The sequence below is a fragment of the Streptomyces sp. D2-8 genome (genome assembly GCF_023184515.1).
In the GTDB taxonomy this organism is placed as follows: domain Bacteria; phylum Actinomycetota; class Actinomycetes; order Streptomycetales; family Streptomycetaceae; genus Streptomyces.
On the sequence record NZ_JAAHBP010000007.1, the window covers coordinates 169,274 to 283,742 of the forward strand.

At 70.6% G+C, this 114,469-nt stretch carries 101 protein-coding genes, 2 tRNA genes and 7 pseudogenes (2 of these 110 cut by a window edge); 39 read left to right on the plus strand and 71 right to left on the minus strand.

The window, feature by feature from the left end; all coding sequences use genetic code 11:
- The 3 genes in view from galK to galT are tightly spaced (each overlapping or abutting the next) and all read right to left on the minus strand, a layout consistent with a single transcriptional unit that may run on beyond the window.
- On the minus strand, window positions 1-814 hold the 5' portion of the coding sequence (gene galK / locus G3I77_RS14440) for a galactokinase (protein ID WP_248503735.1). Its footprint begins 341 nt before the window's first position; the window shows 814 of its 1,155 coding nt (coding positions 1-814); it begins with the start codon at window positions 812-814; its stop codon lies beyond the left edge, outside the window.
- Complete coding sequence (galE, locus tag G3I77_RS14445) at window positions 814-1,782, minus strand: UDP-glucose 4-epimerase GalE (RefSeq protein WP_248503738.1); 969 nt, start codon at window positions 1,780-1,782, stop codon at window positions 814-816. The genes galK and galE overlap by 1 nt, the downstream gene beginning before the upstream one ends.
- Window positions 1,779-2,864: a galactose-1-phosphate uridylyltransferase gene (gene galT / locus G3I77_RS14450; protein WP_248503740.1), complete on the minus strand. Its 1,086-nt coding sequence runs from the start codon at window positions 2,862-2,864 to the stop codon at window positions 1,779-1,781. Before galT ends, galE begins: the two co-directional genes overlap by 4 nt.
- 165 nt (window positions 2,865-3,029) lie before the next feature.
- Between galT and G3I77_RS14455 the strand changes: the two genes are divergently transcribed.
- Together G3I77_RS14455 and G3I77_RS14460 are read left to right on the plus strand one after the other, a co-directional pair.
- A complete protein-coding gene (locus G3I77_RS14455) occupies window positions 3,030-4,709 on the plus strand; it encodes a sodium:solute symporter family protein (RefSeq protein ID WP_248503743.1) in 1,680 nt (559 codons plus the stop codon).
- 18 nt (window positions 4,710-4,727) lie between these two features.
- A complete protein-coding gene (locus tag G3I77_RS14460; RefSeq protein ID WP_248503746.1) occupies window positions 4,728-5,054 on the plus strand; it encodes a hypothetical protein in 327 nt (108 codons plus the stop codon).
- A gap of 173 nt (window positions 5,055-5,227) precedes the next feature.
- Here the strand turns inward: G3I77_RS14460 and G3I77_RS14465 are convergent.
- Window positions 5,228-5,637: pseudogene (locus tag G3I77_RS14465) on the minus strand (VOC family protein); the annotation flags it as partial.
- Between G3I77_RS14465 and G3I77_RS14470 the strand changes: the two are divergent.
- Window positions 5,633-5,749, plus strand: a complete 117-nt coding sequence (locus tag G3I77_RS14470; protein ID WP_248503748.1) for a DUF397 domain-containing protein — start codon at window positions 5,633-5,635, stop codon at window positions 5,747-5,749. The pseudogene G3I77_RS14465 and the gene G3I77_RS14470 overlap by 5 nt on opposite strands.
- A gap of 450 nt (window positions 5,750-6,199) precedes the next feature.
- On the opposite strand, the gene G3I77_RS14475 is transcribed toward G3I77_RS14470, so the two are convergent.
- The 13 genes and pseudogenes from G3I77_RS14475 to rsmI form a co-directional block, all read right to left on the minus strand.
- Entirely contained in the window at window positions 6,200-6,595 is a 396-nt protein-coding gene (locus G3I77_RS14475; protein WP_248503750.1) for a hypothetical protein, read from the minus strand.
- A gap of 316 nt (window positions 6,596-6,911) precedes the next feature.
- Window positions 6,912-10,946: pseudogene (locus G3I77_RS14480) on the minus strand (RICIN domain-containing protein); the annotation flags it as partial.
- A gap of 402 nt (window positions 10,947-11,348) precedes the next feature.
- Entirely contained in the window at window positions 11,349-12,059 is a 711-nt protein-coding gene (locus tag G3I77_RS14485) for a response regulator transcription factor (protein ID WP_248503754.1), read from the minus strand.
- A gap of 237 nt (window positions 12,060-12,296) precedes the next feature.
- Window positions 12,297-14,171, minus strand: a complete 1,875-nt coding sequence (locus G3I77_RS14490; protein ID WP_248503757.1) for a PQQ-binding-like beta-propeller repeat protein — start codon at window positions 14,169-14,171, stop codon at window positions 12,297-12,299.
- Between the two features lie 58 nt (window positions 14,172-14,229).
- Entirely contained in the window at window positions 14,230-15,987 is a 1,758-nt protein-coding gene (locus G3I77_RS14495; RefSeq protein ID WP_248503761.1) for a PQQ-binding-like beta-propeller repeat protein, read from the minus strand.
- A 191-nt stretch (window positions 15,988-16,178) separates the two neighbouring features.
- Complete coding sequence (locus tag G3I77_RS14500) at window positions 16,179-17,987, minus strand: ABC-F family ATP-binding cassette domain-containing protein (RefSeq protein ID WP_248503764.1); 1,809 nt, start codon at window positions 17,985-17,987, stop codon at window positions 16,179-16,181.
- A 70-nt stretch (window positions 17,988-18,057) separates the two neighbouring features.
- A complete protein-coding gene (locus G3I77_RS14505; protein ID WP_248503766.1) occupies window positions 18,058-19,278 on the minus strand; it encodes a HEAT repeat domain-containing protein in 1,221 nt (406 codons plus the stop codon).
- A 149-nt stretch (window positions 19,279-19,427) separates the two neighbouring features.
- Window positions 19,428-20,327, minus strand: coding sequence for a 4-(cytidine 5'-diphospho)-2-C-methyl-D-erythritol kinase (locus G3I77_RS14510; protein WP_248503769.1), 900 nt, complete (start codon window positions 20,325-20,327; stop codon window positions 19,428-19,430).
- Complete coding sequence (rsmA, locus tag G3I77_RS14515) at window positions 20,324-21,214, minus strand: 16S rRNA (adenine(1518)-N(6)/adenine(1519)-N(6))-dimethyltransferase RsmA (protein WP_248503771.1); 891 nt, start codon at window positions 21,212-21,214, stop codon at window positions 20,324-20,326. The genes G3I77_RS14510 and rsmA overlap by 4 nt, the downstream gene beginning before the upstream one ends.
- 30 nt (window positions 21,215-21,244) lie before the next feature.
- Complete coding sequence (locus G3I77_RS14520) at window positions 21,245-22,684, minus strand: ubiquitin-like domain-containing protein (protein ID WP_308311388.1); 1,440 nt, start codon at window positions 22,682-22,684, stop codon at window positions 21,245-21,247.
- A 130-nt stretch (window positions 22,685-22,814) separates the two neighbouring features.
- Entirely contained in the window at window positions 22,815-23,705 is an 891-nt protein-coding gene (locus G3I77_RS14525; RefSeq protein WP_248503774.1) for a TatD family hydrolase, read from the minus strand.
- Between the two features lie 79 nt (window positions 23,706-23,784).
- A complete protein-coding gene (locus G3I77_RS14530; RefSeq protein WP_248503777.1) occupies window positions 23,785-24,213 on the minus strand; it encodes a hypothetical protein in 429 nt (142 codons plus the stop codon).
- Window positions 24,214-24,436: 223 nt separating this feature from the next.
- The gene (rsmI, locus tag G3I77_RS14535) at window positions 24,437-25,285 is read right to left on the minus strand and encodes a 16S rRNA (cytidine(1402)-2'-O)-methyltransferase (RefSeq protein WP_248503779.1); all 849 of its coding nucleotides are present in this window, start codon (window positions 25,283-25,285) and stop codon (window positions 24,437-24,439) included.
- Window positions 25,286-25,396: 111 nt separating this feature from the next.
- Here rsmI and G3I77_RS14540 point away from each other — a divergent pair, with 111 nt between their 5' ends.
- The 3 genes from G3I77_RS14540 to G3I77_RS14550 all read left to right on the plus strand — a co-directional run bounded on the left by G3I77_RS14540 (window position 25,397) and on the right by G3I77_RS14550 (window position 30,667).
- Complete coding sequence (locus G3I77_RS14540) at window positions 25,397-27,136, plus strand: phospholipid carrier-dependent glycosyltransferase (protein WP_248503783.1); 1,740 nt, start codon at window positions 25,397-25,399, stop codon at window positions 27,134-27,136.
- A gap of 132 nt (window positions 27,137-27,268) precedes the next feature.
- Entirely contained in the window at window positions 27,269-28,903 is a 1,635-nt protein-coding gene (locus G3I77_RS14545) for a penicillin-binding transpeptidase domain-containing protein (protein WP_248503785.1), read from the plus strand.
- A 96-nt stretch (window positions 28,904-28,999) separates the two neighbouring features.
- Window positions 29,000-30,667: a penicillin-binding transpeptidase domain-containing protein gene (locus tag G3I77_RS14550; protein WP_248503786.1), complete on the plus strand. Its 1,668-nt coding sequence runs from the start codon at window positions 29,000-29,002 to the stop codon at window positions 30,665-30,667.
- 9 nt (window positions 30,668-30,676) lie between these two features.
- On the opposite strand, the gene G3I77_RS14555 is transcribed toward G3I77_RS14550, so the two are convergent.
- Window positions 30,677-31,042: an SsgA family sporulation/cell division regulator gene (locus G3I77_RS14555; protein ID WP_248503787.1), complete on the minus strand. Its 366-nt coding sequence runs from the start codon at window positions 31,040-31,042 to the stop codon at window positions 30,677-30,679.
- Between the two features lie 168 nt (window positions 31,043-31,210).
- Between G3I77_RS14555 and G3I77_RS14560 the strand changes: the two genes are divergently transcribed.
- The 6 genes from G3I77_RS14560 to G3I77_RS14585 all read left to right on the plus strand — a co-directional run bounded on the left by G3I77_RS14560 (window position 31,211) and on the right by G3I77_RS14585 (window position 36,039).
- Complete coding sequence (locus G3I77_RS14560) at window positions 31,211-32,302, plus strand: energy-coupling factor ABC transporter permease (RefSeq protein WP_248503788.1); 1,092 nt, start codon at window positions 31,211-31,213, stop codon at window positions 32,300-32,302.
- 1 nt (window position 32,303) lies between these two features.
- The gene (cbiQ, locus tag G3I77_RS14565; RefSeq protein WP_248503792.1) at window positions 32,304-33,065 is read left to right on the plus strand and encodes a cobalt ECF transporter T component CbiQ; all 762 of its coding nucleotides are present in this window, start codon (window positions 32,304-32,306) and stop codon (window positions 33,063-33,065) included.
- Window positions 33,053-33,820, plus strand: a complete 768-nt coding sequence (locus G3I77_RS14570) for an energy-coupling factor ABC transporter ATP-binding protein (protein WP_248503795.1) — start codon at window positions 33,053-33,055, stop codon at window positions 33,818-33,820. Before cbiQ ends, G3I77_RS14570 begins: the two co-directional genes overlap by 13 nt.
- A gap of 10 nt (window positions 33,821-33,830) precedes the next feature.
- A complete protein-coding gene (locus G3I77_RS14575) occupies window positions 33,831-34,292 on the plus strand; it encodes a MarR family transcriptional regulator (protein ID WP_248503797.1) in 462 nt (153 codons plus the stop codon).
- Window positions 34,293-34,394: 102 nt separating this feature from the next.
- Window positions 34,395-34,841 carry an organic hydroperoxide resistance protein gene (locus G3I77_RS14580; protein WP_248503800.1) on the plus strand — a complete coding sequence of 149 codons (447 nt, stop codon included), beginning with the start codon at window positions 34,395-34,397 and terminating at the stop codon, window positions 34,839-34,841.
- A gap of 34 nt (window positions 34,842-34,875) precedes the next feature.
- Window positions 34,876-36,039, plus strand: coding sequence for a serine hydrolase domain-containing protein (locus G3I77_RS14585; protein WP_248503802.1), 1,164 nt, complete (start codon window positions 34,876-34,878; stop codon window positions 36,037-36,039).
- On the opposite strand, the gene G3I77_RS14590 is transcribed toward G3I77_RS14585, so the two are convergent.
- Entirely contained in the window at window positions 36,036-36,311 is a 276-nt protein-coding gene (locus tag G3I77_RS14590) for a DUF1876 domain-containing protein (protein ID WP_248503805.1), read from the minus strand. The genes G3I77_RS14585 and G3I77_RS14590 overlap by 4 nt on opposite strands.
- A 72-nt stretch (window positions 36,312-36,383) precedes the next feature.
- Window positions 36,384-36,506: pseudogene (locus G3I77_RS14595) on the minus strand (EamA family transporter); the annotation flags it as partial.
- A 26-nt stretch (window positions 36,507-36,532) separates the two neighbouring features.
- On the opposite strand from G3I77_RS14595, the gene G3I77_RS14600 reads away from it, so the two are divergent.
- Window positions 36,533-37,981, plus strand: a complete 1,449-nt coding sequence (locus G3I77_RS14600) for a recombinase family protein (RefSeq protein WP_248503808.1) — start codon at window positions 36,533-36,535, stop codon at window positions 37,979-37,981.
- 16 nt (window positions 37,982-37,997) lie between these two features.
- Here the strand turns inward: G3I77_RS14600 and G3I77_RS14605 are convergent, their stop codons facing one another.
- From G3I77_RS14605 to G3I77_RS14625, 5 genes and pseudogenes are all read right to left on the minus strand, one after another.
- The gene (locus G3I77_RS14605; RefSeq protein ID WP_248503809.1) at window positions 37,998-39,254 is read right to left on the minus strand and encodes a VanZ family protein; all 1,257 of its coding nucleotides are present in this window, start codon (window positions 39,252-39,254) and stop codon (window positions 37,998-38,000) included.
- Window positions 39,255-39,320: 66 nt separating this feature from the next.
- Window positions 39,321-39,494: a hypothetical protein gene (locus G3I77_RS14610; protein ID WP_248503810.1), complete on the minus strand. Its 174-nt coding sequence runs from the start codon at window positions 39,492-39,494 to the stop codon at window positions 39,321-39,323.
- A gap of 594 nt (window positions 39,495-40,088) precedes the next feature.
- Window positions 40,089-40,319, minus strand: a pseudogene (locus G3I77_RS14615) (EamA family transporter); the annotation flags it as partial.
- A complete protein-coding gene (locus G3I77_RS14620; RefSeq protein ID WP_248503811.1) occupies window positions 40,316-40,831 on the minus strand; it encodes a YbaK/EbsC family protein in 516 nt (171 codons plus the stop codon). The gene G3I77_RS14620 and the pseudogene G3I77_RS14615, both read right to left, overlap by 4 nt.
- A 67-nt stretch (window positions 40,832-40,898) precedes the next feature.
- A complete protein-coding gene (locus G3I77_RS14625) occupies window positions 40,899-41,084 on the minus strand; it encodes a hypothetical protein (protein ID WP_248503812.1) in 186 nt (61 codons plus the stop codon).
- Between the two features lie 90 nt (window positions 41,085-41,174).
- Here G3I77_RS14625 and G3I77_RS14630 point away from each other — a divergent pair, with 90 nt between their 5' ends.
- Window positions 41,175-42,317: a glutathione-independent formaldehyde dehydrogenase gene (locus G3I77_RS14630; RefSeq protein WP_248503813.1), complete on the plus strand. Its 1,143-nt coding sequence runs from the start codon at window positions 41,175-41,177 to the stop codon at window positions 42,315-42,317.
- A 17-nt stretch (window positions 42,318-42,334) separates the two neighbouring features.
- On the opposite strand, the gene G3I77_RS14635 is transcribed toward G3I77_RS14630, so the two are convergent.
- Together G3I77_RS14635 and G3I77_RS14640 are read right to left on the minus strand one after the other, a co-directional pair.
- A complete protein-coding gene (locus G3I77_RS14635) occupies window positions 42,335-42,520 on the minus strand; it encodes a DUF397 domain-containing protein (RefSeq protein ID WP_248503814.1) in 186 nt (61 codons plus the stop codon).
- Window positions 42,517-43,362: a helix-turn-helix transcriptional regulator gene (locus G3I77_RS14640; RefSeq protein ID WP_248503816.1), complete on the minus strand. Its 846-nt coding sequence runs from the start codon at window positions 43,360-43,362 to the stop codon at window positions 42,517-42,519. The genes G3I77_RS14635 and G3I77_RS14640 overlap by 4 nt, the downstream gene beginning before the upstream one ends.
- 137 nt (window positions 43,363-43,499) lie before the next feature.
- Between G3I77_RS14640 and G3I77_RS14645 the strand changes: the two genes are divergently transcribed.
- Complete coding sequence (locus tag G3I77_RS14645) at window positions 43,500-43,901, plus strand: ATP-binding protein (protein WP_248503819.1); 402 nt, start codon at window positions 43,500-43,502, stop codon at window positions 43,899-43,901.
- A 60-nt stretch (window positions 43,902-43,961) separates the two neighbouring features.
- Here G3I77_RS14645 and G3I77_RS14650 read toward each other — a convergent pair whose 3' ends face one another.
- A complete protein-coding gene (locus G3I77_RS14650; RefSeq protein ID WP_248503821.1) occupies window positions 43,962-46,178 on the minus strand; it encodes an MMPL family transporter in 2,217 nt (738 codons plus the stop codon).
- Between the two features lie 94 nt (window positions 46,179-46,272).
- Entirely contained in the window at window positions 46,273-46,875 is a 603-nt protein-coding gene (locus tag G3I77_RS14655; RefSeq protein ID WP_248503823.1) for a TetR/AcrR family transcriptional regulator, read from the minus strand.
- 154 nt (window positions 46,876-47,029) lie between these two features.
- Between G3I77_RS14655 and G3I77_RS14660 the strand changes: the two genes are divergently transcribed.
- A complete protein-coding gene (locus G3I77_RS14660; protein ID WP_248503826.1) occupies window positions 47,030-50,287 on the plus strand; it encodes a S41 family peptidase in 3,258 nt (1,085 codons plus the stop codon).
- 80 nt (window positions 50,288-50,367) lie between these two features.
- Here the strand turns inward: G3I77_RS14660 and G3I77_RS14665 are convergent, their stop codons facing one another.
- The 4 genes from G3I77_RS14665 to G3I77_RS14680 form a co-directional block, all read right to left on the minus strand.
- On the minus strand, window positions 50,368-50,586 hold the full coding sequence (locus G3I77_RS14665) for a hypothetical protein (RefSeq protein ID WP_161369811.1): 219 nt from the start codon (window positions 50,584-50,586) through the stop codon (window positions 50,368-50,370).
- Window positions 50,587-50,662: 76 nt separating this feature from the next.
- Entirely contained in the window at window positions 50,663-51,547 is an 885-nt protein-coding gene (locus G3I77_RS14670) for an SDR family oxidoreductase (RefSeq protein ID WP_248503828.1), read from the minus strand.
- Window positions 51,544-52,467, minus strand: a complete 924-nt coding sequence (locus G3I77_RS14675) for an alpha/beta fold hydrolase (protein WP_248503830.1) — start codon at window positions 52,465-52,467, stop codon at window positions 51,544-51,546. Before G3I77_RS14675 ends, G3I77_RS14670 begins: the two co-directional genes overlap by 4 nt.
- On the minus strand, window positions 52,464-53,987 hold the full coding sequence (locus G3I77_RS14680; RefSeq protein ID WP_248503831.1) for an NAD(P)/FAD-dependent oxidoreductase: 1,524 nt from the start codon (window positions 53,985-53,987) through the stop codon (window positions 52,464-52,466). Before G3I77_RS14680 ends, G3I77_RS14675 begins: the two co-directional genes overlap by 4 nt.
- Before the next feature lie 131 nt (window positions 53,988-54,118).
- Between G3I77_RS14680 and G3I77_RS14685 the strand changes: the two genes are divergently transcribed.
- Complete coding sequence (locus G3I77_RS14685) at window positions 54,119-54,760, plus strand: MerR family transcriptional regulator (RefSeq protein WP_248503833.1); 642 nt, start codon at window positions 54,119-54,121, stop codon at window positions 54,758-54,760.
- A 13-nt stretch (window positions 54,761-54,773) separates the two neighbouring features.
- Here the strand turns inward: G3I77_RS14685 and G3I77_RS14690 are convergent, their stop codons facing one another.
- Window positions 54,774-55,577, minus strand: a complete 804-nt coding sequence (locus G3I77_RS14690) for an exodeoxyribonuclease III (protein WP_248503836.1) — start codon at window positions 55,575-55,577, stop codon at window positions 54,774-54,776.
- A gap of 127 nt (window positions 55,578-55,704) precedes the next feature.
- On the opposite strand from G3I77_RS14690, the gene G3I77_RS14695 reads away from it, so the two are divergent.
- Window positions 55,705-56,181, plus strand: coding sequence for a GNAT family N-acetyltransferase (locus G3I77_RS14695; protein ID WP_248503838.1), 477 nt, complete (start codon window positions 55,705-55,707; stop codon window positions 56,179-56,181).
- 272 nt (window positions 56,182-56,453) lie between these two features.
- Entirely contained in the window at window positions 56,454-56,933 is a 480-nt protein-coding gene (locus G3I77_RS14700) for a hypothetical protein (RefSeq protein WP_248503840.1), read from the plus strand.
- Window positions 56,934-57,069: 136 nt separating this feature from the next.
- Here the strand turns inward: G3I77_RS14700 and G3I77_RS14705 are convergent, their stop codons facing one another.
- The 8 genes from G3I77_RS14705 to galU all read right to left on the minus strand — a co-directional run bounded on the left by G3I77_RS14705 (window position 57,070) and on the right by galU (window position 63,339).
- Window positions 57,070-57,702, minus strand: coding sequence for a hypothetical protein (locus G3I77_RS14705; RefSeq protein WP_248503843.1), 633 nt, complete (start codon window positions 57,700-57,702; stop codon window positions 57,070-57,072).
- 115 nt (window positions 57,703-57,817) lie between these two features.
- Window positions 57,818-57,891, minus strand: a tRNA-Ala gene (locus tag G3I77_RS14710).
- Window positions 57,892-57,974: 83 nt separating this feature from the next.
- A complete protein-coding gene (gene glpR / locus G3I77_RS14715; protein ID WP_248503845.1) occupies window positions 57,975-59,189 on the minus strand; it encodes a gephyrin-like molybdotransferase receptor GlpR in 1,215 nt (404 codons plus the stop codon).
- A gap of 172 nt (window positions 59,190-59,361) precedes the next feature.
- Window positions 59,362-59,982 carry a GNAT family N-acetyltransferase gene (locus G3I77_RS14720; protein WP_248504249.1) on the minus strand — a complete coding sequence of 207 codons (621 nt, stop codon included), beginning with the start codon at window positions 59,980-59,982 and terminating at the stop codon, window positions 59,362-59,364.
- A gap of 23 nt (window positions 59,983-60,005) precedes the next feature.
- Window positions 60,006-60,506, minus strand: coding sequence for a molybdenum cofactor biosynthesis protein B (locus tag G3I77_RS14725; RefSeq protein WP_248503848.1), 501 nt, complete (start codon window positions 60,504-60,506; stop codon window positions 60,006-60,008).
- Window positions 60,503-61,012, minus strand: coding sequence for a cyclic pyranopterin monophosphate synthase MoaC (gene moaC, locus G3I77_RS14730; RefSeq protein WP_248503851.1), 510 nt, complete (start codon window positions 61,010-61,012; stop codon window positions 60,503-60,505). The genes G3I77_RS14725 and moaC overlap by 4 nt, the downstream gene beginning before the upstream one ends.
- Window positions 61,013-61,094: 82 nt before the next feature.
- Complete coding sequence (gene glp / locus G3I77_RS14735) at window positions 61,095-62,435, minus strand: gephyrin-like molybdotransferase Glp (protein ID WP_248503854.1); 1,341 nt, start codon at window positions 62,433-62,435, stop codon at window positions 61,095-61,097.
- Window positions 62,436-62,439: 4 nt separating this feature from the next.
- On the minus strand, window positions 62,440-63,339 hold the full coding sequence (gene galU, locus G3I77_RS14740) for a UTP--glucose-1-phosphate uridylyltransferase GalU (RefSeq protein ID WP_248503856.1): 900 nt from the start codon (window positions 63,337-63,339) through the stop codon (window positions 62,440-62,442).
- Window positions 63,340-63,507: 168 nt separating this feature from the next.
- On the opposite strand from galU, the gene G3I77_RS14745 reads away from it, so the two are divergent.
- The gene (locus G3I77_RS14745) at window positions 63,508-64,056 is read left to right on the plus strand and encodes a 5-formyltetrahydrofolate cyclo-ligase (protein ID WP_374385391.1); all 549 of its coding nucleotides are present in this window, start codon (window positions 63,508-63,510) and stop codon (window positions 64,054-64,056) included.
- Between the two features lie 70 nt (window positions 64,057-64,126).
- Here G3I77_RS14745 and G3I77_RS14750 read toward each other — a convergent pair whose 3' ends face one another.
- Window positions 64,127-66,940 (minus strand): penicillin acylase family protein, encoded by a 2,814-nt coding sequence (locus G3I77_RS14750; RefSeq protein ID WP_248503860.1) that lies wholly within the window; start codon window positions 66,938-66,940, stop codon window positions 64,127-64,129.
- Window positions 66,941-67,178: 238 nt separating this feature from the next.
- On the opposite strand from G3I77_RS14750, the gene G3I77_RS14755 reads away from it, so the two are divergent.
- The 6 genes from G3I77_RS14755 (at window position 67,179) to mscL (ending at window position 72,911) form a co-directional block, all read left to right on the plus strand.
- Entirely contained in the window at window positions 67,179-68,708 is a 1,530-nt protein-coding gene (locus G3I77_RS14755) for a potassium/proton antiporter (protein WP_248503861.1), read from the plus strand.
- Window positions 68,709-68,974: 266 nt separating this feature from the next.
- On the plus strand, window positions 68,975-70,267 hold the full coding sequence (locus tag G3I77_RS14760; RefSeq protein WP_248503862.1) for an MFS transporter: 1,293 nt from the start codon (window positions 68,975-68,977) through the stop codon (window positions 70,265-70,267).
- Between the two features lie 67 nt (window positions 70,268-70,334).
- Window positions 70,335-70,655, plus strand: coding sequence for an FmdB family zinc ribbon protein (locus tag G3I77_RS14765; RefSeq protein WP_248503863.1), 321 nt, complete (start codon window positions 70,335-70,337; stop codon window positions 70,653-70,655).
- A gap of 77 nt (window positions 70,656-70,732) precedes the next feature.
- Entirely contained in the window at window positions 70,733-71,593 is an 861-nt protein-coding gene (locus G3I77_RS14770; protein ID WP_248503866.1) for an S-methyl-5'-thioadenosine phosphorylase, read from the plus strand.
- A gap of 223 nt (window positions 71,594-71,816) precedes the next feature.
- Window positions 71,817-72,332: an RcpC/CpaB family pilus assembly protein gene (locus G3I77_RS14775; protein ID WP_308311389.1), complete on the plus strand. Its 516-nt coding sequence runs from the start codon at window positions 71,817-71,819 to the stop codon at window positions 72,330-72,332.
- Between the two features lie 120 nt (window positions 72,333-72,452).
- On the plus strand, window positions 72,453-72,911 hold the full coding sequence (mscL, locus tag G3I77_RS14780; protein ID WP_248503868.1) for a large conductance mechanosensitive channel protein MscL: 459 nt from the start codon (window positions 72,453-72,455) through the stop codon (window positions 72,909-72,911).
- A 64-nt stretch (window positions 72,912-72,975) separates the two neighbouring features.
- Here mscL and G3I77_RS14785 read toward each other — a convergent pair whose 3' ends face one another.
- A complete protein-coding gene (locus G3I77_RS14785) occupies window positions 72,976-73,155 on the minus strand; it encodes a hypothetical protein (protein ID WP_030845027.1) in 180 nt (59 codons plus the stop codon).
- Between the two features lie 56 nt (window positions 73,156-73,211).
- Here G3I77_RS14785 and G3I77_RS14790 point away from each other — a divergent pair, with 56 nt between their 5' ends.
- From G3I77_RS14790 to G3I77_RS14805, 4 genes are all read left to right on the plus strand, one after another.
- Window positions 73,212-74,444, plus strand: coding sequence for a low temperature requirement protein A (locus G3I77_RS14790; protein WP_248503870.1), 1,233 nt, complete (start codon window positions 73,212-73,214; stop codon window positions 74,442-74,444).
- Between the two features lie 115 nt (window positions 74,445-74,559).
- Window positions 74,560-75,588, plus strand: coding sequence for a P1 family peptidase (locus G3I77_RS14795; protein ID WP_248503873.1), 1,029 nt, complete (start codon window positions 74,560-74,562; stop codon window positions 75,586-75,588).
- A 165-nt stretch (window positions 75,589-75,753) separates the two neighbouring features.
- Window positions 75,754-76,971 carry an Ig-like domain-containing protein gene (locus tag G3I77_RS14800; RefSeq protein WP_248503878.1) on the plus strand — a complete coding sequence of 406 codons (1,218 nt, stop codon included), beginning with the start codon at window positions 75,754-75,756 and terminating at the stop codon, window positions 76,969-76,971.
- Window positions 76,972-77,150: 179 nt separating this feature from the next.
- Window positions 77,151-77,897, plus strand: a complete 747-nt coding sequence (locus G3I77_RS14805) for a DUF6227 family protein (protein WP_248503880.1) — start codon at window positions 77,151-77,153, stop codon at window positions 77,895-77,897.
- A gap of 290 nt (window positions 77,898-78,187) precedes the next feature.
- On the opposite strand, the gene G3I77_RS14810 is transcribed toward G3I77_RS14805, so the two are convergent.
- The 4 genes from G3I77_RS14810 to G3I77_RS14825 all read right to left on the minus strand — a co-directional run bounded on the left by G3I77_RS14810 (window position 78,188) and on the right by G3I77_RS14825 (window position 83,810).
- The gene (locus G3I77_RS14810; protein ID WP_248503883.1) at window positions 78,188-80,272 is read right to left on the minus strand and encodes a fructose-specific PTS transporter subunit EIIC; all 2,085 of its coding nucleotides are present in this window, start codon (window positions 80,270-80,272) and stop codon (window positions 78,188-78,190) included.
- A 145-nt stretch (window positions 80,273-80,417) separates the two neighbouring features.
- The gene (pfkB, locus tag G3I77_RS14815; protein WP_248503885.1) at window positions 80,418-81,365 is read right to left on the minus strand and encodes a 1-phosphofructokinase; all 948 of its coding nucleotides are present in this window, start codon (window positions 81,363-81,365) and stop codon (window positions 80,418-80,420) included.
- Window positions 81,362-82,123 (minus strand): DeoR/GlpR family DNA-binding transcription regulator, encoded by a 762-nt coding sequence (locus G3I77_RS14820; protein ID WP_248503889.1) that lies wholly within the window; start codon window positions 82,121-82,123, stop codon window positions 81,362-81,364. The genes pfkB and G3I77_RS14820 overlap by 4 nt, the downstream gene beginning before the upstream one ends.
- 178 nt (window positions 82,124-82,301) lie before the next feature.
- The gene (locus G3I77_RS14825) at window positions 82,302-83,810 is read right to left on the minus strand and encodes an MFS transporter (protein WP_248503892.1); all 1,509 of its coding nucleotides are present in this window, start codon (window positions 83,808-83,810) and stop codon (window positions 82,302-82,304) included.
- A 62-nt stretch (window positions 83,811-83,872) separates the two neighbouring features.
- On the opposite strand from G3I77_RS14825, the pseudogene G3I77_RS14830 reads away from it, so the two are divergent.
- A pseudogene (locus tag G3I77_RS14830) lies at window positions 83,873-84,857 on the plus strand (helix-turn-helix transcriptional regulator).
- Between the two features lie 9 nt (window positions 84,858-84,866).
- On the opposite strand, the gene G3I77_RS41185 reads toward G3I77_RS14830, so the two are convergent.
- Both G3I77_RS41185 and G3I77_RS14845 read right to left on the minus strand, forming a co-directional pair.
- Entirely contained in the window at window positions 84,867-85,811 is a 945-nt protein-coding gene (locus tag G3I77_RS41185) for a TetR/AcrR family transcriptional regulator (RefSeq protein WP_374385395.1), read from the minus strand.
- Window positions 85,812-86,282: 471 nt separating this feature from the next.
- Entirely contained in the window at window positions 86,283-87,281 is a 999-nt protein-coding gene (locus tag G3I77_RS14845; RefSeq protein WP_248503897.1) for an RNA polymerase sigma factor RpoD/SigA, read from the minus strand.
- Window positions 87,282-87,475: 194 nt separating this feature from the next.
- On the opposite strand from G3I77_RS14845, the gene G3I77_RS14850 reads away from it, so the two are divergent.
- Entirely contained in the window at window positions 87,476-87,994 is a 519-nt protein-coding gene (locus G3I77_RS14850) for a GNAT family N-acetyltransferase (RefSeq protein WP_248503900.1), read from the plus strand.
- An 87-nt stretch (window positions 87,995-88,081) separates the two neighbouring features.
- Here the strand turns inward: G3I77_RS14850 and G3I77_RS14855 are convergent, their stop codons facing one another.
- On the minus strand, window positions 88,082-88,867 hold the full coding sequence (locus G3I77_RS14855; protein WP_248503902.1) for a dioxygenase: 786 nt from the start codon (window positions 88,865-88,867) through the stop codon (window positions 88,082-88,084).
- An 89-nt stretch (window positions 88,868-88,956) separates the two neighbouring features.
- On the opposite strand from G3I77_RS14855, the gene G3I77_RS14860 reads away from it, so the two are divergent.
- Window positions 88,957-89,490, plus strand: coding sequence for a MarR family winged helix-turn-helix transcriptional regulator (locus tag G3I77_RS14860; RefSeq protein WP_248503904.1), 534 nt, complete (start codon window positions 88,957-88,959; stop codon window positions 89,488-89,490).
- Window positions 89,491-89,605: 115 nt separating this feature from the next.
- On the opposite strand, the gene G3I77_RS14865 is transcribed toward G3I77_RS14860, so the two are convergent.
- Window positions 89,606-91,144, minus strand: coding sequence for an MFS transporter (locus tag G3I77_RS14865; RefSeq protein ID WP_248503908.1), 1,539 nt, complete (start codon window positions 91,142-91,144; stop codon window positions 89,606-89,608).
- Between the two features lie 152 nt (window positions 91,145-91,296).
- On the minus strand, window positions 91,297-91,941 hold the full coding sequence (locus tag G3I77_RS14870; protein ID WP_248503909.1) for a TetR/AcrR family transcriptional regulator: 645 nt from the start codon (window positions 91,939-91,941) through the stop codon (window positions 91,297-91,299).
- A gap of 285 nt (window positions 91,942-92,226) precedes the next feature.
- Between G3I77_RS14870 and G3I77_RS14875 the strand changes: the two genes are divergently transcribed.
- From G3I77_RS14875 to G3I77_RS14885, 3 genes are all read left to right on the plus strand, one after another.
- Window positions 92,227-93,561, plus strand: coding sequence for a M6 family metalloprotease domain-containing protein (locus G3I77_RS14875; protein WP_374385396.1), 1,335 nt, complete (start codon window positions 92,227-92,229; stop codon window positions 93,559-93,561).
- Window positions 93,562-93,658: 97 nt separating this feature from the next.
- Window positions 93,659-95,482 carry an IclR family transcriptional regulator C-terminal domain-containing protein gene (locus tag G3I77_RS14880; protein ID WP_248503910.1) on the plus strand — a complete coding sequence of 608 codons (1,824 nt, stop codon included), beginning with the start codon at window positions 93,659-93,661 and terminating at the stop codon, window positions 95,480-95,482.
- A 128-nt stretch (window positions 95,483-95,610) separates the two neighbouring features.
- Window positions 95,611-95,683 (plus strand) — tRNA-Arg (locus G3I77_RS14885).
- 19 nt (window positions 95,684-95,702) lie between these two features.
- On the opposite strand, the gene G3I77_RS14890 is transcribed toward G3I77_RS14885, so the two are convergent.
- The 14 genes and pseudogenes from G3I77_RS14890 to G3I77_RS14955 form a co-directional block, all read right to left on the minus strand.
- Entirely contained in the window at window positions 95,703-96,233 is a 531-nt protein-coding gene (locus G3I77_RS14890; protein ID WP_248503911.1) for a hypothetical protein, read from the minus strand.
- A 250-nt stretch (window positions 96,234-96,483) separates the two neighbouring features.
- A pseudogene (locus tag G3I77_RS14895) lies at window positions 96,484-96,606 on the minus strand (IS6 family transposase); the annotation flags it as partial.
- Between the two features lie 74 nt (window positions 96,607-96,680).
- Window positions 96,681-97,799, minus strand: a complete 1,119-nt coding sequence (locus G3I77_RS14900; protein WP_248503912.1) for a histidine kinase — start codon at window positions 97,797-97,799, stop codon at window positions 96,681-96,683.
- 23 nt (window positions 97,800-97,822) lie between these two features.
- The gene (locus G3I77_RS14905) at window positions 97,823-98,467 is read right to left on the minus strand and encodes a response regulator transcription factor (protein WP_282572976.1); all 645 of its coding nucleotides are present in this window, start codon (window positions 98,465-98,467) and stop codon (window positions 97,823-97,825) included.
- A gap of 56 nt (window positions 98,468-98,523) precedes the next feature.
- Entirely contained in the window at window positions 98,524-99,276 is a 753-nt protein-coding gene (locus G3I77_RS14910; RefSeq protein WP_248503915.1) for an ABC transporter permease, read from the minus strand.
- Between the two features lie 38 nt (window positions 99,277-99,314).
- Window positions 99,315-100,238, minus strand: coding sequence for an ABC transporter ATP-binding protein (locus tag G3I77_RS14915; RefSeq protein ID WP_248503917.1), 924 nt, complete (start codon window positions 100,236-100,238; stop codon window positions 99,315-99,317).
- Entirely contained in the window at window positions 100,235-100,999 is a 765-nt protein-coding gene (locus G3I77_RS14920) for an ABC transporter ATP-binding protein (protein WP_248503919.1), read from the minus strand. Before G3I77_RS14920 ends, G3I77_RS14915 begins: the two co-directional genes overlap by 4 nt.
- Window positions 100,996-102,657, minus strand: a complete 1,662-nt coding sequence (locus G3I77_RS14925; RefSeq protein ID WP_248503921.1) for a hypothetical protein — start codon at window positions 102,655-102,657, stop codon at window positions 100,996-100,998. The genes G3I77_RS14920 and G3I77_RS14925 overlap by 4 nt, the downstream gene beginning before the upstream one ends.
- Before the next feature lie 11 nt (window positions 102,658-102,668).
- On the minus strand, window positions 102,669-103,106 hold the full coding sequence (locus G3I77_RS14930; protein ID WP_248503923.1) for a hypothetical protein: 438 nt from the start codon (window positions 103,104-103,106) through the stop codon (window positions 102,669-102,671).
- A gap of 94 nt (window positions 103,107-103,200) precedes the next feature.
- Entirely contained in the window at window positions 103,201-103,752 is a 552-nt protein-coding gene (locus tag G3I77_RS14935; protein WP_248503925.1) for a hypothetical protein, read from the minus strand.
- Window positions 103,734-104,273 carry a stage II sporulation protein M gene (locus G3I77_RS14940; protein ID WP_248503928.1) on the minus strand — a complete coding sequence of 180 codons (540 nt, stop codon included), beginning with the start codon at window positions 104,271-104,273 and terminating at the stop codon, window positions 103,734-103,736. Before G3I77_RS14940 ends, G3I77_RS14935 begins: the two co-directional genes overlap by 19 nt.
- Window positions 104,274-104,341: 68 nt before the next feature.
- Window positions 104,342-104,629 carry an uberolysin/carnocyclin family circular bacteriocin gene (locus G3I77_RS14945; RefSeq protein ID WP_248503930.1) on the minus strand — a complete coding sequence of 96 codons (288 nt, stop codon included), beginning with the start codon at window positions 104,627-104,629 and terminating at the stop codon, window positions 104,342-104,344.
- Between the two features lie 478 nt (window positions 104,630-105,107).
- Window positions 105,108-105,353 (minus strand): annotated as a pseudogene (locus G3I77_RS14950) (transposase); the annotation flags it as partial.
- Between the two features lie 859 nt (window positions 105,354-106,212).
- Window positions 106,213-107,103, minus strand: coding sequence for a LysR family transcriptional regulator (locus G3I77_RS14955; protein WP_062929074.1), 891 nt, complete (start codon window positions 107,101-107,103; stop codon window positions 106,213-106,215).
- Window positions 107,104-107,256: 153 nt separating this feature from the next.
- Between G3I77_RS14955 and G3I77_RS40655 the strand changes: the two genes are divergently transcribed.
- The 3 genes from G3I77_RS40655 to G3I77_RS14965 all read left to right on the plus strand — a co-directional run bounded on the left by G3I77_RS40655 (window position 107,257) and on the right by G3I77_RS14965 (window position 109,553).
- Window positions 107,257-107,382 carry a hypothetical protein gene (locus tag G3I77_RS40655; protein WP_282572928.1) on the plus strand — a complete coding sequence of 42 codons (126 nt, stop codon included), beginning with the start codon at window positions 107,257-107,259 and terminating at the stop codon, window positions 107,380-107,382.
- A gap of 56 nt (window positions 107,383-107,438) precedes the next feature.
- Window positions 107,439-108,080 (plus strand): hemerythrin domain-containing protein, encoded by a 642-nt coding sequence (locus G3I77_RS14960; protein ID WP_248503932.1) that lies wholly within the window; start codon window positions 107,439-107,441, stop codon window positions 108,078-108,080.
- A gap of 243 nt (window positions 108,081-108,323) precedes the next feature.
- A complete protein-coding gene (locus G3I77_RS14965; RefSeq protein ID WP_248503934.1) occupies window positions 108,324-109,553 on the plus strand; it encodes a serine hydrolase in 1,230 nt (409 codons plus the stop codon).
- Between the two features lie 707 nt (window positions 109,554-110,260).
- Here G3I77_RS14965 and G3I77_RS14970 read toward each other — a convergent pair.
- The 4 genes from G3I77_RS14970 to G3I77_RS14985 form a co-directional block, all read right to left on the minus strand.
- Window positions 110,261-111,691, minus strand: a complete 1,431-nt coding sequence (locus tag G3I77_RS14970) for a glycoside hydrolase family 43 protein (protein ID WP_248503935.1) — start codon at window positions 111,689-111,691, stop codon at window positions 110,261-110,263.
- A gap of 100 nt (window positions 111,692-111,791) precedes the next feature.
- A complete protein-coding gene (gene yjfF, locus G3I77_RS14975) occupies window positions 111,792-112,823 on the minus strand; it encodes a galactofuranose ABC transporter, permease protein YjfF (RefSeq protein WP_248503936.1) in 1,032 nt (343 codons plus the stop codon).
- The gene (locus G3I77_RS14980; protein WP_248503937.1) at window positions 112,820-113,914 is read right to left on the minus strand and encodes an ABC transporter permease; all 1,095 of its coding nucleotides are present in this window, start codon (window positions 113,912-113,914) and stop codon (window positions 112,820-112,822) included. Before G3I77_RS14980 ends, yjfF begins: the two co-directional genes overlap by 4 nt.
- Window positions 113,911-114,469: the final stretch of a sugar ABC transporter ATP-binding protein gene (locus G3I77_RS14985; protein ID WP_248503938.1), read on the minus strand. Its footprint extends 980 nt past the window's final position; only the last 559 of its 1,539 coding nucleotides appear in the window; its start codon lies beyond the right edge, outside the window; the stop codon is at window positions 113,911-113,913. The genes G3I77_RS14980 and G3I77_RS14985 overlap by 4 nt, the downstream gene beginning before the upstream one ends.

Consider the following 114,469-nt stretch of genomic DNA (forward strand, 5'->3'; position numbering starts at 1 on the left):
CGATGTGGCGGACCAGGCGGCGGACCTCCTCCTCGTCGCCCAGGCGGGCCAGAGCCGCGTCCAGGTCGGCGTGGGGCACGTCCCGGAGCGCGTCGACGCCCAGCAGGGCCGCGCCCTTCTCGCAGCCGGCCCGGCGCTTGCCGTACTCGCCCTCGCTGTGCGAGTGCTTGACCTGGGTGTCCACGACCAGCAGGCGCATGCCCTCGGCCGCCAGGTCGAAGGGGATCTGCTTCTGGGAGAGGTCGCGCGTGTCGAGGAACAGGGCGTGGCCGGCCTCGCAGCAGGCCGATGCCGTCTGGTCCATGATGCCGACCGGGGCGCCGACGTAGACGTTCTCCGCGCGCTGGCACAGGCGGGCCAGCCGCCAGCCCTGCAGACCGAGCGAGAACAGGTCGTTCAGGGCGAGGGCGACGACGATCTCCAGGGCCGCCGACGACGACAGGCCCGCGCCCGACGGGACCGTGGAGGTCAGGTGGATGTCCGCGCCCGTGACCGCGTGACCGGCCTCGCGCAGGGCCCAGACCACGCCCGCCGGGTACGCCGTCCAGTTCTTGTCCGACTCGGGGGCGAGATCGTCGAGACGGAGTTCGGTCACCCCGCTCTCGACGTCCGCCGAGTGCAGGCGCAGCACGCCGTCCGTGCGCCGGGAGACGGCCGCCACGGCGGTGTGCGGCAGCGCGAAGGGCATCACGAAGCCGTCGTTGTAGTCGGTGTGCTCACCGATGAGGTTGACGCGGCCCGGGGCCGCCCAGACACCCTCGGGGGCGGCTCCGTAGAGCTCCTCGAAACCGTCCCGCGCCTGCTGTGCGCCCACTACTGCTCCCTTGAGATGTTCTGCGCGAAGTCCCACGCGTCCGCGACGATCCCCGCGAGGTCCGCGCGGGACGGGTTCCAGCCCAGCTTCTCGCGGGCCGTGGCGGCCGACGCCACCAGGACCGCCGGGTCGCCGCCCCGGCGCGGAGCGACCACTTCCGGGATCGGGTGGCCCGTCACCGTGCGGACCGTCTCGATGACCTCGCGGACCGAGAAGCCGTTGCCGTTGCCGAGGTTGCAGATCAGGTGCTCGCCGGAAGCGGCGGCCCGAAGCGCCAGCAGATGGGCCTCGGCCAGGTCCGCGACGTGGATGTAGTCGCGCACGCAGGTGCCGTCCGGCGTCGGGTAGTCGTCGCCGAAGACCGAGATCGCCTCGCGCCTGCCCTGCGCGACCTGCAGGACCAGCGGGATCAGGTGGGACTCGGGGTCGTGACGCTCGCCGTACGCGCCGTACGCGCCCGCCACGTTGAAGTAGCGCAGGGAGACCGCGCCCAGGCCGTGCGCCGCCGCCTCGCCCGTGATCATGTGGTCGACCGCGAGCTTCGAGGCGCCGTACGGGTTCGTCGGGGACGTGGGCGCCGTCTCGAGGATCGGGACCTGCTCCGGCTCGCCGTACGTCGCCGCCGTCGAGGAGAAGACCAGCGTGCGGACGCCAGCCTCGCGCATCGCGGCCAGCAGCGCCATGGTGCCGCCGACGTTGTTGTCCCAGTACTTCTCCGGCTTCACGACCGACTCGCCGACCTGCGAGAACGCGGCGAAGTGCAGCACCCCGTCGAACGACGCGTCGAGCCACTTGGCGGCGTCGCGGATGTCGCCCTCGACGAACGTCGCGCCCGCCGGGACGCCCTCGCGGAAGCCCGTGGAGAGGTTGTCGAGGACGACGACCTCGTGACCGGCCTCCAGCAGGTGCTGTGCGACCACGCTGCCGACGTATCCCGCGCCGCCCGTCACCAGGTACTTCCCGCTCATGAACTCGCTACCTCTCGCAGTCGCTCGGCCGCGCGCTCCGGCGGCACGTCGTTGATGAACACGTTCATGCCGGACTCGGAACCCGCGAGAAACTTCAGCTTGCCGGAAGTGCGGCGGATGGTGAAAAGCTCGAGGTGAAGCGCGAAGTCCTCGCGCACGACCCCGTCGAACTCCTCCAGCGCGCCGAACGGTGCCTGGTGCCAGGCCGCGATGTACGGCGTCGGAGGCTCGCCCGCGGAGCCTTCCCCTCCGTCCCGCCCGTCGAAGATCCGGTCGAAGCGCCTCAAGAGTTCCAGATAAACCTTGGGGAACTCTGTGCGCGCACCCTCGTCCAGGCCGAGCAGGTCGGGCACGCGGCGCTTGGGGTACAGGTGGACCTCGTACGGCCAGTGCGCCGCGTACGGCACGAAGGCCACCCAGTGTTCACCCTCCAGGACGACCCGCTCACCGGCGAGTTCACGCTCCAGGACGGCGTCGAAGAGGTTCTCCCCGCCGGTCATCTCCTTGTGGGCCGCGGCCGAGCGGAGCATCAGCGCGGTGCGGGGCGTGGTGAAGGGGTAGGCGTAGATCTGCCCGTGGGGGTGCTGAAGGGTCACGCCGATCTCGGCCCCCCGGTTCTCGAAGCAGAACACCTGCTCGACGGAGGGGAGATGGGACAGCTCCGACGTACGGTCCGTCCACGCCTCCAGCACCAGGCCCGCCTGCTCCTCGGTGAGTTCGCCGAAGGACGCGTTGTGGTCGGAGGTGAAGCAGACGACCTCGCAGCGGCCCGAGTCACCGGCCAGGGAGGGGAACCGGTTCTCGAAGACGACGACGTCGTACGACGAGTCCGGGATCTCGCTCAGGCGATCGCCCTCCGACGGGCACAGGGGGCACTCGTCGGCCGGGGGGTGGTAGGTGCGGCCCTGGCGGTGCGAGGCGATGGCGACGGAGTCGCCGAGGAGGGGGTCGCGGCGGATCTCGGACGTGGTGACGGTGCGGTCCAGCGGGCGGCGGTCGGTGGCGTCCCGCACGCTGTCGTCACGCAGGTCGTAGTAGATGAGCTCGCGACCGTCGGCCAGCCGGGTCGAGGTCTTCTTCACGCCGGACTCCTTGTCCTTCAAACAGAACCCAACATACCTAAACACGACTCCCCTCAATCGTCAACATCACAATCAAACAAAGAGCAGCACCAGGCGTGTTCAATCACTGAAGACGGAGAAGTGGATTCCGCCGGGTAATCGGTTCACGCAACGAAGCGAGGGCTCATGCAGACCCCCACATATCTGTCAGCCGAGCTGCGGCTCCCCACGAACTGGCTCGACTACACGATCCTCGGCATCTACTTCGTCGTCGTCCTCGGCATCGGCTTCGCCGCCCGCAGCTCGGTGAAGACCAGTCTCGACTTCTTCCTCTCCGGCCGTTCCCTGCCCGCCTGGGTCACCGGTCTCGCGTTCATCGCCGCCAACCTCGGCGCCACCGAGATCCTGGGCATGGCCGCCAACAGCGCCCAGTACGGCGTCTACACCACGCACTGGTACTGGATCGGCGCCATCCCGGCCATGGTCTTCCTCGGCCTGGTGATGATGCCCTTCTACTACGGCTCCAAGGTGCGCTCGGTCCCCGAGTTCCTGCTGATGCGCTTCGACAGGGCGGCGCACCTGCTCAGTTCGGTCCTCTTCGCCTTCGCCGCCATCCTCATCGCCGGCGTCAACCTCTACGCCCTGGCCATCGTCGTCGAGGCGCTGCTGGGCTGGCCGGAGTGGGTGGCGATCGTGGTCGCCGGGTTCTTCGTCCTGGCGTACATCACCCTCGGCGGCCTGTCCTCGGCGATCTACAACGAGGTCCTGCAGTTCTTCGTCATCCTCGCCGCGCTCATCCCGATCGCGGTGCTCGGCCTGAAGAAGGTCGGCGGCTGGGACGGCCTGTCCGACTCCCTCACCGAGAGCCGCGGCGCCGACTTCATGACGTCCTGGGGCGGCACGGGCATCGGCAGCGACAACCCGCTCGGCGCGAACTGGCTCACGATCGTCCTGGGCCTCGGCTTCGTCCTCTCCTTCGGCTACTGGACGACGAACTTCGCCGAGGTGCAGCGTGCCCTGTCCGCGAAGAACCTCTCGGCGGCCCAGCGCACCCCGCTGATCGCCGCGTTCCCGAAGATCTTCATCGTGTTCCTGGTGATGATCCCTGGCCTGGTCGCCGCGGTGCTGGTCCCGAAGATCGGCACCTCCGGATCCGACCTCCAGTACAACGACGCCATCCCGTACCTGATGGAGCAGCTGCTGCCCAACGGCGTGCTCGGCATCGCCGTCACCGGCCTGCTCGCGGCGTTCATGGCGGGCATGGCGGCGAACGTGTCGTCCTTCAACACCGTGTTCACGACGGACATCTGGGCGAAGTACGTCGTCAAGGGCCGCCCGGACGAGTACTACGTGCGCTTCGGCCGTCTCATCACCGCGGTCGGCGTCCTGGCCTCCATCGGCACGGCGTTCCTGGCGCGGTCCTTCTCGAACATCATGGCCTACCTCCAGACGCTGTTCTCCTTCTTCAACGTGCCGATGTTCGTCGTGTTCATCATCGGCATGTTCTGGAAGCGGGCCTCGATGAAGTCCGGCTTCTGGGGGCTGCTCGCGGGCACCACGGCGGCCATGGTCAACTACTTCGTCCTCTACAAGCAGGACGTCATCGACATCCCCTCCGACCAGGGCGCGAACTTCGTCTCGGCGATCGCGGGATTCGTCGCGGGCGCGGTCGTCATGGTCGCGGTGTCGCTCTTCACCGCGCCGAAGCCCGCCGAGGAACTCCAGGGACTGGTCTACGGCACGACCTCGCCCGGCATGGCGGAGCCGCCGGCGCCCGGGGACGAGGCCTGGTACCGCAAGCCGGCGCTGCTGGGCTGGGGCGCTGTCGTCCTGGCCGCTGCCTGCTACATCCCGTTCTCGTTCTGACCGAGGGAGGATTGACACATGTCCGAGTCCTATTCCGAGAAGGACCTGCAGCGGGACATCACCGAGCTGCAGGGCAAGTCGGCGACGGCTGCGCGGCTGTTCGACATCCGGCGGATCATCGGTGGGCTGTTCGTGGTCTACGGCGTCATCGTCACGATCGCGGGGTTCACGGCGTCCGACGCCGACATCGACAAGGCGGAGGGCGTCAACATCAACCTGTGGACCGGGTTGGGGATGCTCGCCCTGGGGCTGTTCTTCCTGGTGTGGCTGAAGCTGAGGCCCGCGGCTCCGCCGCCGCCGGATGTGGTGCCGGAGGATGTGCCGGGGGATGAACCGAGGGAGTGACGGCGGGCGCCCGGTTGCGCGACTGGGCGCCGCTCCCGATGCTGCGGCTGATCGCCTCAACTGCCGTATGCGGCGTTGGTCAGGCTGTCGTGCGTTGGCAGCCGGGGAGGGCCGGACCCGGCGCCGCGCACTGCCGCACCGCTACAGGGGCGCGGCGCGGTCGGACTTCCGCGTCAGCCCCGGCCGAGGACGCAGAACTCGTTGCCCGCCGGATCGGCCATCACGGCCCAGGAGACGTCACCCTGACCCACGTCGGCCCGTGTCGCGCCGAGGCCTTGGAGCCGGGCGACCTCCCTGGCCTGATCCTCGACGGGGTCGGACATCACGTCGAGATGGACGCGGGTCCATACGACCTCGTCGTCGGGCGTGCGGCGGAACTCCAGGTAAGGCCCGACGCCCTTGACGGAGCGCAGCAGGGCGCGGTCGTCGGTCAGCTCGTGGACGGTCCAGTCGATCGCCTCACCCCAGAACCGGACCATGGCCCGTGGGTCGGCGCAGTCGACGACCACGGCCGCTATCGGCCCGGTGCGCGGTAGAGCTCCCGGGGCTCCAGGACGCTGAACACGTTGCCTGCGGGGGTGGCTCTACGGGACTCGAAGCTTCCCGATGGAAGCACGCTCACGGTCTCGACCGGAGCCTTCGCGGCGTTCATCGCCGGTGTGGCGAAAGGCCAGCGCGGCACCTCGCTGCAGTAGAGGCCGACAGGCATGAACGCCTGCTTCATGCGCCGGGCTGCCCGCTAGCGGAGCATGGTGCCAGCCGTGGAATGGACATTTGCCTGCCTTCCTCTGACGTCGTGAGGTTCGCGTAAGTTCATTCGCTGAACAAGACACCGGTCGTCTCTACAGCGGGCGTCATGCACCAAACGCCCGACTGGAAGGCGCCCCTCCGGCACATGACCGGATAGGCACGGCGCCATGTGATTCGCTACGAACTTACGGTGCGGCGGCTGTCAATGTGGCGCCTGGTAAGTCGGCGTGCTGCTGGCCTCTTGATCCAGCTGCCAGTACGGCCCGCCTGAATGAGGTAGAGAACGAAGGTTTCGCTCAATGGGATCTTGCTTCGTTCGTGGCTCTTGAGGACGCTACCTGGATCCGAGGAAGGCCGGGACGTCTCCGCGAAGAGACGCCCCGACTCAGCATCGCTCAAGATGCCTGGATTGCCTTCGTGATCTCAGCACCCGCCGACGCGACGACGACGGACCATTCGTCCCTGAAGTTCTGGGGCAGGTGGTCGCGGTCTGCACCCCGGGGCACAATCACCGTTCCACCCGGAAGGATGAGAACCGCCTCAAGGCGGCGAACAAGGTCGGAGATGACGTTCATGATTTCATCTCCTCCGAAATGACTAATCGTGATTGTGCTCTCGTTCGTGAGATACACATCGGCTTCACCTCCGCCCGAGGGAGAGTTGAGCTGGAGGAAGCCGTTCTCAGAGTCCTGCGCCGTAACGTACGGGGCCAGGATCTCCTGCAGAATGTCCTGGTCCAGCAACTCCTGTTCACCGTTCAGGAACCGGCACACATAGATGTCGTAACTCACGCGCAACTCCGGGATGGGCAGCCGAGGGGAAGAAATCTGATACTACGATATGGCATGGACGGTGCCGGCGCCCACGAGCTGGGGCGCCGGCATCTCGGCTAAGCGGTAGGCGGGGTGTAGACGACCTTGATCCGCTTGAGTTTATCGTTGTCAGCGAACAGCTTCTGCGCCTTCTCGAATACATCGCGCTCGGCAATATGCCATTCGATGGGCGTGTTCGGCGCTGCCGCAACCTGCTTCTCGGCCTGGGTTACGAAGTCCTCCTGGACGAGATTGGGCCTGAACTTGAGGATGTCGGAGTATCCGGGACCTTTGGCTTCCAAGAGAGCGCCACTCTTGAACCCGTCCAGTTTAAGGCCGCATCCAGGGCCTTGACACTGTCGCTGATAGCGGCGAGAGGCTTGGCGACGGGGAGGAACATCGCCGCGGCCCACGCGCAGGACGACTTACTGCCGTGGAAGCAGTCGATGAAGTCCCCGATGACGATTTGGAACAGAACTGCGCCGAGGGTGTCCCCGAAGAGGCTCTGCCAGCCCAGCTTGAGAATGTCCCGTCCGGAGAAGAAGTGACTCCACTCAACGGGCTCGTCGGGCCTGATCGTCTTCGTGTCGAGGTAGTGCCACGCTGACTTCGGACAGCCCTCCGGAGTAGCCAGCGCATCGCTCTCGGTGCACAGGTAGAAGTCGGCGACGAGTTCGACGGTTACCTCATAGGTAGCGTCGCAGCCGACAAGAGGTGCGTTCGCAGGGCACTCGCCGATCTGTTTCGCCGAGAGGACCTTCGACTTCTCCTCGTCGACGACGTAGAAGACGCCCCCGATACCGGTCCCGGCACCCGTGGAGACCTGTTTGTTGGATTCCTTCTGTTCGGCTCGTGTCGCTGCTTCCTGGGCTTCCTTGGCGTACTTCTCCGCGTCCTTCGCCGCTTCCTCCGCCTCGGTCGCCGCGACGTCGGCACGGTCGGCTGCTGCGCGGGCGTCCTTGGCGGCCTCTTCGGCCTCTGAGGCGGCCGTGCGGGCGGCTTCGGCGTCGAGGGCTGCCTGGTCGGCCGAGTCGCGGGCGTCCTTGGCGTGGCCTTCAGCGCGGCCGGCTGCCTTGTCGGCGGCTTCGGCGTCTTCGGTGGCCTGGCGGTTGTACTCGACGGTGCGGGCCAGGGACGCGGCTGCCTTGGATGCGGCTTTGGCAGCGTCGGCCGCGTAGCCGAGGGCCTCCTTGGCGTAGGTGCGGGCGGTCGAGGCGTGTCCGGCGGCGTTGGCCGCGTGCTGGTAGGCGGCCTTGGCGTCACCCTTCGCCTGGTCGGCGAGGTTCTTGGCGGCTGAGGCTTCTGCCGCCGCGTTCTTGGCGTGGGCGTCGGCTACGGCCTTCTGCTGCTCGGCGATCGTCTTGGACGCCTGGCCGGTGAGCACCACCAGGCCGGCGGCCGAGTCGGTGTCGACGTACGGGGAGCCGAGCTGGATGGCGTCGTTGGCGGGCTTGGCTACATGGGCGGCAGCGTTGCCGGCGTCCACGGCGGCCTGGGCCGTGACGTGGGCGAAGCCCGCGGCCTTCGCCGAGGCGGCCAGGGCCTTGGCGGCCTCCTTGCTCGCCGCCTCCGCGTGGGACTTGGCGGTCTTGGCCTGCTCCTCCGCCTCGTCAGCCAGTTTGACGGCTGTCTTGGCCTCGGAGGAGGCATGCTCGGACGCGTCGATGGCCTCGGCCGCGGCGCTCGTCGCGGTCTTCACCGCGGCGTCGGACTTCAGCTTCGCGGCCTGGGCGTCGTCCGCGTGCGCGCGGGAGCGTTTGGCCGCCGCCTCGGCGCGCGTGGCTGCCGCATCGGCGTCTGCTGCTGCCTTCGTCGCGGCGTCCGCTTCGGAACGGGCCATTGTGGCTGCTGCCTCGGCGTCGTCGGCGTGCTTGTTCGCCGCATTGGCCGCGGTGCGGGCGGCATCGGCTGCTTCGCCGGCCTCCAGGGAGTCGGCGTAAGCAGCCTTGGCGTCGGCCTTGGCTCGGGCGGCGTCGGCCTTCTGCTCGGCGTCCCACGCGTCGTCCCGCTTGGCCTTGGCGTTGTCACGGGCCTTGACCGCGGCGTTCTTCTTCTCGACCGCCGTGCCCTCGGCTGCCTCGGCCTTTTCCTTGGCGTCCTTGGCCTTCGTCGCCTCCGCGTCGGCGTTCTTCTTGTGCCGGGCGGCCTCGGCCTGCTTGGCCGCTGCCGTCTTCTTCTCCGCCTCAGCCGTCTTCTCCTCGGCCTCGGCTGCCAGACGCTCGGCGTGAGCCTCGGCGGCGGCCGCCTTGGCCTCGCCCTCGGCCTTGAGCGCCTCGGTGAGCTTGGCCTGCGCGGTCTCCTTGTCCTTCTTGGCGTTGTCGCGGTGCAGTTTCGCCGCGTCGGCCGCGGCCTTCGCCTGCGCCTCGGCCATAGCGGCGGCGGCCTTGCGGAACTCCGCCTTCGACTGCGCGGCTTGGGCCAGGGCGCGCTGCGCGATGGTCGCGCTGTCCCCGGCGGAGGCGCGGGTGGCGGCCTCGGCGGTCGTACCGGCCTTCACCATCGCTTCGAGGGCCGCTGCCACGCCCTTGGTGACCTGGGCCTTCTGCTGGCCGACCAGCAGGCCACGCCCGCGCGGGGCGCCGGCCTCGTCGGCTATGGCGTACGCGGTGTTCTGTGCAGTGTCAGTGGCGGTAGCGAGCCTCTGTGCCCTGGCCGAGTGAGCCTTGAGAACGTCGAGCTGCTTCTGCGCCTGCGTCTGCGCCGCCCTGATGCCTCTCTGCGCCTGGTCGAACTGCGCCTTGTCCGGGTAGACCTGGGTGTCCGCGCCGCTGTGGCCCGTGGGGACGATCCGGAACTTCTGCGGGTTCGTGCCGTTGCACCCCCACAGCCAGGCATCGTGGCTGTTGTCGAACTTGTTCAGGTCCAGGCACTTGTCCGTGGCGACGTTGCGCAGCTCGCTGACAGCGCGGACATCGAACTTCCACTCCTGCGCCTTGCTGTCGTTGCACGTCCAGATCTGGATCTTCGTGCCGTTGGCAGGGTTGCTGTTCTCGACGTCCAGGCATTTGTCGGACTTGACGTTGACGAGGTTGTAGCTGTCAGCGGAAGCAGCACGGAGCCGCCACTGCTGCCCCAAGGCGTTGTTGCAGGTGTAGATCTGCACCGGGGTACCGGAGGTCGTCTTACCGCCCTGCGCGTCCAGGCACTTGCCCTTGGCCGCCTCGACCTGGATGACAGCCGGGGAGTCACCGATCCAGCCCGCACCGCCGGGAGCCCAGTAGTCCTGCCAACGGGTCAGGCGGTCGGCGACCCACGAGTGCCCCAGCATGCTCCCCAACGCCTTCGCACCGGCGGCGAGGTCGTTGGTGGCGTCTTTGTTGAACTTCAGGATCTGGTTGCGCTGGACGGCCTGCGAGGTGATTTCTTTCTGCCACTCCGAAGCGGCCGTGTCGGCTATGTCGCCGAAGACCTTGTTCGGGTCGATCGGATCTCGCCAGGCACATGACGCGTACCTGGTCTTCAGGTCCTCGACCGCGATCCGGTGTTCGGCGGTACCCGGCTCTGGCGCGGTGCGGGGAAACCCGCCGGACGCCAGGAACAGACGGGCGTCATCGGCGCCCTTGCCGTCGAAAGCGTCGAACAACCCCTGGAACGCACGCCGTTCCTCGTACTGCCTCCGCCACTCCTCACTAGGCAGGTCCCGGATCATCGGGCCTCTCACCGTAGAGCGGGGTACCCAGGTCGGTAACGACCTTGAGGGTCTTGTCGTCGGCCTTGGGGGTGGGGTCCTTGTAGAAGTCGCCTTCGTCCTTCCAGAACTTGCCGGCGATCCACTGGGTCAGACCGGTCTGGCTGTGGAAGTCCTTCTCCTCATCACCTGGTCCTCCAGGAGGCCAGTGGAAATCGGAGACTGTGAACCCGCCCGGAGTCTCCAGGCCATCGAGGGGCTTCGCCCATGCGTTCCGAAGGGCGTTGACGGCATCGAGCTCCTTATCGGCCGCGTCCCTGTCCTGTTGGTACGCAACGGCCAGCTGGGTCTGCCCCCAGTGCTCCCGGTCGGCCATGGCGTGCAGCTTGTCCGGCGGCTGGTTGAGCCCGTCCTGCGCGGTCGTGGCCATGGACGGCCCGCCCAGGCGCAGCACATCCGCCATCAGGCACTGGTCCTGGCGCAGTTGCTCGGCTGCCGTGTCCTCGGACCAGTCGTCCGAGTCGTTCGCCGGGGCGGCTGCCTCCGTGCCGGTGAGCCGATCCAGCACGTCGGGCTGGACGGCCAGGCCGACCAGTAGCGCCACGGCCGCCGCGGACGTGACGACGGAGGCCAGGAGCCGGGTCTGCCCGATCTGGGCAGGAAACGGGTTCTGGACAGGAAGGGCCCTGGTCTTGGGCGCAAGAAAGCATCCCCTCGTAGCAAAGGAAGGCGTCCGGGAGTGCCCGTCAGAGAGGCGGAGGAGATGCGTGAAGAGCCCGTTTCGCGGCATGGCGGTGCCTCCCCTGGCGACGGTGTCCCCCCGGCCGCCGGTTGACGCGCGCTGTGGCGGAGTGGTCAGCTCCGCCGGGCGCGACGATCACCTTAGGTACAAACGTTCGACTGAATCAGGGGGTTTCTTCGAGGCGGGAGCGGCGTGGCGCGAAACGAGCCACGGGACTTCGACGGCCCGGACGACACAAGTCCCGTGATGACCCTAGGGATTATGTGTGTGCATCTCGTGAACGTCGTGTTGGGTCGGGTGCCACGCAGGGATGAGATCGACCAAAAACCAACGCACGCCTCAACGTGAGGCCTGCAGCCCGGTCAGGCCTCCGGCCCCGTCTCCGGATCCGGTGTCACAGGCCGCGGTAGTGACCCCGCCCGGTCCAGCAACCCTGTCCGTGCCGCCAGAGCCGCCGCCTCCAGGCGGGAACCCACGCCCAGTTTCATCAGGACCCGCTGGACGTGCGTGCGGGCCGTGGAGGGCGCGATGCCCATGCCCGCCGCGATCAACCGGGTGTCCTCGCCGTCGGCGACGCGGACCAGGACCTCCACCTCGCGCGGCGTGAGCAGCTGGAGCAACCGCTGGCCCTCGTCGTCCGGTTGGGCCACCGGGTTGAGCAACTCGCTGAACGCTCCCTGCAGCAGCTGCGGCGCCACCGCCGCCTCCCCCGCCCGCGCCTTCATGATCGCCCGCTCGACACCCTCTATGCGCTCATCGTGCCGCACATAGCCGGAGGCCCCCGCCGCGAACGCCGCCGCGATTCCGCGAGGGCTCGGCACCGGCCCCAGCACCAGCACCGCGACCTGCGGCCGCTCCCGCTTGATCTTCACCACCGGGTCGAAGATCCCCGGCTCCGCCGGCGCCGCCGTGCCCAGCAGGCACACCTCCGGCGCCCGCGTGATCACCAGCTCCGCCGCCCCCGCGGCCGGCGCCGCCGCGGCGAGCACCCGGTGCCCCCGCAGCTTCAGCGCCGAAGCCAGCGCCTCGGCCAGCAATCGGTGGTCGTCGACCACCATGAGCCGCACTCCCATCGAGCAACCCCCCAGTCACCCCAGCCCCCTATGGAAGCCCCCCGGCTCCCCCGCCTTCATGCCCCCGGAAGCTACACGCTTGTTCGACGTTGCGCTCCCCCTACCGGCGAGAATCGCCCCGGATCGCCGAAATTCCTCTCATTCCAGGTTGACCGCGCCAAACAGCTGCGGCCCCGCCCCTGAACAGGGACGGGACCGCATCAGTCACCAGTCGATCAAGAACCGGTCAGTACCCGATCAGCCCGTACCGAAGCCGACCGCCAGGTACTCCTTCTCCCTCACCGTCGACCGCTTGCTCGCGTACACCTTGGACATGTAGAGGTGCCCCTCGGCGTAGAGGAACTCGGAGTACTCCGGCGACATGCTGGTCTCCACGTCGCGGACCGAGTCCGTCGCGGGGTTCTGCAGCAGCGTCGTCTCCTTGAAGCTGCCTCCGGCGATGCTCACGACCTGTCCGCCCTTGTCGTACGGGGGACGCTTGTACGCGATCAGGTTGCCGCCGTCCATGCGCAGCGGCGAGATCGTGTAGCCGTCGCCCGCGTCGGCCCGCTGCCCGGTCTGCTTGCCGGTGGCGAGGTCGAAGGCGACGATCTCGTTGGTCTCGCTGTACTTGCCGGTGCCGTCGTGCTCCTCGGTCGGCAGGTACAGCCGGTCGTTGCCGACGGCCAGCAGGTTGCAGGCCTCGACGCGGGTGATGCCCTCGCAGCGGGCCGCGAACTGCTCGCCCGGCGCGGAGATGCGCGTGCGCAGCTTGCCGGTCTTGCCGTCGATGGAGAAGAAGTCGGAGATGCCGCTGCCGTCGCCCGCGGAGTCGCCGACGTCGGCGGCCACGACCAGCGGGTTGGTCGACACGATGCTCGCGTACTCGATGCCCTCGGTCATCTTGTACTCCGAGATCACCTTCCCGGACTTCGGGTCGATGGTCTGGATGTGCAGCTGCCGCTGGTCGTACGAGCCGCACTTGCGCACCGCGACCAGCTTCTCGCCGCCGCCGTACCCGGCGTCGTAGCAGGAGTCGGTCGGCTTCGGGCTCCACAGGAGCTTGCCGGAGACGTCGAACGCGGCGCCGCCGCTGGTGCTGCCGACGGCGATGGTCTTCCCGCTGACCGTGATGTTGTCGAAGGTGATCAGCTGGTCACCGGTCTTGACGGTCTTGGTCCACAGCCTCTTGCCGGCATCGAGGTCGATCAGCGCGATCTCGCTGCACCCGTGCGAGGGGTCGGCCTTGGTGGGCATCGCCGGCTGGTAGAGGATCGCCGTCAGGTTGTCGTCGGTGACGTGGCGGCTGGCCTGGCAGACCGGGCCGTCCAGCGGGATCTTCCACAGCTCGCCGCCCTTGTCGCGGTCGTAGCCGACGATCTGGGCGATGCCGCTCTTGACGTACGCCTTGTCGGTGAGCCACGAGCCGGAGACGACGACCGTGCTGTCGTTCTTCACCTCGGGCGCCGGGACCTGGAAGAGGACCTTGGCGCTGGGGTCGGACGGTGCCTTCTCCTTGCCGGAGGTGGTGCCGCCGTTGTTGTCGTCCGTGCCGCCGGTGCCGCCGCTGGAGCCGGCGGTGTCGTTCTTCTTGCCCTCGTCCCCGCCGGACTTGGCGTACCAGACGCCGCCGCCGATGATCAGGGCGATCGCCACGACTGCGGCGATGATGATCGCCATCTGGGCGTTGAACTTCCCGCCGCCGCCCGGCTGTCCGGCCTGCGGCTGGTGCGGCATGGTCTGCTGCGGATAGCCGTAGCCGGGCTGCTGCCCGTATCCCGGCTGCCCGTACCCCGGCTGCCCGTAGGGCGCCTGCTGCGGCGGCCCGAACGGCCCCGGCTGCTGACCGGGGTAGCCGTAGCCGGGCGGGGCCTGCGGAGGCTGGGGCGCCGGAGCCCCCTGCGGATACCCGTAACCCTGCGGAGGCTGGGGCGGCGTCTGCGGGGCGGCCGGCGGAGGTGTCTGCGGCGCCTGCGGGTAGCCGTAGCCCGGCTCCGGGGTCTTGCCGAGGTCGGGCCCGGCCGCGGGCGGCGGGGTCTGCGGCGGCTGGTCCTGGGGCGGCTGGTCCTGGGGCGGCCCGAAGCCGCCCCCCTGCGGGGGCTGCTGGGGCGGCGGGGGCGGCGGCTGGGTCATGGCGTGGCTACCTCGGGGAAGGGGACGGACGACTGAGGGAGTTCGGAGGGAGGAGGAGTCACTTGCCGTAGGCGAGCATCAACTTCTCCTTCGTGTCGTCGTTCCCGCTCAGCCGGGTCGTCGAGATGTAGAAGCGCCCGTCGACCCAGTCGATCTCCTTCGAGAAGAAGCTGTCCTCGATGTCAGCGGCGTTCTGCGGGTTCTGCAGCAGCTTGGACGGCTTGTGGCTGCTGCCGCCGGTCGGGATGGACACGATCTGCCCGCCCGCGTCGTACGACGGCTCCACATAGGCGATGAGCTTGCCGCCCTCGGTCTTCACCGGCAGCATCGACTCGTCGGAGGGGGACTTGACGCGCCACTTCTCCTTGCCGTTCGCGAGGTCGACCGCGACGATCTCGTTGGCGCCGGAGGTGGCCTCGGTCGGCAGGTACAGCGTGGTGTCGTCGACGGCGACGCCCTGACAGCCCGTGAGGTCGCGCTCGAGGATGGCCCAGCCGCACTCGGGGGCGAAGTCCTCGTCGAAGCCGACCTGCGAGCGGAACTTGCCGCCGGAGGTGAAGGTGGAGATGTTCCAGGCCTTCTTGTCCTTGTTGGTGCTGTAGACGACCAGCGGGCTGACCGAGTAGGTGCGCGCGACCCGCCAGCCCTTGTCGAACGGCTGGGTCCACTTCACGTCGCCGGTCTTCGGGTCGAGCTCCTGGACCTCGTCGTGCTCCTTGTCGGTGCCGGCGCCGCAGGAGGAGACGGCGATCAGCTTCTCGCCGCCGGCGAACGCGGCGGGGAAGCAGGCGTTGCCGTAACGCTTCTTGTCGAAGAGCTTGTCGCCGTTGGTGACGTCGTAGGCGGTGCCGGACTGGGAGCGGCCCACCATCAGGGTCTTGCCGGTGATGGACAGTTCGACGGAGAGCGTGGAGTCGAACAGGGCGCCCTTGGCGACCTGTTCCTTCCAGCCCTTCTCGCCGGTGACGAGGTCGATCTCCTGCAGCTGGTTGCACTTGGCGCGGTCGCTGCTGCCGCTCATGTACGCGACGACGATCTTGTCGTCGGACGTCTTCTGCTCAGTGGTCGCGCAGATCTTCTGCGGGAAGGTGATCGGGTCCCAGGCCGGTTTGCCGTCAGCGACGTTGTACGCGGAGAGCTGCTTGTACGCCGCCTTCACCGCGGTCTTGCCCGTGATCCACATGCCATCGGCGTCGGCGCCGGAGCCGGGGGCGTCGGGCGCCTCCTTGTACCAGAGGACCTTGGCCTCGCCGGCCTGGCGGCCCTCGTTGAGGTCCTCCGGGTCCTCGCCGCCGTCGCCGCTGCCGTCACCGGGGTTGACCGGGGCGGAGGAGCCGGGCTTGGCGTCGTCGGTCTTCTGGGCGACCGGCTTCTTCTTGCCCTCGCCGTCGTCGCCGGTGACGGCCCACACGGTGCCGCCGACCACGAGCAGCGCTACGACAGCCGCGCCGATGATGAGGGCCGGCTTGCTCTTGAAGGGATTGCGCGAGCCCCCGGGCGGAGTGCCGGGCGCGCCCGGGTACTGCGGCTGCCCCGGGTAGCCGTAACCGGGCTGGCCGTACGGCCCGGGCTGCTGCGGCTGGCCGTAGGGGCCGGAGTTGTACGGTCCCGGCTGCCCGTACGGACCGGGCTGCTGCGGAGGCTGCTGCGGGTAGCCGTACCCGGGCTGCGGCGGGCCCTGCGGGGGCGGCGGCGTCTGGGGCGGGCCCTGCGGGGGCGGCGGCGTCTGCGGTGCCCCGTAACCACCGCCCTGCGGCGGCTGGTTCTGCGGTGCTCCGAAGCCACCGTGCGGTGGCTGACTGGGCGGCTGAGTCATCAGCGGCTCCCCCGTTCGATCACTGATTTTTAGCCACGCCCTGAGATACACAATGGGCTCAGAGTCGCTTCATAAAGTTCTAAGACGACTCTTTGTATCACCAGGTTCCGACAGCGGCCGGGCCGTCTCACCCCCTGTTCCCAAGGGCGGACCGGCCCGTGATGCCGTCGTTATGCGTCTTCACGCACCCTTCACGCGTCCTCGGCGAGTTCCAGCCAGCGCATCTCCAGCTCCTCGCGCTGACCGGCCAACTCCCGCAGCTCGGCGTCCAGTTCGGCCACCTTCGAGAAGTCCGTGGCGTTTTCGGCGATTTGGGCGTGGAGCTTGGTCTCCTTCTCGGAGACCTTGTCGAGCTGCCGCTCGATCTTCTGGAGCTCCTTCTTGGCGGCGCGCTGGTCGGCGGCGCTCACCGCCGGGGCGGCGGACTGCGAGACGGCGGCGGGGGCCGAGGCGGCAGCGGCCTCCTCCATGCGCCGGCGCCGCTCCAGGTACTCGTCGATGCCGCGCGGCAGCATCCGCAGGGCGCCGTCGCCGAGCAGGGCGAACACCCGGTCGGTGGTGCGCTCGATGAAGAACCGGTCGTGGGAGATGACGATCATCGAGCCGGGCCAGCCGTCGAGCACGTCCTCCAGCTGGTTCAGCGTCTCGATGTCGAGGTCGTTGGTGGGCTCGTCGAGGAAGAGGACGTTGGGCTCGTCCATGAGCAGGCGCAGCAGCTGGAGCCTGCGGCGCTCACCACCGGACAGGTCGCCGACGGGCGTCCACTGCTTCTCCTTGCCGAAGCCGAACGTCTCGCACAGCTGCCCGGCGGTCATCTCGCGTCCCTTGCCGAGGTCGACGCGCTCGCGCACCTGCTGCACGGCCTCCAGCACGCGCGTGGCGGGGTCGAGTTCGGCGACCTCCTGGGAGAGGTAGGCCAGCTTCACCGTCTTGCCGACGCGGACGCGCCCGCCGACGGGCTGGGTCTCTCCGTCCGACCTGGCGGCCTCGGCCATGGCCCGCAGCAGGGACGTCTTCCCGGCGCCGTTGACGCCGACGAGGCCGATCCGGTCGCCGGGCCCGAGCTGCCAGGTGACGTGCTTGAGGAGGACCTTGGGGCCCGCCTGGACGGTGATGTCCTCCAGGTCGAAGACGGTCTTGCCCAGCCGGGTGGAGGCGAACTTCATCAGCTCGCTGCTGTCCCGGGGCGGCGGTACGTCGGCGATGAGCTCGTTGGCGGCCTCGACGCGGAAGCGCGGCTTGGACGTACGGGCGGGCGCCCCGCGGCGCAGCCAGGCCAGCTCCTTGCGGACCAGGTTCTGCCGCTTGACCTCCTCGGTCGCGGCGATGCGCTCGCGCTCGGCCCGGGCGAAGACGTAGTCGGAGTAGCCGCCCTCGTACTCGAAGACCGATCCGCGCTGGACGTCCCACATGCGGGTGCACACCTGGTCCAGGAACCACCGGTCGTGGGTGACGCACACCAGCGCCGACCTGCGGTTCTGCAGATGCTTGGCCAGCCAGGCGATGCCCTCGACGTCGAGGTGGTTGGTGGGCTCGTCCAGGACGAGCAGGTCCTGGTCCTCGATGAGCAGCTTGGCCAGCGCGATCCGGCGCCGCTCACCACCCGAGAGCGGGCCGATGACGGTGTCCAGCCCCTTGGGGAACCCCGGCAGGTCGAGCCCGCCGAACAGGCCGGTCAGCACGTCCCTGACCTTGGCGACGCCCGCCCACTCGTGGTCGGCCATGTCGCCGATGACCTCGTGGCGGACGGTGGCCTCGGGGTCGAGGGAGTCGTGCTGGGTGAGCACGCCGAGGCGGAGCCCGCCGGAGTGCGTGACCCGCCCGGTGTCGGCGCTCTCCTGCCTGGCGAGCATGCGGATGAGCGTGGTCTTGCCGTCGCCGTTGCGGCCGACGACGCCGATGCGGTCCCCCTCGGAGACGCCGAGGGAGACGCCGTCGAGCAGGGCGCGGGTGCCGTACACCTTGCTGACGTTCTCGACATTGACCAGGTTGACGGCCATTACTCTCCTGCCAGGGGGGATGGATCGACCCCCAGGGTAGTCGCGCGCAGGGGTGCTCCGGCCGGGGCGGTCAGCCGCCGTCCGCGGCCTCCCGGCGGCGCTGGTAGCGCCACACGTCCAGCAGTCGCTCGTCGAACGGCAGCTCCGGGTCGAGGGGGCCGATCCGGTGCTCGGCCTCCACGCAGCGGGGATCGTCGCGCACGGCCAGGCCGGACACGGCGCAGATGCGGGTCGGCTGCCGCTCGTCATGGGTGAGGGCGACCAGCGCGTCCCCCACCTCGGGTTCGCTCCCCCGGTGGTGGGCGAGCCAGTGGCACACCGCCCCGCGTACGCCGGGGTCCTCGTCATGGGCCAGGGTGAGCACGGTGGTGAGGCTCTCGGGGCGGTGCACGGTTTCCGGCACCAGGGCGCGCACCCTCGGGTCCGGGTGGGAGAGGTACGACAGCCCGACGGCCTCGATCTCCGGGGCGCTGTCGTGGGTCATCGCGTGGAGCAGTACCGCCAGCACCTCCGGGTCCTGCTCCTGCTCGGCCCAGGGCACGAGCTGCCGCCCCCGGTCCCAGAACGGGTCGTGGCCCGTGACGACGTCTCCGAGGATCAGGGACAGCAGGAGGTCGGCGGCGAGCAGGCGGTGGTGCCGGTCGGGGTGATTGAGCAGGTCCCGGCTCCACTGCCAGGTCTCCTCGTCGGTCCGCCGGCCGAGCGTGAACACGACGTCGCACCACACGACGTGGTCCCGGTCGGGGTGGGCGACGGCACGCGCGACCAGTTCGTCGAAGGGGGTGCGGATGCCGTAGCGGGCCTCCGTGGAGGTGAGGACCGCCCGGTGCTCGTCGCGCACGGTCGTCCCGCCGAGTGTGAGCTGCTCACACCACCAGCCGACCTCGTCGTCCTCGACCCGGACCCGCTCGACCGGCCCGGTGAGGCCGGTGATGCGGCGCAGTTCGGCCTCGGCGCCCGCCTCCGACCACCGCCGGGCACGGGCCAGCAGCTCGGCACGCTCCGGCGCCTGGAGCGGCACCCGGTGCGAGGTGAGCGCGAGGGCCAGCAGGTGGGATCCGCCGTCCACCGCCCGCATCAGCGGGGTGCTCCCGTCGGGCAGCCGGCGCAGGGGGTCGGCGCCGGCCTGGAGCAGCGCCTCGGCGACGGGTCGGTCGTACGCCGCCACCGCGAGGCAGAGGACCGGGAGGCCGTCGGTTCCGTCGGGGGTGTCGGGGTCCGCACCGGCCTCGAGCAGGGCCGTGACCCCTTCCGCATCCCCGCGCCGTACGGCCGCGACCAGTTCCTCCACGCCTTGCCCCCTTTTTGAAACAACTGGGGGAGCCTAGGCGCCCGGCAGCGGCCGGGGCACGTGATTAGGGCCTGTCGTTTGGATCAGGCTGCAGGTAAGCGACGGTGCTATTCGACCCCGCGTCTGCGGCCTGATCCAAACGACAGGCCCTAACGTCCGGCGACCGTCGCCCCGGGCGCCGGGCCCGACGCCGTGCGCACCGTCCGGCACGTCCCGGACGCCAGCAGGGCCTGCGCCACCGCGGCGGCCGACTCCGGGTCGCGGACCAGGAACGCGGTCGTCGGGCCGGAGCCGGAGACGAGCGCGGTGAGGGCGCCGGCGGCCCGGCCCGCGGCCAGGGTGCCGGCGAGTTCCGGGAAGAGGGAGAGGGCCGCGGGCTGGAGGTCGTTGGAGACGGCGGCGGCGAGCGCGTCCGGGTCGCCCTTGGCGAGGGCGGCGAGGAGTTCGCCGGAGGCGACGGGCTCGGGGATGTCCGTGCCCTCGCCGAGACGGTCGAACTCGCGGAACACCGCCGGGGTGGACAGACCCCGCCCGGCCATCGCGAACACCCAGTGGAAGGTGCCGCCGACCTCCAGGGGCGTCAGCTGCTCGCCCCGCCCGATGCCGAGGGCCGCCCCGCCGACCAGGCTGAACGGCACGTCGCTGCCCAGCTCGGCGCAGATGTCGAGGAGTTCGTCACGGGAGGCGCCGGTCTGCCACAGCGCGTCGCAGGCCACCAGGGCGCCCGCGCCGTCCGCGCTGCCGCCCGCCATGCCGCCGGCGACGGGGATGTCCTTGGCGATGTGGAGGTGCACGTCGGGGTTGCGGCCGTACCGCTCGGCGAGCGCTTCGGCCGCCCGCGCCGCCAGGTTCGTACGGTCCAGGGGGACCTGGTCGGCGTCCGGGCCGTCGCAGGTGACGCGGAGCCCGTCGGCCGGGGTGACGGTGATCTCGTCGTAGAGGCCGACCGCGAGGAAGACGTTGGCCAGGTCGTGGAAGCCGTCGGGGCGGGCGGCGCCGACCGCCAGCTGGACGTTGACCTTGGCCGGGACGCGGACCGTGACGCTCACGCGGGCTCCTTCTCCTGGTGCCGGTTCGCCTTGTGCTCGGCGATCCGCGCGAACTCTTCCACGGTCAGCGACTCGCCCCGGGCCTGCGGCGAGACCCCGGCGGCGACGAGGGCCTCCTCGGCGGCGGCGGCGGATCCGGCCCAGCCGGCGAGCGCGGCCCGCAGCGTCTTGCGACGCTGGGCGAAGGCCGCGTCGACGACGGCGAACACCTCGCGCTTCGAGGCCGTCGTCTTCAGCGGCTCGGTCCGGCGGACCAGGGACACCAGGCCGCTGTCGACGTTGGGCGCCGGCCAGAACACGTTCCGCCCGATGGCACCGGCGCGCTTGACCTCGGCGTACCAGTTGGCCTTGACCGAGGGGACGCCGTAGACCTTCGAGCCGGGCGGGGCGGCGAGCCGGTCGGCGACCTCCGCCTGGACCATGACGAGGGTGCGTTCGATGGTCGGGAAGGTGTCGAGCATGTGCAGCAGGACCGGGACGGCCACGTTGTAGGGAAGGTTGGCGACCAGCGCGGTCGGGGCGGGGCCCGGCAGCTCGGTGACGTGCATGGCGTCCGAGTGGACCAGGGAGAACCGGTCGGCGCGCTCGGGCATGCGGGCCGTGATGGTGGCGGGCAGCGCGCCGGCGAGCACCTCGTCGATCTCCACCGCCGTGACCCGGTCGGCGGCCTCCAGCAGCGCGAGGGTGAGCGAGCCGAGCCCCGGGCCGACCTCGACGACCACGTCGTCGGGGCGGACCTGTGCGGTGCGGACGATACGGCGGACGGTGTTCGCGTCGATCACGAAGTTCTGTCCGCGTTGCTTGGTCGGGCGTACGCCGAGGGCTGCCGCGAGCTCGCGGATGTCGGCGGGGCCCAGAAGGGCGTCGGGGGTGGGGCTGCTGGTCACGGGACAAGGGTACGGGGGTTCGGTTCCCCCCTATCCGCGCAGCCGTCCCCCGCAGTGCGGCCACGGGCTGGCTCCCCGCCGCACATACAGCTTCTTCGCCCGGTACGTCTGTTCCGCCGCCGGGGCGTCCTGGGGTCGGCCGCTGCCGCCGAGGGCCTGCCAGGTCTGCGTGTCGAACTGGTAGAGGCCGCCGTAGGTGCCCGAGGCGTCGACCGCGTCGGGCCGGCCGCCGGACTCGCAGGCGGCGAGGCCCTGCCAGTCGAGGTGGTCGGCGCCCTGCACGGACGCCGGGCGCGGCTTGGTGCCGACCTTCACGACCTGCGGGCGCGGCTCGCGCACCACCTCGGATCTGATCCGGCGCGGCTTCTGCCTCACGCCGTTGACCGTGCGCACGGAGAAGGTGACCCGGCGCAGGCCCGGCTCGCCCGCGCGCTCCACGACCTCCGTGCCCCGGAACAGGGCCGGATCCTCCGTCCGCCGCACCTGGAACGGGATCGGCTCCTCGCGGACCTCCTTGCCGCCGGTGATCCGCAGCACCGTCACGGTCTGCCCGTCGCGCGGGAAGCTCCCCTGCGGGACCGACGTGGTGTCCTGGCCGTGCAGCGTGATCCCGGCCTCCTCGACGGCCTCCCGTACGGTCGCGGCGTTGGTGCGCACCGTGCGGGCGCGGCCGTCGGCCATGACCGTGACCGTGCGCTCGGTCCGCACGTCCAGCGCGAGCCCTTCGCGCCCGATGCGCCGGGAGCGCGACGTGGACACGTACGCGCCCTCCTGCCGCACACCGAGCTGCCGCAGCGCGCCCGCCACCGTGTGGGCGGTCGTCCACACCTCACGGCGGTGTCCGTCGAGGGTGAGCCGCACGGGGCGGGCGTAGTGCACGGCGACCTCGTCGCCGCTGCTGATCTCCGTGCCGGGACCGGGCGCCACCACGTCGTGGGCGCCGATCTCGACGCCTTCCTCCGCCAGCAGCTCGGTGACGTCGTCGGCGAAGGTGTGCAGCGTGCGTGACGTGCCGTCGACGTTCAGCTCGATCGCCTTGTCCTTGGCGACGAAGGCCGTGGTGCCTCCCGCCAGGAAGGCGACGACCAGGGCCTGCGGGAGCAGCCGCCGCATGGGGCTGTCCAGGCGCTCGGCGTAGCGCGCCTTGCGCCGGCGCGCGGACCTGCGATGCGAGCCGGTGCGCGCCGCGGCATGCGATCCGGCGCGCGCACCCATGCCCGGAACCGGGTAACCGGCGGACCCGAGCGGGGGCTCGCCGTCCGGGGCGCCCTGCCGGGGCAGCCCGGGCAAGGTCGGCGCCTCGTAGGCGGGCCGGTAGGTGTCCTCGTAGGCGCCGGGCACGCCGGGCGTCCCGTAGACGAGTGTCTCGGCGCTGTGCAGATCGACGGGCGGCGCGTCGAAACCGCCGTACACCGGGTCGGCGTAGGCCGGGCCATACGTCTCGTAGGTCTCGTACCGCGCGTTGCTCACGCCGACACGCTCCAGGGGCCGGAGGGGGTCCAGAGGGGTCCGGATAGGGCCCCCAGAACCTAGCGGAGCGGTCGTCACTCTCCAAAGCGACGCGGCTACGCACAGTCGTGCGGCGAGGCGGCGGGCGGGGTCAGTAACCGAACGCGCGTGCCGTGTTCGCGCCGAGGGCGGTGGCCAGCGTGTCCTCGTCGACGCCGCGCACCCCGGCCATGGCCCGCACGGTGACCGGCACCAGATACGGGGCGCCCGGCCGTCCGCGGTAGGGCGCCGGGGTGAGGAAGGGCGCGTCCGTCTCCACGAGGAGGAGCTCCAGCGGGGCCACCGCCACCGCGTCCCGCAGGTTCTGGGCGTTCTTGAAGGTGACGTTGCCGGCGAAGGACATGAAGTAGCCCGCGCTCGCGCAGATGCGGGCCATCTCGGCGTCGCCGGAGTAGCAGTGGAAGACGGTCCGCTCGGGGGCGCCCTCCTCCTTCAGCACACGCAGGACGTCGGCGTGGGCCTCGCGGTCGTGGATGACCAGGGCCTTGCCGTGCCGCTTGGCGATCTCGATGTGGGCGCGGAATGACCGCTCCTGGGCGTCCTTGCCCTCGGGACCGGTGCGGAAGTAGTCGAGGCCCGTCTCACCGACGCCCTTGACCTGCTCCAGCGCGGCCAACCGGTCGATCTCGGCGAGCGCGTCGTCCAGGGCCGCCTGGCCGCCGGGTTCGCGGGCGCCCTGGCGCGACCAGCCGTCGGGGTCGCCGTGCACGATCCGGGGCGCCTCGTTCGGGTGCAGGGCGACCGTCGCGTGGAGGGCGGCGTGGGCCGCCGCCGTCTCGGCCGCCCAGCGGGAGCCCTTGAGGTCGCAGCCGACCTGCACGACCGTCGTCACTCCGACCGACGCCGCCTTCGCCAGCGCCTCCTCGACCGTGCCGGACTGCATGTCCAGGTGGGTGTGGGAGTCGGCGACCGGCACCCGGAGGGGCTCCGGGAGGGGCGGGGCCGCGTTCTTGTCCTGGCGGCCGGAGTCGTTCGAAGGCATGCCCCGATCCTACGAAAGGGGGACGCCCTCCCCGATGGAGGAGGGCCGGGGAGGGCGTCTACAAGGGAAGCCGGACGGGTCAGCTCGCCTTGCGCTGGAAGGGGTGCAGCAGGTCGGACAGGTGCCAGTGGTGGTGTTCGCGCTGCTCCTGATCGGCCGTCGCCCCGGCCTCGGCGGCCGCGGTGGGCGCCGTCACGGGCCCCGCGGGCGGCGGCACGCGGTGGGGCCGGTGCCCCGCGTCGCGCGCCGACGCGACCCGCCCGGGCCGCATGATCCGCACGACGTGGCTGTCGCAGTGGTGACATTCGGGCTTGCTCAGCGGGGAGGGCACGACCTTGCCGTCCGCCACGTAGAGGACGAACTCGTGACCCGCGGCGTCCGTGTGGTGCTCTATCTCGAACGACTGCTCCCAGCCGTGCCCGCACCTCATGCAGGCGAAGGAGTAGGACTCGTTGACGACTGCGGTCGCACCGGCGCGGAGCCCGGTCTGCCCTGCGATCTCACTCATGCCAGCTCCTGTTGGTCCGCTGTGGCGTGAGGACGGTTCCGTCCCCGCGACCCAGTGGACTCCTCGGCCGGACCGATGGCGGCAGACCTGTCGAGTGTTGGCCCCGATTTGGGCGTCCCTTGCCCCTGCGCCCCTTCTGCTTTGCCCACCCATGGGGCGCACGCTCATCTGACATGCGCCCTGCTCAGAGGGTGCTCACGCCGCCTGGGGGCGCGGGGCCGTATCACCCCGCCGCGTTCTTCGCGGCGACCACCGCATCGAAGACGACCCGCTTCGGCACACCGGCCTCCACCGCCACCGCGGCGATCGCCTCCTTGCGCCGCTCCCCCGCTTCCTCCCGCACCCGCACCCGCCGCACCAGCTCCTCGGGCCCGACCTCCTCGGGCCCCTTCTCCGGCGCCCCCTCCACCACGACGGTGATCTCCCCGCGGACCCCCTCCGCAGCCCACGCGGCCAGCTCCCCCAGCCCGCCCCGCCGGACCTCCTCGTACGTCTTGGTCAGCTCCCGGCACACCGCGGCCCGCCGCTCCGCCCCGAACACCTCGGCCATGGCCGACAGGGTGTCGTCGAGCCGATGGGGAGCCTCGAAGTAGACGAGCGTGCGCCGCTCGTCGGCGACCTCCCGCAGCCGCCCCAGCCGCTCCCCCGCCTTGCGCGGCAGGAACCCCTCGAAGCAGAACCGGTCGACGGGCAGCCCGGACAGCGCGAGCGCGGTGAGCACGGCGGACGGCCCGGGCACGGCGGTGACCCGCACGTCCCGCTCGACCGCGGCGGCGACCAGCCGGTACCCCGGGTCGGACACCGACGGCATCCCCGCGTCGGTCACCAGCAGCACCCGGGCCCCGCCCACCAGCTCCTCGACCAGCTCCGGCGTCCGGGCGGACTCGTTGCCCTCGAAGTACGACACCACCCGGCCCTTGGGTGTGACGCCGAGCGCCTGGGTCAGCCGGCGCAGCCGCCGCGTGTCCTCGGCGGCGACGACATCGGCTCCGGCCAGTTCCTCGGCGAGCCGGGGAGGGGCGTCCGCGATGTCGCCGATGGGGGTGCCTGCGAGTACGAGGGTTCCGATCACGTTCCCATCCTCCCAGGGGCAGACGGTGCGGACTCCTCCCAGGGGCGGAGGATGCGGACGCATACCGGCCATGCACGGGACTCACACAGAACGGTTCCCTACGATGGCGCGGTGACCAGTACCGCGTCCTCCACGGACACCCGGCAGGGCCAGGCGCCGCTCGACCAGCGGCCGTCCTGGCAGCAGCGGCTGCGCCGCTTCGGCTACCAGGGGCAGCCCAGAAGCGACGTCCGTGACCGCCTGGTGCCGCCGTACACCGAGCCCGGCCCGCGCCTGTGGGCGGCGCTCGGCATCCCGTACACGCTCTCGGGGCGGCTGGTGCGCTGGTCGGGCTGGATCGGCCCGCTGCTCGTCACGCTGCTGGCGGGTGTGCTGCGGTTCTGGAACCTGGGCAGCCCCAGGGCGGTGATATTCGACGAGACGTACTACGCGAAGGACGCGTGGGCGCTGGTCCACCGCGGGTTCGAACTCAACTGGGACAAGAACGCCAACGACCTGGTCCTGTCGTCGGGCGGGAACGTCACGCTCCCGACGGACGCGGCGTACGTGGTGCATCCGCCGGTCGGCAAGTTCATGATCGGGCTCGGCGAGCTGATGTTCGGGTTCGACCCCTTCGGCTGGCGGTTCATGACGGCGCTGCTCGGCACGCTGTCCGTACTGCTGCTGTGCCGCATCGGCCGCCGCCTGTTCCGCTCCACCTTCCTGGGGTGTCTCGCGGGCGCGCTGATGGCGGTGGACGGTCTGCACTTCGTGATGAGCCGCACGGCGCTGCTCGACGGCGTGCTGATGTTCTTCGTGCTGGCCGCGTTCGGCTGTCTGCTCGTCGACCGGGACAAGGCCCGCGAGAAACTCGCCGCCGCGCTGCCGCTGGACGACGACGGCCGGGCCCGGCCCGACCGGCACACGGCCGAGACGGCCCGCCTGGGATGGCGCCCCTGGCGCTGGGCGGCGGGCCTGATGCTGGGCCTGGCCATCGGCACGAAGTGGAACGGCCTCTACATCCTGGCCGCGTTCTGCCTGATGGCGGTGTTGTGGGACGTCGGCTCGCGCAGGGTCGCAGGCGCCCGGCACCCGTACTCGGCGGTCCTCAAGCGCGACACGGGTCTGGCGTTCGCCGCCACGGTCCCGGTCGCCCTGGTCACCTACGTCCTGTCCTGGACCGGCTGGATCCTCTCCGCGACGAACGGCTCCGGCGGCTACTTCCGCAACTGGGCCGCGACCAGCGGCAAGGGCGGCAGTTGGACGTTCCTGCCCGACTGGCTGCGCAGCCTGTGGCACTACGAGCACCAGGTGTACGAGTTCCACGTCGGGCTGTCCTCGCCGCACACGTACCAGTCCAACCCGTGGAGCTGGCTCGTCCTCGGCCGCCCGGTGTCGTACTTCTACGAGTCCCCGGCACCCGGCAAGGACGGCTGCCCCGCCGACGCCGGCGAGAAGTGCGCCCGCGAGGTCCTCGCCCTCGGCACGCCGCTGCTGTGGTGGGTCGCCTGCTTCGCGGTCCTCTACGTGCTGTGGCGCTGGTTCTTCCGCCGTGACTGGCGGGCGGGCGCCATCGTCTGCGCCATCGCGGCCGGCTACCTGCCCTGGTTCATGTACCAGGAGCGCACGATCTTCTTCTTCTACGCCGTCGTGTTCCTGCCGTTCCTGTGCCTGGCGGTGGCGATGCTCCTCGGCGCGATCATCGGACCACCCCGCTCCACCGACACCCGCCGGGTCGCGGGCGCCACAGCCGCCGGCGTCCTGGTCCTCCTGATCACCTGGAACTTCATCTACTTCTGGCCCCTGTACACGGGGCAGGCGATCCCGATCGACGACTGGCGGTCGCGGATGTGGCTGGACACGTGGGTCTGATCTACATTCGGTCACAAATCGAAACTCCCTGCCCGGCAGTAACCGCTTCCACATAGAGTGCTGCCGGGATCGGGCTTTCTGAACGCGTTCAAAGGAGCGCGTGGGGGGGCTCAACGGGGAGGGGACCGCCCAATGGGCAAGGGGGTCAAAGCCGCCGTCATAGGCGGGGTGTTCACGGTGATGGTGGGTGGGGCCGGGTACGGGACCTACAACGTCGTGAGCGCGCTGAGCGGGGACGGGGGCGGCACGAGCGGGGTCGCCGGGGAGGAGCGGACGGGGCCGCCCGGCAAGGACGAGGTCAAGGAGACCACCGCCAAGTTCTTCGCGGCCTGGGAGAAGGGCGCGACCGCTTCCGCGGCCTCGCACACCAACAACGACGCGGCCGCGGAGCAGCTGCTCACCGCCTTCAGCGACGACGCGCACATCACCGACGTGAAGATCACGCCGGGCACGGCCCAGGGCACCACCGTGCCGTACACGGTGAAGGCCAAGGTGGCCTACGACGGGAAGTCCAAGCCGCTGAGCTACCGGAGCAAGCTGAAGGTCGTGCGCGGGCTGACCACCGGGCGGGCGCTGGTCGACTGGCAGCCGTCCGTCGTGCACCCCGAGCTGAAGAAGGACGACACCCTCGTCACCGAGCAGTCGGCCACCCCGCCCGTCGAGGCCGTGGGCCGCGACGGCTCCGAGCTGACGAAGGAGAAGTACCCCTCCCTCGGCCCGGTCCTGGACGCCCTGCGCGACAAGTACGGCGAGAAGGCCGGCGGCACCCCCGGCATCGAACTGGTCGTCCGGCACGACGGCAACGGCGCTCCCGACACCCCGCTGCTCACCCTCGCCGAGGGCAAGCCGGGCAAGCTCACCACCACGATCAGCCCGAGCGCGCAAGTGGCGGCCGAGAAGGCGGTCAAGCGGTTCGCCCAGTCTTCGGTGGTGGCGGTCAAGCCGAGCACCGGCGAGGTGCTGGCCGTGGCCAACCACCGCACGGACGGCTTCAACGCGGCCTTCGAGGGGCAGGCGGCACCCGGCTCCACGATGAAGATCATCACCGCCGCGATGCTCATCGACAACGGCGTGACCTCGATGAACGGCCCGGCACCGTGCCCCGACACCGCCGTGTGGCAGAGCCAGACGTTCAAGAATCTGACCGGCATGAAGCCCGACGAGAGCGCGACGCTCGCCAACAGCTTCATGCGGTCCTGCAACACCGCCTTCATCAAGCTCATCGACGAGAAGCCGCTCACCGACGCCTCGCTGACCCAGGAGGCCGAACAGCGCTTCGGGCTGGGGCAGGACAACTGGAAGACCGGCACCGTCTCCTTCGACGGCCGTGTCCCCGCGGTCGACGGGCCGGACCGGGCGGCGGGCGCCATCGGGCAGGGCCAGGTCCAGATGAGCCCGCTGAACATGGCCTCGGTCACCGCGACCGCCATCACCGGCGCCTTCCGCCAGCCCTACCTGGTCTCGCCGAAGCTCGACGGCCGGGAGCTGGCCCGGGCCGAGGGGCTGCGGGCGAGCACCGCCACCCAGCTCAAGCAGATGATGCGGCTCACCGCCACGCAGGGCACGGCCGAGGAGGCCATGCGCGGGCTCGGCGGCGACATCGGCGCCAAGACCGGCTCCGCCGAGGTCGACGGCAACGCCAAGTCCAACAGCTGGTTCACCGGGTTCCGGAACGACATCGCCGCGGCGGCCATGACCGAGGAGGGCGGACACGGCGGCGACGCGGCCGGGCCGATTGTCGCAGCCGTGCTACGAACGGGTGGCTGATCTCACCTCCGTGGGACGGGACTCTAGGGTGGTGGCCGTCGTTGGGACAGCTGAGGGCAACGGGGACCCTGGGGATTCGCGGAGGAACGAACAGCAGTGGGCAACAGAAGGCGCGTCGCCGAGCGACGGAAGACGAGACCCGCCGTGATCGGCGGGGTGATCGCCGTGGTCGTCGTGGGCGCCGGGGCCGGTGCCTACGCGCTGTACGGCGGTGGCGCCGCCGACGACGACGGGACGCGGGCGTCGGACCAGAAGGCCGAGGTGAAGACCGGCCCGCTGTCCCCGGCCGAGGTCACCACCACCGCCCGCGCCTTCCTCACCGCCTGGCAGTCCGGAAAGGTCCCGCAGGCCGCCGCGGCCACCGACGACGCCTCCGCGGCCCAGCGGCTGCTCACCGGCTACACCAAGGACGCCCACATCAAGGGCGTCACCCTCACCCCGGGCAAGCCCACCGGTGACAAGGTGCCGTTCTCCGTCAAGGGCACGGTGTCCTACAAGGGCACCGACAAGCCGCTGACGTACGCCGGCGCACTGACCGTCGTGCGGCGCGCCGCCGACGGAAAGCCGCTGGTCGACTGGGACGCGGCGGTCGTCCACCCGGACCTGAAGGACGGCGACACGCTGGTCACCGGCGCGGCCGGCACGCCCCCGGTCAAGGCCCTCGACCGGGACGGCGGCGAACTGACCAAGGACAAGTACGCCTCGATCGGCCCGATCCTGGACGGACTGCGCGAGAAGTACGGCAAGGTGGCCGGCGGCAAGGCCGGCATCGAGCTCCGGGTCGTGCGCGGCAAGGCGGCCAAGGCCAAGAACCTCTCCGACAAGACCCTGCTGGAGCTGAGCGAGGGCACACCAGGCACGGTGAAGACCACGCTGGACCCGGCCCTGCAGGCGGCGGCCGAGCAGCAGGTCGCGAAGAAGGCCAGGTCGTCGGTGGCCGTGGTGCGGGCGTCGACCGGCGAGATCCTGGCCGCCGCCAACGCCTCCCCCGGCTTCAACACCGCCTTCCAGGGCTCCCTGGCCCCCGGCTCCACGATGAAGGTCATCACCTCCTCGCTGCTGCTCGAGAAGGGCCTGGCCTCGGCGGACAAGAAGCACCCCTGCCCGAGGTACTTCACGTACGGCCACTGGAAGTTCCAGAACCTCGACAAGTTCGAGATCAAGAACGGCACCTTCAAGGCCAGCTTCGCCCGCTCCTGCAACACGGCCTTCATCAGCCAGGCCCCGAAGCTGAAGAACGACGACCTGACCAAGGAGGCCCAGCAGGTCTACGGCCTGGGGCTGAACAACTGGGCGATCGGTGTGCCGTCCTTCGACGGGGCGGTGCCGGTGCAGTCGGCGGCCCAGATGGGCGCCTCGCTGATCGGGCAGGGCGGGGTCCGCATGAACCCGCTGAACATGGCGTCGGTGTCGGCGACGATCAAGTCCGGTACCTTCCGCCAGCCGTACCTGGTCTCCCCGGACGTGGACGGACGCAAGCTGGCGAAGGCCTCGCGCACGATGCCGGCGAGCACCCAGTCCCAGCTGCGTGAGCTGATGTCGTACACGGCCGCGTACGGCACGGCCGCGGAGGCGATGGCCGGGGTCGGCGGCGATGTCGGTGCGAAGACCGGGTCCGCCGAGGTCGACGGGCAGAAGAAGCCGAACGGCTGGTTCACGGCCTACCGGGGCGACCTGGCCGCCGCGGGCGTGGTCCAGCAGGGCGGGCACGGCGGTTCGACGGCCGGTCCGATCGTGGCGGCGCTGCTGAAGGCAGGCGGCTGACCTACCGGTTCAGTGCGTCACGGGTTCCGCGGCGGCCATGTACGTCCGCCGCAGGAACCGCAGCAGCGCCTGCCGCTCGAACTGCACCACCGACACCCCGTGCGCGGAGTGGAACTCCACCACGACCTGCACCCGGCCGCACGGCCACACCCGCACCTCGTCGCTCCCCACGGGGGCCCGCAGCCCCTCCTCCAGGAGCTCGCGGCGGAAGGTCCATTCGCGTCCCCCGGCGCCGGGCAGCACCATGCGTACCGACCGGGGATCGCGGTCGGGGTCGTAGCGCAGGGTGACCGGAACCGCCTCCAGCTCGTCGACGAGCGGGACGGCCGCGTCCGAGACGATGTGGGCTCGCGCGTATTGCTCGACTACGGACATCGGACGGCCCCTTCACCGTGCGTGATCCGAGTGGAAACCGTGCGTCCACTCCCTCTCCAATGTCGCATATTTTCCGGATCGCGCCCGTGGAGCCGGATATATCGCGGGTGAGATAAAACGAACCTCACGCTCTTGCAAATCGTTCGCATCAAGCCACATCATCGAACGGTGCATGTACCTGACGGATTCATCAACGCGCCCACCTCCGCCGCCACCGGTGTGATCGCTGCGGGCGCCGTCGCCGTGAGCCTGCGCGGTGCACGCCGCGAACTCGACGAGCGCACGGCGCCGCTGGCCGGCCTCGTCGCGGCGTTCATCTTCGCGGTGCAGATGCTGAACTTCCCCGTCGCGGCGGGGACCAGCGGCCATCTGCTCGGCGGTGCGCTGGCGGCGATCCTCGTCGGCCCCTACACCGGGGTCCTGTGCGTCTCCGTCGTCCTGCTGATGCAGGGCATCCTCTTCGCGGACGGCGGTCTGACCGCGCTCGGCGTGAACATCACCAACATGGCGATCGTCACGACGGTCGTCGCCTACGCCCTCTTCCGCGGCCTGGTGAAGGTGCTGCCCCGCACCCGCCGGTCGGTCACCGCGGCCTCCTTCGTCGCGGCCCTGGTCTCCGTCCCGGCCGCCGCGCTGGCCTTCACGCTGATGTACGCGATCGGCGGTACCACCGACGTCTCGATCGGCAAGGTCGCCACCGCCATGATCGGCGTGCACGTCCTGATCGGCATCGGCGAGGCCACGATCACCGCACTGACCGTCGGCTCGGTCATCGCCGTGCGCCCGGACCTGGTGTACGGGGCGCGCGGTCTGACGCAGAAGCTCAAGCTGCGGGTGAACGGCGAGCTGGTCGACGCGCCCGGCGCCGAGCCCGCGCCGGTGGCCGCCCGGACCTCGCACCGCAAGGTATGGGCCGCGGGCCTGGTCGCGTCCCTCGTGCTGGCCGGGTTCGTCAGCTTCTACGCCTCCGCGAACCCCGACGGTCTGGAGAAGGTCGCCGCCGACCACGGCATCGACAAGCAGGCCGAGGAGCACGCGGTGGCCGACTCCCCGCTCGCCGACTACGGCGTCGAGGACGTCGACGACGCCCGCCTGTCCGGGGGGCTGGCGGGCGTCATCGGCGTGGGGGTCACGGTCGTCGCGGGCACCGGCGTGTTCTGGGCCGTGCGCCGCCGCCGTACCGACGCCTCCCCGTCGAACACGTCGGAGACGCCGGACGCGGCGGACGCGCCGGACTCGACGAGCCCCACGAGCGTCTGACATGGGAGCGGGGCACGCGCACAAGCTGTACCGGCACGGGCACTCGCCCGTGCACGGCCTGCCGCCGCACACCAAACTCGCCGCCGTGTTCGCCTTCGTGGTGGTCGTGGTGTCGACGCCGCGGGAGGCCATGTGGGCGTTCGGGCTGTACGCCGTGCTGCTCGGGGCCGTCGCGGCCGTCGCGCGCGTGCCCGCGGCCTTCCTGCTCAGGCGGCTGCTGATCGAGGTGCCGTTCGTCGCGTTCGCGGTGCTCATGCCGTTCGTGGCGGAGGGCGAGCGGGTCGACGTCCTCGGCCTGTCCCTGAGCGTGAACGGCCTGTGGGGCGCCTGGAACGTGCTCGCCAAGGGCACGCTCGGTGTCGCGGCCTCGGTGCTGCTGGCCGCCACGACCGAGCTGCGCGAACTGCTCCTCGGCCTGCAGCGCCTCAAACTCCCGCCGCTCCTCGTGCAGATCGCGTCCTTCATGATCCGCTACGGCGATGTCATCACGGACGAGATGCGGCGCATGCGGATCGCCCGGGAGTCACGCGGCTTCGAGGCCAGTGGCGTCAAGCACTGGGGCGTGCTCGCCAAGTCGGCCGGCGCGCTGTTCATCCGCTCCTACGAGCGCGGCGAGCGTGTGCACCTGGCCATGGTCAGCCGCGGCTACGCCGGATCCATGCCCGTCATCGACGAGGTGACCGCGTCCCGGGCGCAGTGGTCGTACGCCCTCGCCCTCCCCTGCGCCGCTCTGCTCGTCTGTCTGCTGGGATGGTCCCTGTGACACCTTCACTCGACGTGGCCGGACTGGCCTTCGCCTACCCCGACGGACACCAGGCCCTCTTCGGCGTCGACTTCTCGGTCGCCCGCGGCGAGCGGGTCGCGCTGCTCGGGCCGAACGGCGCCGGCAAGACGACCCTCGTGCTGCACCTGAACGGCATCCTGACCGGCGGCGCCGGCACGGTGAAGGTCGCCGGGCTGCCCGTGGACAAGCGGAACATGGCCGAGGTGCGGCGCCGGGTCGGCATCGTCTTCCAGGACCCGGACGACCAGTTGTTCATGCCGACGGTCCGGGAGGACGTGGCGTTCGGGCCCGCGGCGGCCGGGCTGAAGGGGCCGGAGCTGGAGGAGCGCGTGGACCGGGCGCTGGAGCGGGTCGGCATGGCGGAGTTCAAGGAGCGTCCGCCGCACCACCTCTCCTTCGGCCAGCGCCGCCGGGTGGCCGTCGCGACCGTGCTGGCGATGGAGCCGGAGATCCTCGTCCTGGACGAGCCCTCCTCCAACCTGGACCCCGCCTCCCGCCGCGAACTGGCGGACATCCTGCGCTCCCTGGACGTGACCGTGCTGATGGTCACGCACGACCTGCCCTACGCCCTGGAGCTGTGCCCGCGCTCCCTGATCCTCAGTGACGGGGTGATCGCAGCGGACGGGCCGACCGGCGAACTGCTCTCCGACGAGGAGCTGATGCGGGCCCACCGGCTGGAGCTGCCGTTCGGTTTCGATCCGCGTTCCGTCCCGGCAGCCGAGGCCCGTCCGTGACAATGGGCGCGTGACGAACGAGGAGAGCGACGGATCACTGCTGCTGGACGAGCAGTTGTGCTTCGCCCTGTACGCCGCCCAGCGCGCGGTGACGGCGGCGTACCGCCCGCTCCTCGACGAACTGGGCCTCACCTACCCCCAGTACCTGGTCCTGCTGGTCCTCTGGGAGCGCGGCGAGACCACCGTCAAGGAACTGGCCGCGGCCCTGCGCCTCGACTACGGCACGGTCTCGCCGCTGCTGAAGCGGCTGGAGGCGGCCGGTCTCGTACGGCGTGAGCGGTCGGCGCGGGACGAGCGGTCGGTGCTCGTGGCCGTGACGGGGCGCGGCGAGGAACTCCGGGAACGCGCGGGGCGGGTGCCCGGCGCGCTGCTCGGGGCGACCGGGCTCGACGCGGCGGAGGCCGTGCGGCTGCGTGCGGAGCTGTGGCGGCTGGCCGAGCGGGCGGAGTCGGCGGCGGACCGGGCCCGCTGAGGGTTACCCGCGGTTGCCACCCCCTGGTAACGACAAGGGGGTTACTGGCCAGTACCTTGTGCACGATGTGTTTGTGCGCACCTGGTTCCGGGGGAGGACAGCATGACTGACGGCCCCGCCGTCGACAGCCGCCCGACGAAGATCATGTACGTGGCGGAGGCCACCGCCCACGGCGGTCGCGAGGGCTACGTCACCAGCCAGGACGGTCAGCTCGACCTCAAGGTCGCGATGCCCCAGCCGCTCGGCGGCGACGGCGACGGCACCAACCCGGAACAGCTCTTCGCGGCCGGCTACAGCTCCTGCTTCCACAACGCCCTGATCCTCGTCGGCAACCGCGAGGGCTACGACCTGACCGGCTCCACGGTCTCCGCGAAGGTCGGCATCGGCCCCAACCGGCAGCGCGGCTACGGCCTCGCGGTCGCCCTCAGCGTCTCCCTGCCGGTCGTCGACGCGGATCTCGCGACCAGGCTGGTGGACGCGGCCCACGAGGTCTGCCCGTACTCGAACGCGACCCGCGGGAACATCGACGTGACCATCCTGCTTGGCTAGGGGGCAGCACAGCGGCGAGACGAGGAGTACGGGCGTGGACGTGCACGGCACAGTGGCCGAGGGCTTCGAGCCGGTGAGGGACGCGTTCGAGCGGAACTTCGACTCGCTCGGGGACCGGGGCGCGGCGGTCGCCGTCTACCGGGACGGGCAGAAGGTCGTCGACCTGTGGGGCGGCACCAAGGACGTCGACGGCACGGCTCCCTGGGAGCGCGGCACCGCCCAGGTCGTGCGCTCGGCGACGAAGGGGGTCGCCGCCGCCGTCCTCCTGCTCCTGCACCAGCGCGGGCAGCTGGACCTGGACGCGCCGGTGGGGCACTACTGGCCGGAGTTCAAGGCGCAGGGCAAGGAGGGGGTCCTGGTCCGGCACGTGCTGAACCACCGGGCCGGGCTGCCGGTCCTCGACCGGCCGCTCACCCCGGAAGAGGCCCTCGACCCGTCGAAGGGCCCCGCGGCCCTCGCCGCTCAGGCCCCGGCCTGGGAGCCCGGCACCGACCACGGCTACCACGCGCTCACCTACGGCTGGCTGCTCGACGAACTGGTGCGGCGCGTCACCGGGCAGGGCACCGGGGAGTGGCTCGCGTCGCAGGTCACCGGCCCGCTGGGGCTGGACCTCTGGCTCGGTCTGCCGGAATCGGAGGCCGGCCGGGTCGGGCGCGTGGGCCGCGTCGAGGGGGCCGAGCCGACCGGGGGTCTGCGGGCCCGCCCGAAGCGCTCGGTCACCGAGGCCTACGAGGACCCGGCCTCCCTCACGCGCCGGGCGTTCGCCGCGATCTCCCCGTTCCCGGACCAGAACGACCCCGCCTACCACGCGACCGCCCTGCCCGCGACGAACGCCATAGCGACGGCGGACGGGCTGGCCCGCTTCTACGCGACCCTGATCGGCGACACGGCCGGCGCCGCGCGGCTCTTCACCCCTGAGACGGTGGACATGGCCCGGGCCGAGGAGTCGGCGGGCCCCGACCGGGTTCTGGTGGTCGGCACCCGCTTCGGCCTCGGCTACATGCTGCACGGCAGCGCCTCGCCGCTCCTCACCCCCGGTTCCTTCGGCCACCCGGGCCGCGGCGGCGCCCTCGGCTTCGCCGACCCGGAGAGGGGCATCGCCTTCGGCTACGTCACCAACGGCTTCCGCAAGACGGTGACGGCGGACCCGCGGGCGCAGGCGCTGGTGCGGGCGGTGCGGGGCGTGCTGAACCTCTAGACGTGGATGGGGTGCGAAGTCCGGCCGGACGCCTGGTCGATCTCCTCGTGGGCTTTGGTCAGCAACGCCATGGCGAGTTCGTTGAGCGCCCGGGCCCCGGCGATCTCCTCCCCGACCCTCGGCTGATTGGCGTCGGTCCGGTGCCGGCTCGCGTGCCCGTGCGCCCGTACCTCGCTGCCATCGGGCAAGCGGACCAACGCGGCCGCGCGCGTGTGCTGGTCGTCCTCCGTGAACTCCATCTCGACGTGCCACCCCACTGTGGTGTGCATCATGACGATCACCTCCGGAACGCTTAGTTCCAGGGTGCTCCTCGCACGGGCCGGACGCACCCGCCTGGCGGGCCCCTATCCGGCGTGCAGCATCAGCCCGATCCCGACGACCAGCAGCCCGGCCGCCGCGATCCTCGGCGCCCCGAAGCGTTCCTTGAAGAACACGGCGCCGATCGCCGCGCCGACGATGATCGATGTCATACCCGGCTCATACAGTGATTGGCATGACCCGACCCAAGTTAGGAAGGGCCGCCGTCACACCGGGCGAGCCCGCAGCGATCTACTGCCGCATCTCCCACACCAGGGACGAGGACCAGACCGGCGTAGACCGGCAGGAACGCATCTGCCGGGACATCGCCGAACGCCTCCGACTCCGCGTCGACCCCACACACATCTACGTCGACAACAACCGCTCGGCCTGGCAGCGCGACCGCAAGCGCCCCGGTTGGGAAGCGATGTTGAGGGCGATGGGGGCCGGGGAAATCCGGCACGTCATCGTCTACCACCCCGACCGCCTCATGCGGCAGCCCAAGGACCTCGAAGAGCTGCTCTCCATCGCCGACGACAAGCGCATCCTTCTGCATGGCGAGGCGAACCGGCGCGACCTGTCGGACCCCGACGACCGGTTCATCCTCCGCATCGAGGTGGCCCACGCGTGCCGCTCGTCAGACGACACGTCGCGACGCCTGAAGGACGCCTTGAAGGACAAGGCCCGCGAGGGCCGGCCGCACGTGGGCAACCGTCCGTACGGATACACCAGCGACGGCCGCGCGATCGTCGAGGAGGAGGCGGAGATCGTCCGCGAGGTGTACCGCCGCTATCTGGACGGAGAGTCGCCGCACGCCATAGCCCAAGATCTCGTCGCCCGGGACATCCCCACGTCGAAGGGCAAAGCGTGGAACCCCGAGAACGTTCGGCATCTGCTGTCGTCCCACTTCGTGGCCGGGCTGCGGTTCCACCTGGGCGAGGAAGTGGCCGTCGGGACATGGCCCGCCATCATCGACCGCGGGCAGTGGGACGAGGTCCAGCGGCTCCGGGAGTACCGCACCCAGCAGCACCAGGATACGAAGAAGCGCCCCATTCGGAACTACCTCCTGCGCGGAGTCGCCACCTGCACGTGTGGCGCCCGCATGGGTGGCACGAACAGCGGCCGGTACGCCTACTACCGGTGCACCCGCTCCGACAACACCGACCAGCAGAAGTGCAACCGCTCCATCTCGGCCGGGCCGCTTGAGGAGTTCGTACGGGACGTGGCGATCAAGGTACTGACGAAGCTGGACACCTCCGGCTACGAGCCCGCCACGACCACACGCCCCGGGGCCGACGTCATCGCGGACGAGAAGGACCGCGCGAAGCTGCGAGAGCTGAAAGAGCTGTGGCTCAACGACGACGACTTCTCGACCGCCGACTTCCAGGCGATGCGTGCGCCGATCGTCAAGCGGATGAAGGAACGGCAGCGCAAGACCGTGAAGCGCCCCGTCGCCGTCCTGGAGGGCATCGCCGGCCCGGAGGCTGAGGCCAACTGGGAGAGCCTGGAGAAGGCGGAGGACTACGCGCGGATGAACGCGATCTACCGCTTCTTGTTCGCGGCCGTGTTCGTCCGTCCCTCGACGAGGAAGGGCAGGGGGTTCGACACGGACCGGGTGGACATCAAGCCGAACCCATTGGACTAGGCCACGTTGCGCACCATCACTCGGCTTTGACGATACGTTCCCCAGTTGCCGCATCGATGGCGATGTCCTTTTTGCCACTGCCTACCAGCCAGACCGGCCGCCACTCACCGTTGATCTTCTGGGCGAGGAGCAGCGCGGATTCAGTCGGCAGATCGGTGGCACCCTTTGCGACGGCCCTGGCCTTCGCTTCATCCACTGTGACCGGCGGTAGGTCGGGGTCTGCAATGGTTCTGGCGGTGAACCCGATGACTCGGCCTGTTGTGGTGACGGTGAGGTCGAGGCGCATCGGCAGCAACACGTCCTCGGAGTAGCGCCGGTACGACACCACATAAGCCTTTGTCGCACCGCCTCCTATCGGACGGATCTGCTGCTTGCTGCCGGCGACGTTCTTCGGAATCCACTTGCGGGCATACGTATCGGCGGCTGCTGCCACTTCATTCTGGGAAAGGCTGCCCTCGTCACCGCGTGTGTTGGAAGACCAAGCGCGCTCCAGGTCCTTCTCAGGCCACCAGCCTGAGAGGCTGCCCCTGTTCGTGTTGACAGTGGCCCTCAAACGCTTGCCCTGCTTCTCGCTACTGCTCTCCAGAATGCGTACATCGCTTCCGTAGATACCCTTGGCTGTCGCGGTGATCCAGTCATCGGCCGCGATGGCGGACTGCGTGAAGTCTTCCCGTTGATCGTCCATTGTGGCGACGTCCACCGAGTCGATCCGGAAGTGGATGAGGCCCGCCACGGCCGCAGCACTCAGTGCGGCGATTCCCATGCCCCAGAACAGATCACGGACGGGGTTCCGCGGCGCTTGCCGCCGCTGGTACAGCCACACGGCGCCAGCAAGTGCCCCCAGGACAGCACCGGTGGCATTGGCCGCAATGTCCGTCATCGTGCACGCGCGGCCGGTGCCGGCAACGGACTGGATAAGTTCGACGGAGCCACTGAGAAGCCCGAACGCTGCAGCGACGGTCACTGGCCGTCTGAAGAGGAGGGCGGCGAGAAATGCGCCAGGCGCGAAGAGGGCGATGTTCAGCAGCGAACTCGACGACGTGAAGGCGCGGCCGGATAGCGACGTGTCACATTGCCCCACCTCCAGACCGGCATTCCCCGGCAGCAAGGTGACCGCGACGATGCCCGCAAGGCTGACGGCAAGAGCCGTCCTCAAAGGCCACGGCTTTTCCCTGGCCTTGGCCACAAAGGCAGTGGGCACCGCGAGCAGGGCGGCAAGAATCAGGAAGGAGACGAGTAGGCGGGGTACGGCGGAGACGGACGCTTCGATCACGGGACGACCTTCGAGAGACGAAGCCGGGGGCGCGGGTCAGGCACCCCCAGCTGTCGGAGAGCGCGACTAGCAGACGTTGACCGGCGGCGTGTAGTAGTCGCCAGTCGAGGCCTTCATGTAGCCGACGATCGTGCAGTCAGGAACAGCCGACTTCTTCTGGCCTCCCCAACTGCGCGACACGGTCTGCCCCTTGGAGATCGTCCTCCACTTGTCCAGGGACAGCTCCTTGGACGTGTTCATGCCAAGTCTGATGTCAACCTTGGCGCCACTTGTCTTCTTGTACGACGTGGAGGAGTAGTACAGGCTGCAGTTTCCGGTCACTCGACAGCCGTCGTCCTCGCTAATGGTGAGCGTCCCGTTCGACAGCGACGTGCTCGCGGATTCTGCGAAGGCACTCGAGCCCGAGAACACCAGCACACCAGTCGCGGCAGCGACAGCCAACTTCTTCCCCAGCACAGCAATTCCCCTCTTGTTTTGGTCAGCGCGATCTTTGCTGAACTGACAAGATCAGCAACGAAAGCGCGCTTAGTATGTGATCTTTGACCGGGAACTGTCAAACGTAAAGCCAGGATTGTGCCTGGTGAGTGGCTTGAAACAGTTCGTTGACGTGGTCTCGATCTTGCGCGTGCAGCGTCGTGAGGAGCCCTAGCGGGCAGGGCCGAAGAGCCGTGCAAGTCGCGCAGCGCTCTTCGGGCCCACGCGGGTCGGAAACTTGGCCGCCTGGCGCTCGACGGCCCGAACCCATTTCTCGTCGCGGCGTCTCGTCACTGGGACGCCTCACGCTCTTCACGAGCGATCTCGCGGTTCATGGCGACGTCTTCAGCGACTCCAGCTCATCAGCAGGGCGTAGTAGGCGATGTGGACGGCGGCGGAGGAGAGCAGGTACGGCCAGGCCGCGGCCGCCGGGAACGCCACGAAGGGTGCGAGGGCCAGCCCGACCAGGACGCCGCCGCCCGAGATCAGCGCGAACCCGGCCAGCTTGTCGGTGATCTTGTGGGCGATGGCGTTCCAGCTGGCGTGGGTGACGGCGGCGAGCAGGACGGCAGCGGTGACCAGAGGGGTCACGGGGTGGGCTCGCGCACGTCCACCAGGGTGCCGTCGGCGTGGGTGACGAGGTCTTCGGGGGCCATGGGGAACACGGTGTACGGCGTCCCTGCCGCGGCCCAGACGACGTCGTGCTCCAGCAGGGACCGGTCGGCGAGCACCCGGGTTTTGGTCCGGTGCCCGAAGGGCGGCACGCCGCCGATGGCGTACCCGGTGGTCTCCCGCACGACGTCGACCTTGGCCCGGGTGACCTTGTCGGCGCCGAGCTCCTTGCGGACGAGCTCCAGGTCGACGCGGGAGGCCCCGTCCATGAGCACGAGCACCGGAACCCCGTCCGCCGCGAAGATCAGTGACTTGCAGATCTGGCTCAGCTCGCACCCGACGGCGGCAGCGGCCTCGGCGGCGGTGCGGGTGGCATCGGGAAAGCGGCGGACCTGGCTCACGAGGTCCCCGAGCCCGAGGTCGCGCAGGGCCTCGGCGAAACGGGGATGTGCTCCGGAGTTCTCGGCGTCAGTGGCGGCTGTCGTCGTCATGCCCTGCACGCTAGCGGTACGTGTACGAGGCACGCGAGGCCGTATCGGCGCGGTGCCCTGGTCCGGTTCAGCCGGTGGCGTCCTCCGGCCGGACGTCCGCGAACTCCCACCAGGCGAGCGGCAGCCAGTCGCCGTCGACGAAGCCGTCGACGGATCCGCCGTTGCCCTGGATGGCCACGCGGGTCCCGACGGGGTAGGTGGTGCCGGACAGTCCGGAGACCGCCACGAGAAGAGTGCCGATACGACGTGACAAAGTCCTATTTCCTTTCTTGTCTGCGTGCAAATCCTCTCATCATGGACCAGCCTGGTATATGAGCCACGGCACAGACGGAGGTGCTTGACGATGAGGGCTGTCGTATACAAGGGGCCCTTCGAGGTAGCGATCGAGCAAGTGGAGGATCCACGCATTCAGCACCCGAACGATGTGCTCGTCCGGGTCACATCAACGGCCATCTGCGGCTCCGACCTGCACATGTACGAGGGCCGCACGGCCGCGGAGCCGGGCATCGTGTTCGGCCACGAGAACCTCGGAGTGATCGAGGAGACAGGAGAGGGGGTCACCACCCTCAACAAGGGCGACCGGGTGGTCATGCCGTTCAATGTGGCCTGCGGGTTCTGCAAGAACTGTTCGGCGGGCTTCACGGGCTTCTGCCTGACGGTGAACCCGGGCTTCGCCGGCGGCGCCTACGGCTATGTCGCCATGGGCCCCTACACGGGCGGCCAGGCGGAGTACGTACGGGTCCCGTACGCCGACTTCAACTGCCTGAAACTCCCGGAGGGCACCGAGAAGGAGACCGACTTCGTCCTGCTCGCGGACATCTTCCCGACGGGCTACCACGGCAACGAACTGGCCGACGTGCGCCCCGGTGACTCGGTCGCCGTCTACGGCGCCGGTCCGGTCGGGCTGATGGCCGCCTACTCCGCGATGCTGCGCGGTGCGAGCAAGGTGTTCGTGGTCGACCGGGTGGCGGAACGTCTCCAGAAGGCCGAGGAGATCGGCACGGTCCCGATCGACTTCACCCAGGGCAACCCGGCGGAGCAGATCAAGGAGCAGACCGGCGGCCAGGGGACCGACAAGGGAATCGACGCCGTGGGCTACCAGGCCCAGGCGCGGGGCGAGGACCGCGAGGAACCGGCGATCGTTCTGAACTCCCTGGTCGAAACGGTCCGCCCGACGGGCGCGCTCGGCATCCCCGGCCTCTACGTCCCGAGCGACCCGGGCGGTCCGGACGAGCAGTCCAAGAAGGGCATGCTCATGGTCGCCGTCGGACGCCTCTTCGAGAAGGGGCTCCGCATGGGCACCGGGCAGTGCAACGTCAAGAGGTACAACCGCCACCTGCGGGACATGATCATCGAGGATCGCGCGAAGCCCAGCTTCGTCGTCTCGCACGAACTGCCGCTCGACCAGGCGTCGTCGGCGTACGAGAAGTTCGACAAGCGGGTCGAGGGCTACACGAAGGTGGTGCTCCACCCGCAGGCAGCGTAGGCGACCCGGGCCGACAGTCAGTCGGTGAGGTACGCGAGGAACGACTCCCACGTGGCGGGAACCACCGTCACGTGGGCAGTCCCCGGGGTCTTGGAGTCCCGGACGTGGATCATGGCGGGGGTGCGGGCGACCTCGACGCAGTCGCCGGGGTCAGGTCCGCTGCTGTAGCTGCTCTTGACCCAATGGAGTTCCGTGGCGCTCATAGTCTCCCCAGCGCTTGCTCAATGAAGGCCAGCGACTCCCTCGGAGAGAGAGCCTGCGCCCGGATCATCCCATAGCGCAGTTCAAGGAGCCTGAGGTCCCGAGGGCTTGAAACGGGGCGGCCGTTGAACGCACCGTCGGAACGCCCGACCCCTGTGCCGTCCGAGAACCTCAGCACTTCGATCAACCCGTGCATGCCGGCATGCTCCTCACGATCAGTCGGCATCACCTGGAGCGAGACGGTCCGCAACTCCCCCACCTCCAGCAGGTGTTCGAGTTGTCGACGCAACACCATTCTGCCCCCGAGGGGGCGTTCGAGCGTCACCTGTTCTTGGACGAAACTCAAAGCGGGAGCAGGGTCCCGATCAAAGACGGACTTTCGAGCGACCCGCGCTGCGACGGCGCGTTCCACCACGTCTCGCGAGAGCGCCGGGAGTCGGTTCTCGAACATCGCCTCCGCGTACTCGGGCGTCTGCAACAGGCCGTGGACGTGATGCGTGCTGTAGAGCAGCATCTCCACCGCCCGCTCCTCCAACTGCGCCAGCTCCCGCACCCTCTTCGGATACCGGGCCCTCTCCATGTCCTTCGTGAACGCCCTCAGGTGCCCCTGGGCGTTCAGCACGCGGTCCGCCCTGTCCAGGTACTCCGGCCGGGGAATTCGCGCTCCTCGCTCCATCTTGCGGATCATGTCCTCGCCGTAGCCGAGCACCTCGCCCAGCTCGGCGACCCGCATCCCCGCCGCCTCCCGGCAGACCTTCAGCAGCTTCCCCACCGCCTGGACCAGCGGCTCGATCTCGTCCCCCGGCTCGACATCCCAACCGGCCTCGTCCACAACCTCGTTCATGCCCCACCTCCATCGCGCAGCCGTACCCGTACAACGCCCGGGACAGCCGAGACAGCACGAGACAAGCTCCGGACAGCAGTGGTACGCACACCTGCTGCGGCCGATCACTGCGCGCAGACTCCGCGACGCTGAGTCACATGAACCAGGAGACCACAATCCGCAACCTCAGCCTTCCGCTCTCCCCCACACCCCGGGGAGCCCGGCTGGCCCGTCTCCTCGCCACGGAGCAACTCCGCTCGTGGGGGCTGCCGTTGGACCCTGCCGAGCAGATCATCGCCGAGCTCGCGACCAACGCCGCCACACACGGGCGCGTCCCCGGCCGGGACTTCCGGCTGACGCTCTACGTCGTCGGCGGCACCCTCCGTATCGAGGTCACGGACACGCGCGGCGACCGGCTTCCCCACCCCACCCGGCCGGCCCCGGACGCCACCAGCGGCCGGGGCCTCCTCGTCGTGGCCGCCCTCGCCGGCCGCTGGGGCGTGACCCCGGGTCCGCACCCGCGCAAGACGGTGTGGGCCGAGGTCGACGTGCCCAAGTGAAAGGCCGGTGAGGGCGCACCGTCCCCACAGTGCCCTCACCGGCCGGTCTCTCGCGAGCGGTCAGACGCGGACCAGTTCCCTGTCTCCGTCGTCGTCGCCGGAGGCGTCGCGCAGGCCCTCGCCCTCCACGTCGACATTGGGCAGGGCCCGGTCCAGCCACCTGGGGAGCCACCAGGCCTTGCGGCCGAGGAGGGCCAGGACGGCCGGGACGATGGCCATGCGGACGACGAACGCGTCGAAGAAGACCGCGATCGCGAGGCCGAAGCCGATCATCTTGACCATCGACTCGGACGAGCCGATGAAGCCGGCGAAGACGGCCATCATGATGACCGCGGCGGCGGTGACCACCCGCGCGCCGTGGCGGAACCCGGTGACCACGGCCTGGGCGGGCTTCTCACCGTGGACGTAGGCCTCCCGCATCCGGGTCACGAGGAACACCTCGTAGTCCATCGCCAGGCCGAAGACCACGCCGACCATGAAGATCGGCATCATCGACATGACCGGCCCGGTCTGCTCCACGCCCATCAGGCCGGACAGCCAGCCCCACTGGAAGACCGCGACGACCGCGCCGAGGGCCGCCATCACCGACAGCAGGAATCCGAGGGCCGCCTTCAGCGGGACCAGGATCGAGCGGAAGACCACGATCAGCAGGAGGAAGGCCAGGCCGACGACCAGCACCAGATACGGCACCAGCGCGTCGTTGAGCTTCTGGCTGACGTCGATGTTCATCGCCGTGCTGCCGGTGACCAGGACGTTCGCGTCCGTGTCGGCCTTGATGTCCGCGCCCGCGTCCCGGATGCCGTGCACCAGGTTCTCCGTCGTGACGGAGGACGGCTTGGAGCCGGGGATCACGGTGATGGTGGCGGTGTCACCGGCCTTGTTGGGCTGCGGCGGCGTGACGGTCACGACGTCCTTCAGGCCCTTGATCTCGTCGCCCGTCTCGGTGAAGACCGCCTTCGGGTCGTCACTGCCCTTCGCGTCGACGACGACCATCAGCGGGCCGTTGAAGCCCGGCCCGAAGCCTTCGGACAGCAGGTCGTAGGCGCGGCGCTGGGTGGTGGAGGTCGGCTGGGAGCCGTCGTCGGGCAGGCCCAGTTCCAGGCTCGTCGCCGGGACGGCCGCCGCGCCGAGGCCGATGACGCCGAGCAGCAGGACCGCGATCGGGCGGCGGACGACGAAGCTCGCCCAGCGCGTGCCCAGGTTCGGCTTGACCGGCTCGGCCTTCTCGCCCTGCGGCTTCGCCCGGCCGAGGAGCTTGCCCTTCTCCCCCATCGGCTTCACCTTCCGGCCCGCGTATCCGAGCAGTGCCGGGATCATCGTCAGGGCGATCAGCACGGCGATGGCCACCGTGCCCGCCGCCGCGACGCCCATCTTCGTCAGCATCGGGATGTTGACGACGGACAGGCCGACCAGGGCGATCACCACCGTCAGACCCGCGAAGACCACCGCGGATCCCGCCGTGCCGACGGCCCGGCCCGCCGCCTCCTCGCGCTCGCGGCCCTCGGCCAGTTCGGCGCGGTAGCGGGAGACGATGAACAGCGCGTAGTCGATGCCGACCGCCAGGCCGATCATCATCGCGAGGGTGGAGGTGGTCGTGCCCAGGTCCAGCGCACTGGCCAGGCCCGTGATCGCGGAGACGCCGATGCCCACGCCGATGAGCGCGGTCAGCAGCGGCAGTCCGGCCGCGACCAGCGAGCCGAAGGTGATGACCAGGACGACCGCGGCGACCGCGATGCCGATGATCTCGCTGGAGCCGGTGTGCGGAACGGCCTGGAGCGCGTCACCGCCGATCTCGACGGTCAGCCCGGCCTTGCGCGCGTCCTGCGCGGAGTCCTTCAGCGCGTCCTTCGCGGCGTCGTCCAGCTCCATGCCGGAGACCTTGTACGACACCTGCGCGTACGCGATCGTGCCGTCCTTGCTGACGGCCTTCGCCTGGTACGGGTCGGTCACGCGGACGACCTCGGAGCCGTTCGACAGCTCCTTCACCGTGTCCTGGACCGTCGCCTTGTTGCCGGGGTCGGTCATCTTCTCGCCGCTCGGCGCCTTGAAGACGACGCGCGCGGTGGCCCCGTCGGCACTCGTGCCGGGGAAGCGCTGCTCCAGCAGGTCGAAGGCCTTCTGGGCCTCGGTGCCGGGGATGGAGAACGAGCTGTTGCCGGCGGCGGGGGCACTGGCCGCGCCGACACCGGCGAGGGTCAGCAGGGCCACCCATATCAGGGCGACGAAGTGCCGCCGCCGGAACGAGAGCCGGCCGAGTTTGTAGAGGAATGTGGCCACGAGGGCGTACTCCCGGTCAGTCGTGGGGTCTTCAGGGCAGGGGTGATCAGCCCGACGACATGAGCGGAGACGTCAGGTAGGGGCCGGCTGGGGACTACTCGGTGGGCACACCGAGGGCGGGGAGGACCACGGCGTCGATGTACGAGGTGAGGAAGGCCGCCGTCGGCGGCTTGTCCTCGAGGACCGCGCAGGTGACGAAGGCGCCGAGCATCATGTGCACCACGAACTCCAGCGCGGGGCAGTCCGCGCGGACCTCGCCCCGGTCGACGGCGCGCTGGAGCACGCGGCGCGAGTCCGCGATCTCCGGCTCGATGATCTGGCTCTTGAACTCGCTGTGGAGGTCCGGATTGGCGTGCATCGCCGTGGCCAGGCCCCGCATCAGCGCGCCGTTCTGCTCCATCTCGGCGTCGTCCGCGCGCTCCATGAGGGCGTGGAAGTCGCCGCGCAGCGAGCCGGTGTCGATCTCGTCGAGGTTCTTCACCGGCTTGATGTGGCGGAGCGCCTTGACGACCAGCTGGGCCTTGCCGCCCCACTGGCGGTAGAGCGTGGCCTTGCTGGACCGGGTGCGGGCGGCCACGGCGTCCATGGTGAGGGCGTCGTAGCCGACTTCGCGGAGCAGGTCGAGCACGGCCGCGTAGAGCTCGGCCTCACGCTCGGGGGTGATCCGACTGCGACGCGCGGAAGCGACCTCAGCCATCTCTCTCACCTTCCTGCTCCGAACGACACGGTTTCGTACGTCACGAAGGTAGCGCACCCCTCATGAAAACGAAACCGTTTCGTACGTGTGCTGGCTCACGGCCGGTCATTTGCCTTGACTTGCCCCGGTACGCCCCCCGGCAAAGCATGAGCACGTGACCTATCTGCGTCTGCCGCACCTCCATGACGACCTGCTGTGCTTCGTGGCCGAGGACGACCTCTGGCTCGCCCCGCTCGACACCCCCGGCCGGGCCTGGCGGCTCACCGTCGACCGCACCAAGACCGGCCACCCGCGCTTCTCACCCGACGGCCGCCACCTCGCGTACACGAGCTGGCGCAGCCTGGTGCCCGAGGTCCATGTCGTCCCGGTGGACGGCGGCCCGGGCCGCCAGGTGAGCCACTGGGGCAGCGCCGACACCCGGGTCTGCGGCTGGACCCCGGACGGCGAGATCCTGGCCGTGGCCTCGCACGGCGAGCCCTTCTCCTACTTCACCTGGGCCTACAAGGTCACCCCGGAGGGCGACCCGGGCCGCAAACTGCCCTGGGGGCCGGTCTCCGACATCCAGGTCGCCGACATGGACGGGGAGCGCAAGTCCCTCCTCCTCACCGGCACCCCGCCGCACGAACCGGCCTCCTGGAAGCGCTACCGCGGCGGGGCCACGGGCCGGCTCTGGCTGCACGGCGAACGGCTGCTGGAGGGCCTCGGCGGCCATCTGCACTCCCCCATGTTCGTCGGCGGCCGCATCGCCTTCCTCTCCGACCACGAGGGCGTCGGCAACCTCTACTCCTGCGCCTACGACGGCTCCGGCCTGCGCCGCCACACCGACCACGACGCCTTCTACGCCCGGCACGCCGCGAGCGACGGCACCCGGGTGGTGTACCAGTGCGCCGGCGACCTGTGGCTGGTCGACGACCTGTCCCCGGACTCCGGGCCGCGCCGGCTGGACGTACGGCTGAGCGGGCCGCGGGCGGGGCGGCGCCCCTACCAGGTGGCGGCGGCCCGGCACGTCGACGGGCTCTCGGTCGACGAGACGGGGCGGGCCAGCGCCGTCGTCGTGCGCGGCAGCCTGTACTGGCTGACCCACCGGGACGGCCCGGCCCGCACCCTCACCGACACCCCCGGCGTCCGGGTGCGGATGCCGGAGATGCTCGGCGGGAGCGGGCGGGTGGCGTACGTGACGGACGCCGAGGGCGAGGACGCGATCGAGATCGCCTCCCTGCCCCGGGCGAGCGGCGACCGGGCGCCCCGGCGGCCGGCCTCCGGTGCGCTGGGCCGGGTGCGCGAGCTGGTCTCGGACCCGGAGGGCGAGCGGCTGGCGGTCGCCTCGCACGACGGCCGGCTCCTCCTGGTCGACGTCACGGAGGACTCCGGCGGTGAGGTCACCGAGCTGATCCGGTCCGTCAACGGGCCCGTGCGCGACCTCGCGTTCTCCCCGGACGGGGCGTGGCTCACCTGGTCGCACCCGGGCATCGGGCGGACCCTGCGGCAGATCAAGATGGCCCGGCTCGCCGGCACGCCGGACGGGGCCCGGCTGATCGTCGACGTCACCAACGGCCGCTTCGAGGACGAGAACCCGGTCTTCACCCGCGACGGCCGCTATCTCGCCTTCCTGTCCTGGCGCGGCTTCGACCCCGTCTACGACGTGCACACCGGCGACCTGTCCTTCCCGCTGGGCTGCCGCCCGTACCTCGTGCCGCTGTCCTCCGCGACGCCCTCCCCGTTCGCGGTGAACCCGGAGGGCCGCCCGGCCGCGGGGGGCCTGGACCCGGTCGAGGACGACGACAACGGGGACAACGGGGCCGTGACCGTCGAGGTCGAAGGGCTGGAGAGCCGCGTCACGCCGTTCCCGGTGGCCGCCTCCAAGTACTCGGCGCTGCACCCGGTCGCGGGCGGCGGGCTGGTGTGGCTGCGCTGGCCGATCTCGGGCGCGCTCGGCGAGACGTTCGCCAGCCCGGACGACACCAGCGGCCGGCCGACCCTGGAGCACTTCGGCCTCACCAAGGCCAAGAAGTCCGAACTCGCCCAGCACCTCGACTGGTTCGCGGTCAGCGGCGACGGCAGCCGGCTGGTGATCGTCGACGAGGGCGAGCTGCGCGCGGTCCCGGCAGGCGAGCAGGGCGACAGCGACTCCACCGTGTGGATCGACGCGCGCCGCATCCTGCACACCGTCGACCCGGCGGCGGAATGGCGGCAGTCGTACGACGAGGCCGGGCGGCTGATCCGGGCCCACTTCTGGGAGCCGGGCATGTGCGGCATCGACTGGGACGGGGTGCTCGACCAGTACCGCCCGCTGGTCGAACGGGTCGCCTCCCCCGACGAGTTCGCCGACCTGCTCCGCGAGGTCCTGGGCGAGCTGGGCACCTCCCACGCCTACGTCACCGCCGCCCGGCGCAACGAGGGCCCGCCGCACTACCAGCGCCGACAGGGCCTGCTGGGCGCCAACTTCGCACGCCGGGACGGCGGCTGGGTGGTCAAGCGGATCCTGCCGGGCGACTCCTCCGACTCCAAGGCCCGCTCCCCGCTGGCCGGCACGGGCATCCGGGAAGGCGCGGTCCTCACCCATGTCGACGGCCGCCCGGTGGATCCCGACGCGGGCCCGTATCCGCTGCTGGCCGGCGCGGGCGGTACGACGGTGGAGCTGACCTTCACCCCGGCCGAGGACTCGGCGCAGGGCCTGGCCCCGCCCCGGCGGGTCGCCGTCGTCCCGCTCGTCGACGAACGGCCGCTGCGCTACCAGGACTGGGTGGCCAAACGCCGGACGGTGGTCCGCGAGTTGAGCGGCGGGCGCTGCGGCTATCTGCACATCCCGGACATGGGCGGCTCGGGCTGGGCGCAGTTCAACCGCGACCTGCGCATGGAGGTCTCCCGCCCGGCACTGATCGTGGACGTGCGCGGCAACGCCGGCGGTCACATCAGCGAGTTGGTCATCGAGACACTGGGCCGGACGATCCTGGGCTGGGACCTGACCCGCGACGCCCAGCCGGTCTCGTACACCTCGAACGCGCCCCGGGGCCCGGTGGTGGCCCTGGCGGACGAGGCGACCTCCTCCGACGGCGACATGATCACCGCCGCGTTCAAGCTGCTGAAGCTCGGCCCCGTCGTGGGGCAGCGCACCTGGGGCGGCGTCGTCGGCATGACCGGCCGCCACGAGCTGGGCGACGGCACGGTGATCACGGTGCCGATGAACGCGGCCTGGTTCGACGCGTACGGCTGGTCGGTGGAGAACAAGGGCGTCGCCCCCGACATCGACGTCCTGCGCACCCCGCTGGACTGGGCCGAGGGGCGGCACGCCCAGCTGACCGACGCGGTGGAACTGGCGCTCGGACTGCTGGAGACCAACCCGCCGGCCACGCCGCCGACCTACAGCGACGTACCGGACCGCTCCCGCCCGAAGCTGCCGCCCAGGACGTGAGCGCCCGGCGCCCGGGACGTGACACACAAGGGAAGGGGGCGCCCCGCACGGGGACGCCCCTTTCCGCTCAGCACGCAACGTCAGGCGTCGAAGTCCTGGTCGAAGCGGTCCTCCTGCTCGCGCTCACGGTCGCGGTGCGGCTCCGTGCGCTCACGGTCGCGCTGCGGCTGCGAGGGGTCCATGTCCTCGTCCCGCCGGCGGTTGCGGCCCGGCACCTGCTCGCGAGCCTGCTCCGCCTTCTGGCGAGCCTGGTTCTGCCACTGCTCGGACTTCTCCTGGAACTGGTCCTTCATACCCATGTGGGTTCACTCCCGTTGGGGGTGAGGGGATCTGGCTCGTTCAGATTCACATGGGCCGTGACGCTGCGCATGTCGATCACTTACGGAGCGTAGTCCGCTGCTGCTCATCGGCCGCTCCACCGGCCCCGACCAGGCCCGTGCCCATGCCCGTCAGCCGGTCCGCGAACCGCCGCATCTCGCGCTGGCCCACCGTCCCGATGACCGCGGGCAGGTAGCCGCGCACGCCCTGCATCCCGCGCAGCCACCACTGCCCGTACACATGGCTCGACCTGCGCTCGATCCCGGCCACGAGCCGGTCCACGGCAGGCCCCAGCGGGTACGTCTTGTTGGACGGCCAGGGCAGCCGCTGCCTCAACTCCCGCATGACGTCGTCCTGGTCGGCCCCGCGCACCATGTCGGTGTCCGTCCACGACAGGTACCCGACGCCCACCTTCACACCCCGGTGCCCGACTTCGGCACGCAGGCTGTGCGCGTACGCCTCCACGCCCGACTTGGACGCGCAGTACGCGGTCATCATCGGCGCCGGGGTGATCGCGGCGAGGGACGCGATCTGGAGCAGATAGCCCCGGCTCTGCGTCAGCAGCGGCAGGAAGGCACGGGCGGTCACCGCCGAGCCGATCAGGTTGACCTCGATCACCCGCCGCCAGGACTCCGGGTCGGAGTCGGCGAACGGCCCGCCGGTGGCGACACCGGCGTTGGCGACGACGATGTCGACCCTCCCGAAGCGCTCCTTGACCTCGGCGGCGACCTGGGCCATCGCCTCGTGGTCGGTGACGTCGGCGTGCCAGTGGTCGCTGTCGCTGTGCAGCCGCCCGGAGACCTGCTTGAGCCCGTCCGGCTCCAGGCCGACCAGCGCCACCTTCACCCCGCGCGCGGAGAGCTTGCGGGCCAGCAACTCCCCGACGCCGCGCGCCGCCCCGGTCACCACGGCGACCTTCCCCTCGAGGCTCACCCTGCTCATGCGCTCTCCTCGGATACGACCTGGATGTGTGTGTGGACGAGGTCCCGGATCGTGCCGGTGACCAGTTCGGGCGCCTCGATGGGCGTCATGTGGCCGATGCCGGGCAGTTCGACGATCCCGGTGCAGTGCGGCAGCGCGGCGGCCAGGGCCCGGGCCTGCACCGGCGGCGTCAGCCGGTCCGCCGTACCGACGATCACTGCCGTGGGCACGTCAAGCTCCCGCACGCCGTGGTCGAGGTCCAGCAGATCCAGCACCTGCGACCAGGCGTAACGGACCTTGCGGGGGCAGGCGTGCACGATCCGGGCACACGCCTCGATCATGTGCGGCGCCGAACCGGGCCCCATCGTCCCGTACTTGAGGATCCGGCGGGCCGGCGGTGTGACCGGCCCGAGCGGGGCACGGGAGCCGAGGATCCGCCGGGTCAGCCAGGTCCGCAGCCGCCCGGCCCGCATGGGCACCACGGTGGAGGCCGCGACCAGCTGCGAACTGCCCGTGCTGCACAGCAGGACGGCGGCCGCGTGCGCCCGGAACGCGGCCCTCCCGGAGGCCGCCATCACGGTCATCCCGCCCATGGAGTGCCCGGCGATCACGGCCTGTTCGCCGGGCGCGAGGGCGGCCTCGAGAACGGCTTCCAGATCGTCGGCGAGCGCGTCGGAGCTGCACGCGGGGCTCGCGGGGCTGCGCCCGTGGCCGCGCTGGTCGTAGGCGATGACCCGGTGGTCGGCGGCCAGATCGCGGATCTGCGCCGCCCAGAAGGCGGTCGAGCAGGTCCAGCCGTGGGCGAGGACGACGGCGGGCGCGCCCTCGGGGCCGTGGACCTCGACGTGCAGCCGGGCGCCGTCGGCGGAGACGGCGGTCAGCTCACGCGCCGGGGCGGGCGGGGCGTAGGGGCCGGAGTCGACGTGCAGGAGGCGGCTCACGCTTCCACCCCGGCCTTCTCCTGCGCGATGCCCTTCCTGGTCGCGGGCGCCCGCAGGACGTCGTACTCCGCGAGGTCCACCCGCCGTGTCGCCCGCCGGAACTCGCCGGTCGTACCGGGCCAGATGGTGGTGTTGCGGCCGCTCGCGTCGAGGTACCAGCTGGTGCAGCCGCCGGTGTTCCACACGGTGCGTTTCATCCGCTCCTGCACCCGGTGGTTCCAGGCGCGCACGGCGTCCGGGCGGGCGTCGAGGGCGACCCGGCCGCCGAGGACGTCGAGCTGGCGCAGGTAGTCGGCGAGGTAGTTCAGCTGGGACTCGATCATGAGGATCATCGAGGAGTTCCCGAGGCCGGTGTTGGGCCCGATGACCGTCATCCAGTTGGGGAAGCCGGCCGCCGAAGCGCCGCGCAGGGCCTCCATGCCGCCCTTCCAGGTCTCGGCGAGGGTCCGCCCGTCGGCGCCCACCACCCGGTCGGCGATGGGCATGTCGGTGACGTGGAACCCGGTGCCGAAGACGATCGCGTCGGCCTCGGCCTCGCTGCCGTCGGCGGCGACCAGGGTCGAGCCGCGGACCTCGGCGAGGCCGCTCGCGACGACGTCCACATTCGGCTGCGCGATCGCCGGATAGTACGCGCTGGACAGCAGGATCCGCTTGCAGCCGATGCGGTAGTCCGGGGTGAGCTTCGCCCGCAGGGCCGGGTCCTTGATGGAGCGGGCCATGTTGCGCCGGGCCAGCTGCTCCACGAACCCGAGCTCGTTCGGGCGCTTGGTGAACGCCTGCACCTGCAACTCCCGGATACCCCACAGCAGTCCGCGCCTGACCTGCGAGGTGAAGGGCAACTGCCGGTGGATCCACCGCTCTGTGTCGCTGATGGCCCGGTCGATGCGGGGCATCACCCACGGCGGGGTGCGCTGGAAGAGCGTGAGCCGGGAGACGTCGGGCTGGATCGCCGGCACGATCTGGGCGGCCGAGGCGCCGGTGCCGACCATCGCGACGCGCTTGCCGCGCAGGTCGTAGTCGTGGTCCCAGCGGGCGGAGTGGAAGACCTTGCCCGGGAAGGAGTCCAGGCCCGGGATGTCCGGCACCTTCGGGTCGGACAGCGGCCCGGTGGCCGACACGACGATGTCCGCCGACAGGTTGCCGCTGCTGGTCTCGATGTCCCAGCACAGCCGCTCGCCGTCCCAGGCCATCCGCTTCACCTCCGAGTCGAAGCGGATGTGCGGCCGCAGCCGGAACACGTCCGTCACGTGCTCCAGATAGGCGCGGATGTGCTCCTGCCCCGAGAAGGTGCGCGGCCAGTCCGGGTTGGGCGCGAAGGAGAACGAGTACAGATGGGACGGCACGTCACACGCACACCCCGGGTAGCTGTTGTCCCGCCAGGTGCCGCCGACGCTGCTCGCCCGCTCCAGGACGACGAAGTCGGTGACACCCTCGCGGCGCAGCCGCACGGCGGCCCCCAGCCCGCCGAACCCGGACCCGACCACCGCGACCCGCACATGCTCGTGTTCGCGCTCGCCCATGCCGACACCTCCACACACCACGAGAACCATGCCAGTGAACACTGGCGCAATGGGAGCGTAGGGCAGTGGCGTACTGATGGGTAGGGGGCGGGACGAGGAAAGTTACCCTTGGTACGCCTTAAGGTGCCCAGGTGGCCGAGAAGCGTGAATACCGCATGGAAGAGCTGGCCCGCCTCGCCGGGATCACGGTGCGCACCCTGCGCTTCTACCGCGAACGCAAGCTGATCCCGCCACCCCGCCGCGAGGGCCGCATCGCCTGGTACGACGAGAACCACCTGGCCCGGCTGCGCACGATCACCGCCCTGCTGGAGCGCGGCCACACCCTCAGCGGCATCGCGGAACTGGCGGAGGCCTTCGACCACGGCCGGGACGTCGGCGACCTGCTCGGCGTCGGCGGCCCCACCGAGGAGGAGCCCGTCCACCTCACCCCCGAGGAACTCGCCGACCACTTCGCGGGCGAGGCCACACCGGAGAACCTCGCCGCCGCCATGGAACTCGGCTACCTCGGCACCGACGGCGAGGAGATCGTCCACATCAGCCGCCGCCTCCTGGACGTCTCCTCGGCCCTGGTCCACGAGGGCATCCCCCTCGCGGAGGTCCTCGGCGCGGCCCAACAGGTCCGCACCCACGCCGACGCCCTCGCCGAACTCTTCACCGCCCTGGTCCTCCGCCACGCCTCCCCCCAGGACCTCCCCCGCCTGCGCCCCCTGGCACGGAGCGTGGTGGAGGCGGAACTGTCGCTGGCGTTGGACCGGAGGATGCGCAGGCCCTAGCCGGGCGGCCGGCCTAGCGGTCGTACACGACGGTCACGGGCGCATGGTCGGACCACCGCTCGGCGTGCGTGGCGGCCCGCTCCACGAACCCCTTGACCGCCCGCTCGGCGAGCCCCGGGGTGGCACCGTGGTAGTCGATCCTCCACCCTGTGTCGTTATCGAAGGCCCGACCCCGGTACGACCACCACGAGTACGGCCCCTCGGTGTCCGGGTGGAGCGCCCGGACGACGTCGACGTACCCGCCGTCCGCGAGGTCGAAGACCCGGGTCAGCCACTCCCGCTCCTCCGGCAGGAACCCGGAGTTCTTGGTGTTGCCACGCCAGTTCTTCAGGTCGGCCTGCTGGTGGGCGATGTTCCAGTCGCCGCAGACCAGCACCTCGCGTCCCTCGGCGGCGGCACGCTCCCGGAGCCCCTTCAGGTAGGCGAGGAACTCGCCCATGAACCGCTCCTTCTCGCCCTGCCGCTCGGTGCCGACCTCGCCGGAGGGCAGGTACAGCGAGGCGACGGTGACCCCCGGCAGATCCGCCTCCACGTACCGTCCGCTGCCGTCGAACTCGGCGGACCCGAAGCCGATCCGCACCCGGTCGGGCTCGCGGCGGCTGTACAGGGACACCCCGGCCCGCCCCTTGGCGGCGGCCGGCGCGTGCACCACATGCCACCCCTCGGGCGCACGGACGTGCTCCGGCAGCTGCTCCGGCTCGGCCCGCACCTCCTGGAGGCACAGCACATCGGCTTCGGTCTCCGCGAGCCACTCCACGAAGCCCTTCTTCGCGGCGGCACGCAGCCCGTTCACATTCACAGAGGTCACTGTCAGCAAAGCACTCTCCTCGACATCACCGGCGACCCCAGCGGCAGGACCCGTTGTCGGAGGTCACAGTGAGCACCCCGGCACGATACCGGCACGCTGGACGAGGTCCAGTTCCGGATCGAATACGGTAGCGGCCATGCAGATACGCCGGGTCTCCTTCGACCACCCCGACGCCATGAAGCTGAACGACCAGGTCCAGGCCGAGTACGCCGTCCGCTACGGCGACGAAGGCGACGCCACGCCCTTGGCCGCCGCGGACTTCGACCCGCCGAACGGCGTCTACCTGATCGCGTACGACGAGCACGGCACCCCCGTCGCCTCGGGCGGCTGGCGCGCCCAGGACGCCAACGACGAGGGCAACGTCGACGGCGACGCCGAGATCAAGCGCATGTACGTGATCGACGGCATGCGCGGCCGGGGCCTCGCCCGCCGCGTCCTGGCCGCCCTGGAGGAGGACGCCCGCACGGCCGGCCGCATCCGCATGGTCCTGGAAACCGGCACCAAGCAGCCGGAGGCCATAGCCCTGTACACGTCCAGCGGCTACGAGCCGTGCGCCAAGTTCGGCTACTACCGCTTCCACGACGCGAGCCGCTACTTCGCGAAGGGCCTCTGAGACATGTGGTGCTGAACACACGTCAGAGCCCCGGTCGGGATACCCGACCGGGGCTCTGAGCTGCGTGGGCCGTTCACGAGTGGGGCTGACGTGCACTGATGAGGGCTCGTGAAGATCTTTCCCCGATCAGCTGGAGATCGTTCCCCAGCAGCGGGGAACACGACGGGTTGCCGACGGCCGGGCACTCGCGAGGTACCCAAGCCGCTCGCGGTGCACCGCGCCCCTCTTTTGGGTGATGGCACGGAGGAGAGTTTCGAAGTAATTTCAAAGTCATGGGTACCGAGAGCGCAGCCGTGAACTTCTCCGAGCTGGTGAACAAGAACAAGCAGACGCTTGCCCGGCTCCAGGAATCACCGAGACTGCTCCTGCACCGCAGAGACGGCGAGGATCTGGTCCTCACCACCGCGGCGCGGGCCGAGCAGGACCAGACCGTGGTGTCGGCCGCCACCCGGATGCTGGCCGCTATGGCGCGCCGCGAGCCAGGCAGCATGGAACTGCTCCTCGACATACTGCCGGACGCCTTCCCATGGGTTCGTTTCCTGCCCGAGGCCGATCTCCACGCCTTCGCCGTCGAACTGGTCGACACCATGCGCGCCGCCGACTCCCTCGGCAACAGCGCCTCCGTCGCCCAGCTGCTCATCGCCTGGCAGCACACCGCTGAGGTCTATTCCGACCCCGAACTGCTGGCCGCACTGACCAGGGATCACGGCGAAGACTACGGCCCGGTACCAGACCCGCGGGGCGCCGCGTGACCGCGGGGCCGCGGCGACCGCGCCGCACCACCGGCACCAGAGGGCCACTGGGAAGTCCGCTTTGCGGACGCGGCCTCGGCCAAGGGCTGGGAGAGCCTCGCCCAGCAGGTCCGCGAGAACACCTATCGCGCCTGGGTCACCATGCGCACGAACCCCAGGCCAGCCACCGAGACACCCCGCCGCACGACCCACCGTCCAACTCCCCCAGAACGAATGGCTCAACCCACCACCAGCGGACGAACTGCCCCGCGTCTGCAGCAAATCCGACATCACCGTCCCCGCCGACGCCACCGGCGACCTCAAGACCGCCAAGTTCCGGCAGGACAGCCACTACCTGTCCGACGACTGGATCGCCGCCTACAAGCCCATCCGCTCTCACAACGAGGGCATCCACGGCCGCCTCAAGGGCGACGAGATCGACATCGGTAACCCAAAGCACCGGCCGGCACCGGGCCAGGTAGCCCAGACGCTCCTCGTCGCGCTCCTGGTCACCGCCGGCAACCTCGACATCCTCGAAACCTGGCTCTACCAGCGCACCGGCACCCAACTCACCGACACCATCTTCGACAACACCGATCCCCAGCCGCCGACACGGCCTGAGACTGAACCACCCGCACAGACCGAACGGCCGCCGCCACCCATCACAGACCGCTGAACCACAAGAACCGAACACGACCGCAGCCAGCCCCGGCACCCCGGGGCTGGCTGTGATGCATGCGACACGGAAAAGCGGGACAGCGGCACGGCCACGCTCAACGTCCGCCGCCATCCATCACCCCGAACAGGCTCGAACAGAACCCGGAAACGACGAAAATCCCGACCGATCATGAAGATCAGCGGGATCTCGTCAACCACTCCTGAGTGAACTCAAGAACAGTCGTGCGTGGACCTGAGGGGATTTGAACCCCTGGCCCCCTCGATGCGAACGAGGTGCGCTACCGGACTGCGCCACAGGCCCTTGCAACGAGTGAAACTTTAGCACCCCGATCGGCCTGCTTGGAAATCCGTTCCTCAGGGGCGGTCACCTGCGGCTTCGCGGGGCTACTCGTTGGCGGCCCGGGGGCGATCCCCGTCCTCGTACTGGTCGAACAGCGGGGTGCGGCCGCGCTCCCGGGCCCGTCGGGCGGAGGCCGCCCGGCGCGCGTCGGTGCGTCCGTCGTCGTCGCCGGTGTCCTGGGTGGAGGGGTGCGGCTCGCCCGGGTGGTCCTCGGCGCCGTCGTCGCTCTCCGCGTTCGGAGTGACGGCGCTGGACCGGGCCGAGCTCCAGGTGTCGGGGGCGCCGAGGTCCACGTCGCTGGTGGCCCGCGGGGCGACCGGGGCCGTCACGTACGTCGGCAGGGGCACCGGCACCGGCTCCCAGCTGTCGCCGCCCTGCCCGGGGCGCCGCTGCCGCTCGCGCTGCTGGTCGACCCACTCCGCGTGGTCGGTCTGCTCGACGAGGGCGCGCCGGTCCGCCGCGAGGGCCGACATGCCGGGGTCGGTCACCGGCTCGGGTCCCTCCTCCGGTTCGTCGCTCGCCTCGTCGGCCAGGGGGCGGCGGCGGGGCTGGCGCTGGCGCTCCCGCAGGCGCTGGGCCGCGGCCTCGGCCATGCGGCGGTCCATCTGGTAGGCGAAGCGGCGGCGCTCCTGGGAGCGCAGGTACGCGATGTAGACGCTGAGCATGACCGCGGGCACGCCGGGGGCCCACAGGAACGCGAGTCCCCCGACCGCGGCGACGATCGCGCCGAGTGTGAAGGCGAGGAACAGCATGGTGGTGGTGCGCCGACGGCGCGCGAGCACCTTCGAGCGCCGGGCTCGCGCCGCGGCCGCCTGGTTCGCCTGCGCCGAGGCGTTGCGCCGGGCGGCGGGCACCTGCTCCCGGGGACGCCCGGTGCGCGCCGCGTTCGGTGCGGGCGACTGGCGGGCCGGGGGTTCGGGGGCCGCCGGCCGGGCCGGCTGCTCGGGGGCGGGCGACGGGACGGGTGCCTGGGTCTGCGGGCGGGTCTTGGACACGGCGAAGGCCCGGACGTCCACCGAGTCGGTGACGGCGTCCAGGTCGTCGGCGTCCTGCTCCCCCTCTTCGGTGGAGCGCGCCCGCAGGTCCTTGGCGTACCGGCGCTCCATGGCCGCCTTTCCGGACAGAAGCCGGATGGCGGTGCTGAAGCGTTCCGTCGGACGGGCCTCGTTCAGCTCGTCCTGCCTACGGAGCCACATCGGCACCAAGTAGGCGGCCCAGGCCCCGACAATGACTGCGTAGATGAGGCCGCTGCTGCTCACGCCTCACACGGTAGAGGGGTTTGCGTGAGGCCATCTGCCAATTGAGCCGGTGTGTCGCACGATCTGGCTGATATTTCGAACTTTTTTTGTGACCGATGCGATCAGCAGACCGCTCAGGCCGGGAATTCATTGCCCTGAGACGGTCACCGGGCGATCAATTTCGAACATTTATTCAATTTCCGGGGTGGTGCCGCATTCCCGGATTACTCTGCGATCGTGCCCGTTGCCAGCGCCTGAGCAACCCGTCCGGCACCTCTTCGGCCGTGAGGGCGAAGACGAGATGGTCGCGCCAGGCTCCGTCGATGTGGAGATATCGGGGCCGCAGACCCTCCTCGCGGAATCCGAGTTTCTCCACGACCCGGCGGCTGGGCGCGTTCTCCGGGCGAATGCAGACCTCGATGCGGTGCAGTCCGACGGTGCGGAAACAGTGGTCCGTGACGAGCGCCACCGCCGTCGGCATCACACCGCGTCCCGCCACCGCCTCGTCGACCCAGTAGCCGACGTGGCCCGAGCACATCGAGCCCCAGGTGATCCCCGCGACCGTCAACTGCCCGACCAGCCGCCCCTGGTACTCGATGACGAAGGGCAGCATCCGGCCCGCGTTCGCCTCCGACCTCAGGTGGCGGACCATCTGGCGGAAGGTCGGGCGGTGCGTCATCGGCCCGCCGGGCGTGGGCGGCGGAATCGTCGCCTCCCAGGGGCGCAGCCAGTCGCGGTTGCGCCGGTTGACCTCGCGCCATGCCCGCTGGTCGCGCAGCTTTATCGGCCTGAGGACGATGTCTCCGTCCACCAGCTCCACGGGCCAGGATGGGCTGTTCAGCTCGCACCCCCACTGCCGGGTCTGGGGTGGTCGCCGCCCCGGAGCTGCTCGACGGCGTGGACGAGCAGCGGCTCCAGGACGGCGAGGCCGTCCTTCACGCCGCCGCTGGAGCCGGGCAGATTGACGATCAGCGTGCCGCCCGCCACTCCGGCCAGGCCCCGGGAGAGCGCCGCGGTCGGCACCTTCTCCCGGCCGAACGCCCGGATGGCCTCGGCGATCCCCGGCACCTCGTGGTCGATCACGCGGCGGGTCGCCTCGGGGGTGCGGTCGGTGGGCGAGATGCCCGTGCCGCCGGTGGTGACGATGACGTCGTACCCGGCGTCGACACCGGCGCGCAGAGCGGTCTCCACCGGGTCGCCGTCGGGGACGACCTGCGGGCCGTCGACCTCGAAGCCGAAGCGCTTCAGGCCGTCGGAGACCAGCGGGCCGCCCTTGTCCTCGTAGATCCCGGCGGCGGCCCGGTTCGAGGCCGTGATGACGAGAGCGCGGTACGTCATGCCCGGCTCCAGTCGCCCGACTTGCCGCCCGTCTTCTCCTCCACCCGTACGTCCGTGATGACCGCTCCCTTGTCGACCGCCTTGACCATGTCGATCACGGTGAGCGCGGCGACGGAGACCGCGGTGAGGGCCTCCATCTCGACACCCGTGCGGTCCGTCGTCTTCACGGTGGCCAGGATCTCCACGGCGTCGTCCGCGACCGACAGGTCCAGTTTCACACCGGACACCGACAGCGGGTGACAGAGCGGAATCAGGTCGGGGGTGCGTTTGGCGCCCATGATCCCGGCGATCCGCGCGGTCGCGAGGGCGTCGCCCTTGGGGACACCCTCGCCGCGCAGCAACTCGATCACGCGGGGCGAGACGAGGACGCGTCCGCTGGCGCGTGCGGTGCGCGCGGTCACGTCCTTCTCCGACACGTCGACCATGCGGGCGGCGCCCGCCTCGTCGATGTGCGTCAGCCGATCCGGCGTAGGGCCGTCCTGCGGGGGTGGGTCCTGCGTGCTCATGCTGTGTGGCGCTCCCGGTCCGGGCCCGTCGCGGTGCGGCGCACGGGCCTGCTGTGCGCGACACGGTACCCCCAACCAGCGGCTATCGGCCGAGCAGGACCACGTCGACCTCGGTGCCCGGCTCGACGGACTCGGTGTCCTCGGGGACGGCGATCAGGGCGTCCGCGTGGGCGAGGGCGGCGACCAGGTGGGATCCGGCGCCGCCGACCGGGGTGACCTTGCCGTCGGCGTACGTGCCGCGCAGGAACTGGCGGCGGCCCTTCGGGGAGGTCAGCGCCTTGTCGGCGGCCAGCGTCGCCCGGGTCGTCGGCCGGTGGACGTCCTGCAGGCCCATGAGGGCGCGGATCGCGGGGCGGACGAACAGTTCGAAGGAGACGTACGACGACACCGGGTTGCCGGGCAGGGCCAGCAGCGGGGTGTGGTCGGGGCCGATGGAGCCGAAGCCCTGGGGCTTGCCGGGCTGCATGGCGAGCTTGCGGAAGTCGATACCGCTGCCGGCCTCGTCCTCGTCGCCGACGTGGGACAGCGCCTCCTTGACCACGTCGTAGGCGCCCACGCTCACCCCGCCGGTGGTGACCATCAGGTCGGCGCGGACCAGCTGGTCCTCGATGGTGGAGCGCAGGGTCTCGGCGTCGTCGGCGACGGCGCCCACGCGGTAGGCGATGGCGCCGGCGTCGCGGGCGGCGGCGGTGAGGGCGAAGCTGTTGGAGTCGTAGATCTGACCGGTGCCCAGTTCCGTGTCGGGCTGGACGAGTTCGCTGCCGGTGGAGAGCACCACCACACGCGGGCGCGGGCGGACGCGGACGGTGCCGCGGCCGATCGCGGCGAGCAGGCCGATCTGGGGCGGGCCGAGGATCGTGCCGGCCTCCAGGGCGCGGTCGCCGGCCTTCACGTCGCTGCCCTTGGCGCGCACATGCGCGCGTGCCTCGGCCGGGCGGTACACGTGCACGTGCCCGGTGGCGCCCTCGGGGCCGAGGCTGCGGGCGCGCATGCCGCGCACCGGGCCCTCGCCGAGCCCGCCGTCGGTCCACTCGACGGGCACGACCGTCTCGGCGCCGGGCGGCAGTGGGGCGCCGGTCATGATGCGGGCGGCCTGGCCGGGGCCCACGTGGAGCAGTTCGGCCTGGCCCGCGGCGACGTCCCCGACGACCTCCAGGGCCGCCGGGAACTCCTCGCTCGCGCCGGCGACGTCCGCGACCCGTACCGCGTATCCGTCCATCGAGCTGTTGTCGAAGGGCGGCAGGGACACCGGAACCGTGATGTCCTCGACGAGGACGCAGCCCTGGGCGTCGAGCAGGTGCAGCTCGATGGGTTCCAGGGGCCGGACGGTGGCGAGGATGTCCTCCAGGTGCTCGTCCACCGACCAGAGGTGGTCGGGGCCGACGTGGTCCTGGCCGGTGACGTGGGGCGCGGCGCTGCTCAACGTGCTACATCTCCTCGGCTACGTAACTGCGAAGCCAGGTCCGGAAGTCCGGGCCCAGGTCTTCACGTTCGCATGCGAGTCGGACAATGGCACGCAGGTAGTCACCGCGGTCGCCGGTGTCATAGCGGCGGCCCTTGAAGACGACGCCGTGCACCGGTCCGCCGATCTTCTCGTCCTCGGCGAGCTGCTGGAGGGCGTCGGTGAGCTGGATCTCGCCGCCGCGGCCGGGCTCGGTCCGGCGCAGTATCTCGAAGACGTGCGGGTCGAGGACGTAACGGCCGATGATGGCGTAGTTGGACGGGGCGTCGGCCGGGTCGGGCTTCTCGACGAGGCCGCTGATCTGGACGACGTCGCTGTCCTCGGTGGTCTCCACGGCCGCGCAGCCGTAGAGGTGGATCTGCTCCGGGGCGACCTCCATGAGCGCGATGACGCTGCCGCCGCGCTGCTCCTGGACCTCGACCATGCGCTGCAGCAGCGGGTCGCGGGGGTCGATGAGGTCGTCGCCGAGGAGGACGGCGAAGGGCTCGTCGCCCACGTGCGGGGCGGCGCACAGGACGGCGTGGCCGAGGCCCTTGGGGTCGCCCTGGCGGACGTAGTGCATGGTCGCGAGGTCGCTGGACTCCTGCACCTTGGCGAGACGGTCGGCGTCGCCCTTCTTCTGCAGGGCCGACTCCAGCTCGTAGTTGCGGTCGAAGTGGTCCTCGAGGGGGCGCTTGTTGCGGCCCGTCACCATGAGGACGTCGTCGAGACCCGCGGCGACGGCCTCCTCGACCACGTACTGGATCGCGGGCTTGTCCACGACCGGCAGCATCTCCTTGGGAGTGGCTTTGGTGGCCGGCAGGAACCGGGTGCCGAGGCCTGCTGCGGGAATGACAGCCTTGCTGATCCGAGGGTGCTGAGTCATGTGCGCCACCCTATCCGGTGCCTTTGCATGGAATCTGCGGCTCCGGTTCATAGGCGCTCGTATGAGCGTATTGCCATAGTTCGGGAGCAACCATTGAGTCCTATCGCACGTCCGGGCGAGCCTGACAAGCGGAGTTTGCGGCGCGGACTCCTCGCGGTGAGGAGCAGGTTGACGGCGGATGACCTGCGGGAAACGTCGGCGGCGCTGGCCGGGCGGGCCCTGGAGCTGTCCGAGTTGGCGGGGGCCGGCACGGTGGCGGCGTATGTCTCGGTGGGGAGTGAACCGGGGACGCTCGCGCTCCTGGACGCTCTGCGCGCCCGGGGCGTGCGCGTGCTGCTGCCGGTGCTGCTGCCCGACAACGACCTGGACTGGGGCGCGTACGAGGGCGAGGGCTCACTGGCGCCTGTCCGGCACGGCGGCAGGATGACGCTCTTCGAACCCACGGGCGAGCGCCTCGGGCCGGACGCCGTGACCACCGCCGGCGCCGTGCTGCTGCCGGGGCTCGCGGTGGACGCGCGCGGAATGCGGCTCGGGCGGGGCGGCGGCTCGTACGACCGGGTGCTGGCCCGGCTGGAGCGGGCGGGTGCTCATCCCGCCCTGGTGGTGCTGCTGTACGACTCCGAGGTCGTCGAACACGTCCCGGAGGAGCCGCACGACCGGCCGGTGCACGCGGTGGTGACACCGTCGGGGGTCCGGCGCTTCGGCCAGGAGCCCTGACGCGAAGCGGCCCTCCACGCACGCGTGGAGGGCCGCTTGTACTACCGACGTACTGCCGAGCGTCAGTGGCTCACGGTTTGAGCACCAGCTTGTCGGTCGTGCTCTTCTCGACCGCCTGGTCCGAGAAGGGCCACGGCAGCAGTTCACCGTCGGCCCACTTGTCGGTCTGGTCGACGTAGTGGGCGCTGTAGGCGTGCCCGGAGGCGCCGGTGAGGTTGATCCACTTCGACTTGTCGAGGTCGCCGAGGTTCACCACCATCCGCATGGACGGCACCCACACCACCCCGTAGCCGCCGGCCGCGTTCCAGCCGGTCGCGTTGACCGTGGCCTCGCCGCCGCCGAGCTCCCAGGGGCCGCGGTTGAGGGCGTACCGGATGAATTCGGGGCCCGCGGTACCGAGGGTCTGGTTCTTCAGGAACAGGCGGTGCAGCCGGCCCCAGCTCCAGGAGTCGATGTCCTTGCCGAGCTTGGCGGTCAGCTCCCAGCGGGCGTCGATCATGGCCCGCTTGAACAGGTCGTCGCGGTTGTCGGCGCCGGGGCGGGTACCCACCTCGGAGGTCTTCCACCAGTCGCTGTCCGGCTGGTCGATGAGCCCCCGGACCACCTCGAACCAGCGGTCACCGCCGTCCGGCTGCGCCTGGTCGGGGTCGCGCTGGCCACACTCGCGGACCTCCTCGGCCTCGTCGGCGGGGCCGGTGGTGTTGACCGGCTCGACCCACAGGCACTGGCCCTTGGGCCGCAGCTCCTTGGGCAGCTTGTTGCCGAAGGCGAGCTTGAGGATGTTGCGCCAGACGGCGTTGAAGTACGCGGCGGCCGCCGAGTCGGCGTCCTGGGTGTAGTCCCAGCCCTCCAGGAGCTTCTGCGCCTGGCGGACGTCCTTGTTCTCGGGGTCGATCTTCAGCAGCGTGGGCACCAGCAGCCGGGCGACCTCGCTGCTGTTGTCCAGCTGCATCTGGCGCATGTCGTCCGTGGAGATCTTGCCGCCGTCCTTGATCTTCGACTGGATCAGGTCGGTGATCCGCTGGCTGCGCGCGCCGTAGCCCCAGTCCGCGGTGAGCGTGTACGGGTACTTGTCCGGGTCGATCACGGCCTGGTTGGCGGTGACGATGTAGCCGCGGTCCGGGTTGTACTCGTAGGGCAGCGCGTCCTGCGGGATGTAGCCGGTCCAGCGGTACTCGGAGTCCCAGCCGGGTGCCGGGATGGAGCCGTTGTCGCTCTTCGCGCGCGTGGGAATCTTCCCCGGCAGCGTGTAGCCGATGTTGTTCTCGCGGTCGGCGTAGATCAGGTTCTGCGAGGGCACCTCGAACTGCGCGGCGGCCTTGCGGAAGTCGGTCCAGTTCTTCGCCTTGTCCATGGCGAAGACGGCGTCCATGGTGGTGCCGGGCTGCAGGGCGGTCCAGCGCAGCGCGACGCCGTAGCCGTCGCCCCTGTCCGGTGCGGCGGTGTCGACGGCGGCCTTCTTGCCGACCTTCACGAGCTCCTCGTCGCGGTCGGACAGCAGGGGCCCGTTGTTGGTCTCGCGGACGACGATCTTCCTGGGTGAGCCGCCGGCGACCTTGATGGTCTCCTCGCGCGTCTCGAAGGGCTTGACCTTGCCGTCGTACAGGTAGCCGTTGCCGGTGATCTTCTCCAGGTAGAGGTCCGTGACGTCCACGCCGGAGTTGGTCATGCCCCAGGCGATGTCCTGGTTGTGGCCGATTATCACACCCGGCATGCCGGCGAAGGTGTAGCCGCTGACGTCGTACTGGCAGGTACTGGAGACGCTGCGGCAGTGCAGGCCCATCTGGTACCAGACGGACGGCAGGGAGGGCGCCAGGTGCGGGTCGTTGGCCAGCAGCGGCTTGCCGTTGATGGTGTGCTCCCCGCCGACGACCCAGGAGTTGGAGCCGATGCCGTCGCCGTTCACGCCGACGGCCGGCGGGAGGTCGTTCAGGACCCGGGTCAGGCCGCCGAGCTGGCTGCCCAGGCCCGCGGTGCCCGAAGCGCCGGAGGCGGTGCCGCTCGTGCCGGACGTGCCGGAGGCGGTGCCGGAACCGCCGGCCCCGGTGCCCGCGGTGCCGCCGGTTCCGTTCGTGCCGGACGCGCCGCTCGTGCCGCCCTGCTCGAATGCCCTCGCCAGCTCGCTGTACTGGCCCTCCTGGACGATCGCCTTGTTCCGGCCGTACGGGTACCGCGGGTACAGGTCGGCGATCTGCTTCGGGCCGAGGCGGCTGGTCAGCAGGGCGCGGTCGATCTCGTCCTGCATGTTGCCGCGCAGGTCCCAGGCCATCGCCTTCAGCCAGGAGATCGAGTCGACCGGGGTCCACGCTTGCGGCTTGTAGTCGTTGGTGAAGCCCAGCGCCGCGTACTCCAGGGAGATGTCCTCGCCGTCCTTGCCCTGGAGGTAGGAGTTGACTCCCTTGGCGTAGGCCTGGAGGTACTTCTTCGTGGCGGCCGACAGCTTGGTGTCGTACTCCTTCTTGGCGACCCGGTCCCAGCCGAGGGTGCGCAGGAACTCGTCGTTGTCGACCTGGCTCTTGCCGAACATCTCCGACAGCCGCCCGGAGGCCATGTGGCGGCGGACGTCCATCTCGTAGAACCGGTCCTGCGCCTGGACGTAGCCCTGCGCCATGAACAGGTCCGCGTCGGAGGAGGCATAGATCTGCGGGATGCCGTAGTTGTCGCGTTTGACCTCGACGGGACCCGACAGGCCCTTCAGTGTGAGGGTGCCCTTGGTCTGCGGGAAGGAGGCCCGGACGGTACTGATGGACCAGTACGACCCGTAGGCCACGCCCCCGATGAGGGCCAGCACCAGGACGAGCACGATAAGGCGGGCTTTGCGCCCCTTTCTCCTGCCGGACTTGCCGGGCTGCTGACCCGTGGAGGCGGTGGTGTTGGGGGGCATCGCTGTCCTTGCTGTCCTAACGCGAGCGGCAGGTTCGGCTGTGCTTTTAACTGAGCGCTGGAGCAACGATAGGCGCAGGGCCTTGCGCCCCTTGACGCGGAGTCGGGAACCGGCACGGACGGACGTTCGATCTCGCCCCCGCAAGCGTCAAGAAATCGTCAAGAGTTAGGTAAGGTAACGAAGTAGTTGGCGCGGTGCGCCACAGCTTCATGTGCGATGTACGTGAGCCCACGCGCGTGTGCGTGCGGGCCAGGGAAGGATTCGGCCGCTGACTGTCCACCACCTCAACCAGCTCCTGCTCGTCTGCTCGCTCGTCCTGCTCGTCGCCGTCGCAGCGGTACGGATCTCCTCGCGCAGCGGGCTCCCCAGCCTGCTCGTGTACCTGGGCATCGGCGTCGCGATGGGCCAGGACGGCATCGGGGACATCCACTTCGACAACGCCGAACTGACCCAGGTCATCGGGTACGCGGCCCTGGTCGTGATCCTGGCCGAGGGCGGTCTGGGCACGAAGTGGAAGGAGATCAAACCGGCCCTGCCGGCCGCCTCCGTGCTGGCGCTGGCGGGTGTGGCGGTGAGCGTCGGGGTCACGGCCTCGGCAGCGCACTACCTGATCGGGCTGGAGTGGCGGCAGGCGCTCATCATCGGGGCGGTCGTCTCCTCGACCGACGCGGCGGCCGTGTTCTCCGTGCTGCGCAAACTCCCCCTGCCCGCGCGCGTGACGGGCACGCTGGAGGCGGAGTCGGGCTTCAACGACGCCCCGGTGGTCATTCTCGTGGTGTCCCTGTCCACGGCCGGACCGGTCGAGCACTGGTACGTGCTGCTCGGCGTGATCCTGCTGGAGCTGGCCATCGGTGCGGCCATCGGGCTCGCGGTGGGCTGGCTGGGCTCCCTGGGCCTCAGGCACGTGGCGCTGCCCGCCTCCGGCCTCTACCCGATCGCCGTCATGGCGATCGCCGTGGTGGCGTACGCGGCGGGCGCGCTGGCACACGGCAGCGGCTTCCTCGCGGTGTACCTCGCCTCGATGGTGATGGGCAACGCGCGGCTGCCGCACTGGCCGGCCACGCGCGGGTTCGCCGACGGGCTCGGCTGGATGGCCCAGATCGGCATGTTCGTCCTGCTCGGCCTGCTGGTCACGCCGCACGAACTGGGCGACGACATCGTGCCCGCGCTGGTCATCGGGCTGGTGCTGACCATGGTGGCGCGTCCGCTGAGCGTGGTGCTCTGCCTGTCGCCGTTCCGGGTGCCGTGGCAGGAGCAGACACTGATGTCCTGGGCCGGGCTGCGCGGGGCCGTGCCCATCATCCTGGCGACCATCCCCATGGTGGAGGGCATCGAGGCCAGCCGCCGGATCTTCAACATCGTCTTCATCCTGGTCGTCGTCTACACCCTGGTCCAGGGCCCGACGCTGCCCTGGCTGGCCCGCAAGCTGCACCTCGGCGACGGTTCGGAGGCCGCCGACCTCGGCATCGAGTCGGCCCCGCTGGAGCGGCTGCGCGGGCACCTGCTCTCCGTGGCGATCCCCGGCGGATCGAAGATGCACGGCGTGGAGGTGGCCGAGCTGCGGCTGCCGCACGGCGCGGCCGTGACGCTCATCGTGCGTGGGGGTGAGTCCTTCGTTCCCCTGCCGACGACGATATTGCAGCGGGGGGACGAGCTCCTCGTGGTCGCCACGGACCCCGTCCGGGACGCGACCGAGAGCCGGCTGCGGGCCGTGGGGTACGGCGGCAAGCTGGCGGGCTGGCTGGGGACGGACGGTGCGAGCCGCTGAGGGGCGTTTTGCACCGTTTGGGAATGACAGGGCAGGCAGGCCCATGGTGCTCACTTTCACAGGCACACACCCCTTGATCCCTGTACGATGAAGGCGTTACCCAGATCGAACCAACTCTGCCTGACGCAGAGCTGGCGCGACCGTATGGCGGTCGGGACACCCCTCCTCACCGGGCCCCGGCATCTACCGCAGTTCCGCGCAAGAGGACAGCTCTCGGCGCCGCCCACTACGGGGCCGCGCTACCAGGCGGCAGAAAGGCACGGGCCGTGGCGTCCACGGTCACCTCGAAGGCGTCGGAGAACTCGACGGCTTCCGCCCGCCCGGGATACGGCCGGCTGCTGCGCACCCGCGGCGCCTGGACGTTCCTGCTCCCCGGCTTCGCGGCACGCCAGCCGTTCGCGATGCTGACCATCTCCATCGTGCTGCTGGTGCAGCACACCACCGGCTCCTACGGAGCGGCGGGCGCCGCCGCGGCCGTCACCGGTGTCTCCATGGCCCTGTTCGCGCCCTGGAGCGGCCGCCTCGCCGACCGCTACGGGCAGCGCACCGTACTGATCCCCGGCGTACTGCTGCACGCGCTATCCGGGCTGACGCTCACCGCGCTCGCGCTGCTGGACGCGCCCCTGTGGGCGGTGTTCGTGGCGGCCGTCCCCACCGGCGCCTCGGTGCCGCAGGTCGGCCCGATGGTGCGGGCCCGCTGGGGCGTGAAGCTCAAGGACTCGCCGCTGATGACCACTGCCGCGGCCTTCGAGTCCGTCACGGACGAACTGACCTTCGTGGTCGGACCGCTGCTGGCCACCGCCCTGTGCACGGCGGTCGACCCGGCCGCCGGACTCGTCACGGAGGCCTCGCTGACCCTGCTCGGCGGTCTGCTGTTCGCCGCGCAGAAGAGCACCCAGCCCTCGGTCGCCGCCGACGGGCACGCGCGCGTGGAGCACGGTTCGGCGCTGCGCGTCCCCGGGGTGCGCGTGCTGATCGTGACCTTCCTCGGCATCGGGACCGTCTTCGGCGGCATGCAGGTCTCGCTGGCCGCGTTCACCGAGTCGATCGGCGAACCGGGCCTGAACGGCGTCCTCTACGGCGTCTTCGCGGCGGGCAACATGCTCTCCGGCGTGGTCTGCGGCGCGATCGCCTGGAAGGCGGCCCCGCAGCGGCGCCTGGTCATCGGCTACACGGCCCTCGCCCTCACCGCGTCGGGCCTGTGGGCCGCCCATTCGGTGCTGATCCTCGCCGGCCTCGGCCTGCTGGTCGGCATGTGCATCGCGCCCGCCCTGATCACCGGCTACACCCTCGTCGAGAGCCTGGTCCCGGCCGGTGCCCGCACCGAGGCCTTCACCTGGCTGACCGGAGCGGTGGCGCTCGGCCAGGCCGCCGCCGTCACGGTCGCCGGCCAGCTGGAGGACCGCTTCTGGGGAGGCGCCGGTTTCCTGGTGCCGATGGGCGGCACGGTACTGGCCCTGGCGACCCTCCTGGCCCTGCGTTCCCGGCTCGTGTCGCGGGGCAACGGCCGGACCGTCGCGCGTGGCGTGGGTCACCGCGTGCCGGTGGCAGTGGACTGAGCGGCCGGAATACGTCACTATGGATCGTCGTTAGCACTCATCGAGTGAGAGTGCCAGGAGGAAGACAGTGCCGACCTACCAGTACCAGTGCACCGCGTGCGGCGAGGGCCTCGAGGCGGTGCAGAAGTTCACCGACGACGCCCTGACCGAGTGCCCCAACTGCCAGGGCCGCCTGAAGAAGGTGTTCTCGGCGGTCGGCATTGTCTTCAAGGGCTCCGGCTTCTACCGGAACGACAGCCGCGGCTCCTCGTCGAGCAGCTCCCCGGCTCCGAAGTCGTCGAGCTCCGCGTCCTCGGGCTCGTCGTCCTCCGACTCCGGCTCGTCGAGCTCCGCTTCGAGCTCGTCGTCGAGCACCAGCTCCTCCAGCAGCAGCACCACCGCCGCGTAAGGCCTGATTCTTACGGGACCCTGTCGCCTTCGGGCGACGGGGTCCTCGGCGTTTCGGCGTGCGGTTAGGGTGCGGACATGGCGAACAAGGTGAACGTGGCGGACCAGGAAGGCGCCGGGATCGGCGTCATCGGCGGCTCGGGGTTCTACTCCTTCCTCGACGACGTGACCGAGATCCAGGTCGAGACCCCGTACGGGCCGCCCAGCGACTCCCTCTTCCTCGGTGTCGTCGCCGGCCGGCGGGTCGCCTTCCTGCCCCGGCACGGACGGGGCCACCACCTGCCGCCGCACCGGATCAACTACCGGGCCAACCTGTGGGCGCTGCGCTCGGTCGGCGTACGCCAGGTCCTCGCCCCGTGCGCCGTGGGCGGCCTGCGCCCCGAGTACGGGCCGGGCACGCTGCTGGTGCCGGACCAGCTGGTCGACCGCACGAAGTCCCGCGCCGGCAGCTACTTCGACGGGCTGCCGCTGCCCGACGGCTCCGTGCCGAACGTGGTGCATGTGTCGCTGGCCGACCCCTACTGCCCGACCGGGCGGGCCGTCGCACTGAAGGCGGCGCACGGCCGGGACTGGGAGCCCGTGAACGGCGGCACCCTGGTCGTCGTCGAGGGGCCGCGCTTCTCGACCCGTGCGGAATCGTTGTGGCACCAGGCGCAGGGCTGGTCGGTGGTGGGCATGACCGGCCACCCCGAGACGGCGCTCGCCCGCGAGCTGGAGCTCTGCTACACGTCCCTGGCCCTGGTCACCGACCTCGACGCGGGCGCCGAGACGGGCGAGGGCGTCTCGCACGACGAGGTGCTGCGGGTGTTCTCGGCGAACGTGGACCGGCTGCGGGGGGTGCTGTTCGACGCGGTGGCCGGGTTGCCGGCGGACGACGAGCGGGACTGTCTGTGTGCCGCTGCGCTGGGTGGGATGGATCCGGGGTTCGCGCTGCCGTAACCGACAGGCTTCAGGGGGGCGGAACTCGCCGTTCGGGTGAGGGAGTTGTCCACAGGCCGGTGCCGGGTCCACAGGCCTGAGCGGGCGGCGGCGCGCGGCCTCATCGTGAGGAGCGCAAGCCGGTCCCTCGTCGCAGGTGGTGGTCTCCGTGTCCCTCGTTCCTCCCTCGGTTGTGCCCTCGTCTCCTTCCTGGTCCCTCGCCTCGTGCCCGCCCGGGGCCCAGGTGCCCGCGACCCGTGAGGTGCCGCGGTTCGACCCGGTGCGGGTTCGCGGGGGTCACCGGTCCGGCCGGCTCGTCCGGCACCGGCGGCGGGCCGTGGCCGTCGGGCTCGCGGTCACCGCGACGGCACTCGTGGCGGCGGGCCCGCGCGGCACCGACGGGGCCCGTGGTCATCCCCGGGCGCTGCCTCCCGCGCACCCGGCCTCGGTGTCCGGGGAGCAGCCCGCGCACACGCGCCGTGCCGCGGGGTCGGTGACGGCCCCGGTCCGGATCTCCGACGCGGCCACGGTGCGGCTGCTGCGGCCCGGCGACCGGGTCGACGTCATCGCCGCCGAGCAGACGGTGCCGGGCGGTGATGCCCGGGTGGTCGCGCGCGGGGCCAGGGTGACGAAGGTGCCGGAGCCGGTGGAGGGCGCGGGCGACAGCGGGGCGCTGGTCGTCCTGTCGGTGCCGCGGGCCTCCGCCGCGCGGCTGGCCGGTGCGAGCGCCACAGGGCGGTTGGCGGTGACGCTGTGGTGACGGGCGCGGTGCCGCCAAGTCCTTCCTTAGAGGGACCCAGGTACTCGGTTCGGCCCAACGTTGACGTAGGTTGCGGAGCGTTTTGTTCCACAAGCTGCTCGTGTGAGGAAAGGCCCCGGGGTGAGCGAGAAGAAGGAACCGAGTCTCTGGGAGGGCTTCAAAGCCTTCCTGATGCGCGGGAACGTCGTCGATCTGGCGGTGGCGGTGGTGATCGGTGCCGCCTTCACCAACATCGTCAACGCCGTGGTGAAGGGGATCATCAACCCGGTCGTCGGTGCCATCGGGACCAAGAACCTCGACCACTACAGCTCGTGTCTGAGCTCGACCTGCCAGGGCGAGCAGGGCATCCAGATCCTGTGGGGTTCCGTCCTCGGCGCCGCCCTGAGCTTCGTGATCACCGCGGCGGTCGTCTACTTCCTGATGGTCCTGCCCATGGCGAAGTACCTCGCCCGGATGGAGGCGCGCCGGAAGGCGAAGGAGGGCGCGCAGGAGGTCATGGAGGTGACCGAGCTGGAGGTCCTGAAGGAGATCCGGGACGCGCTGATCGCCCAGCGCGGCTCGGGGCACGACCGGCAGTAGCGGCGCTGCGGGCGGCGGCAGCCCGGGCCGCCCGGAAGGCGCTGCGGGCGGCCGCCCGGCCGGTTCAGAGGTGGTGGGGCGGCTTCTCGTCCAGGAAGCGCTTGAGGTCCGCCGCACTGCCGCCGGAGTCGGTGCGCTCGCCCCAGCCCCGGTCGGTGTCGTCGGAGGACTGCTGGTCGAGCGGGTCGTCGAAGACCAGCGCGGGCTTCGGCTCGCGCGGCTCGGGGCCGGGCACGGTACTCATGCAACCAGGGTACGGTCGCGGAGAAATTCCCCGCGCCTTCTGCTGTGCTGGGACGCATGACGTCCAGCCCCACTCCCCCGCCCGTCCCCTCCGGCGCGCTCGGCGGCCGGGGACCGCTGCGCAGGCTTCGGGCCCGTGGCCGCGACGAGGCGCACCGGACGGCCTCGCCGCTGGAGCTCTTCTTCGACCTGTGCTTCGTCGTGGCCGTCGCCCAGGCTGGCATCGAGCTGGTGCACTCCGTCGCCGAAGGGCACGCGGGCCAGGGGATCCTCGACTACGCGATGGTGTTCTTCGCCCTGTGGTGGGCGTGGATGAACTTCACCTGGTTCGCCTCGGCGTACGACAACGACGACGTCCTCTACCGGGTCGTCACGCTGGTGCAGATCGCGGGTGTGCTGGTCCTCGCGGCAGGGGTCTCGCGGGCGTTCGCAGACCACGACTACCTCGTGGTCTGGCTGGGCTACGCGATCATGCGGGTGGCCTTGGCGGCGCAGTGGCTGCGGGCGGCCCGGGCCGGCGAGGGCCCGGAGCGCACGACGGCTCTGCGTTACGCCGGCGGCGTGCTGGCGTGCCAGGTCGGCTGGCTGGGGCTGCTGTTCCTGCCCGAGGGGGCCCGGCCCTGGTGGTTCCTGGTCATGGCGCTGCTGGAGATGTGTGTGCCGCCCTTCGCGGAGAGGGGCCACAGCACGTCCTGGCATCCCCGCCATATCGCGGAGCGGTACGGGCTGTTCACCATCATCGTGCTCGGCGAGACGATCGCGGCGGCCACGGTCGCGGTGAAGTCCGGCATCGACGAGAACGACGCGCTGGGCGAGCTCCTCCCCATCGCGGCGGGCGGGCTGCTGATCATCTTCGCCGCGTGGTGGATCTACTTCGTGGTGCCCATCCACGGCCATCTGCGTTCCAACCGGCAGGCGTTCCTGTGGGGCTACGGCCACTACCTGGTGTTCGCGTCGGCGGCGGCGATCGGGGCCGGGCTGGAGATGGCGGTGGAGCAGAGGGTCGGCAAGGCGCACATCTCCACGCTGGCGGCGTCGGCGGCGGTGACGTTGCCGACGGCCCTGTACCTGCTCACGGTGTGGGCGCTGCACTCGCGCCACTTCAAGCGGGGCATCACCCAGCAGCTGGTGCTGCCGACGACGGCACTGCTGGTGATCTGCTGCACATTCCTGGGTCACTGGGCGGTGTTCACGGCGGGTGTGGTGTGCGCGCTGTCCGTGGCGGCCGGAGAGACTCTGGCGGCGCGCATGGCCGTCCGGGAGAGCGGTCCGGTGACGCGGGCCGGGTGAGGGCGTCCGCGTCCCGGTCCCCCCTCTCTCTCCCCCCCGAACGTCAACCGGCTGACGCGGCGCCCACCGGCTCGGTACGCCCGCCGGGGCCGAGGGCTGGACGAGACTGTGTGTCATGACAGTTGACGCACTGACGGATGTCTCCGGCCTTCGGGTGGGGCACGCGACCCGCATCGGCGACGGTTGGCTCACCGGCACCACGGTCGTGCTCGCCCCGGAGGGCGGGGCCGTGGCCGCCGTGGACGTGCGGGGCGGCGGGCCCGGCACCAAGGAGACGGACGCGCTGGATCCGCGCAACGTGGTGCGGACGGTGGAGGCGGTCGTGCTGACCGGTGGCAGCGCGTACGGGCTCGACGCCGCGTCGGGGGTGATGGCCTGGCTGGAGGAGCAGGGGCGCGGGATCCGGGTGGGGGCGGACCCGGCGCATGTGGTGCCGGTGGTGCCCGCCGCCTGCGTCTTCGACCTGGGGCGGGGCGGCGACTTCCGGGCCCGGCCGGACGCGGCGACCGGCCGTGCCGCGGTCGAGGCGGCTGCGGCGAGGGAGCTCGGCGCGCCGGTGCCCCAGGGGTGCGTGGGCGCGGGCACGGGAGCGGTGGTCGGGGTGGTGAAGGGCGGTGTCGGCAGCGCGAGCACGGTGCTCGGCTCGGGGATCACGGTGGCCGCGCTGGTGGTGGCCAACGCGGCGGGATCGACGGTGGATCCGGAAACGGGGGTGCTGTACGGGGAGTTGTTCCAGGGACGGGTGGCGTACCCGGAGGCGGAGGTCCACGCGGCCGCGCAGCGGCGTCTGACGGAGACGGCCGCGCGGAGCACACCGCCGCCGCTCAACACCACGCTCGCGGTGGTCGCCACGGACGCGGATCTGTCCAAGGCGCAGGCGCAGAAGCTGGCCGGCACGGCGCACGACGGCATCGCCCGCGCGGTGCGTCCGGTGCATCTCCTCAACGACGGGGACACGGTGTTCGCGCTGGCGACGGGCGACCGCGCCCTGGACGCCGCGAACCCGCTCGCCCTCAACGAGATCCTGGCGGCGGGCGCGGACATGGTGACGCGGGCGATCGTCCGGGCCGTACGGGCCGCGGAGCCGGTGGACGGTCCGGGCGGGGCGTGGCCGTCGTACGGGGAGTTGTACGCGGGTCGCTGAACAGGCGTGCGGCGCTCGGCAGATCCACACGGGGCCGGAATTTGTCGCGGTTCTGTCACGTGACGGCCTTCATGGGGAACGGACGGAACCCGACCGGCTCCCCGCCCCCTCTTCCCTCACGTACTGGAGCGGATCACGCAACATCACACGAACTGGGAGCAGCCCGTGACAACGCCGAACATTTCAGCGCGGCGCACTGTGGGGGCCTGTGCCGCCCTGATGGTCGGCGCCCTGACGCTCACCGCCTGCGGTGGCAGCGCCAACGCCAAGGACGACGAGAAGGGCGGCGACGGCGGCACCAAGACGTCCGTCGCGAAGATCGCCATCTCGGCGAAGGACGGTTCGACCGGCGCGTCCATCAACTCGACCGGCGTGAAGGTCAGCGACGGGAAGCTGACCGACGTGAAGATGACGGTGGCGGGCAGCGACCAGGCCGTGCCGGGCTCCATGTCCGGCGACGGCAAGGCCTGGAAGCCGAAGGAGCAGCTGGAGCGCGGGACGAAGTACCAGATATCGGCGACCGCCCAGGACACGGACGGCCGGACGGCCGCGGCCAACTCGATCTTCACGACGGTGACGTCCTCGAACAGCTTCATCGGGACGTACACGCCGGACAACGGCACGACGGTCGGTGTGGGCATGCCGGTGTCGTTCACCTTCGACAAGGCCATCACCGACCGCAAGACCGTGCAGTCGCACATCACGGTGACCTCCAGCAGCGGGCAGAAGGTCGTCGGGCACTGGTTCAACGGGCAGCGGCTCGACTTCCGGCCGCAGGAGTACTGGAAGGCCGGCTCCAAGGTCACGATGAACATCGATCTGGACGGGGTCGAGGGCGCGAACGGCGTCTACGGCGTGCAGAAGAAGACGGTCACCTTCACGGTGGGCCGTTCGCAGGTCTCCACGGTCGACGCGGGCACCCAGACCATGACGGTCGTGCGGGACGGCAAGACCGTCAAGACGATCCCGATCTCGGCGGGCAGCGCGCAGCACACCACCTACAACGGGCAGATGGTGATCTCGGAGAAGTTCGTCCAGACCCGGATGAACAGCCGGACGGTCGGGCTGGGCGGCGAGTACGACATCCCGGACGTGCCGCACGCGATGCGTCTGACGACGTCCGGCACCTTCATCCACGGCAACTACTGGTACAACAAGGGCAACCCGCCCTTCGGCCGCCAGGGCACCAGCCACGGCTGCGTCGGTCTCGCCGACGTCCAGGGCGCGGGGGGCAGCACGCCCTCCAAGTGGTTCTACGACAACTCGCTCATCGGCGACGTGGTGATCGTGAAGAACTCCCCGGACAAGACGGTGGCGCCGGACAACGGGCTCAACGGCTGGAACATGGCGTGGAGCCAGTGGGTCTCGGGCGACGCTTCCTGACCAGCTGAAGGACCGCCCCAACTGGGGTTTTTGACGGACCGACCGGGCCGCGCGGGAACTTTTCGCGCGGCCCGCGCGTTTTCCCGGACGTACGTTTTCTCGGTTCCCGGACATGATGTCCGACCGAGGGGCTACGGTATGCACCCACAAGGTGACATGCAGCAACGCCGGGAGAAACCTTGAGCGTTCCGTACGAGACGGCAGCGTACGAACCCCACGACTCGCCCGAGTCTCCGGAGGAGCACCTCGCGCGACTCCTCGGCCGCGCCCTGAACTCCTTCGAACTACCGGACGAGACGATAAGGCGCCTCGACTGCGCGCTGGCGCACGACGGTTCGCTGCACTCCGCGCACCACAGCGCGGGCCTGCACCGGGAGACGTACCGGCACACGTGGCTGCTCGCCGACGGTTCGGCGCTCACACTCTGGGAGCTCGTCCACAACACCGCGCCGGGCAGCGAAGCGCAGCACGAGGTGTACGTCGACGAGGAGGAGCTGCGCGCCGCCACCACGCGGCTGCCGCTGCCGCCGGACACCCCGGACTTCGAACTGCCGGTGATGGTGCAGCTGTCCCCCGTCCCCGCGCCCCGGCACGCGTACGCCGCGGAGGATTCGGCGGACCACGCGCGCAGGTTACTGCGCCGGGCGGAGAACACGGACCGGCCGGGCGCGGACACGGCGGCCCTGCTGGCCACGGCGTCCGGGCACCAGATCACCCAGGCCTTCGGCCGGCCGTGCCGCGCGGGCCGGGCGGGACTGGGCTTCTCGCTCTACGAGCACGCGTTCCTGCTGCGCGACGGCGAGGAGGTCTCCCTCTGGGAGGTCGAGCACACGGCGACGCCGGACGGGCGGCACATGTGCGAGGTGTACATCAGCGAGGACGCGGCACGCGAGGCGATGGAGCGGCGCGCGGCGCAGCTCTCCTGATCCAAACGACAGGCCCTATACGCCTCTGTCGCCGAGTTGGCGCGCCAGCTCGGCGAAGGCGTCTCTCTCCTCGGGGGTCAGTTCCACGGACTCCGACCGGGGGCCCGTCTGCCGCTGTTGCGGGAGGGCGGGGAGAGGGTGGCCTTCGGGCCACCGGGAGACGTGCTCGGGCATGCGCCCCAGTAGACACCACGGCCCGGGACTTCGATCCCGGGCCGTGATTTTCGTGATCTATCTCGCAGGTGGCATGAACGGTTCACACACCCCGAAAGGGGCGAACCTCACCCGCTTCATGCCGCGACGGGCTGCTTCGTCTCCGCCTTCCGGTCCGCGCTGCCCTCGCCGGAGGCCGGTGCGGCCCCCGGGGCCGGCTTGCGCATGCCCTTCAGGACGACGACGAGGGCCGTCGTGACGCAGACGCCCGCGGCGATGGCGAGCAGGTAGAGGAACGGGTTGCCGATCAGCGGGACCACGAAGATGCCGCCGTGCGGGGCACGCAGGGTGGCGCCGAAGGCCATCGACAGGGCGCCGGTGACCGCGCCGCCCGCCATGGAGGCCGGGATGACGCGCAGCGGGTCGGCCGCGGCGAAGGGGATCGCGCCCTCGGAGATGAAGGAGGCGCCGAGCACCCAGGCGGCCTTGCCGTTCTCCCGCTCGGTCTGGGTGAAGAGCTTGCCGCGCACGGTCGTCGCCAGGGCCATGGCCAGCGGCGGGACCATGCCGGCCGCCATCACCGCGGCCATGATCTTCATCGCCGAGTCGCTGGGGCTGGCCACCGCGATGCCGGCCGTGGCGAAGGTGTAGGCGACCTTGTTGACGGGGCCGCCGAGGTCGAAGCACATCATCAGGCCGAGCAGGGTGCCGAGCAGGATCGCGTTGCTGCCGGACAGGCCGTTCAGCCAGTCGGTCATGCCCTTCTGGGCCTCGGCGATGGGCTTGCCGATGACGACGAACATCAGGAACCCGACGATCGCCGAGGAGATCAGCGGGATCACCACCACGGGCATGATGCCGCGCAGCGCCGCCGGGACGTTCACCTTCTGGATCGCCATCACGACGCCACCGGCGATCAGACCGGCCGCCAGGCCGCCGAGGAAGCCTGCGTTGATGTTGAGCGCGATCATGCCGCCGACGAACCCGGGGACGATACCGGGCCGGTCCACCATGCCGTAGGCGATGTAGCCGGCCAGTACCGGGACGAGGAAGCCGAAGGCCACGCCGCCGATCTGGAAGAGCAGGGCCGCCCAGCTGTCGGCCTGCATCCACATGAAGTGGTCCATCACCGACGGGGCCTTGTCGACCTTGTAGCCGCCGATCGCGAACCCGAGGGCGATCAGCAGACCGCCCGCGGCGACGAACGGCACCATGTAACTGACGCCGGACATCAGCCACTTGCGCAGCTTGGTGCCGTAGCCCTCGCCGGAGTCGCCGGAGCGCTCCACGGGGGTTGCCGGGGCGGATCCGGAGGTGACCTCGCCGCGCGCGGCCTTCTCGCGGACCTCGGCGATGAGTTCGGCCGGGCGGTTGATGCCCGCCTTCACACCGACGTCGACGGTGGGCTTGCCGGCGAACCGCTCCTTCTCCCGCACGGGCACGTCGTGGGCGAAGATCACGGCGTCCGCCGCGGCGATGACCTCCGGGGCGAGCCGGGTGAAACCGGCCGAGCCCTGGGGCTCGACGGTGACTTCGACGCCCGCCTCCCGGCCGGCGTTCTCCAGCGACTCGGCCGCCATGTAGGTGTGGGCGATGCCGGTGGGGCAGGAGGTGACGGCGACGATGCGGAACGGACGCTCCTCGCCCCCAGTGGTGTCGCCCTCAGCGGTGTCGCTCTCAGCGGTGTCGCCGGCTTCGTCGGTGACCGTGGCGGCGGCGGGAGAGGCCGCTCCCGCCGACGCCACGGGGTCTTCGGTGCCCGCCGGTGCGGGTGCGTCCGGCTCGTCGCCGCGGATCAGGGCCGCCGCGGCCGGCGCGTCGCTCACCGCGCGCAGGGCGTCGGTGAACTCGCTGTTCATCAGCTGCCGGGCCAGCGACGACAGGATCGTCAGATGGGCGTCGTCCGCGCCGGCCGGCGCGGCGATCAGGAAGATCAGGTCGGCGGGGCCGTCCGGGGCACCGAAGTCGATGCCGTCGGCGCTGCGTCCGAAGGCGAGCGTCGGCTCGGTGACGTGCTCGCTGCGGCAGTGCGGGATGCCGATGCCGCCGTCGAGGCCGGTCGGCATCTGGGCCTCGCGGGCGGCCACGTCGGCGAGGAAGCCGTCCAGGTCGGTCACCCGGCCCAGGGCCACCATGCGCTCGGCGAGGGCACGCGCCGCCGCTTCCTTGGTGTCGGCGGAGAGGTCGAGATCGACCAGTTCCGCCGTGATCATGTCGCTCATCGCGGGCTCCTTAGCACGCGTATCGCCCGGTGGGAGGGGTGGGCGGGGAGGGGGACGGGGGTGCGGTGGGGGGTGACGGGGGTGGAGGCGGCGGGTAACGGGGAGGCCCGCCGCTCGCGCGTCGGTCCGCGCTGCTCGTCGTAGGTCATGACACCGGCTCCTTCAGCACACGGTCCGCCGGGACCTCGGACGTGACCGTCACCGCCGCCGGGTCCAGGTCACGCGGCGTCGGCATCACGCTGCCGGGCAGTTGGACGGCCGCCGCGCCGTGGGCGACCGCGGAGGCCAGGGCCTCGGGGCCGTTGCCGCCGGCGATCAGGAACCCGGCGAGGGAGGAGTCGCCGGCGCCCACGTTGCTGCGGACGGCGGCCACGCGGGCGCTGCCGAACCAGGCGCCCTGGTCGGAGACGAGCAGCTGACCGTCGGCGCCGAGGCTGGCGAGGACGGCCCGGGCGCCCATCTCGCGCAGTTCCTCGGCGGCCTTGACGGCGTCGCCGACGGTGGCGAGGGGGCGGCCGACGGCCTCGGACAGTTCCTCGGCGTTCGGCTTGACCACGTCGGGCCGCTCGCGCAGGGCCGCGAGCAGGGCGGGCCCCGAGGTGTCCAGGGCGATCCGCGCCCCGGCGGCGTGCGCGCGGGCGACCAGCTCGGCGTACCAGGAGGGGGCGAGCCCGCGGGGGAGGCTGCCGCAGCAGGCGATCCAGGCGGCCTCGCGGGACTGCTGCCGCACGGTCTCCAGGAGCAGTTCCCGCTCGGCGCCGGACAGTTCGGGGCCGGGCGCGTTGATCTTCGTCAGGACGCCGTCGGACTCGGCGAGGGCGATGTTGGAGCGGGTGGCCCCGGCGACCGGTACGGGCGCGACCTCGATGCCCTGCTTGTCGAGCAGGTCGGCGACGAGGGCGCCCGGGGCGCCGCCCAGGGGCAGGACCGCCACCGTGCGCTGCCCCGCCGCGGCGACGGCACGCGAGACGTTCACGCCCTTGCCGCCCGGGTCCATCCGCTCGCCGGTGGCGCGGATGACCTCGCCGCGGTCGAGGGACGGCACCTCGTAGGTGCGGTCCAGGGACGGGTTGGGGGTGACGGTGAGGATCATGCGCGCACTACTTCCGTGCCGCCGCGCTCGATCGCGACGGCGTCTTCGGGGCTCAGCCCGCTGTCGGTGATCAGCAGGTCCACATCGCTCAGGTCGCCGAAGCGGGCGAAGTGCTCCTGGCCGTGCTTGGAGGAGTCGGCGAGCAGCACCACGCGGCGGGCGGCGGCGACGGCCGCGCGCTTCACGGCGGCCTCGGCGAGGTCGGGGGTGGTCAGGCCGTGCTCGGCGGAGAAGCCGTTGGCGGCCACGAACAGCACGTCGGCGCGGATCTCGCCGTACGCCCGCAGCGCCCAGGCGTCCACGGCAGCGCGCGTGCGGTGGCGTACGCGCCCTCCGATGAGGTGGAGCTGGATGCCGGGGTGGTCGGCGAGACGGGCCGCGATGGGGAGGCTGTGGGTGACGACGGTGAGGGATGCCTCCAGCGGGAGGGCGGCGGCCATCCGGGCCACCGTCGTCCCGGCGTCGAGGATCACCGTGCCCTCGACGGGCAGTTCCGCGAGGGCCGCCTTGGCGATGTTGTCCTTCTCGTCGGCGGCGGTCGTCTCGCGCTCGGCGAGGTCCGGCTCGAAGTCGAGGCGCCCGGCCGGGATGGCCCCGCCGTGCACCCGGCGGACCAGCCCGGCGCGGTCGAGGGCCTTCAGATCCCGGCGGATCGTCTCCGCCGTCACCTGGAACTCCTCGGCCAGCGACACGACATCCACTCGGCCGCCGTCACGGGCGAGCCGGAGGATCTCCTGCTGCCGCTCCGGTGCGTACATGTCCGTTCACCTCCGCCTCATGCCCGAACGTGTGGTTTCAGCGGGAGGCTACGCCGAGATTGCCGCAAAGTAAACAGGTTCGGACCCAGCCGGGCATGAGTAGAAACGCGAGCGGGCCCGGCACCCGAGGTGCCGAGCCCGCTGGAACCGCATCCGCCGCGGTCCGTTCGCGCCGTTCTCAGGAGGCCAGCGCCGGTTCCTGCTCCTCCAACGCCGCCTGCTCCCCCTCCACATGCTGCGCGGGCCGCTTCGGCAGCGCGAACATCAGCAGGAAGATGGCGCCCATCACCGCGGCGACCCAGCCGAGCGCGTTCTGGAAGGCGTCCGCGAAGGCCGGACCGACCTGCTCCGGCCGCAGATGGTCGGAGATCGTGCCGAAGAACACCACCGACACCAGCCCCAGACCCAGCGCGTTGCCCATCTGCTGCACGGTGTTGATCAGCCCCGACGCCGAACCGGCGTGCTCGCGCGGCACCTCCGAGAGGACCGCGTCGGTCAGCGGCGCGACGATCAGGCCCATGCCCACGCCCATCACGACGAGCGGGAGGGCCATCTGCCAGGGAGCTATGGCGAGGCCGTAGTGCCCGGACTCCCAGATGTAGAGCAGCACCCCGGCCGCCATCACGAGCGCGCCCGCCTGGAGCACCCTGCGCCCGAAGCGCGGGACCAGCATCTGCACCGACATCCCGGCGGCCGCGGACACGGCGATCGAGAACGGCACCCCGGTCAGCCCGGCCTTCAGCGGGCTCCAGCCCAGCCCGAACTGCATGTACAGCGTCCACACCAGGAAGAACACTCCGAGCGCGACCCCGAAGACGGTCTGCACGGCGATGCCCGCCGCAAAGCTCTTGACCCTGAACAGGGACAGCTCGATCAACGGGGAGCCGTCCCGGGAGGCCTTCCGCTTCTCGTACGCCACCAGCGCGGCGAGGACGACGAGCGAGCCGGCCATCGAGAGGTACCCCCACACCGGCCAGTCCAGCTCACGACCGCGAATGAGCGGATAGAGCAGCATCAGCAGGCCCAGCGTCACGAGCGCGACACCCACCAGGTCCAGCTTCAGAGCGCGCGGCGCCTTGGACTCGCTGATGAAGCGGCTGCCGAGGACCAGCCCGGCGACACCCACGGGCAGGTTGATCAGGAAGATCGACCGCCACCCCCAGCCGAACAGGTCCCACTCGGTCAGCAGCGCGCCGAGCAGCGGACCGGACACGGCCCCGAGACCGACGACCGCGCCGAACAGCCCGAACACCTTGCCCCGCTCGTGCGCCGGGAAGGTCGCGTGCACGATCGACAGCACCTGCGGCACCATCAGCGCCGCCATGCCGCCCTGCAGGAACCGCGAGGCGACCAGCATCTCCGGGTTCACCGCGAGACCGCACAGCGCGGAGGCCACCGTGAAACCGCCGATGCCGACGAGGAAGATCCGCTTGCGGCCGTGGATGTCGCCGAGCCGTCCGCCGGTGATCAGACCGGCGGCGAAGGCGAGGGCGTAACCGGCGGTGATCCACTGGATCTGGCTGAAGGACGCGCCCGCCTCCCGCTGGATCGACGGGATGGCGATGTTGACGATCGTCACGTCGACGAGGTCCATGAAGGCCGCGGTCATCACGATCGCGAGGGCGAACCAGCGTCGGCGGTCGGTCCCGCGGCCCGCCGTGCCGAGGGTGGTGTCGGTGGAGTTCATGCTTCGAAGTTAGACCCTCATTAGGTCAGAACATGTCCTAGTGGTGAGGCATCCTCGTCGGTATGACGACGGACACTCCGGCCCGGCTGCTGACGCTCCTCTCCCTCCTCCAGACGCCCCGCGAATGGCCCGGCGGCGAGCTCGCCGGCCGGCTCGGGGTCTCCCGCCGCACGGTCCGTCGGGACATCGACCGGCTGCGCGAGCTGGGCTACCCCGTGCAGGCGACCAAGGGCGCCGACGGCGGCTACCGGCTGGTCGCCGGCAAGGCCATGCCGCCGCTCGTGCTCGACGACGAGGAGGCCGTGGCCATCGCGGTCGGGCTGCGCGCCGGGGCCGGGCACGCGGTGGAGGGCCTGGACGAGGCGTCGGTGCGGGCGCTGGCCAAACTTGGAGCAGGTCCTGCCGGGCCGGCTGCGCCACCGCGTGACCACCCTCCAGGCCGCCACCACACCACTGACCAGCGGGGACGGGCCGAGCATCGCACCCGAGACCCTGACCGTCATGGCCTCGACGGTGGCCGGGCACGAGCGGCTGCGGTTCGCCTACCGGGCCGCGGACGGCACCGAGTCGCGGCGCCTGACGGAGCCGTTCCGGCTGGTGTCGACGGGCCGCCGCTGGTACCTCGTGGCGTACGACATCGACCGGGACGACTGGCGCACGTTCCGCGTCGACCGGGTCAGCGAGCCGTTCGCCACCGGGGCCCGGTTCGTGCCGCGTGAGCTGCCGACGGGGAGCGCGGCGGAGTACCTGCGGCGGTCGATGCAACGGCAGCAGCCGTCCTACGACTTCGAGGTCACGTTCGCCGCACCGGCCGACTTCGTCGCCGCCCGGGTGCCCAAGTGGCTGGGCACGCCGGAGCCGTTGGACGAAGGCAGCTGCCGGCTGCGGGGATCCGTCGGGGACGCGGTGCAGTGGGTGGCGTTCCGGCTGGCGATGCTGGAGTGCGACTTCGTGGTGCACGAGCCCGAGCAACTGGTGACGGCCGTGCGGGAGTTGGGGGCGCGGTTGAGCAGAGCGGCCGGCGGACGGGACGCCGGCGGGGCGTGAGCCGTCGCGTCACGCGCCCCACGGGAAGTCCCGCAGCGCGGCGAGATTCCGCAGCGCGAGTTCCGCCGGACCGTCCGGGCCCTCGACAGGCCCGTCCCCCGCGGCCCAGGCCTCCAGGGCGGCACGCACGGCGGCACTCGCGACCGCGGCGGCGAAGCGCAGCTCAGGGTCTGCCGCGCGGGGCAGGGCAGGGGCTGCTGCGCAGGGCAGAGCAGAGGCTGCGGCGGGGGCCGGGGCAGGGGGCGCGGCGGAGGCCGGGGCTGGGGGCGCCCCGGAGACCGGACCAGCGGTCCCGGCGGAGGCCGCGCCAGGAGTCGCCCCGGAGACCGGACCAGCGGTCCCGGCGGAGGCCGCGCCAGGAGTCGCCCCGGAGGCCGGACCAGCAGTCCCGGCGGAGACCGGACCAGCAGTCCCGGCGGAGACCGGACCAGCGGTCCCGGCGGAGGCCGCGCCAGCAGCGGCGGCAACGTTGTCGCCGCACTCCGGCGCCGCAGGCACCCCGGGAGTCCCGGACGCCCCGGCACGTGTCACCCGTTCCGCCAGCACCTCCCCCAGCAGCCGCTCGGACGCCTGGCACACCTCCGCCCACACCCTGCGCAGGGACGGGGTCGCCTCGGCCAGGCGCAGGAGCGCGCGGACCCACTCCCAGGAGGACGCCGAGACGCCGACGCCCGGGGTGAGGGTGTGGCGCACCCCCTCCTCCAGGGCTTGGATCACACCGACGTCGGCGGGAGCGGCACGCACCGCCTCCGCCCAGCGCTGGGCGCCGGCCGCGTAGAGCGGGGCGACGGCTTCTTCCTTGGTGGCGAAGTACCGGTAGAAGGTGCGCGGGGCGACACCGGCTGCCTGGGCGATGTCCTCCGCGCGCGTGGCGCGCAGGCCGCGCCGTACGAAGAGGCCGGCCGCCGCCCGGGCGATCTCCATACGTGTCTCGGCCTTCCGCCGCTCGGTCAGCGAGGGCGAAGGCGGGGTCGGGGTGGTGCTGCTCACGCCCGGCAGGCTATGCCTATGTGACACAATCTGCCATCTGGCGGGCCACCCCGTGGTTCAGGTACGGGGTGACCCGCCCTCCAGCACCACACCCACTCCTCGGCCGGCTTCCGGCGAAGGCGGGCCGGACAGTTGAGAGCCGGGCTCCGGCGTCCGGGGGGAAGGACGCCGAAGCCCGGCCTCGGGGGAAGTCCCGGCGCCGGGGGGAGTGCGACGGGACTTGGCTGTTGGGGTTCAGGGGGCGTGGCCCCGGGCCCGAACTGGTGGACCCAGAAGTCTTGTTCCCTCAGTCCGCGGATTGAAGCGGCGTTACAACGCCATGTTTGCGCGGTCTTTCGCCACCCGGCGTACGCGGTGACCCCCGGGCGCACTGGGTCCGTCACCCACCGGCCGTGGGAGGCGGGCCGTCCGCCCGGAGGCTCACCGTCACACGTGTCACGCCGCCGCGTCGAATCCGGTGCTGCGGGCCAGCTTCTTCAGCTCCAGCAGCGCGTGCTTCTCGATCTGCCGGATGCGCTCGCGGGTCAGGCCGTGCTCCTTGCCGACCTCGGTCAGCGTGCGCTCCCGGCCGTCCTCGATGCCGTAGCGCATCTTGATGATCGACGCCGTGCGCTGGTCGAGCCGGCCGATCAGGTCGTCGAGCTCCTCGCTGCGCAGCAGCGTGAGCACCGACTGCTCGGGCGACACCGCCGAGGTGTCCTCCAGGAGGTCGCCGAACTGGGTCTCGCCCTCGTCGTCGACCGACATGTTCAGCGAGACCGGGTCGCGGGCCCAGTCCAGGACGTCGGTGACGCGCTCCGGGGTCGAGCCGAGCTCGGCCGCGATCTCCGTGGGCTCCGGGTCCCGGCCGTGCTCGCGGTTGAACTCGCGCTGCACACGGCGGATCCGGCCGAGCTCCTCCACGAGGTGGACGGGCAGGCGGATCGTACGGGACTGGTCCGCTATCGACCGCGTGATGGCCTGGCGGATCCACCACGTCGCATACGTGGAGAACTTGAAGCCCTTGCGGTAGTCGAACTTCTCGACCGCGCGCACCAGGCCGGCGTTGCCCTCCTGGATCAGGTCCAGCAGCGGCAGACCGCTGCGGGGGTAGCGGCGGGCGACCGCGACGACCAGGCGCAGGTTGGAGCGGATGAAGACATCCTTGGCCCGCTCGCTCTCGTCGACCAGGGCCTGCAGCTCCTCGGGCGAGGCCTCGGCCTTGTTCTCCTCCAGGCCGTCGAGGATCTGCTGCGCGAACACACCCGCTTCGATGATCTGGGACAGCTCGACCTCCTTGGCGGCGTCGAGCAGCGGTGTACGCGCGATCTCGTCGAGGTACATGCCGACCAGGTCGCGGTCGGCGATCTCGCCGCCATGGGCGCGAACACTGCTTGCCGCGTCGGCCGTCTCGCCGGTGGCGGACTGACGACGGGCGACGGCACGGGTTGCCATGCGAGCTCCCTTGCGATGGTGAGGTCAGCGGGTGGTCCTTCGGACGCGGGGCTCCGTCTTCCGGGACTCTCCGGACTCTCCTCGGGTGCCCTGCATCCGATGGAAACAACGACTGGAATCAGGACAGAATTCCCAACCCGGCCCCCGATTTTTCTGATCATGCAGTACCCTGTCCGGCCACACAGGGAGGCGCGGTGCCGACGGAGCGTACAGAGGTGCAGGTCAGGCCGGGAGTCGAGGCTGACCTCGAGGCCCTCACAGCCCTCTACAACCACTATGTACGTGAGACGGCGATCACATTCGATATCACGATCTTCAGTCCGGAGGAGCGCCGCCCTTGGCTGCTCTCCCACCCTGAAGACGGACCGCATCGCCTGATGGTTGCCACGGCGGCGGACTCACAGGAGATTCTGGGGTACTCCACTTCCAGCCCTTTCCGAATGAAGCCCGCCTATGCCACCTCCGTGGAGACGACCGTGTACGTCGCCCCGGACGCCGGCGGGCGCGGCGTCGGCACGCTCCTCTACTCGGCCCTCTTCGAGGCCCTGTCCGGCGAGGATCTGCACCGCGCCTACGCGGGCATCGCGCTGCCGAACGAGGCGTCGGCCCGGCTGCACGAGCGCCTCGGCTTCCGGCATGTCGCCACCTACCGGGAGGTCGGCCGCAAGTTCGGCCGGTACTGGGACGTGGCCTGGTACGAGAAGCCGCTGTAGGCACCTGCGCCTGGCACGAGAGCCGCTGTGGGCGCCTGCCCGTCGGGCCCACCACAGCCGAACCGCACCGACACCCGTCGGCCCCGCTCAGCCGAACTGCACCGACCGCTTCGCCAGCCCCATCCAGAACCCGTCGATCACGGACCTCTGCGCGTCCAGCTCACCGGCCGCGTCGGCCGCGCCCATGGTCACGAACAGCGGGGCGAAGTGCTCGGTGCGCGGGTGGGCCAGCTGCCCGGCGGGCGACTTGCGGGTGAAGTCGAGCAGGGCGTCCACGTCACGCGCCTCCAGCGCCCGCCGGCCCCAGTCGTCGAACTCGGCGGACCAGGCGGGGATGCCGCCCTGCCGGAGCGCGGCCAGGTTGTGCGTGAAGAAGCCGGAGCCGACGATGAGCACACCCTCGTCCCGCAGGGGGGCGAGCTTGCGGCCGATCTCCAGGAGCCGGACCGGGTCGAGCGTCGGCATGGACACCTGGAGGACCGGGATGTCGGCCTCCGGGTACATCTCGACCAGCGGGACGTAGGCACCGTGGTCGAGGCCGCGGTCGGGGACGTCCTGGACGGGCATGCCGGGGGCGCGCAGCAGCTTGCGTACGGACTCGGCGAGCTCCGGTGCGCCGGGGGCGTCGTACTTCACCCGGTAGTAGTGCTCCGGGAAGCCCCAGAAGTCGTAGACGAGCGGCACGGTCTCGGTGGCGCCGAGGGCGAGCGGGGCCTCCTCCCAGTGGGCGGAGACGATCAGGACGGACTTGGGGCGCGGCAGGCCGGCGGACCATGCGGCCAGTTCACCGGGCCAGACCGGGTCGTCCGCCAGGGGCGGTGCGCCGTGGCTGAGGTACAGAGCGGGCATGCGCTCCTGAGTGGCGGCGGACATGCTGCGACTCCCTCCAAAAAATGATTCCCTAACAAACTGTACGAGCCATTTGTTTAAAGTTCAAGGAGGGGCCGCGTAGAGTGGAACACATGAAGGCACCCGCATCCGCATCGACACCCGGCTCCGCCGCGGAGCCCAAGGAACCGCGCTGGCTCACCGACGAGGAGCAGCGCGTCTGGCGTTCGTTCATGGAGGGCGTCACCCTCCTCGACGACCATCTCGACCGTCAGCTGCAGCGTGACGCGGGCATGCCGCACGTCTACTACGGCCTCCTGGTCAAGCTCGCCGAGGCGCCGCGGCGGCGGCTGCGGATGACCGAGCTCGCGATGCTGGCGAAGATCACCCGGTCCCGTCTCTCACACGCCATCGCGCGTCTGGAGAAGAACAGCTGGGTGCGCCGGGAGGACTGCCCCGACGACAAGCGGGGCCAGTTCGCCGTCCTCACGGACGAGGGCTACGACGTGCTGCGGCAGACCGCGCCGGGCCATGTGGAGGCCGTCCGCCAGGCGGTCTTCGACCGGCTCTCCCCGGAACAGCAGAAGTCCCTCGGCGAGATCATGCGGATCGTCTCCGAGGGACTTCAGCCGGCCGAAGCGGGTGCGGACCTGCCCTGGCTCCGCTGACGCGGGAGCCGGGGCAGGTCCTGGATTCCGTAGGTGCGAGGCGTCCCCTTCCACGTGCCTACGGATGGCCTTCCACGCGCCTACGGATGGCCCGAAGGGGTGCGGTGCGCGGGCGTCAGTGGGCGACGACCGGGATCTGCACCTCGTCCGCCGCGCTCTCGTCGGAGCCGGTCACCGTGGTCGTGCCCGGGCGGCCGGCGTTGACCAGGGTCAGGGCGATCGCGGCGGCCACCACGAGGATGCCGACGGCGAACCAGATGGCGCTGGTGTAGCCCTGCACCATGGCCTCCAGCTGGACCAGCTGCTGCTGGGACCGGCTGGTCGCCCCGGCGATGTGGTCGGCGACGTACGCCGTGGTCGCCGAGGCGGCGATGGTGTTCAGCAGGGCCGTGCCGATCGCGCCGCCCACCTGCTGCGAGGTGTTGACCATCGCGGAGGCGACACCGGAGTCCCGTGGCTCGACGCCCTGGGTGGCCAGCGACATGGCCGGCATGAACGCCGTACCCATGCCGAGGCCGAGCAGCAGCATCGCCGGCAGCAGCAGGGCCGCGTACGAGGAGCCGATCTCCAGCTGGGTCAGCAGCAGCATGCCGAGCGCGGCGACCAGGAAGCCGGGGCCCATCAGCAGGCGCGGCGCGACCCGGGTCATCAGGCGGGTGCCGATCTGGGTGGAGCCGGTGATCATGCCCGCGATCATCGGCAGGAAGGCGAACCCGGTCTTGACCGGCGAGTAGCCCTTCACGATCTGCAGGTAGTAGGTCAGGAAGAGGAACAGGCCGAACATCGCGATGATCGCGAGACCGAGGGAGAGGTAGATCCCACCGCGGTTGCGCTCGGTGATCACGCGCAGCGGCAGCAGCGGCGCCTTGACCTTCGACTCGACGAGCACGAAGGACAGCAGCAGCACGGCCGAGGCGACGAACATGCCGACGGTGACGGAGTCGCTCCAGCCGTCCGACTCGGCGCGGGTGAAGCCGTAGACCAGGGCGACCAGGCCGAGGGTGGACAGGATCACGCCCGGGATGTCGAGCGCGGAGCGGTTGCGGCCGCCCTCGGGCTCACGGATGACGAAGTAGGCACCGGCCGCGGCGACGATGGCGAACGGGATGTTCACGAAGAACGTCCAGCGCCAGTCCAGGTACTCGGTGAGGAAGCCGCCCAGGATCAGACCGACGGCACCGCCGCCACCGGCGATCGCGCCGTAGATGCCGAACGCCTTGGCGCGCTCCTTGGCGTCGGTGAACATCACGGCGAGCAGGGAGAGCGCGGCGGGCGCGAGCAGGGCACCGAACGCGCCCTGGAGGCCACGGGCGCCGAACATCATCGCCTCGTTGGTGGCCGCGCCGCCGAGCGCGGAGGCCGCGGCGAAGCCGCCCAGGCCGACGACGAAGGCCTTCTTGCGGCCCCACAGGTCGGCTATCCGGCCGCCGAAGAGCAGCAGACCGCCGAAGGCGAGGGCGTAGGCCGTGACGACCCACTGCCGGTTGCCGTCGGAGATGCCGAGGTCCTGCTGGGCGGAGGGCAGGGCGATGTTCACGATGGTGGCGTCGAGGACGACCATCAGCTGGGCGAGCGCGATGAAGACGAGCGCTTTCCAGCGGCCCGGATCCGGTTCGGCCGGAGCACGGAGAGCCTTTGAGGCTGTTTCAGACATGGAGGTACCCACTTCGGGACTTCGTGACGGAAGTTCGGGACTTTATGAAGCAAAGGGTGACGAAAGCTGACGGCTTGTCCACGGGGACGGCCGCAGGGACTGACGTTCAGGCGTTCAAGGTTCGGACGGGTGGGACGGGCTGAACTGATCGGTCAGGGCCGGCGCAGGTCCTCCAGAGTCACGGCCGTGCCCGGGAGGGTGGAGCGAGCGGGAGCCCGCAGCCCGTCCAGGAACAGCTGAAGATGGCGGTGGACGAAGCGGTCGGCGCGGAAGCAGTCCGTCCCGGCCGGGGGCCGGCTGAGCTGGGCCACGCCGATCATGACGTCCCCGACGTCCACGTCGGACCGGAGCTGCCCCGCCGCCCTGGCGCGGTCCATGACCTCCGCGACCTGCCGTTCGACTCGCTCGCGCGCGGCTTCCAGATCCGGGTGGTGCTGGTCGAACGTGCTGGAGACCATGGGGCACAGCGCGCTGATCCGCTCGTCGGCGGCGGCGTGCACGAAGCGCTCCAGCGCCTCGAACGCGTCGCCGGTCTCGGTGAGCGCGGCCTCGGCGGCCGCGGCCGTACGGTCCATGACAGAGCAGACGACCTCGCGGACGAGCGCGTCGCGGTCCGGGAAGTTGCGGTACACCGTGGCGTTGCCGACGCCGGCCCGGCGGGCGATCTCGTCGAGCGGCACCTCGGGGCCGTGCTCGACGAACATCTCCCGGGCGGCGGTGACGATCCGCTCCCGGTTGCGCAGGGCATCGGCGCGGGGCCGGGGCACCTTGCGCGCTACGGGGTCGGCGGTCTGCACGGCGTACTCCTGGTGTTGACGGTGAGAGGCGCTCCGATCCGGGGAGCGGGTCCCCGTTTCGGTCGGACACATGGCTAAACGGGGAGTGGGTCCCCGGTATTTCCCGCTCTCGCGGAAATTGTTTGTGACCTGGCCCACAAATCCATCCGGTCGCTACTGACGGGAAACCCACGATCGGTCTCTTCCAGCGCGCGTCCCCCCACCCCGCGACGCAGGGTGATCGCAAGGGTGCAGCCGGAGACCGGAGGCTGCCGTGGCGCGGGAGGTCCCTTGCAGGTGCCTTGCATACGGCCGCGGCCCCGGCGCCCCCGCCCCCACGGCACGGCGCCGCCCGGCCACCGGATACCCAGGCGCCGTCTGGCCGCCCTGGCCTGCGTGACCGCCCTGACCTTCACGGTCAGCACCTCGGCCGGCACGGGCCGGCTCACCCCGGGCACCAGTACGGCGGGAGCGGGCCCGATCACCCTGTCCCACACCCCCGCACACGGCCCCTGCATGATCCGCGGCGCCCGCGAGGTCCAGTTGTCCGAGGGCATCCCCACCCCCACCGGCTACACCCGCTCCACCGGCACCGTCCGCGCCCTCACCCTGATGATCGACTTCTCCGACGCCCCCGGCGAGGGCGACGCCCAGGACCGCTACCGCGAGTTCTTCCCGCAGACCAGCGAGTGGTTCCGCACCAGCTCCTACGGCCGCCTCGACTACCGCCCCGAGACCCCGATCCCGGGGTGGCTGCGGATGCCGAAGTCCTTCCGCGAGTACGGCATAGAGCGCGGTGCTCCGTTCGACCCTGGCTACCGCACGCTGGTCCAGGACATCGTGGGCGTGGCCGACCCGAAGGTGGACTTCCGCGCGTACGACCTACTGAACGTGCTGGTCACGCCGAACGCCGGCCCTTCCGCCCTGGACACGGTCCTGTCCGTCACCTTCGCCGGCAACCCGGACGCCCCGACAGCCGACGGCATACCCGTGGCCAACGCCTCCTTCGTCTACTCCCGCCAGGACGACGGCTCCGGCTCCTACGACCGCACCGGCTACCGCGTCCTCCCCCACGAGAACGGCCACGTCTTCGGCCTGCCCGACCTGTACACCGCGGAGGGCGGAGGCGCGGTCGGCCACTGGGACATCATGAGCGAGGACTGGGGCGCCAACAACGACTTCCTCGGCTGGCACAAGTGGAAGCTGGGCTGGCTCGACGCCGCCCAGGTCCACTGCGCGACGTCCCCCGGCACCACGGAGTACACGCTGACGCCCCTGGCCCAGGCCGGTGGCTCCAAGCTGGTCTTCATCCCCCTGGACGGCAGAACCGGCTACGCCGTCGAAATGCGCACCCGCGCCGGTAACGACGAGACGGTGTGCCGCCCGGGCGTCCTGGTCTACAAGGTCGACGCCGAGGTGGACACGGGCATGGGCCCGGTCACCGTCCACGACTCCCGCCGCGACAGCGGCGGCTGCACGCGCGCGCCGAACGTCCACGCGGAGCTGTCGGACGCGCCGTTCACGCCCGGGGAGACGTTCCGGGATGCGGGGAGGGGGATCACGATCGAGGTGGCGGGGATGGGAGCGGTGGCGGGGACGAGTGCGGAGGGGGGCTATCGGGTGCGGGTGACGAGGGAGTGAGCAAGGGCTGGCCTCCTGACCTCCTGGCCTCCTGACCACGGATTCCGGATTACGGTGGGCCTGTCGCGACCGTCGCGACCGCCGTACCGGAGAACCGATGCCAGCGAAGCCCATGCCCGAGACCCCCGAGGGGTCCGCCCCGCCGGCCGACGAGAAGGGGTCGCCGGTCGAGGCGACGACCGCTTCGGCCGCCCGGACGGCTGCCCCGGCCGCGGGGACGGCGACCGCGACTGCTCGCACGGCGAATGCGGCTGCCGAGAGGGGCGTCTCAGCGTATGGCGCCCCCGCGGAGGCGGTCACTCCCCTCATCCGCGGCATCGCGGTACTGCAGGAGCTGACGGAGGCGAACGGCACGTTGAGCCTGAGTGGCCTGGAACGGGCCACCGGCCTCGCCCGCTCCACGGTCGACCGCATCACGGCCACGCTCGCCCGCATGGGCTACGTCCGCTTCGACGGCCGGGACGTCCACCTGTCCCCCCGCCTGATGGAACTGGGCAACGCCTACATGTCGGCCCTGCGCCTCCCCGCCCTGCTCTCCCCGCACGCGGACGCCCTGGCCGACGAACTGGACGAGTCGGTCTCTCTCGCGGTCGCCGACCGCGACGGCATCCGCTTCATCCACCAGGCGACCCGCCGCCGCGCGATGTCCCTCAGCTTCCGCATCGGCGACCTGCTCCCCGCCGAACGCACCGCGCCCGGCCCGCTGTTCGCGACGCAGTGGACGGCCGCGGACTGGCAACGCTGGCGGGACCGCAGGGCGGCGGACCCGAGGGACCTGTCCTTCACGGCCGTACCGCCCCGCACGCACGGAGCGGACGCGAGGGACGACGAGACGTTCGCACGCCGCACGGAGCAGGCGTCGGTGAACGGCTGGTCCCTGGACGACCAGCTGATCGAACCGGGTCTGGTGGCGGTCTCGGTACCGGTCCGAACCCCCGGGTCGGACGGCCGGATCGCGAGCGTGGCGAGCGTGGTCAGCCACACGAGCCGCCACACCGCGCACCACCTGCGGACGACGCTGCTGCCGAGGCTGCGGTCCGCGGTGAGGGCGATGGAACGCGAACTCCACGGCACTCCGCCCCCCGAGCCCGGCTCGCCCCCGTCGGACCTGGCGCTCTGGACGGGCGCGTCCAAGCAGCAGCTGGGCCGCGAGTTCATCGAATCCCTGGCCCGGGGCCTGACGGTCCTCACGGCCTTCGGCGAGGGCAGGCCGGAGCTGACCCTCACGGAGGTGGCCCGGGCGACGGGCCTGGCCCGGGCGACGGCTCGCCGGGCCGTGATCACCTACGAACACCTGGGCCTGGTGGCCCCTGCCGGCCGCACCTTCACGCTGACCCCCCGGGTCCTCTCCCTCGGCTTCCCGCCCCTGTCCCGCACCTCCCTCCCCGAGATCGCCCAGCCCCACCTGGCCGACCTGACGTCCCGCATCCACGAGTCGACGTCACTGGCGGTGTTGTCGGACTCGGGCGAGGAGATCCAGTACACGGCCCGGGTGGCGACGGCCCGGGTGATGAGCGTGAACATCACGGTGGGCACGCGTCTGCCGGCGTACGCGACGGCACTGGGCAGGGTCCTGCTCGCGGACGCGCCGTCCGGCACCCTCCGCCCCGAAGCCCTGCGGACTCTCACCCCGCACACGGTCACGGACGCGCACGCCCTCGAAGGGGTCCTGTCCTCGGTCCGCTCGCAGGGCTACGCCCTGGTGGACGAGGAACTGGAAGAGGGCCTCCGCTCCATCGCCGTCCCGATCCGCGACCGCTCGGGCCGGGTGGTGGCGGCCCTGAACACAGCGATGCACGCCAGCCGCCGCACCCCGAGGGAGTGCGTGACGGAACTCCTCCCCGAACTGACCGCCACGGCCACCCGCATCCAGACAGACCTCCACACGGCCACCCGCTTCACCCACGTCCCCATGACCTGACCCCCCGCTCACCCGGCCGCCTCGCATCCCTGACCTGACCCCCACACCCGCCAGACCCGCATCCGGTACGCTGACGCCTGTGGTCCTCCCAGACCACAGGCATGCCGCCGCTTGCGTCTGCTGCCACTGCCTTCGTAGCTCAGGGGATAGAGCACCGCTCTCCTAAAGCGGGTGTCGCAGGTTCGAATCCTGCCGGGGGCACGGTGTCTGACCAGCGCGTTTACCTCTCCGGGGTAGGCGCGCTGTTCGTCGTAGCCATGGCATTAACCATGAATAGGTTCCAGAACCATGGCCACCACCAAGAGCAAGCGACGTCAGCGGCAGCATCCGCCCCAACAGGGCCGGCTTCCAGGTCCGGGTCCACGCCGGGCGTGACCCGCTCACGAAGAAGGATCTCTACCTCCACGAGCAGGCCGAGACCGAGCCCGAGGCGCAGGTGACCATGTCGTTCCTGCTTGACCGGTGGTTGGGTGTCGCCGAGCTCGACGAGACGTCGTACGAGCGGGCCGGGGGCATCATCCGCAACTACCTCAAGCCCACGCTCGGCGACCTCAAGCCGGGCAAGCTGACTGCCGAGATGCTGGAGCTGTTCTACGCCCGTCTCCGGCAGTGCCAGGAACAATGCGAAGGCCGACGCAACGGCAAGACCAATCCCGAGACGAAGCAGAAGCACCTCTGCGAGCCACTCGCCGCGCACTCCGTCCGCGAGATCCACTTCATTCTGCGCCCGGCGCTCAACCGCGGCCTGCACTGGGGATACGGGACGACAAACGTGGCGGCCCTCGCCGACCCGCCCCTGCTCACCCCGTACAAGAAGCCCCTGCACCGTTCACTCACCGACGTGGAGAAGGACTGCAACCGGGCCCACTCCTCCATCCGCTCCGCCGTCGAGCGCCGCATCGGCCACCTCGAGAACTGGAAGACCCTCTCCGAGGACCACCGCGGCCCCCTCGACCGCTTCCCCGAGACCCTCGAAACACCACCGTCCAGCTCGAACTCCTCCGCACCTGGAGGAGCTCTTCCACGTCACGGAAGCCGAAAGGGAAACGGTGATACAGCCAGACGGCGTGCGCGATCACCTTCGGCGGGAACCGGAACCCCGACGACGGTGCAGCGGTGTCCACCGGCAGACCCCTCCCACGACGATCTACACCGAGATCATCGCACCCCGCTCCCCAACTTGATGACACCCTTCCCGCTACTCGACCGCAGCCGGCAGGACCGCTCGCACCAGGAAGCCGCCGCCCTCCAGGGGGCGCGCCTCCAGCGTCCCGCCGATCAGGGCAGCCCGCTCGCGCAGGCCGGTCAGGCCGTGACCGCCGACGGGCAGTTCCGGGCCCTCGTACGGTTCGACAGCGGATCCGTTGCGCACCTCCACAACGAGTGCCCTGCGGTCGTCCGATACATGTACGGATATGGCCGCGGGCGCACCCGGCGCGTGCTTGCGCACATTGCTCAGCGCCTCCTGAACGGTGCGGAAGGCCGTGCTCTCCGCTTCCGGCGCCCACGGTCCGCCGGCCCCCGCCGCCAGGGCGGGGTCCAGGTCCAGCGTGACGTCGAGCCGGCTCTCCCGGGACAGGAACGCCAGATCGGCCAATTGGGTACGGCCCGCCGCCGAAGCCGCCGCTGCGTCGGAACCGCGCAACACCCCGACCATGTTGCGGAGTTCCTCCAGCGCGCTCACACTGTGCCGCCTGATGACCTCGGCATCCTCACGTACGCCCTCGTCGGTGGTCGTCGTCGACAGCGCGCCCGCCTGTACCGCGATGATGCCGACATGGTGGGACACCGTGTCGTGCATGTCGCGGGCCAGCCGGGAACGCTCCCGCACTACGGCCCGCTCCGCCTCCAGACGGCGCCCCAGCGCCTGGCTGCGCATCAGTTCGCTCAGCCGCTCCTTCAGCTCGGCGCGGGTCCTGGCCAGCAGGCCGAGCGCGGTCGGCCCGATGGACAGCATCAGCGACGACTCCACCGTCAACAGATGCTCCTGCCAGGTCAGTTCGGTGACCGAGTCCAGTGGCCAGGGACAGGCGGCGGCGAGGAACATCCCCGCCCCGCAGGCTGTCACCACCGGCCTGCGCGAAGCGGTGACCGCCACGTCGAACATGGCCAGCATGGGCGCCAGCCAGACCTGGCCAATGGCGATGGAGGGCAGCGTCAGCAGCAGCCCGAGGACTGGGAAGCGGCGCCGCAGCAACAGGCCGAGCGCGGCCGCCGAACTGACCAGCAGCGTCTCGCGCTCGAAGGAGAGGAAGACGAGGAGCTCGGCCGCCGTGGCCGCGACGATCAGCCGCCGTGGAGTGAGCAGGGACCTCACGGCTGATCCCCGGCCCAGACGGCTCATGCGGCGTCGTGCAGCCCGGCCCGGTACGCGGCAATGGCCGCCTGGACCCGATTGGCCACACCCAGCTTCGCCAGGATGGCGCTCACATGCTCTTTGGCCGTGGCCGGGCTGATGGAGAGGTGCCGGGCGATTTCGGCGTTCGACATGCCGTCGGCGAGCAGCACCAGCACGCCGCGCTCCCGCTCGGTCAGGGCCCGCGCAACCTCTGGGGCGAGGGGCGGCCGGTGCTCCGGCTGTGCCCGTACGAAACCGTCGACGACCGTGCGGGTCAGCCGCGGTGCGATGACGCTGCCGCCGTCCGCCAGCGCCCGTACCGCGTGGACCAGCTGCTCGGGGGCGGTGTCCTTGAGCAGGAATCCGGCGGCGCCGCCGCGCAGTGCCGCGGACAGGGACTCCTCGGCGTCGAAGTTGGTGAGCATGGCGACGGCCGGCGGGCTGGGCAGGGACCGCAGATCCGCGAGCACCGTCAGGCCGTCGCGGTCCGGCATCCTGAGGTCGAGGAGGACGACGTCCGGGCCGTGGAGCCTGGCCTGTTCGAGGGCTTCGGCGCCCGCACAGACCACGGGTACGTCGATGTCGTCGAAGGACTGAAGGATCCGCCGCAGTCCCTCCCGCAGCATCTGCTCGTCGTCGACGACCATCACGCGCGGCACCGGCCCCCCTGACCTCGGTCGTATCCCGTTCTCGGACGCAGACATTAGCCCAGGCGGGGAGACCTGCAAAAACGCCAGATCGCGGCGGCGAAGAGGACTGCGCACCAGGCGGCGGCGGTCAGCGCGGGCAACTGCCATGCGGCGGAGGCGGTGATACGGGTGATGGCCGAGCCGGGAAGCCACGCGGAGGCATTCAGACCGCGGGCCGCCGCGACCGTGCCCAGGGCCGACTCCCCGATCAGGATCCAGCCGAGGAGGGAGCCCAGCGCTGCGGCTGTGGAGCGCAGGAACAGTCCGGCCGCGGCGCCCAGCACGGCGTACGCGAGGAATCCGGCGACGACCCGGACGCCCGTGGACGCGGTCGCCGCCGCACTCCAGGAGGCGGTGTCCTTGCCGTATGCCGCCGTCACCGCCCATGCCGTGACCGCGCAGGCCAGACATGCGGCGAGGGCCGCGGCGGCCGCTAGGGCGAGCAGGCTGCCCAGCTTGCCCATCAGGAGGGTGGATCTGCGGGGATGGCGTACAAGAAGAACGCTCCAGGTGCCCTCGCGGTACTCGTCGCAGAACGAGTTCACCGCCACGCACATCACGACCAGGCCGATGACCGGCGATGCGATGCCCATGGGACGCAGCGGACCGGCGACGGGACCGTCGGAGAGGAGGGTGAAGGCGGCGGCGGTGAGGGCCGCGAGAAGGGCGGTGCCCAGCAGCACAGGCAGGACCAGGCGCGGCCGCACGAGTTTCACCCGCTCGCTGCGGGCGGCAGAGCGTATCTCGTTCAGCACAGAGGTCGGCATGTTCCTCGGGAGAGTCCTCGGCATGATGCCCGTCATGGTCAAGCCGCCTTCGCTGTACGGGTGTTGTGGCGTTCAGTAAGCGTGAAGAAGGCCTCTTCCAGGGAAGGGCGGCGTACGGCGAGATGGGCCAGGGTGATGCCGTGTTCCGCCGCGATCCGGTTCAGGGCCGGCGCCCAGTCGGCGGGGGCGGCGGTCAGCAGCAGCCCGCCCGCCTCGTGCGCGGTGCGGCCGGTCGCCTCGACGGCGCGCAGCAGGGCAGGCAGATCCCCGGAACACTCCGGTACGGCCTCGATCAGCGGGCCCTGCGCCGCGGTCAGTCCGGCGCGGTCGCCCGCGAACAGGACCCTCCCTCGGTCGAGGAAGACGAAGTGGTCGCACAGGGTGTCCAGCTCGTTGAGCTGGTGACTGGAGATCAGAACGGTGACGCCGTCCGCCGCCAGGGTGGTGAGCAGGCTACGCAACTGGGCGGTGCCAACGGGATCCAGACCGTTGGTGGGCTCGTCGAGGATCATCAGGCGCGGCTCGGTGAGCAGCGCCCCCGCGACACCGATCCGCTGCCGCATACCCAGCGAGTAGCCGGCCACCGGACGGTCGGCGTACGGGCTCATGCCGGTGAGCTCCAGCACCTCGTCGACGCGGCGGGGGTCCGTGGAGCCGAGTTCGGCGAGCACCCGCAGATTGGCACGGCCGGTCAGGCGCCGGTAGAGAGCGGGCTGCTCGATGAGCGCGCCGACGCGCGGAAGGTAGCTCGCAGGCCGTTCGAGCGGCTCGCCGAGGACGGTGCCCGATCCGGCGTCGGGGCGGTCCAGGCCGAGCAGCAGCCGCATGGTGGTGGTCTTACCGGAGCCGTTGGGGCCGACGAGAGCGGTGAGCGATCCGGCCGGGACGGTCAGGTCGATTCCCTGCAGGGCGCTGTGTGTCCCGTACGTCCTGCGCAGCCCGTGGATGTCGATGGCGGTCATGGCGTGCCCGCCTCCGCGGTGTTCTCTTCGGTGGGCAGGTCGGTGGGTCCTTCGACGGACTCTTCGCTGCGGGCGGTCAGCGCGCCGCTCGGGTCCAGGCGCCGCAGCGCGGCGGTCGCGGTCTCGCCGTCCAGCGCGACATCGTGCAGCACGCGTCCTGCGGACAGGACGACGAGCCGGTCGGCGAGCCCGTCGGCCCAGGCCAGGTCGTGGGTGCAGAGCACGATCAGCCTGCCCTCGCCGTGCCAGCGTTCGACCGCCTCGCGCAGTGCTGCGACCGCGGTGGCGTCCAGGGCGTTGGTGGGCTCGTCCAGCAGGATCAGGGCCGGATCGTGGACGGTCGCGGCGATCAGTCCGAGCTGTTTGCGCATGCCGAGGGAGAGTTCACGCACGAGGGCGTGGCGGCGGTCTGCCAGCGTGGTGCCGGCCAGCCGGTCGAGGACCTGCGCGGGCGCACGCCCATACAGCTTGGCGACCAGGGTCAGTTGCTCGGCCACCGTCAGGTACTCGTACAGCGGCGGCTCGGCCTGGAGGAATCCGCGCACCGCCCGGCTCTGCCGGTCGGCCGCGGCGCGGCCGCCTATGCGCACGGTGCCGGCGGTCGGCTCCAGCAGCCCCGCAAGCAGCCGCAGCAGGGTGGTCTTGCCCGAGCCGTTGCGGCCTACGAGGCAGAGGAACTCACCGGGCGCCACGGAGAGGCTGGCGTCCGTGAGGGCCGCGCGGTCGCCGTAGCGCACGGTCGCGGAGTCGACGTGGATCACAGGATGGCCTTACGGAATCGGATGTCGCGGCGGGCCAGCAGGCGCAGGCCCGCCATGAAGAGGGACAGGGTGATCAGGGCGCAGCCCGCGTCGAGTGCCTGGGCCGCCGCTCCGCCGGGCACGTCGAGCAGTCGGCGCAGCAGCGGTCCGGCGGAACCCGGTGCGACGAGCGCGGCAGCCACCACGCCCTCCACGGTCTCCGCAGCGCCGGAGCGGACGATGCGGTCCTCGGAGAACGTCTCCGCCTCCGGTACGACGAAGGCGGTCACGACCATGGCGACGCTGCCGCCGACGAGGGCGAGCGGCAGGGCCAAGAGAGCGGCGGGCGTGACCGCGCCGCCCGCCGCGAGCAGCACGCCGAGGTAGGCGGGGACGACCGGGAGCGCGGCCGCACACACGCAGGCCCACACCTTGGCGACCAGGACGGCACCGAAGGGAAGCGGTGCCTGACGCAGCGCTTCCAGGCCGCGGCCCTCCGCCTCGACCCCGCTGACCTGGGCCACCACGGTGGACACGGCCAGGAAGAGGGCAAGGGCGACCGCGGGGCCCCAGGTGTGCACGGGCACCGCCCAGGGCACGTCGCCGCCGTAGCGGAGCCGTACTCCCACGCCCAGGGCCGCGACCCCGACGGCGGCCGCACACAACCGGTGGAACGGGGCGGTCACGGCGGCGGGCTTCCGGCGCAGCGCCAGCAGGTCCTTGACGACGAGCCCGATACGGCGGCTGGATACCCGGCGCGGCTCCGTGCCCCGGGTGGCCGCGGTTGGCACCAGCGTGGAGCGCTGGGCGGCGGAGCGCAGGAGCAGCCTGGCCGCGAGCGCGAGCAGGGCGGTGACCAGAGCCCAGGCCAGCAGCCCGTGCGGCAGGTGTCCGGGCGCGAACAGCTCGTCCCAGAGCCCGGGACGCATCCCGGCCACGCTCCCGCGGAGCGAGAGGGTTATGTCCTCATAGCTCGCGGCACCCGCGAATCGGCCGGCGAACGGCGAGAGGAAGAACCCCGCGGCGAGGCCGAGGACGACGGCGTACAGGACCCAGCGGCCGGTTGACCTGTCGCGAGCGGTGTTCATCAGGACGGCCATGGTGCAGATATGGGCCGCCGCCCCGGCGCACGCCGCGCCCACCACGGTCATCAGGACCGCGGGCAGCAGCGCGCGCCCTGCGGCCGTCGCCATGAGCCAGGGGGTGGCGAACACGGCCACCACGAGCGTCGTGCCCGCGGCTGAAGCGAGGCCGGGCGCGAGCAGCCGGGCCCCGAAGACCGCGGTCGGCGGTACGCCCCACGGCAGCAGCACCCCGCGGTCCGGCGGGTCGAGCAACAGCCGCGCCTGCACGGGCCTGGCGGCGGCGACCTGTCCCACGCACACCACGGCCGCGCCCAGCCAGCACGCGGCGGCGACCGGCTCCGCGCCGTTGGCTCCGACCGGGAAGACCCGCCCGAACACGGCACCGATGCCCCAGAGCAGCGCGCCCACGGTGAGCACGCCGACCGCGGCAGCCCCGGCAAGCACCGCCCGTACAGCTGAGGTCAGCCCCCGGTACCCGGGCAGCCGATTGCGCCGTCGCCGCAGGTCCCCCTCCAGGAGGGCGGCCGCGCTGTGCCACGCGCGCTCGGGAGTGGCGGGGGGCGACACAGCGGCGACAGTCGCCTCGGCGGTCATCCGACGCTGCCTCATCCTTCTCGGGGGGCCGTGAGCAGCGCGACCGCACTCGCGGCGATCACACACCCGCAGAACACGAGGGAAAGCGCATCGAGTCCCGGGGCCACGGGCAGGCGCCATCCGGCGATGCCCAGCGGGAGGCAGAACAGCGCCGAGAAACCGAAGAGGAGCCACCGGCCGACGGACGCCAGCCAGACCAGCGTCGCGAGCACCGCCAGCAGTACGGCCGTAGCCGCCCAGCCCCAGTTGAGTACGGACTGCAGTGTCAGCACCGTCTCGCGAGCGCTGTCCGCCAGGCGCGCGGAGTGTTCCACGGCCTCGCGGGTGGCATCGCTCTCGCACCAGAACCAGACCGCCCGCACCGCCGCGACCGCCGCGGCAGCCGTGGTCAGCAACCCGGCGAGTGCGGTCCCTCGACGGGTCCGGCCGGAGGTCTCCGGCTTCGTCATGACTCTTCTCCCTGTCCTACGCACTCATCGGTCGTGCGCATCATCTGTCCTACGCATGCGTCAGTCCTGCACGCTCAGCCGCCCTGCGCACTCATCACGCGGGGATGAGACAGAACGCAGCGCACACGGCCGTGGGCGCCAGCGCGCACAGCGCGCTGCGTTGCCACGACAGCTCCGCCACCCGCCGCACGGCGACGGCGCAGCCCACGGCGAGCAGCAGCAGCGAAGGGTCCGCGGCGCCCACCTGGTCGACGATCCGGTCGCTCGCGGGCGAACCGAACAGCAGTGAGGTTACGGCGAGCACCAGCACCTTTCCGACCATGAACAGGGCCACCGCCAGTCCCACTGCGCTGCGGTGGCGCGCGAAGCCGCCCGGGGCTCCCGCCCACCGGCAGACCACGGCACCGGCCACCCCCGCGAGGAAGATCAGCACCAGTACGCCCAGCGCGTTGAGCACCGAACCGAACAGCCAGGCCGCGCCGACTCCGGCCTTCAACGCGCCGGGCGGCGCGTCCGGTACGCGCTCCAGGACACCGTCGCGGTAGCGGCCAAGCAAGGTCAGGTTGGCGAGCGGCATCAGCAGCATCGCCCCGGCGGCGGCCAGCCGGAACGGGCGCCGCGTGCCGGTCATCGAGAACTTATCCATGTCTCCACCCCCGCGGCCACGACGAGCATGACCAGAGAAAGCCCGAAGAGGACCACCGCGTCGATGAGGTGTCTGCTCATCGAGTCGTCGCCCGTCCGGCGGCCGCCCAGCATCCTGCGCGCGGCGGCGATCCCCGTGACCAGACCGGCAGCCACCGATACGCCCAACGCGGGAAGCTCAATGACTGCATGCGGCAGAAAAGCCGACCAGAATTTCCCGACACCCAGCGAATAGGCGTGCCCTATGAATATTCCGACACCGAGCCCGGAAATAAGCGAAAAAGCTATGGCGCTCAATCCGAATGTGACGATTCCGGTGAATGCGAGCGCCGCCACCCCCGCATTGTTCACCAGAATCCCGAGGAAGAGACCGGATCCCGGATTCTTGGGCTCGGCGCGCACGGCGGACGGAATATCACCGGAGAGCCATACGCCGATGGCAAGACACAGGAGCCAGACCAACTGTCCCGATATCAGAGCAGGCCGCTGGCGCGCCAGGACGGAACCAAAGAAGGTCGTCACGGTGAATCCCTCGCGGTCGAATGAGCCGCCGCCGGGGTGCGAAGCACCCCGGCGGCGACGGACGAGCGTCAGGCGACGACGGCCTTGCGGCCGCCCTTGGCGATGGCCTTCTTCAGCATCCACATGGCCACACCGCCGGCCGCGGTGACGCCGCCCAGGACCGAGAGAGCAGCGGCGACGTCGGTGCCGGCCTCGATGGCGTTCAGAACACGGTTCGCGGTGACGCCGCTGAGGCCGAAGTAGCTCGTCAGCACGTCCGGGGTGGTCGACGCCGCGAGAACGAGCGGGGCGGACACACCGGCGACGGCCGCACCGGCAGCGGCGATGCGCTTCTTTGAGATTTCGACAACGGACATGTTAATCTCCTGATCAACTGCTTGATTGCGAGTGGTTCGGCTGCACAGCAGCCCGGGGTGTGTTCCTCTTCCACAGATGACGCACCCCTTTTCCGTTCCCAGGACTCACCAGGATCCGGAAACTCATGAGATTCAGCTCAACGGGATGCCCGGAGCATGAATCAAGAAGTGACTAACGAAAACAAAAGAGCCCCCCGGCTTTCCCCCTGCCGACAGCCGCCGGCAACGTGCTCATAAAAACGCAAGCCCGCGATGGGTGTCAAGTTCAAGGAAATGTGCACCCGCCGATTGGCGGGTAACGGCCGAGTCTTCTACGACCTCAGGATGAGACCCCCCCCCGACTGGGGGGGTCACCCGCGGCTCTATGGGCTGTCCAGGGCTGACGCAAATTCGAATTTCCCAGCAAAGTCGGGGTGCCGCATCGGGGTCATCTTGACCATCCGGCGCTTCACGACGCCCGCTCGATCCAGGTGCCGGTTCGCAACCGCGTCGGCTCCAGCCAGCCCCGGTCCAACGCGGCATACAGGGCCCCGTGCCCCCGTCGGTGCTCGACCGCCAGGCAGAGCTCGACCAGGGTCTTCACCGGCCCATCGGCGCACAAGATCGCGTCGGTGAGCTCGAAGAGCGCATCGGCACGGCGGTACAGGCAGTCGTAGAAGTCGACCCGAAAGCGGGACAACGCGCTCAATGCCTCGCCTGCGGGCGCGTCGACGGGGAGACTCATAGGCAGCGGCCGTTCTTTCGTGCTTCGTTACTCGACATCTCGAAGCGTGAAGAACGGCCGCGTCACGTGCCGCCGGTTCCCGGGGATCTCAGCAGGTCGAGTGACCTGCGAGGTTAAACATCAAGCCTAGAGGGTGTTATTTCCGTTTCTGGTAGATACCTCGTCCAGGCTGGGTGAGGCCTCCGAGGCGGCTGCGGGTGACGTTCAGGTGGAGAGGGTGGGGCGCCGACCGCCGAGCGGCCGACGGTCGGACACCATCTTCGGCGGTAATCCCGGTACGACTTCTGTGCTGGCCCCGCGGACCTGACGCGACCGGCCCCGGTCGAGCCCCAGGGCAGCGCTGTAGGGGGTTGAGCGCAGGCCCGGCGATTCCCTACGACTCGTCGTTCAGGGGCGGCAGCAGCCGATGGTCCTGCGGGGCCGCAGTGGTGGTGTCTCCGCTGCTGACGGTCGCAGCCCGTGGCCTGCTGCGACATCACGCGACGAACCTCCGTAACCGAACAGCGCAGGTACGTGGCGTGAACACGTAACGGGCATCTCCGCTTGATCGTTACGCCGCATCCCCTGCGGGATGCCGGACGGCCTTCTTCACGTCCATCTCGACGCAGACCCGGTCCGCGCAACGCGGGCGGTCGATCCCGCATCTGGCAGGGAGAACAGCCAGAAACCACCCCCTGAACGGAGTGAAGGTCGTAGAACCTGAACGACTTCGGCAGGCCGACCCTCAGCCGGGGTCGTAAGACGCACGCGAAGCGCTCGGGACGAGGCGGCACGACGACGGCGAGGCGGCCCCGGCGTCACGCGCCCGCGACCCTGCGCGCTGGCGGAATTCGGACCTCGCTCCTCTGTACCCGGCCATTCACAGACGAGACATACCGAGGCTGCGCACCACCTCCGCGAAGGCGCGAATGAGGTCGTTCTCGGTCTCGCTGCGCCACACCAGGGCGTACGGCAGGGCCGGCATGTCGGGGAGCGGCAGCCACCGGATGTGGGACATGGCCCAGTACTTGGTGACGTGGGCAGGGAACGTGTGGACGATCTCGCCGGTGCCGACGAGATTGATCAGGGCGTCGGGAGTGGTGACGGTGTCGACGCGTTCGATGGATCTGCCTTGGGGGGTCTGGAAGGGCAGGTACGCGTCCTCCCAGTAGTCCAGCATCTGGGGGGCCGTGGCATGCGGGAAGTCGGCGACCGCCTCCAGCGATACGGAGGATCGTTCCGCCAACTCGTGGTCGCTGGAGACGGCGAGCACGCGCGGGTCGCGGAACAGGATCGGGCCCACGGTGAGGTCGGGTTCCTCCACGGGCAGCCAGGCGACCAGGACGTCCATCTCCCCGGCGCGGAGCCGGCCGAACGGATCGACGTAGGGGGCTTGGCGCACCTGAAGCTGCCATTGGGGGTGGCGAGTCCGGAAGACTCGCCAATGGGGGTGCAGATCAGGCAGGTTGAAGGGCATCATGCCGATGCGCAGCGTGGCGGTGACGCCCTGGGCTGCGAGCCGGGCCCGTTCCAAGCTCGCCAGCAGATTCGCGTACACCGGCTTCAGATCGTCTCGCAGGAGTTGGCCCAGCGGTGTCAATCGGATGTCGCGACGGCTGGAGCGGTCGAACAGCTCTCCGCCGAGGCGGCGTTCCTGCTGCTTGATCGCCTGACTCACACGCGCCTGACTCACGTGCAGCCGCGCGGCGGTACGCCCGAAGTGCAGTTCCTCTGTGAGCGTCAGAAAGATCTCGATGTCCCGTACTTCCACGATGCCCCCCGCATCCTCACGTTCCCCGACATAACCCTCCGGTTATCGGGGCCATTCCAGATCCGGCGTTGATCACGTCCACCGCCCCGAGGGAGCCTTGAAGCCACCGGAGAGCGACGCGTCGAACGACGCCTGCTCACAGGAGATTTCACCATGCAGGCACGTATGAAGGACCTGGCTGTCGTGATCCCGGCCGGCAAGGCGCCCTTCTTCACCGACGCCGAGCGGGCGGCGATGCGTCTGGCGGAAGCGGTCACCCGCCCCGCGGGCACCACCTGAGGGCTGAGCTGGCCGACGGGACACGGACGCGGTCGCCAGCAAGGAACGAGGACACGATGAACGACCGGCTCGACATGACCGTGATGTACGCGATGCATCACGCGCTTCGGCGCGACCTCCAGCACGTCGCCCGCATCACCTCGCGCGCCGATCGCCACCCGGGCGAGGCCCTGCGTGCCGCCGCGGGCTGGGACCTTCTCAAGGTGGCTCTGCACGTCCACCACCGCGCCGAGGACGACGCCCTGTGGCCGGCCCTGCGCGGCAACCTCATCGGGAGGCCCGACGACCTCGCCCTCCTGGAGGCGATGGAGGCCGAGCACGCGGCCCTCGATCCGCTGGTCGAAGCGCTCGACAAGGCCCTGGCGGACCCGGGAACGACGCCTAACCTGGTCGGCGACCTCGCGGACTCCCTCGTCACGGGCCTGACCGGGCACCTCGCCCACGAGGAGGAAGCCGCGCTTCCGCTCGTCCAAGAGGTCGTCACGCCGGAGCAGTGGGCCCACTTCGGCCAGGTCCACGCCCAGCGGATCGGCCCCGACGCGCCCCGGCTCCTGCCCTGGCTCCTGGACGACGCCGACGAGAGGACGATCACGAAGATGCTGGCCCCCCTGCCCGGGCCGGCACGCCATGCCTACGAGCACCAGTGGCGGCCGGCCTACACGGCGCTCGCCCCGTGGGCCGGAACCCCTGTGGCCTGACCCGGCCCTGTGGAACATCAGCGCCGCCCAGGCGGTGGACGCGAACTCGGCGGGTTCTGTCCCTTCCAGCGCTGACTCGCGGATGTTCTCCCGCTCGGTCTCCCTTTGTCTCCGCCATCGCGGCGAAGAACGCGGACAGCAGCTTCCCGGGGCCGGTGGGGTCGTAGATGCCGGGCAAGGGACCGGCGGCGCCACGCCGGGGCGGGTCTTGAAGATCGAACACTGTACGCAAGGAGATTCATCATGAGACAAAGCAACAGCGGCTTCTCCGAAGCAGGGCTGCGCAGGATGCGTGACGTGCTGGCGCGGTATGTCGAGTCCGGGAAGATTCCGGGGCTGGTCGCGCTGGTCAGCCGGGGCGAGGAGACGCACGCCGAAGCGCTCGGGACGATGCGCCACGACGGCGGCCCGCCGATGCGCCGGGACACGATCTTCCGGATGGCCTCGACGTCCAAGCCGGTCGGGATGTCGGCGGCGATGGTCCTTCTCGACGAGTGCAGGCTGCGGCTGGACGACCTGGTGGATCCGTGGCTGCCCGAACTCACCGACCGTCAGGTGCTGAAGCGGATCGACGGCCCGCTGGACGACACCGTGCCAGCGCGGCGGCCCATCACCGTACGGGACGTGCTGACCTCCACGTTCGGGCTCGGCATGGATATGACGTCGCTGGGAACTCCGATCATGAACGCGGTCTTCGAGCAGGGGCTCACGCCCAATCTGCCGACGCCGATGCCCGAGCCGGACGAGTGGATGCGCCGCCTCGGCGCGCTGCCGCTGATGCACCAGCCCGGAGAGCGCTGGCAGTACCACATCGCCAGCGATCTCCTCGGCGTGCTCGTCGCCAGAGTCACCGGCCAGTCGTACGAGACGTTCCTGCGCGAACGCATCTTCGACCCCCTGGGCATGAAGGACACCGGTTTCCACGTGCCCGCCGACAAGATCGACCGGCTGCCGCCCCTCTACGCCCCCGACCCGCAGAGCGGAGAGTTCCACGTGTGGGACGAGGCCAAGGGCGGCCGCCACAGCCAGCCTCCGGCGTTCCAGGGCGGCGGCGGCGGACTGAACTCCACCGCCGACGACTACCACGCCTACTTCCGAATGCTGCTCAATGGCGGGATGCACGGGACCGAGCGGATCCTGTCCCGGGCTGCCGTCAACCTGATGACCACCAACCGCCTCGCGCCCGAGCAGCAAGCCGCCCGACACGCCATGGCCGTCAACAACGTCCATGTGTCCTTCGGTCAAGGGCAGCACGGCGGCTGGGGCTTCGGGATGGCGGTGCGCACCTACCGCGGCGACTACGCGCCCGTCGGCCAGTTCGGCTGGGACGGCGGAAGCGGTACCTCGACCTACGCCGACCCGGAAAACCAGATCACCGGAATCCTGCTCACCCAGGTCGGGACGTCCGTCCCGGACCCGGCGCGGCTCTTCCACGATTTCTGGACCACGGTCTACCAGGCGATCGACGACTGACACCGAGCCGGCGTCCCGGTCCCGGTAGACCCGAGGGTGAGAGATTCCCTTGGGCGACCCCGACCTTCAGCAAGGACGCGGTAGGCCGGGAAGACGCCAGAGATGCTTTGGAGCTCGCCGAAGCGCTGCTCGACTACACCTGCGTCTTCACCGCCAAGTATGCAGAGTTTCAAATGCGTCGATCGACGACCCCAGGCGGCAGCCCCGCTGGCAGCCCTTGAAGATCTCCACCGTCTGATGGGCGTGCATGACATCCCCGGCTGACATCAACGACGCCGGACGGGGGCGTACATCAGCGCCCTTGTCCGGCCGTCGCACCAGTCCGCAACAGCACCCGAAGCAGGCTCGGACCGAACTCCTAAAGCGGGTGTCGCAGGTTCGAATCCTGCCGGGGGCACAGCCAGAAGGGCCAGTTCAGAGGCTTGGTCCTCTCGAGCTGGCCCTTTCGCATGATCACGGTCGTGCCACACGGTCACGGCCGTTGGCCATGTGCTGCATTCCCGGTGTGTCGAAGAGCCTCAGCGGCCCCGGCAGCCACGGCCGCGTCCATGCCGGCACCAACGGACGCGGCCTCCGGTACGGCAACCCGCCCTGCCCCCAACACCCGAGCGGGGCCGCAGACACAACCGCCTGCGGCCCCGCCATGGCCGAGGGACCTCGCGCAGGCGTTGGGCGCGTCACTTCATGGGATCGCCTGTCGGCGTGGGTCAGTTCGTCAAGCGGAAGGTGGCGTCGCTGCGGGCCGTCGTGGTGGTGATCGGGTCGAGGCGGAGTTCGTAGGCGTAGTGGCGGATGTACCGGTCCGGGTGGCTGTACGACTGGAAGGACGACCATGTCGGGTCGGCGAGGCCGGCGACCTGGCGGAAGGTGGCGTCCGCGGCGAACCGGGTGGTGCCGTCGTTGTAGGCCAGCTGGAAGTCGTAGTTGGAGTGCCGCAGGAAGTGGCCGGGGAAGTTCACCGACTCGAAGGAGACGGTGCCCGAGCCCGCCAGGCCGGGCCTCAGCCGGAACTGGGCGTCCGGGCCGGTGACGTTCTGGTCGATGCGCACGTCGAGGTTGGCGTGCCGGACGTACCGGTCCTGGAAGTTGAACGACTGGAGCCGCTTGGCCGGGGTGTTGGCCCAGCGTGAGAGCACGCGGCTCTCCTCGGCGGCTGTCAGGTTGAGGATCGCGCCGTGGCGCTTCTTCGTTCCGCCCAGGTTGTAGCTTCCCGACGCCGGGAGCCGGTAGGTGCCGGCGGCGGAGGGGTTGGTCGTCGTGACCGGCATGTAGCCGCGTCCGGAGGCGTACTGGTCGAGGTACAGAGTCCACTCGTTGCGGTCCCTGAACTTCATCCACATCGGGCCTTCGACCTGGGAGCCGGTCAGGCCGATGCCGGAGAGGTTGCCGAGGTTGGTCCACGTACCGAGGATCGAGTTGCTGCCTTCGAGCGTGATCTGGCCGTCGCCGGAGGCCCGTACGTAACGGAAGTCACCGACGCCGGACGGCACCTCGACGATCTGGGTGTCGATGATGTTCTGGGTGCCGGGGCGGTCGATGTAGAGCTGCGGGGTGGTGATGGTGCGGAAGTCGGTGGTGCGGGCGTAGTAGATGCGGTGCTTGAGCACGCCGCCCCGGGTCGCGTTCGTCGCCCAGTACAGGACGTAGTCGTTGGTCTCGGGGTTCCAGATCGCTTCCGGCGCCCAGGCGTTGCGCCCGTCGGGGATCGCGCCGGCGACGTTGAGCAGCCGCGGCTGCGACCAGGTGACCAGGTCCGTCGACTCCCACACCACGAGGTTGCGGCTGCCGTTGTTCACGGAGTCGTCCCATGACTGCCCGCAGCCGATGCACAGGTCGGTCGCGATGATCCAGTACTTGTCACCGCCGGGGGCTCTGACCAGTGCGGGGTCGCGCACCCCTCGGGTTCCCACCGTGGAACGCAGGGTCATCCCGCCGCCGTTGAGGTCACTCCAGTTCAGGCCGTCCGTGCTGTGCGAGAAGTAGATCTGCTGGCCGGTCGACCCCTCCCCGATGAAGTGCGTCATCAGGTAGCCCGGGTCGGCGGCGGCGGCCCGCTGAGGTGTGGTCAGGGCCTGGCCTGTGAAAAGGAGGCAGGCGGCGAGCGATATCGCCGACAGCCTGGAGAGAAGCGCGCGCATGTGCATTTCCCCTGTCTTTCTCTGGCTTTCCGTTGCCTCGTGGTCGCCGCGCCGACGGCGTCGACTTCCTTGCCGCTGTCGCGGCTCTCAGCCGTGCCTGTCAGGTCTTCCGGCGTGACGTCATGGTTCGCTGGATCAGGATGAAGGCGCACAGCAGCACACCCGTCGCGATCTTCGTCCACCAGGAGCTGAGCGTCCCCTCGAACGTGATGACGCTCTTGATCAGGCCCAGGACCAGGACACCGAAGAGCGTGCCCAGCACATACCCGGAACCGCCGGTCAGCAGGGTGCCGCCGATGACCACGGCGGCGATGGCGTCGAGTTCCATGCCGACGGCGTGCAGCGGGTCGCCCGACTGGATGTACAGCATGAACAGCAGACCGGCCAGGGCCGAGCAGAAGCCGCTCACCGTGTACACGGCGATCTTCGTACCGCCCAGCGGAAGGCCCATGAGCAGGGCCGACTGCTCGTTGCCGCCGATGGCGTACACACGGCGTCCGAAGCGGGTGTAGTGGAGCACGTAGGCGGCGACGGCGAGGACGACCAGGGCCACGACGGCGCCGATCGACAGGTCCCCCACGCCCAGCGACACCCGCGTCTGGGCCAGGGTGCCCACCGAGGCGTCGTTGACGGAGATGGACTCCTTGCTGATGACCAGGCACAGTCCGCGGAAGAGGAAGAGCCCGGCGAGGGTGACGATGAAGGGCTGGATCTCGAAGTTGTGGATGACGTAGCCCATCAGGAAACCGCCGAAGGCGCCGACGGCCAGTGCGAGGGGGACGACCAGGAGCAGCGGTAGTCCCTGGCGTTCCACCAGCCACGCCGTGAACATGGTGGTGAAGCCGATCATCGAGCCCACGGACAGGTCGATGCCGCCCGACATGATGACGAAGGTGGCACCGATGGCGGCGACCAGCAGATAGCCGTTGTCGATGAACAGGTTGAGGAACACCTGGGGTTCGCCGAAGCCGTAGTTCTGGTACCGGCTGAGGCCACCGAGGTACATGGCGATGAACAGGGCGGCCGTGACGAGGACGGGCAGACGCCGGTCGCCGAGCAGGCGTGTGGCACGGGCACGGGAGGCGGTGCTGCCGCGCGGAGCCGCCTTGGGGGTCTGGGTGGTCGTGCTCATCGCGACACCTCCATCTTCGGGGCGGCGTCGGCCGCCGGAGCGGGCTCCACCGGGGCGGCGTCCCGGCGCGGGCCCTTGGGGCCCTTCGCGCCGAAGACCTTGGCCCGGAACTTCGGGGACTGCAGCAGGCAGACGACGATGACGACGGCGGCCTTGAAGACCAGGTTGGTCTGGGTCGGCACGCCGATGGTGTAGATCGTGGTGGTCAGGGTCTGGATGACGAGGGCGCCGACCACCGTGCCGCCGATGGAGAACCGGCCGCCGAGCAGCGAGGTGCCGCCGATCACCACGGCGAGGATGGCGTCGAGTTCGATCCACAGGCCGGCGTTGTTGCCGTCCGCGGCCGAGGTGTTGGAGCTGATCATCAGGCCCGCGATGCCCGCGCACAGCGCGCAGAACATGTAGACCATGATCTTGATGCGGGTGGACCTGATGCCGACCAGGCGGCTGGCCTCGGCGTTGCCGCCGACCGATTCGACGAGCAGGCCGAGCGCCGTGCGGCGGGTCAGCGCCACGGTGACGGCCACCACCGCGGCCACCACGAAGACGGAGAAGGGCAGGGTCAGCCAGTAGCCGCCGCCGATCAGCTTGTACGGCTCGCTGTTGATGGTGATGATCTGGCCGTCGGTGATCAGCTGGGCGACACCTCGGCCCGCGACCATGATGATGAGGGTCGCGATGATGGGCTGGATCCCCATCCTGGCCACCAGGAAGCCGTTCCACAGACCGCAGACGACCGCGGCCACCAGCCCGATGCCCATCGCGAGGAACACCGCGGACAAGGTGTTCTGGTCGGCCTGGTCGCTGATGTACGAACAGGTCAGGGCGCCGGTGATGGCGACCACGGCACCGACGGAGAGATCGATGCCGCCGGTGGCGATGACCAGGGTCATGCCGACCGCGACCAGGATCAGCGGTGAGCCGAACAGCACGATGGAGACGAGGCTGCCGTAGAGGTGGCCGTCCGTCATGTTGATCGAGAAGAAGTCGGGCGTGAAGGGGACGTTGACGAGCAGCAGGGCGATCAGGACCGCGACCGGCCAGAACAGGTGGTGATGCGTCAGTGCTCGCCAGCGGGAGGTGGTGGTCACTGGTGTTCTCCGCTCGCGATGGTCTCGAGGATCTTGCTGGTGGTGATCTCCGGCCCGTTGGTCAGCCGTGCCACCAGCCGGCGGTCGCGCAGCACTCCGATGGTGTGGCTGAGCCGGAGCACCTCCTCCAGTTCGGCCGCGATGTACAGCACCGACATGCCGTCCTCGGAGAGGGACACGACCAGTTTCTGGATCTCCGTCTTGGCGCCGACGTCGATGCCGCGCGTCGGCTCGTCCAGGATCAGCAGCTTGGGCTGGGTGATCAGCCAGCGGGCGAGCAGTACCTTCTGCTGGTTGCCGCCGCTGAGCCGGCCCACGCGGGCCTCCGGGTCGGCGGGGCGGATGTCCAGCGCCTTGATGTACCTGGCGACGAGTTCGTCGCGCTGGGAGGCCGGGATGGGCCGGGTCCAGCCGCGGGCCGCCTGGAGGGCGAGGACGATGTTCTCGCGTACCGTCAGGTCGGGGACCAGGCCCTCGCTCTTGCGGTTCTCCGAGCAGAACGCCACACCGGCCGCGATGGCGTCGTTCGGGGCGCTCATCGAGACCTGCTTGCCG

Excerpts from the sequence above, each read along its gene's own strand:
- G3I77_RS14455 (WP_248503743.1), top strand. The coding sequence starts at position 3,030 with ATGCAGACCCCCACATATCTGTCAGCCGAGCTGCGGCTCCCCACGAAC.
- cbiQ (WP_248503792.1), top strand. The coding sequence starts at position 32,304 with ATGGGAGCGGGGCACGCGCACAAGCTGTACCGGCACGGGCACTCGCCC.
- G3I77_RS14925 (WP_248503921.1), bottom strand. The coding sequence starts at position 102,657 with ATGACCGCCGAGGCGACTGTCGCCGCTGTGTCGCCCCCCGCCACTCCC.
- G3I77_RS14860 (WP_248503904.1), top strand. The coding sequence starts at position 88,957 with ATGAAGGCACCCGCATCCGCATCGACACCCGGCTCCGCCGCGGAGCCC.
- G3I77_RS14865 (WP_248503908.1), bottom strand. The coding sequence starts at position 91,144 with ATGTCTGAAACAGCCTCAAAGGCTCTCCGTGCTCCGGCCGAACCGGAT.
- G3I77_RS14905 (WP_282572976.1), bottom strand. The coding sequence starts at position 98,467 with ATGGTCGTCGACGACGAGCAGATGCTGCGGGAGGGACTGCGGCGGATC.
- moaC (WP_248503851.1), bottom strand. The coding sequence starts at position 61,012 with ATGAGCACGCAGGACCCACCCCCGCAGGACGGCCCTACGCCGGATCGG.
- G3I77_RS40655 (WP_282572928.1), top strand. The coding sequence starts at position 107,257 with ATGCAGGCACGTATGAAGGACCTGGCTGTCGTGATCCCGGCCGGCAAG.
- G3I77_RS14855 (WP_248503902.1), bottom strand. The coding sequence starts at position 88,867 with ATGTCCGCCGCCACTCAGGAGCGCATGCCCGCTCTGTACCTCAGCCAC.
- G3I77_RS14790 (WP_248503870.1), top strand. The coding sequence starts at position 73,212 with ATGACGTCCAGCCCCACTCCCCCGCCCGTCCCCTCCGGCGCGCTCGGC.
- G3I77_RS14795 (WP_248503873.1), top strand. The coding sequence starts at position 74,560 with ATGACAGTTGACGCACTGACGGATGTCTCCGGCCTTCGGGTGGGGCAC.
- G3I77_RS14530 (WP_248503777.1), bottom strand. The coding sequence starts at position 24,213 with ATGAGTGAGATCGCAGGGCAGACCGGGCTCCGCGCCGGTGCGACCGCA.
- G3I77_RS14930 (WP_248503923.1), bottom strand. The coding sequence starts at position 103,106 with ATGACGAAGCCGGAGACCTCCGGCCGGACCCGTCGAGGGACCGCACTC.
- G3I77_RS14945 (WP_248503930.1), bottom strand. The coding sequence starts at position 104,629 with ATGTCCGTTGTCGAAATCTCAAAGAAGCGCATCGCCGCTGCCGGTGCG.
- G3I77_RS14665 (WP_161369811.1), bottom strand. The coding sequence starts at position 50,586 with ATGGGTATGAAGGACCAGTTCCAGGAGAAGTCCGAGCAGTGGCAGAAC.
- G3I77_RS14495 (WP_248503761.1), bottom strand. The coding sequence starts at position 15,987 with ATGACTCAGCCGCCCAGTCAGCCACCGCACGGTGGCTTCGGAGCACCG.
- G3I77_RS14500 (WP_248503764.1), bottom strand. The coding sequence starts at position 17,987 with ATGGCCGTCAACCTGGTCAATGTCGAGAACGTCAGCAAGGTGTACGGC.
- G3I77_RS14935 (WP_248503925.1), bottom strand. The coding sequence starts at position 103,752 with ATGGATAAGTTCTCGATGACCGGCACGCGGCGCCCGTTCCGGCTGGCC.
- G3I77_RS14640 (WP_248503816.1), bottom strand. The coding sequence starts at position 43,362 with ATGAACGAGGTTGTGGACGAGGCCGGTTGGGATGTCGAGCCGGGGGAC.
- G3I77_RS14910 (WP_248503915.1), bottom strand. The coding sequence starts at position 99,276 with ATGCCGACCTCTGTGCTGAACGAGATACGCTCTGCCGCCCGCAGCGAG.
- G3I77_RS14820 (WP_248503889.1), bottom strand. The coding sequence starts at position 82,123 with ATGTACGCACCGGAGCGGCAGCAGGAGATCCTCCGGCTCGCCCGTGAC.
- G3I77_RS14555 (WP_248503787.1), bottom strand. The coding sequence starts at position 31,042 with ATGTCCGTAGTCGAGCAATACGCGCGAGCCCACATCGTCTCGGACGCG.
- G3I77_RS14825 (WP_248503892.1), bottom strand. The coding sequence starts at position 83,810 with ATGAACTCCACCGACACCACCCTCGGCACGGCGGGCCGCGGGACCGAC.
- G3I77_RS14880 (WP_248503910.1), top strand. The coding sequence starts at position 93,659 with ATGCCAGCGAAGCCCATGCCCGAGACCCCCGAGGGGTCCGCCCCGCCG.
- galE (WP_248503738.1), bottom strand. The coding sequence starts at position 1,782 with ATGAGCGGGAAGTACCTGGTGACGGGCGGCGCGGGATACGTCGGCAGC.
- G3I77_RS14525 (WP_248503774.1), bottom strand. The coding sequence starts at position 23,705 with ATGCCTTCGAACGACTCCGGCCGCCAGGACAAGAACGCGGCCCCGCCC.
- G3I77_RS14460 (WP_248503746.1), top strand. The coding sequence starts at position 4,728 with ATGTCCGAGTCCTATTCCGAGAAGGACCTGCAGCGGGACATCACCGAG.
- G3I77_RS14655 (WP_248503823.1), bottom strand. The coding sequence starts at position 46,875 with ATGGCTGAGGTCGCTTCCGCGCGTCGCAGTCGGATCACCCCCGAGCGT.
- G3I77_RS14545 (WP_248503785.1), top strand. The coding sequence starts at position 27,269 with ATGGGCAAGGGGGTCAAAGCCGCCGTCATAGGCGGGGTGTTCACGGTG.
- pfkB (WP_248503885.1), bottom strand. The coding sequence starts at position 81,365 with ATGATCCTCACCGTCACCCCCAACCCGTCCCTGGACCGCACCTACGAG.
- G3I77_RS14635 (WP_248503814.1), bottom strand. The coding sequence starts at position 42,520 with ATGAGCGCCACGGAACTCCATTGGGTCAAGAGCAGCTACAGCAGCGGA.
- G3I77_RS14810 (WP_248503883.1), bottom strand. The coding sequence starts at position 80,272 with ATGAGCGACATGATCACGGCGGAACTGGTCGATCTCGACCTCTCCGCC.
- G3I77_RS14750 (WP_248503860.1), bottom strand. The coding sequence starts at position 66,940 with ATGCCCCCCAACACCACCGCCTCCACGGGTCAGCAGCCCGGCAAGTCC.
- G3I77_RS14845 (WP_248503897.1), bottom strand. The coding sequence starts at position 87,281 with ATGGCAACCCGTGCCGTCGCCCGTCGTCAGTCCGCCACCGGCGAGACG.
- G3I77_RS14580 (WP_248503800.1), top strand. The coding sequence starts at position 34,395 with ATGACTGACGGCCCCGCCGTCGACAGCCGCCCGACGAAGATCATGTAC.
- G3I77_RS14600 (WP_248503808.1), top strand. The coding sequence starts at position 36,533 with ATGACCCGACCCAAGTTAGGAAGGGCCGCCGTCACACCGGGCGAGCCC.
- G3I77_RS14680 (WP_248503831.1), bottom strand. The coding sequence starts at position 53,987 with ATGGGCGAGCGCGAACACGAGCATGTGCGGGTCGCGGTGGTCGGGTCC.
- G3I77_RS14645 (WP_248503819.1), top strand. The coding sequence starts at position 43,500 with ATGAACCAGGAGACCACAATCCGCAACCTCAGCCTTCCGCTCTCCCCC.
- G3I77_RS14960 (WP_248503932.1), top strand. The coding sequence starts at position 107,439 with ATGAACGACCGGCTCGACATGACCGTGATGTACGCGATGCATCACGCG.
- G3I77_RS14785 (WP_030845027.1), bottom strand. The coding sequence starts at position 73,155 with ATGAGTACCGTGCCCGGCCCCGAGCCGCGCGAGCCGAAGCCCGCGCTG.
- G3I77_RS14490 (WP_248503757.1), bottom strand. The coding sequence starts at position 14,171 with ATGACCCAGCCGCCGCCCCCGCCGCCCCAGCAGCCCCCGCAGGGGGGC.
- G3I77_RS14610 (WP_248503810.1), bottom strand. The coding sequence starts at position 39,494 with ATGAACACGTCCAAGGAGCTGTCCCTGGACAAGTGGAGGACGATCTCC.
- G3I77_RS14570 (WP_248503795.1), top strand. The coding sequence starts at position 33,053 with ATGGTCCCTGTGACACCTTCACTCGACGTGGCCGGACTGGCCTTCGCC.
- G3I77_RS14700 (WP_248503840.1), top strand. The coding sequence starts at position 56,454 with ATGGGTACCGAGAGCGCAGCCGTGAACTTCTCCGAGCTGGTGAACAAG.
- galU (WP_248503856.1), bottom strand. The coding sequence starts at position 63,339 with ATGACTCAGCACCCTCGGATCAGCAAGGCTGTCATTCCCGCAGCAGGC.
- G3I77_RS14725 (WP_248503848.1), bottom strand. The coding sequence starts at position 60,506 with ATGACGTACCGCGCTCTCGTCATCACGGCCTCGAACCGGGCCGCCGCC.
- G3I77_RS14485 (WP_248503754.1), bottom strand. The coding sequence starts at position 12,059 with ATGGGAGTGCGGCTCATGGTGGTCGACGACCACCGATTGCTGGCCGAG.
- yjfF (WP_248503936.1), bottom strand. The coding sequence starts at position 112,823 with ATGAGCACGACCACCCAGACCCCCAAGGCGGCTCCGCGCGGCAGCACC.
- G3I77_RS14970 (WP_248503935.1), bottom strand. The coding sequence starts at position 111,691 with ATGCGCGCGCTTCTCTCCAGGCTGTCGGCGATATCGCTCGCCGCCTGC.
- G3I77_RS14965 (WP_248503934.1), top strand. The coding sequence starts at position 108,324 with ATGAGACAAAGCAACAGCGGCTTCTCCGAAGCAGGGCTGCGCAGGATG.
- G3I77_RS14630 (WP_248503813.1), top strand. The coding sequence starts at position 41,175 with ATGAGGGCTGTCGTATACAAGGGGCCCTTCGAGGTAGCGATCGAGCAA.
- G3I77_RS14695 (WP_248503838.1), top strand. The coding sequence starts at position 55,705 with ATGCAGATACGCCGGGTCTCCTTCGACCACCCCGACGCCATGAAGCTG.
- G3I77_RS14705 (WP_248503843.1), bottom strand. The coding sequence starts at position 57,702 with ATGGCGGCGGACGTTGAGCGTGGCCGTGCCGCTGTCCCGCTTTTCCGT.
- G3I77_RS14590 (WP_248503805.1), bottom strand. The coding sequence starts at position 36,311 with ATGATGCACACCACAGTGGGGTGGCACGTCGAGATGGAGTTCACGGAG.
- G3I77_RS14620 (WP_248503811.1), bottom strand. The coding sequence starts at position 40,831 with ATGACGACGACAGCCGCCACTGACGCCGAGAACTCCGGAGCACATCCC.
- G3I77_RS14770 (WP_248503866.1), top strand. The coding sequence starts at position 70,733 with ATGGCGAACAAGGTGAACGTGGCGGACCAGGAAGGCGCCGGGATCGGC.
- G3I77_RS14915 (WP_248503917.1), bottom strand. The coding sequence starts at position 100,238 with ATGACCGCCATCGACATCCACGGGCTGCGCAGGACGTACGGGACACAC.
- G3I77_RS14670 (WP_248503828.1), bottom strand. The coding sequence starts at position 51,547 with ATGAGCAGGGTGAGCCTCGAGGGGAAGGTCGCCGTGGTGACCGGGGCG.